Origin of the sequence: Burkholderia sp. Leaf177, assembly GCF_001424345.1 — a bacterium.
GTDB lineage: Bacteria > Pseudomonadota > Gammaproteobacteria > Burkholderiales > Burkholderiaceae > Caballeronia.
This window is the reverse complement of the sequence record NZ_LMPF01000006.1, coordinates 1-86906: the sequence shown is the minus strand read 5'-3', so window position 1 is coordinate 86906 and position 86906 is coordinate 1. Positions and strand designations below refer to the sequence as shown.

General features: G+C 59.6%; 82 protein-coding genes, 1 other RNA gene and 1 pseudogene. 52 read left to right on the top strand and 32 right to left on the bottom strand.

Translation table 11 applies throughout. The annotated features are described in order from the left end of the window. Positions 1-248: 248 nt before the first annotated feature. Positions 249-704 (top strand): CHRD domain-containing protein, encoded by a 456-nt coding sequence (locus ASG35_RS09180; RefSeq protein WP_056355779.1) that lies wholly within the window; start codon positions 249-251, stop codon positions 702-704. A 26-nt stretch (positions 705-730) separates the two neighbouring features. Beyond that, entirely contained in the window at positions 731-1663 is a 933-nt protein-coding gene (locus ASG35_RS09175; protein WP_056355777.1) for an alpha/beta hydrolase, read from the top strand. Here the strand turns inward: ASG35_RS09175 and ASG35_RS09170 are convergent. Next, positions 1633-2475: an EcsC family protein gene (locus ASG35_RS09170; protein WP_056355775.1), complete on the bottom strand. Its 843-nt coding sequence runs from the start codon at positions 2473-2475 to the stop codon at positions 1633-1635. The genes ASG35_RS09175 and ASG35_RS09170 overlap by 31 nt on opposite strands. A gap of 106 nt (positions 2476-2581) precedes the next feature. On the opposite strand from ASG35_RS09170, the gene ASG35_RS09165 reads away from it, so the two are divergent. Both ASG35_RS09165 and ASG35_RS09160 read left to right on the top strand, forming a co-directional pair. Further along, positions 2582-4180 carry an MDR family MFS transporter gene (locus ASG35_RS09165; RefSeq protein WP_056355773.1) on the top strand — a complete coding sequence of 533 codons (1599 nt, stop codon included), beginning with the start codon at positions 2582-2584 and terminating at the stop codon, positions 4178-4180. A 48-nt stretch (positions 4181-4228) separates the two neighbouring features. Beyond that, the gene (locus ASG35_RS09160) at positions 4229-4699 is read left to right on the top strand and encodes a MarR family winged helix-turn-helix transcriptional regulator (protein ID WP_056355771.1); all 471 of its coding nucleotides are present in this window, start codon (positions 4229-4231) and stop codon (positions 4697-4699) included. On the opposite strand, the gene ASG35_RS09155 is transcribed toward ASG35_RS09160, so the two are convergent. Further along, a complete protein-coding gene (locus ASG35_RS09155; RefSeq protein WP_056355769.1) occupies positions 4696-5970 on the bottom strand; it encodes an amino acid deaminase in 1275 nt (424 codons plus the stop codon). The two genes, ASG35_RS09160 and ASG35_RS09155, sit on opposite strands and share 4 nt — an antisense overlap. Before the next feature lie 156 nt (positions 5971-6126). Here ASG35_RS09155 and ASG35_RS09150 point away from each other — a divergent pair, with 156 nt between their 5' ends. The 3 genes from ASG35_RS09150 to ASG35_RS09140 are packed head-to-tail and all read left to right on the top strand — an operon-like array spanning position 6127 to position 8940. Continuing rightward, positions 6127-7056, top strand: a complete 930-nt coding sequence (locus ASG35_RS09150; RefSeq protein ID WP_056355767.1) for a MurR/RpiR family transcriptional regulator — start codon at positions 6127-6129, stop codon at positions 7054-7056. A gap of 1 nt (position 7057) precedes the next feature. Next, complete coding sequence (locus tag ASG35_RS09145) at positions 7058-8542, top strand: N-acyl-D-amino-acid deacylase family protein (RefSeq protein ID WP_056355765.1); 1485 nt, start codon at positions 7058-7060, stop codon at positions 8540-8542. Between the two features lie 17 nt (positions 8543-8559). Continuing rightward, positions 8560-8940, top strand: a complete 381-nt coding sequence (locus tag ASG35_RS09140) for a RidA family protein (RefSeq protein WP_031357567.1) — start codon at positions 8560-8562, stop codon at positions 8938-8940. Between the two features lie 37 nt (positions 8941-8977). Here the strand turns inward: ASG35_RS09140 and queF are convergent, their stop codons facing one another. From queF to ilvA, 3 genes are read right to left on the bottom strand one after another with little or no spacing between them, the layout of a single operon-like run. After that, positions 8978-9805, bottom strand: coding sequence for an NADPH-dependent 7-cyano-7-deazaguanine reductase QueF (queF, locus tag ASG35_RS09135; protein WP_056355763.1), 828 nt, complete (start codon positions 9803-9805; stop codon positions 8978-8980). Beyond that, positions 9802-10707 carry a 5'-nucleotidase gene (locus ASG35_RS09130; RefSeq protein WP_056355762.1) on the bottom strand — a complete coding sequence of 302 codons (906 nt, stop codon included), beginning with the start codon at positions 10705-10707 and terminating at the stop codon, positions 9802-9804. The genes queF and ASG35_RS09130 overlap by 4 nt, the downstream gene beginning before the upstream one ends. Before the next feature lie 7 nt (positions 10708-10714). Beyond that, positions 10715-12238, bottom strand: a complete 1524-nt coding sequence (gene ilvA, locus ASG35_RS09125) for a threonine ammonia-lyase, biosynthetic (protein WP_056355803.1) — start codon at positions 12236-12238, stop codon at positions 10715-10717. 518 nt (positions 12239-12756) lie between these two features. Here ilvA and ASG35_RS09120 point away from each other — a divergent pair. The 11 genes from ASG35_RS09120 (at position 12757) to aspS (ending at position 26071) form a co-directional block, all read left to right on the top strand. Next, a complete protein-coding gene (locus tag ASG35_RS09120; RefSeq protein WP_056355760.1) occupies positions 12757-16848 on the top strand; it encodes a DUF3683 domain-containing protein in 4092 nt (1363 codons plus the stop codon). 36 nt (positions 16849-16884) lie between these two features. Further along, positions 16885-17316, top strand: coding sequence for an HIT family protein (locus tag ASG35_RS09115; protein WP_056355758.1), 432 nt, complete (start codon positions 16885-16887; stop codon positions 17314-17316). A gap of 26 nt (positions 17317-17342) precedes the next feature. Then, positions 17343-17753, top strand: coding sequence for a gamma-butyrobetaine hydroxylase-like domain-containing protein (locus ASG35_RS09110; RefSeq protein WP_056355756.1), 411 nt, complete (start codon positions 17343-17345; stop codon positions 17751-17753). 94 nt (positions 17754-17847) lie between these two features. Further along, positions 17848-18579 carry a bifunctional demethylmenaquinone methyltransferase/2-methoxy-6-polyprenyl-1,4-benzoquinol methylase UbiE gene (gene ubiE / locus ASG35_RS09105; RefSeq protein WP_056355755.1) on the top strand — a complete coding sequence of 244 codons (732 nt, stop codon included), beginning with the start codon at positions 17848-17850 and terminating at the stop codon, positions 18577-18579. Positions 18580-18605: 26 nt separating this feature from the next. After that, complete coding sequence (locus ASG35_RS09100) at positions 18606-19625, top strand: Tim44 domain-containing protein (RefSeq protein WP_056355753.1); 1020 nt, start codon at positions 18606-18608, stop codon at positions 19623-19625. A 152-nt stretch (positions 19626-19777) separates the two neighbouring features. Next, the gene (locus ASG35_RS09095; RefSeq protein WP_082508300.1) at positions 19778-20476 is read left to right on the top strand and encodes a ubiquinone biosynthesis accessory factor UbiJ; all 699 of its coding nucleotides are present in this window, start codon (positions 19778-19780) and stop codon (positions 20474-20476) included. An 11-nt stretch (positions 20477-20487) separates the two neighbouring features. Then, positions 20488-22065, top strand: a complete 1578-nt coding sequence (gene ubiB, locus ASG35_RS09090) for a ubiquinone biosynthesis regulatory protein kinase UbiB (protein WP_056355751.1) — start codon at positions 20488-20490, stop codon at positions 22063-22065. 3 nt (positions 22066-22068) lie between these two features. Then, positions 22069-22701, top strand: a complete 633-nt coding sequence (locus ASG35_RS09085) for a methyltransferase (RefSeq protein WP_056355749.1) — start codon at positions 22069-22071, stop codon at positions 22699-22701. Between the two features lie 237 nt (positions 22702-22938). Further along, on the top strand, positions 22939-23337 hold the full coding sequence (locus ASG35_RS09080; protein ID WP_056355747.1) for an FmdB family zinc ribbon protein: 399 nt from the start codon (positions 22939-22941) through the stop codon (positions 23335-23337). 199 nt (positions 23338-23536) lie between these two features. Further along, a complete protein-coding gene (locus tag ASG35_RS09070) occupies positions 23537-24193 on the top strand; it encodes a DUF502 domain-containing protein (RefSeq protein ID WP_056355743.1) in 657 nt (218 codons plus the stop codon). A 75-nt stretch (positions 24194-24268) separates the two neighbouring features. Further along, complete coding sequence (aspS, locus tag ASG35_RS09065; RefSeq protein ID WP_056355798.1) at positions 24269-26071, top strand: aspartate--tRNA ligase; 1803 nt, start codon at positions 24269-24271, stop codon at positions 26069-26071. Between the two features lie 76 nt (positions 26072-26147). Here the strand turns inward: aspS and ASG35_RS09060 are convergent, their stop codons facing one another. Both ASG35_RS09060 and ASG35_RS09055 read right to left on the bottom strand, forming a co-directional pair. Further along, entirely contained in the window at positions 26148-26459 is a 312-nt protein-coding gene (locus tag ASG35_RS09060) for a helix-turn-helix domain-containing protein (RefSeq protein ID WP_056355741.1), read from the bottom strand. After that, complete coding sequence (locus ASG35_RS09055; protein WP_056355739.1) at positions 26456-26800, bottom strand: hypothetical protein; 345 nt, start codon at positions 26798-26800, stop codon at positions 26456-26458. Before ASG35_RS09055 ends, ASG35_RS09060 begins: the two co-directional genes overlap by 4 nt. Positions 26801-27065: 265 nt before the next feature. Between ASG35_RS09055 and nudB the strand changes: the two genes are divergently transcribed. The 7 genes from nudB to ASG35_RS09020 all read left to right on the top strand — a co-directional run bounded on the left by nudB (position 27066) and on the right by ASG35_RS09020 (position 36194). Further along, on the top strand, positions 27066-27542 hold the full coding sequence (gene nudB / locus ASG35_RS09050) for a dihydroneopterin triphosphate diphosphatase (RefSeq protein ID WP_056355738.1): 477 nt from the start codon (positions 27066-27068) through the stop codon (positions 27540-27542). Further along, entirely contained in the window at positions 27542-28819 is a 1278-nt protein-coding gene (gene clsB, locus ASG35_RS09045) for a cardiolipin synthase ClsB (protein ID WP_056355736.1), read from the top strand. The genes nudB and clsB overlap by 1 nt, the downstream gene beginning before the upstream one ends. Before the next feature lie 183 nt (positions 28820-29002). Then, the gene (locus ASG35_RS09040; RefSeq protein ID WP_056355797.1) at positions 29003-29602 is read left to right on the top strand and encodes a TetR/AcrR family transcriptional regulator; all 600 of its coding nucleotides are present in this window, start codon (positions 29003-29005) and stop codon (positions 29600-29602) included. Positions 29603-29684: 82 nt separating this feature from the next. Next, the gene (locus tag ASG35_RS09035) at positions 29685-31472 is read left to right on the top strand and encodes an acyl-CoA dehydrogenase C-terminal domain-containing protein (RefSeq protein ID WP_056355733.1); all 1788 of its coding nucleotides are present in this window, start codon (positions 29685-29687) and stop codon (positions 31470-31472) included. A gap of 74 nt (positions 31473-31546) precedes the next feature. Next, positions 31547-33982, top strand: coding sequence for a 3-hydroxyacyl-CoA dehydrogenase/enoyl-CoA hydratase family protein (locus tag ASG35_RS09030; protein WP_056355732.1), 2436 nt, complete (start codon positions 31547-31549; stop codon positions 33980-33982). Positions 33983-34142: 160 nt separating this feature from the next. Then, complete coding sequence (locus ASG35_RS09025; protein ID WP_056355795.1) at positions 34143-35342, top strand: acetyl-CoA C-acyltransferase; 1200 nt, start codon at positions 34143-34145, stop codon at positions 35340-35342. An 87-nt stretch (positions 35343-35429) separates the two neighbouring features. After that, a complete protein-coding gene (locus ASG35_RS09020) occupies positions 35430-36194 on the top strand; it encodes an enoyl-CoA hydratase (RefSeq protein ID WP_056355730.1) in 765 nt (254 codons plus the stop codon). A gap of 65 nt (positions 36195-36259) precedes the next feature. Here ASG35_RS09020 and fdhD read toward each other — a convergent pair whose 3' ends face one another. Next, positions 36260-37105 (bottom strand): formate dehydrogenase accessory sulfurtransferase FdhD, encoded by an 846-nt coding sequence (gene fdhD, locus ASG35_RS09015; protein WP_056355728.1) that lies wholly within the window; start codon positions 37103-37105, stop codon positions 36260-36262. 193 nt (positions 37106-37298) lie between these two features. On the opposite strand from fdhD, the gene ASG35_RS09010 reads away from it, so the two are divergent. Continuing rightward, a complete protein-coding gene (locus tag ASG35_RS09010; protein WP_056355727.1) occupies positions 37299-37775 on the top strand; it encodes a nitrate reductase associated protein in 477 nt (158 codons plus the stop codon). 100 nt (positions 37776-37875) lie between these two features. Continuing rightward, on the top strand, positions 37876-41058 hold the full coding sequence (locus tag ASG35_RS09005) for an EAL domain-containing protein (RefSeq protein ID WP_082508299.1): 3183 nt from the start codon (positions 37876-37878) through the stop codon (positions 41056-41058). Here the strand turns inward: ASG35_RS09005 and ASG35_RS09000 are convergent. Further along, a complete protein-coding gene (locus tag ASG35_RS09000) occupies positions 41004-41414 on the bottom strand; it encodes an acyl-CoA thioesterase (RefSeq protein WP_200945701.1) in 411 nt (136 codons plus the stop codon). The two genes, ASG35_RS09005 and ASG35_RS09000, sit on opposite strands and share 55 nt — an antisense overlap. Before the next feature lie 265 nt (positions 41415-41679). On the opposite strand from ASG35_RS09000, the gene ASG35_RS08995 reads away from it, so the two are divergent. Next, a complete protein-coding gene (locus tag ASG35_RS08995) occupies positions 41680-43554 on the top strand; it encodes an ABCB family ABC transporter ATP-binding protein/permease (RefSeq protein ID WP_056355724.1) in 1875 nt (624 codons plus the stop codon). A gap of 54 nt (positions 43555-43608) precedes the next feature. On the opposite strand, the gene ASG35_RS08990 is transcribed toward ASG35_RS08995, so the two are convergent. Continuing rightward, a complete protein-coding gene (locus ASG35_RS08990; RefSeq protein ID WP_056355791.1) occupies positions 43609-45000 on the bottom strand; it encodes an MFS transporter in 1392 nt (463 codons plus the stop codon). Positions 45001-45286: 286 nt separating this feature from the next. Here ASG35_RS08990 and ASG35_RS08985 point away from each other — a divergent pair, with 286 nt between their 5' ends. The 6 genes from ASG35_RS08985 (at position 45287) to ASG35_RS08960 (ending at position 51061) form a co-directional block, all read left to right on the top strand. Continuing rightward, a complete protein-coding gene (locus ASG35_RS08985; protein WP_056355722.1) occupies positions 45287-46255 on the top strand; it encodes a LysR family transcriptional regulator in 969 nt (322 codons plus the stop codon). A gap of 109 nt (positions 46256-46364) precedes the next feature. Further along, the gene (locus ASG35_RS08980; protein ID WP_056355720.1) at positions 46365-47678 is read left to right on the top strand and encodes a Glu/Leu/Phe/Val family dehydrogenase; all 1314 of its coding nucleotides are present in this window, start codon (positions 46365-46367) and stop codon (positions 47676-47678) included. Positions 47679-47957: 279 nt separating this feature from the next. Next, a complete protein-coding gene (locus ASG35_RS08975; RefSeq protein ID WP_056355718.1) occupies positions 47958-48851 on the top strand; it encodes a glutamate/aspartate ABC transporter substrate-binding protein in 894 nt (297 codons plus the stop codon). 70 nt (positions 48852-48921) lie between these two features. Further along, the gene (locus ASG35_RS08970; protein ID WP_056355716.1) at positions 48922-49662 is read left to right on the top strand and encodes an amino acid ABC transporter permease; all 741 of its coding nucleotides are present in this window, start codon (positions 48922-48924) and stop codon (positions 49660-49662) included. Beyond that, positions 49662-50339, top strand: a complete 678-nt coding sequence (gltK, locus tag ASG35_RS08965) for a glutamate/aspartate ABC transporter permease GltK (protein ID WP_056355714.1) — start codon at positions 49662-49664, stop codon at positions 50337-50339. The genes ASG35_RS08970 and gltK overlap by 1 nt, the downstream gene beginning before the upstream one ends. Beyond that, positions 50336-51061 carry an amino acid ABC transporter ATP-binding protein gene (locus ASG35_RS08960; protein WP_056355711.1) on the top strand — a complete coding sequence of 242 codons (726 nt, stop codon included), beginning with the start codon at positions 50336-50338 and terminating at the stop codon, positions 51059-51061. The genes gltK and ASG35_RS08960 overlap by 4 nt, the downstream gene beginning before the upstream one ends. Before the next feature lie 83 nt (positions 51062-51144). On the opposite strand, the gene ASG35_RS08955 is transcribed toward ASG35_RS08960, so the two are convergent. Both ASG35_RS08955 and ASG35_RS08950 read right to left on the bottom strand, forming a co-directional pair. After that, complete coding sequence (locus tag ASG35_RS08955) at positions 51145-51489, bottom strand: YegP family protein (protein WP_056355710.1); 345 nt, start codon at positions 51487-51489, stop codon at positions 51145-51147. Positions 51490-51549: 60 nt separating this feature from the next. After that, positions 51550-52452 (bottom strand): class II glutamine amidotransferase, encoded by a 903-nt coding sequence (locus tag ASG35_RS08950; RefSeq protein WP_082508298.1) that lies wholly within the window; start codon positions 52450-52452, stop codon positions 51550-51552. A 233-nt stretch (positions 52453-52685) separates the two neighbouring features. Here ASG35_RS08950 and pyrC point away from each other — a divergent pair, with 233 nt between their 5' ends. The 3 genes from pyrC to rnpB all read left to right on the top strand — a co-directional run bounded on the left by pyrC (position 52686) and on the right by rnpB (position 55096). Continuing rightward, positions 52686-53753, top strand: a complete 1068-nt coding sequence (pyrC, locus tag ASG35_RS08945; protein ID WP_056355708.1) for a dihydroorotase — start codon at positions 52686-52688, stop codon at positions 53751-53753. A 15-nt stretch (positions 53754-53768) separates the two neighbouring features. Next, on the top strand, positions 53769-54635 hold the full coding sequence (locus tag ASG35_RS08940; protein WP_056355706.1) for a DUF3025 domain-containing protein: 867 nt from the start codon (positions 53769-53771) through the stop codon (positions 54633-54635). A 44-nt stretch (positions 54636-54679) separates the two neighbouring features. Beyond that, an RNA gene (gene rnpB / locus ASG35_RS09185) (RNase P RNA component class A) lies at positions 54680-55096 on the top strand. A gap of 66 nt (positions 55097-55162) precedes the next feature. Here rnpB and ASG35_RS08935 read toward each other — a convergent pair. Beyond that, positions 55163-55585, bottom strand: coding sequence for an OsmC family protein (locus tag ASG35_RS08935; RefSeq protein ID WP_056355704.1), 423 nt, complete (start codon positions 55583-55585; stop codon positions 55163-55165). Positions 55586-56222: 637 nt separating this feature from the next. Here ASG35_RS08935 and rplM point away from each other — a divergent pair. The 3 genes from rplM (at position 56223) to erpA (ending at position 57661) form a co-directional block, all read left to right on the top strand. Then, positions 56223-56651, top strand: a complete 429-nt coding sequence (gene rplM / locus ASG35_RS08930; RefSeq protein ID WP_031357525.1) for a 50S ribosomal protein L13 — start codon at positions 56223-56225, stop codon at positions 56649-56651. 11 nt (positions 56652-56662) lie between these two features. Next, positions 56663-57055, top strand: a complete 393-nt coding sequence (gene rpsI, locus ASG35_RS08925) for a 30S ribosomal protein S9 (protein ID WP_056355701.1) — start codon at positions 56663-56665, stop codon at positions 57053-57055. Between the two features lie 240 nt (positions 57056-57295). Continuing rightward, positions 57296-57661 (top strand): iron-sulfur cluster insertion protein ErpA, encoded by a 366-nt coding sequence (gene erpA / locus ASG35_RS08920; RefSeq protein WP_031357523.1) that lies wholly within the window; start codon positions 57296-57298, stop codon positions 57659-57661. Positions 57662-57746: 85 nt separating this feature from the next. Here erpA and ASG35_RS08915 read toward each other — a convergent pair whose 3' ends face one another. After that, positions 57747-58901 carry an anhydro-N-acetylmuramic acid kinase gene (locus ASG35_RS08915; RefSeq protein WP_200945700.1) on the bottom strand — a complete coding sequence of 385 codons (1155 nt, stop codon included), beginning with the start codon at positions 58899-58901 and terminating at the stop codon, positions 57747-57749. A gap of 351 nt (positions 58902-59252) precedes the next feature. Here ASG35_RS08915 and tyrS point away from each other — a divergent pair, with 351 nt between their 5' ends. Genes tyrS through ASG35_RS08900 form a run of 3 tightly spaced genes read left to right on the top strand, consistent with a single transcriptional unit; the run spans position 59253 to position 61684 of the window. Continuing rightward, complete coding sequence (gene tyrS, locus ASG35_RS08910) at positions 59253-60509, top strand: tyrosine--tRNA ligase (RefSeq protein ID WP_056355699.1); 1257 nt, start codon at positions 59253-59255, stop codon at positions 60507-60509. Positions 60510-60513: 4 nt separating this feature from the next. Next, on the top strand, positions 60514-60972 hold the full coding sequence (dtd, locus tag ASG35_RS08905; RefSeq protein WP_056355697.1) for a D-aminoacyl-tRNA deacylase: 459 nt from the start codon (positions 60514-60516) through the stop codon (positions 60970-60972). A gap of 49 nt (positions 60973-61021) precedes the next feature. Next, the gene (locus ASG35_RS08900; protein ID WP_056355695.1) at positions 61022-61684 is read left to right on the top strand and encodes a histidine phosphatase family protein; all 663 of its coding nucleotides are present in this window, start codon (positions 61022-61024) and stop codon (positions 61682-61684) included. A gap of 4 nt (positions 61685-61688) precedes the next feature. On the opposite strand, the gene ruvB is transcribed toward ASG35_RS08900, so the two are convergent. From ruvB to ASG35_RS08855, 9 genes are all read right to left on the bottom strand, one after another. Continuing rightward, positions 61689-62753, bottom strand: a complete 1065-nt coding sequence (ruvB, locus tag ASG35_RS08895; protein ID WP_056355694.1) for a Holliday junction branch migration DNA helicase RuvB — start codon at positions 62751-62753, stop codon at positions 61689-61691. 123 nt (positions 62754-62876) lie between these two features. Beyond that, positions 62877-63467 carry a Holliday junction branch migration protein RuvA gene (gene ruvA / locus ASG35_RS08890; protein WP_056355692.1) on the bottom strand — a complete coding sequence of 197 codons (591 nt, stop codon included), beginning with the start codon at positions 63465-63467 and terminating at the stop codon, positions 62877-62879. A 21-nt stretch (positions 63468-63488) separates the two neighbouring features. Next, entirely contained in the window at positions 63489-64031 is a 543-nt protein-coding gene (ruvC, locus tag ASG35_RS08885; protein ID WP_056355690.1) for a crossover junction endodeoxyribonuclease RuvC, read from the bottom strand. 105 nt (positions 64032-64136) lie between these two features. Further along, on the bottom strand, positions 64137-65702 hold the full coding sequence (gene purH, locus ASG35_RS08880; protein WP_056355688.1) for a bifunctional phosphoribosylaminoimidazolecarboxamide formyltransferase/IMP cyclohydrolase: 1566 nt from the start codon (positions 65700-65702) through the stop codon (positions 64137-64139). A 105-nt stretch (positions 65703-65807) separates the two neighbouring features. Next, the gene (locus tag ASG35_RS08875) at positions 65808-66041 is read right to left on the bottom strand and encodes a Fis family transcriptional regulator (protein WP_056355686.1); all 234 of its coding nucleotides are present in this window, start codon (positions 66039-66041) and stop codon (positions 65808-65810) included. Then, entirely contained in the window at positions 66038-67150 is a 1113-nt protein-coding gene (dusB, locus tag ASG35_RS08870) for a tRNA dihydrouridine synthase DusB (protein WP_056355684.1), read from the bottom strand. Before dusB ends, ASG35_RS08875 begins: the two co-directional genes overlap by 4 nt. 235 nt (positions 67151-67385) lie before the next feature. Continuing rightward, positions 67386-68603, bottom strand: coding sequence for a UbiH/UbiF/VisC/COQ6 family ubiquinone biosynthesis hydroxylase (locus ASG35_RS08865; RefSeq protein WP_056355682.1), 1218 nt, complete (start codon positions 68601-68603; stop codon positions 67386-67388). Then, positions 68593-69996, bottom strand: a complete 1404-nt coding sequence (locus ASG35_RS08860) for an aminopeptidase P N-terminal domain-containing protein (RefSeq protein ID WP_056355680.1) — start codon at positions 69994-69996, stop codon at positions 68593-68595. Before ASG35_RS08860 ends, ASG35_RS08865 begins: the two co-directional genes overlap by 11 nt. Before the next feature lie 30 nt (positions 69997-70026). Then, positions 70027-71364, bottom strand: a complete 1338-nt coding sequence (locus ASG35_RS08855) for a THUMP domain-containing class I SAM-dependent RNA methyltransferase (protein WP_056355678.1) — start codon at positions 71362-71364, stop codon at positions 70027-70029. A 282-nt stretch (positions 71365-71646) separates the two neighbouring features. Here ASG35_RS08855 and ASG35_RS08850 point away from each other — a divergent pair, with 282 nt between their 5' ends. Beyond that, positions 71647-72021, top strand: a complete 375-nt coding sequence (locus ASG35_RS08850) for a type II toxin-antitoxin system RelE/ParE family toxin (protein WP_056355676.1) — start codon at positions 71647-71649, stop codon at positions 72019-72021. Beyond that, on the top strand, positions 72014-72319 hold the full coding sequence (locus tag ASG35_RS08845) for a helix-turn-helix domain-containing protein (RefSeq protein ID WP_056355674.1): 306 nt from the start codon (positions 72014-72016) through the stop codon (positions 72317-72319). Before ASG35_RS08850 ends, ASG35_RS08845 begins: the two co-directional genes overlap by 8 nt. Positions 72320-72392: 73 nt before the next feature. Here ASG35_RS08845 and ASG35_RS08840 read toward each other — a convergent pair whose 3' ends face one another. From ASG35_RS08840 to ASG35_RS08825, 4 genes are all read right to left on the bottom strand, one after another. Continuing rightward, positions 72393-72683: a low molecular weight protein tyrosine phosphatase family protein gene (locus ASG35_RS08840; RefSeq protein WP_235527494.1), complete on the bottom strand. Its 291-nt coding sequence runs from the start codon at positions 72681-72683 to the stop codon at positions 72393-72395. Between the two features lie 161 nt (positions 72684-72844). Then, positions 72845-74287, bottom strand: coding sequence for an NAD(P)(+) transhydrogenase (Re/Si-specific) subunit beta (locus ASG35_RS08835; protein WP_056355672.1), 1443 nt, complete (start codon positions 74285-74287; stop codon positions 72845-72847). Continuing rightward, positions 74284-74610: an NAD(P) transhydrogenase subunit alpha gene (locus tag ASG35_RS08830; RefSeq protein WP_056355669.1), complete on the bottom strand. Its 327-nt coding sequence runs from the start codon at positions 74608-74610 to the stop codon at positions 74284-74286. The genes ASG35_RS08835 and ASG35_RS08830 overlap by 4 nt, the downstream gene beginning before the upstream one ends. A 1-nt stretch (position 74611) precedes the next feature. After that, entirely contained in the window at positions 74612-75763 is a 1152-nt protein-coding gene (locus ASG35_RS08825) for a Re/Si-specific NAD(P)(+) transhydrogenase subunit alpha (RefSeq protein ID WP_056355785.1), read from the bottom strand. Between the two features lie 235 nt (positions 75764-75998). Between ASG35_RS08825 and ASG35_RS08815 the strand changes: the two genes are divergently transcribed. The 4 genes and pseudogenes from ASG35_RS08815 (at position 75999) to ASG35_RS08800 (ending at position 79912) form a co-directional block, all read left to right on the top strand. Further along, positions 75999-76484, top strand: coding sequence for an NUDIX hydrolase (locus tag ASG35_RS08815; RefSeq protein ID WP_056355665.1), 486 nt, complete (start codon positions 75999-76001; stop codon positions 76482-76484). A gap of 35 nt (positions 76485-76519) precedes the next feature. Then, a pseudogene (gene mnmA / locus ASG35_RS08810) lies at positions 76520-77668 on the top strand (tRNA 2-thiouridine(34) synthase MnmA); the annotation flags it as partial. Between the two features lie 185 nt (positions 77669-77853). Further along, positions 77854-78429: a TetR/AcrR family transcriptional regulator gene (locus ASG35_RS08805; RefSeq protein WP_056355783.1), complete on the top strand. Its 576-nt coding sequence runs from the start codon at positions 77854-77856 to the stop codon at positions 78427-78429. A 457-nt stretch (positions 78430-78886) separates the two neighbouring features. Continuing rightward, a complete protein-coding gene (locus ASG35_RS08800) occupies positions 78887-79912 on the top strand; it encodes an alpha/beta hydrolase (RefSeq protein ID WP_056355661.1) in 1026 nt (341 codons plus the stop codon). A gap of 66 nt (positions 79913-79978) precedes the next feature. On the opposite strand, the gene ASG35_RS08795 is transcribed toward ASG35_RS08800, so the two are convergent. The 5 genes from ASG35_RS08795 to ASG35_RS08775 all read right to left on the bottom strand — a co-directional run bounded on the left by ASG35_RS08795 (position 79979) and on the right by ASG35_RS08775 (position 84645). Next, positions 79979-80590, bottom strand: coding sequence for a glutathione S-transferase C-terminal domain-containing protein (locus tag ASG35_RS08795; protein WP_056355660.1), 612 nt, complete (start codon positions 80588-80590; stop codon positions 79979-79981). A 183-nt stretch (positions 80591-80773) separates the two neighbouring features. Next, positions 80774-81484 carry a PqiC family protein gene (locus tag ASG35_RS08790; RefSeq protein ID WP_056355658.1) on the bottom strand — a complete coding sequence of 237 codons (711 nt, stop codon included), beginning with the start codon at positions 81482-81484 and terminating at the stop codon, positions 80774-80776. Continuing rightward, positions 81481-83166, bottom strand: a complete 1686-nt coding sequence (locus ASG35_RS08785; RefSeq protein ID WP_056355656.1) for a PqiB family protein — start codon at positions 83164-83166, stop codon at positions 81481-81483. Before ASG35_RS08785 ends, ASG35_RS08790 begins: the two co-directional genes overlap by 4 nt. Beyond that, positions 83159-83854, bottom strand: coding sequence for a paraquat-inducible protein A (locus ASG35_RS08780; RefSeq protein ID WP_082508296.1), 696 nt, complete (start codon positions 83852-83854; stop codon positions 83159-83161). The genes ASG35_RS08785 and ASG35_RS08780 overlap by 8 nt, the downstream gene beginning before the upstream one ends. Beyond that, positions 83851-84645, bottom strand: coding sequence for a paraquat-inducible protein A (locus ASG35_RS08775; RefSeq protein WP_056355654.1), 795 nt, complete (start codon positions 84643-84645; stop codon positions 83851-83853). Before ASG35_RS08775 ends, ASG35_RS08780 begins: the two co-directional genes overlap by 4 nt. A 481-nt stretch (positions 84646-85126) precedes the next feature. Between ASG35_RS08775 and ASG35_RS08765 the strand changes: the two genes are divergently transcribed. The 3 genes from ASG35_RS08765 to ASG35_RS08755 form a co-directional block, all read left to right on the top strand. After that, positions 85127-85687 carry a cytochrome b gene (locus ASG35_RS08765; protein ID WP_056355650.1) on the top strand — a complete coding sequence of 187 codons (561 nt, stop codon included), beginning with the start codon at positions 85127-85129 and terminating at the stop codon, positions 85685-85687. 154 nt (positions 85688-85841) lie between these two features. Beyond that, positions 85842-86414 carry a YceI family protein gene (locus ASG35_RS08760; protein WP_056355647.1) on the top strand — a complete coding sequence of 191 codons (573 nt, stop codon included), beginning with the start codon at positions 85842-85844 and terminating at the stop codon, positions 86412-86414. A gap of 30 nt (positions 86415-86444) precedes the next feature. Then, a partial coding sequence (locus tag ASG35_RS08755; protein ID WP_056355646.1) for a YceI family protein occupies positions 86445-86906 on the top strand: 462 nt, incomplete at its 3' end.

The window sequence follows — 86906 nt, the reverse complement described above, 5'->3', positions numbered from 1 at the left end:
CAGCGAAATACTGCCTGACAAGTTTGAGCTTTAATTGCTCGCTATGCTTCGCCATAAAAAACACCCCAAATTGTTGGACGGGTGTCCAACTTTTGGGGTGCAGTTCATTCGGGCGCCTTTTCGTGTTTCCGCTCGGCTTCTACTCAATAGCTCCACGTAGAAGCTCACATCGAAAAAAATGTTCTACTATGACCGGACGATGAGACAGACCACTCATCGGCTCGTTGGTTATTTATTAGAGAGCAAAAATGTTCACGAGATCCGGTTCGTTGCATCGTAGGCCGCTTGCAAGTCTGGCTTTGGTGTTGCTGTCAGTAGCGTCCGTTTCCGCATTTGCCGATAGCGTCGCGTTGCAAGCCAATTTGCAACCATCGAGCGAAGTCCCGCCGCGTGTCAGCAAAGGTCACGGCGTGCTGAGAGCTACCTTCGACACAACCACCAAAATGCTGCAATGGAACGTGATCTACGGCGACTTATCCGGCCCCGCGACCATGGCGCATTTCCACGGGCCGGCGCCCGTAGGGCAGAACGCGAAGGTGCAGGTTCCTATCGATAAAACCGCGTTGCCAAGTCCAATTAACGGCGAGGCCATGCTTTCCGAAGAACAAGCCACCGATCTGATGGCCGGCAAGTACTACTTCAATATCCACACCGAGAAGAACCCCACGGGCGAGATCCGCGGACAAGTGATGCCCGCAAACTAGTACCGCATTTATAAAGAGGACGGGCAATGAGTTGGCAAAGCGCGTTGATGTGTTGGGTTTTGCGAAACAAGATGCGCCCTGCAACTGCAGCTCCGGGTATCGACGTGGCCCGGGCGCGCGCAATGACATCGAAACGCGTATGGTCGCCAAAAGTCCCGCGCCGCTGGCATCTCCATAAACATTACGCCGATAACGATTCACCCCTTCGCGGCGAATGGCTTTCGCCGGAAACGCCTTCGCACATCACGATTCTTTATTTGCACGGCGGCGGTTATTACTTTTGCTCGCCCGCGACGCATCGAAATCTTGTGTTCGCGTTCGCGCGGCGTTCCGGCGCGCGGATTTTTTCGCTGGATTACCGGCTCGCGCCCGAACATCCGTTTCCGGCGGCATTCAATGACGCTTTGGCGGCGTATCGAAAGCTCATTGCGGATGGTGTTGCGCCGCAGTCCCTCGTGATTGCCGGCGATTCAGCCGGCGGCGGTCTCGCGCTCGCCACGCTGCTCGCATTGCGCGACGCCGGCGATCCGCTGCCGGCCGGCGCCGTGCTGTTTTCGCCGTGGACGGACCTGGCGGCGACGGGCGCGTCGGTTACGACCAACAATGGTCGCGACCCGATGTTCTTCGGCCGGGCGATAGCGCCCGCGGGCAAGCTTTACACAGGAAACGCAGATGTCCGTAATCCGTATGTATCGCCGTTATATGGACGATTCGACGGTTTGCCGCCGCTCTTTATTCAGGCTGGCGACACAGAAGTTCTCTTCGATGATTCCACGCGCGTCACCGAGAAAGCGCGTGCGGCGGGCGTGAGCGTGGAGTTCGAGATCTTGCCGAACATGCCGCATGCGGTGCAAATGCTCGCGCCCTTCGTGCCCGAAGCCAACAAGGCGTTGGAGCACGCGGCGCAATTCGTACGCGGCGTGGCGCTTCACCGGCCACTCGAGATGTCGATGGTCTGAAACGCGCGTTCCACCGCGAGCTGTCCATACTGTCGCTCGAGCCGACGCACGGTGAAGTGCCCGTGCGCCATCTGCTGGAAGTGATCGATAAACACCGTATTCACCAATGCGCCGAGCACGGCGCCGATCGCGGGAATCGATTTCGCGGCGACCTGCTCGCTAACCTGCACGGAAAAGCGCGACGCCACCGTCTGCAAGAACTTGAGCAACGCGGTCGAGCCGTGTCCGCTCAATCCCTTCGCGGCAATCTCGCTCGTCGCCTTCGATACCGACTGCGCCAAGGTCCCACGAACAATGAAATAGCCGATATCGGCGTTATCGTCGCTGGAACTCGGACCGCCCATGCCGAGGACCATCAAACATTGCAGTTGGGTATCGACGAGATGAATGTCTTCGCCTTCACTGCGCGCAATGTCGCAGATCGAGCGGAACATCAGCGTTGTCGTGACCGGCAATTCCACTGGCAACGCGAAGAGGCCGAACGCGCCGCCCGCCGCGCCGGTCGTCGCAACCGCGAGTTTGTGCATCAGGTTGTGCGGCTTTTCGGGCGGCAGCAAAACGCCTTCCACTGAACTCTTGGTCAGCGTGCGCAACGCCAGTTGCAGGCATTTCTTGAGCGCGGCCTGCGTGGCGTCATCGATTTTTTCCTGCGCGAAGTTCGGCATGCGGGCCATCAGCTTTTCGATGGGCGAGCCCACCACGCTCGCAAGTTTCATCGTCAAGGACGGACTTTCCAGCGCTTCCTTGGCGCGGCGCAAGGTCGCCAGGTCTTCCGGCGAAAGGGGCGAGGCGGAGATGGGCGTCGGTTCCATGATGTTTTCGAAAGGGTCTAATAAAGATTCAGGCTTTGATCTAGAACAATATCGCGTGCTATGATTTCGGGTCTGTTGACAAGTCAATCATTGCGGTATCAAAAAAATGGCCGTTCATACTGCCGCGCATCACTCCGCGGGACAAGTGCTCCCTTTCCGCGAATCGCTGATGGCGATGTTGGGAATCTGCTTCGTGACCATGCTGGTCGCGCTCGATCAAACCGTGGTCGGCACGGCGCTGCCGACTATCGTTGCCGAACTCAAGGGATTTGACCTCTACGCGTGGGTCGCGACCTCCTATTTGCTGACATCGGTCATTACCGTGCCTATCTTCGGACGGCTCGGCGATTACTATGGTCGCAAGCCGTTCGTGATTGCATCCATCGTCGTATTCACGGCCGCTTCCGCACTGTGCGGCATGGCCAACAATATGCTGTTCCTCGTGCTCGCGCGCGGCCTTCAGGGAATCGGCGGCGGCATGCTGGTCGGGACCGCCTTTGCGTGCATTGCCGATCTGTTTCCCGATTCGGTAGTGCGCCTCCGATGGCAAGTCATGATGAGCTCGGCGTTCGGTATCGCCAACGCAGTCGGGCCGTCGCTGGGCGGAATCCTGACCCAATACTACGGCTGGCGCTCGGTTTTCTACGTCAATTTGCCCGTCGGACTCATTTCGGTGTTTTTCGTCTGGCGCTTCCTCCCGCATCTTCGGCACATCAAGCACGAAGGCAAGATGCGACTGGACTGGCAAGGCGCGGGCCTGATCGCGATTGCGCTCGGTTCGCTGCAATTGTTCGTTGAAATGTTGCCAAAGCACGGCGTGTCAGCAGGAACGCTGGTGCTGCTCGTGGTGAGCGTTGCTTGCGGATATGCGCTCTGGAAATGGGAACGGCGCTGCGATTACGCGATTCTTCCCGTCGATATGTTCCGCAACAAAAGTCTTTCCGCGCTGTTCACGCTGGCGATACTCGGCGGCTTCACCATGTTTTCGCTGCTGTTTTACGCACCGTTGCTGTTCCAGGGCGGGTTCGGCATGTCGCCGAAAGACGCCGGCCTGATCATCACGCCGCTGGTGGTGTTTATTACTATCGGCAGCATTTTGAACGGGCGCATCGTCACGCGCGTGAAGAATCCGAACGCCATGCTGTATGTCGGATTCGCGTTGCTCGCAATTTCGTGCCTTGGCGTGGTGATCGCAACGCGTTCCATGCCGCGGCCGCTCTTGATGGCGATCATGGTGCTCGGCGGCATGGGCCTCGGCTTCGTGATGCCGAATCTGACCGTGTTCGCCCAGTTGACGGCGGGACGCGAGCATCTTGGAATTGCGACGGCGCTGCTGCAATCCTTGCGCATGATTGGCGGGATGGTCGGCACGGCGCTGACCGGCACCCTGATCACGCATCTCTACGCGAGCGGCGTGCAGCTTTCGCTCGATAAAGACAACGCCGGTCATTGGTTCGGCGATCTAAGCGATCCGCAAATTCTGATCAATCACGACGCGCAGACCACGCTTTTGTCGCAACTCGTCGCGGCAGGTCATAACGGCGTTGCGTTGCTTGAATCGGCGCGCGAGTCGCTGGTCGCGGCAATACACATCGGCATTGCGGTGGCGGCGGTTGTCGCCGTGATCGCCGTGTGGCAATCGCGGCGCGTGCCGCCGGTCCGCCTGAAGGGCACGAAGGTGGAACCGGCTGTCATGGCCGAATGAACGCATTGCCGGACGCGCAGCATTAACGCGAAGCAGGAATCAAACAGCATGGACGAAACGGAACGCATCGCGGTCATTCAGCAATTTGGACGCACTTATCGTGTGTTCATGCAGTCGTTCGAGTCGCAAGTCGGCCAGCCGATGCCGCGCTGGCGCATCCTGATCGCGTTGCACGATCATTCGGGCGAGTTGTCGCAGAAAAAGCTGGTCGAGCGGTTGCGTGTCGATCCGGGCGCGCTCACGCGGCAACTAAAAACGCTCGAAGCGCTGGGATGGATTGCGCGTAGCGTCGATCAACGCGACAACCGCATCTCCAACGTGATTCTCACCGACGAAGGCCGAGCGGTCGTCAACGCCGGTTTGCCGCGCCGCAATGAGTTCTTGCGCGAGACGCTTTCCACGCTTCCCGATGAAGCCATCGCCGCTTTGTCCGGCGCGTTGCGCGTGCTGGAGCAGCGCATCATTGAAGTTGCATCGACATCATCGGACAGCGACGCAACGCTCAGCGGCGGCGCTTAAAACGCCGTTTCGACCACTTCTTTCACGCGATATTTCGCATCGACGATCAGGATCTGGCGCCACTTGTCGAACGTGAGACAAGGGTGCGAGATGTCGAACGCGATCATGTCGCCGACCTTGATGTCATCGCCCGGCTTGATCCGCAAATATGCGTGCTGGTCCATCATGCTGAAGATTTCCCAGCCTTCGCCCGGCGCCACGTCGCGCGGCAATTGCGTGCCGGGACGGAAATGGCGCGCGGGTTCGGGCATGCCGGCGTCGAAGGCTGCATCGCGTTTCCCCAAACCGATGATCACGCGATCCGGCTCCGGAATCGATTGCACGTAAGCCCACAACTGCAGCGCAGGCTTCAGGCCTTCGCCCATCTTTTTCGCGATCGGATTGCGCGCGAAAATCTCGTTCTGCGCTTTCTTGTACACACCTACGTCGTGCGTCAGGTAACAGCCCGGACGCAAGATCACTTCGATGGCATCGCTGTTCGCCTTCGCGAATTCATCGGCGACGACGTCGTACCACGCCGATCCCGCGCCCGACAAAATCGCCGGCTTCCGTTCAATCTTTCCCTGCGCGACGAGCGCACGCGTCACCTCGACGGCGTGCTGTAAAAACGCGCGCACCTTCGATTCATCCTGCAGCACGCCTTCATACAACTCGACGCCAGTCAGCTTCACCGTATCCGGCCAGCGCGCGATGGCGGCAAGCACGGCGTCGCGCTGTGCATCGTCGCGAATTCCCGTGCGGCCACCTTCCACGCCGAGTTCCAGCAACACGTTGATCTGCTTGTTCACATCGCTGAAAAACGCGCCGAGCTGATCGACGTTATCCGCTGAATCCACGAGGCAATGGAACTCGAAATTCGGGTCGGTTAGCAACTCCGCGATCATGCCCATGTTGCGTTTGCCGACAAGCTGGTTCGCCATCATCACGCGATGCACGCCGCCACGATAAGCCGCGCGAACCTGATGCGCGGTCGCGAGCGTGATGCCCCACGCGCCGGCGTCGAGCTGGCGGCGGAACAATTGCGGCGCCATGGTCGTCTTGCCGTGCGGCGCGAGCTTCACGCCGTATTCGGCCACGAACGCCTGCATCCACTTCAAGTTGTGCTCCATCCGGTCCGCGTAAAGCACGGCGGCGGGGAGGCTCACGTCTTCATCGAGCAGATTCCAGTCGAGACGCGCCGCATCCGCCAGATGAACGCTCACGCCCGGAACCATGCCGAGGCCCTTGCCGAACGGGTCGATTGTCGGGGTCTGATAGTTTGTAACTTTCATGTGCTGCTACTCCATCGTTCGTTTTGATATGCTCAGAACTAGCTTTTAAGCCAAAACCTGCATATTCGAGATTGACTCGGTTATGGTACAGAAAGTACGATGCCTGATAAATTGTTATTTAGTACCACGCACGCAATACGCGCCAAAAGGCTTGCAATGAACGTGTCGTCCGAACCGCCCGTTTTCGATATCGTCGCCCGGATCGCCGAGCGTGCGCCGGAATTGCGCGCGGCCGAGCGCAAGGTCGCAGCGCTCATTCTGGACGATCTGACCGGCGCGTCGCGCGCGAGCATTGGCGCGCTCGCGAAAAAAGCAGCGGTCAGCATTGCGACCGTAACGCGTTTCGCGAAGGCGGTCGGCTGCGAGGACGTACGCGAACTGAAGCTGCGCCTCGCGCAAGCGGCGGCGGTCGGTCAGCGGTTTTTACGCAACGCGCATGACAATCCGAACGCCGACGCGCTTCCCGATTCCCTCGCTTCCCGCATTTTCGACGATATCCAGACTACGCTCGCCCACAATCGCGGGGCGTTGCAGGCGGCGCCCATTGCCGCCGCCGCCGATGCGCTCGCCAATGCGCAGATGATCTACGTGTTCGGCATGGGCGGCGGCTCGACCGCGCTCGCCGATGAAATGCGTTTCCGGCTTGTTCGGCTCGGACGTCCGGTGGCGTCGTATCAGGATGGTTTGCTGCAGCGGATGGTCGCCGCGACGCTGTCGAAAGATCACGTGGTCGTGGCGTTATCGGTGACGGGACGAACGCCGGAAATGGTCGAAAGTTGCCGCATCGCGCGGGAATACGGCGCGCGCGTGATCGCGCTGGCCGCGCCGGTTTCGCCGCTCGCGCAACTGGCCGACTGGCTGATCCCGGTCATCGCGAACGAAACAGACTTTATCTACAAGCCATCCACGTCCCGATACGCAATGTTGATGGCGCTCGACCTGCTCGTCACCGAACTTGCCGTGAAGCAGGGCGATACCAGCCGCGAGCTTTTGCGGCGCATGAAACACGCGCTCGACGCGTATCGCGGCGGCAGCAATGAACGCCAGCCGTACGGCGAGCCATATGGCGAACCTTTGGGAGATTGACATGGCATTGGATTCGCAAACACACGCCGATACGCTGATCAAAGGCGCACGCGTCATCGACGGAACGGGCGCGCCTGCCGTTCAGTGCGACGTGGCGGTGAAAGACGGGCAGATCGTGGCGATCGGCGCGCTCGGCCAATGGACGGCCGAGAACGTTGTCGAGGCGGAAGGGCGCGTGCTGGCGCCGGGTTTTATCGATGTCCATACGCACGACGATACCCACGTCATCCGCTCGCCGGAAATGCTGCCGAAAATCTCGCAAGGCGTGACGACGGTGATCGTCGGCAATTGCGGCATCAGCGCGTCGCCGGTGACATTGAAGGGCGCGCCGCCCGATCCGATGAATCTATTGGGCGCCCAGGGCGACTTCAAATATCCGACGTTCGCCGCGTATATCGATGCCGTGAACCACGCGCGGCCGGCCGTGAACGTGGGCGCGTTGATCGGGCATACGGCGCTGCGTAACAACCATATGGACCGGCTGGATCGGGGTGCATCGGCGGATGAAATCGAGGGCATGCGCGCCCAGCTCGAACAAGCGCTGGCGCACGGTGCGCTCGGCCTGAGCAGCGGTCTTGCATACGGCTCGGCGTTCAGCGCGCCGCCGGAGGAAGTGATGGCGCTGGCCGAACCTTTGGCCAACGCCGGCGCGCTGTACACCACGCATATGCGCACTGAATTCGACGCGATTCTCGACGCCATGGACGAGGCGTATCGCGTTGGAAAACATGCGCGCGTTCCCGTCGTGATCTCGCATCTGAAATGCGCGGGGCCATCGAATTGGGGACGCAGCACGGAAGTCCTGAAGTCGCTCGACCGAGTGCGCGATGGCCAGCCCGTGGGATGCGACTGTTATCCGTACAACAGGAGTTCATCGACGCTGGATGTGAAGCAGGTGACCGGCGATATCGACATCACGATCACGTGGTCCACGCCGCATCCGGAGATGGCGGGCAAGCTGATTTCCGAGGTCGCGGCCGAGTGGCAAGTCACGCAGCAGGAGGCGGGCAAGCGCTTGCAGCCTGCCGGCGCGGTGTATCACAACATGTCGGAAGACGACGTGCGGCGGATCTTGTCGCATCCGGCGACCATGGTCGGCTCGGACGGTTTGCCGAACGATCCGTTGCCGCATCCGCGTTTGTGGGGCGCGTTCCCGCGCGTGCTCGGGCACTACGCGCGCGACACGACGCTCGTGCCGCTGGAGGAGGCGGTGCGCAAGATGACGGGATTATCGGCGCGGCGGTTTGGTCTGCCGGGGCGCGGTCTCGTGAAGGTCGCATATCACGCGGACCTCGTTCTTTTCGATGCCGATAAAGTCCGCGATACCGCGACTTTCGCCGAGCCGCGTCAAACGGCGGATGGTATCGATGCAGTCTGGGTGAATGGCGCGTTGTCGTATCTGGATGGCGCCGTGACGGGATTACGGGCGGGACGTTTTGTGGCGCGTGGCGAGGCTTCGAAACTCGACACGGCTGGACATTTTTAACTTAGAGGATATTCAAAATGAAACGATATGGCGTGGAAGGCGGTAAAGGACAAGGCGGCGCGGTAATGCCGTTTTCGCGTGCTGTTGAAGCGGATGGCTGGCTGTTTGTTTCAGGCCAGACGCCGATGGAAAACGGCGAAGTCATTGAAGGCGGAATCGTTGCGCAATCGCATAAAGCAATTCAGAACGTATTCGCCATTTTGAAGGAAGCGGGATACGGCGCGGAACATGTCGTGCGATGCGGCGTATGGCTCGATGATCCGCGCGACTTTGCATCGTTCAACAAAGTGTTCAAGGAATACTTCGGCGAACACCCGCCGGCGCGCGCTTGCGTGGTTTCATCGATGGTGATCGATTGCAAGGTTGAAGTGGATTGCGTGGCTTATAAAAAAGCGTGATGGTCTGACGCGCGGGTTCTATACCCGCGCGTTTATTTTATTGTCTCGCCAGCCGCGCGTTATCCGGCATCGGCAAATTGAAGTTAGTCCGGAACGGATTGATATCGAGTCCGCCGCGCCGTGTGTATCGCGCATAAATCGCCAATCTTTCCGGTTTGCATTCGCGCATCACGTCCACGAAAATATTCTCGACGCATAACTCGTGGAACCCCGTGTGTTCGCGGTACGAAATGATGTACCGAAGCAAACCGGCGTGATCGATCGGCGCGCCCACATAACGAATCTGCACACTGCCCCAATCCGGCTGGCCGGTCACCGGACAATTCGATTTAAGCAGATTCGAGAACACGGTTTCATCAATGGGCGATTCACCAAACGACGCGCTCAACAACGAAGGATCGGGCGTATAAATGTCCGCATCCAGATCCAGCCGGTCCAGCGACAAACCCTCGAACTCTTCCATCTTCAGCTTCACGCCAAATTCATAAGGCGAAACAAGCTGAACCGAAACGTTCGCGCCGCAAATGGCCGAAACGTCCTTGCGAATCGCGGCGCGAACTTCGTCGATGGAATCAAAAGCCGTCTGCGAAAACGATCCCAGATACAGCTTGAACGACTTAGACTCCACGATATTCGGCGAATCCGCCGGCACGATGAACGTCGCCACCGCAATCTGCGGTTTGCCCTTGCGATTGAGCCACGAAAGCTCGTAGCCATTCCAGATATCGGTGCCGAAGAACGGCAGTTGCGCGGTTAGTCCGATCGTCGCGCGCCCCGAAGCGCGGTCGATGGGAAAAAGCAGCGCCGGATCGTATTGTTCGCGGTACTGGACCGGCTTGCCAAGGGGAGATTGTTCAGGCGTCATGATGCATTCGCTATGCCATTCGGAACATGCCCGGTCGCTGTGACGACACGGGCCGATTCAATATGGCCGATTTGATCGTCGAAGAAAAAGTCGGGTTCGAACTCGGCCAGAAACGGGCCCTTGTCCAATCCACCGAGGAACATCGCTTCGTCGATTTCGATGTTCCATGCCATCAGTGTACGGATTGCGCGCTCGTGCGCGGGCGCCGATCGCGCGGTGACAAGCGCCGTGCGGATGCGCATTCGCGTGGCTTCGTGACTGAGCTTTTGCAGTTTGTGAAGCGCTTCAAGCAACGGCTTCAACGGACCGTTTGCCAAAGCCAGGTCTTTCTTGCCGACTTCGTGTTCAACAAACGCGGGCAAACCTTGCGCCTGAAACACTTGCTCGGCTTCGTCGGAGAAAAGCACCGCATCGCCGTCGAAGGCAATCCGGATTTCGTCAGGATACCGGCTCACGGCCAGCGGCGCTCGCGGCACGACGGTCGCGGCGGGAAAACCGGCTGCGATGGCATCGCGGACATCGACCGGATTCGCCGATAAAAACAACGACGCGCGAAACGGTTCGAGGTATCTGAATGGCGACTCGCCGCGCGTGAAAACGCCGCGCTCGATCGCGAGGCCATGTTCCTTGCACGAACTGAACGCGCGCAAGCCGCTGATGGGATCGCTGCGCGACAAAATCACAACTTCCACCCGCCGTTCGCCGTCCACATTCAGCGCGAGCAGTTTCTCGATCAACGAAAACGCGATGCCCGGTTTCGCCGGAACGTTGAGCCGCGAACGTTGCAACGCCTCGTAATCGCGCAGATCGCCGGATTCGTAGACCTCGTTTTCCTCTTCGAAATCGAACAACGCACGCGAAGAGATCGCGACCACCAGCTTCTCGGCGAGCGTGAAGGCCATGCGCGCGTCAGGCCAGGAAAAGCTTGTAGACCGGGTTCGCGCCTTCGTCCCACCACTGATAACCCAGCGTCGCGAGGAATTGTCCGAACGAAGCGTTATCCGATTGCGGAACCTGGATGCCGACGAGGATCGAGCTCGTGTCCGCGCCCTGGTTCCGGTAATGGAACAGGCTGATATTCCAGTTTGGCGCCATCGACGAAAGGAATTTCATCAGCGCGCCCGGACGTTCCGGAAATTCGAAACGCAGCAGGCGTTCGTCTTGCGCGAGCGGCGAATGACCGCCGACCATGTAGCGAATATGTTGTTTCGAGAGTTCGTCGTGACTGAGATCGACCGTAGCAAATCCGTGTTCTATAAACGCATTCGCCATCTGCACGGCTTCATTGCGCGTCTTGATCTGCACGCCGACGAAAATATGCGCCGCGTTCGAATCTGCGATCCGGTAGTTGAACTCCGTCACGCTGCGCGTTCCGACCAGTTCGCAGAAGCGCCGGAAACTGCCGCGTTCTTCGGGGATGGTCACGGCGAACACGGCTTCGCGCGCTTCACCGACCTCTGCCCGTTCCGCGACAAACCGCATGCGGTCGAAATTCATGTTCGCGCCGGACGTGATGGCAACGAGCGTCTTCGCCTCCAGCGCTTCGCGCTCGGCGTAGAGCTTCGCGCCCGCAACCGCCAGCGCGCCCGACGGTTCCAGCACGCTGCGCGTGTCCTGGAATACGTCCTTGATGGCGGCGCAAAGTGCGTCGGTATCGACCGTGACGACTTCGTCGAGCAACTCGCGACAGATCCGGAATGTCTCTTCGCCGACGAGTTTCACCGCCGTGCCGTCCGCGAACAAGCCGACTTCGGTCAACGTGAGGCGCTCTCCGGCGGCGATGGATTGTTTCATCGCGCACGAGTCGATGGATTGCACGCCGATCACGCGGATCTCCGGGCGCACCGCTTTCACGTATGCCGCCACGCCCGCCGCAAGTCCGCCGCCGCCGATGGGGACGAAGATGGCGTGGATCGGGCCTTGATGCTGGCGCAGGATTTCCATGGCGACGGTGCCCTGGCCGGCAATGACGTCGGGGTCATCGAACGGATGCACGAAGGTCAGGCCGCGTTCTTCTTGCAGCTTGACGGCGTGGCCGTAGGCGTCGCTATACGACTCGCCGTGCTGGACGACTTCCACAGTCGGGCCGCCGAACGCGCGCATGGCATCGATTTTCACTTGCGGCGTAGTTACCGGCACGACGATCACAGCCTTGCAGCCGAGGCGCGTGGCCGAATACGCAACGCCCTGAGCGTGGTTTCCAGCCGATGCCGTGATTACGCCGCGGGCGAGGACGTCGGCGGGAAGGTGGACCATTTTGTTGTACGCGCCGCGAATCTTGAACGAGAACACCGGCTGGTTGTCTTCGCGCTTGAGGTACACCGAGTTGTGCAGTCGCGCGGACAAATTGCGGGCAGGTTCGAGTTCGCTTTCGCGGGCGACGTCGTAGACGCGCGCGGTCAGAACTTTCTTGAGGTAATCAGGGTGGGTCATTCCGGAGCCGTTCGCGCGGCGTTGCGCGCCATTTTTGAGCGAAAGTATCAATAATAGCCGATGGGGTTCGCGCTGGCGCTTGAGTGGGTTCTTCGCGGCCGCCCGACTCTTGCTGCCAAAACGCTCAAATCTCCGTCGAAAATGAACAAGCTTTAAGCCGTTTAACCCGCTAGCGAGTGCGAACGGCGAATATCGCGATAGGTTAGAATCCGCTTTTCGATACAGGATCGGAAGATGCAACGGCGCAGCCGGATCGGCCTCTTGACGCATGTTCCCCGCGACGCTCGACCCGAGTGCAGCGCGCTGTGCCGCACGACCCGGGCGGCTCTGCAATCACATGCGCGATCGTGGTCGTGATTTCCGGTACTTTCGAAGGATTTGCTTCGCTCGTAATCTCCGCCGGCGAGCACCTTCACTAAAAAAGTTTCACTCGAAAACTGCGCTTCCCCGCGCAATGCCGGTTATATCGCTGCTTTTGCATCAAACAGCGCGAGCGCCGGCCCACCGAACTGTCGAATATGAACGCACCACAAGCCTTCGATCCGAACGGCGCCGCGCATGCCGTGGCTCTCGATACCGAGCCGCGCCTGCGCGAAATTCCCTATAACTACACGTCGTTTTCCGATCGCGAAATCGTGATCCGTCTGCTCGGCGAAGAAGCGTGGGCCGCGCTCGCGCATTTGCGCAGCGAACGCCGCACGGGCCGCTCGGCGCGCATGCTCTACGAAGTGCTGGGCGACATCTGGGTGGTGCGCCGCAATCCTTATCTGCAGGACGATCTGCTCGATAACCCCAAACGCCGCGCATTGCTGGTCGAGGCGCTGAATCATCGTTTGGGCGATATCGAAAAGCGTCGCAAAGCCGATCTTTCGCAACATCAGGACGATGCCGGGCGCGACCGCGCCACGCGCGTGGAGTTGCTGATCAGCGCTGCATGTCGCGCGGTCGAGGACTTCAAGAAGGAGTTCGAGCAGACTTACGACTTGCGCAAGAAGGCATCGAAGGTATTCAGCAAGGTCACCGAAAAAGACAACATCAAGTTCGACGGCCTGTCGCGCGTGTCCCATGTGACCGACGCCACCGACTGGCGCGTCGAATATCCGTTCGTCGTGCTCACGCCGGACACGGAAGCCGAAATCGCGGGGCTGATCAAGGCGTGCTTCGAACTCGGACTGACCGTGATTCCGCGCGGAGGCGGCACCGGTTACACCGGCGGCGCAATTCCGCTGACGCCTTTCGCGGCCGTCATCAATACCGAAAAACTGGAGCAACTCGGCCCAGTCGAGATGACGGATTTGCCGGGCGTGGATGGCCGTGTCGCGACCATTTTCTCGGGCGCGGGCGTGGTGACGCGTCGCGTGACCGAAGCCGCCGAACAGGCCGGTTTCGTGTTCGCCGTTGACCCGACATCGCTCGATGCATCCTGCGTAGGCGGCAATGTCGCGATGAACGCCGGCGGCAAGAAGGCCGTCCTGTGGGGCACGGCGCTGGATAACCTCGCGTGGTGGCGCATGGTCGATCCGGAAGGCAACTGGCTCGAAATCACGCGTCTCGATCACAACCTCGGCAAGATCCACGACATTCCCGTAGCGCGTTTCCGCCTCGACTGGTTCGACGGTTCGCGCGCGCCCGGCGAGAAATTGCTGCGCACGGAATCACTCGATATTTCCGGCGCGAAGTTCCGCAAGGAAGGGCTCGGCAAGGACGTGACGGACAAGTTCTTGTCCGGGCTGCCTGGCGTGCAGAAGGAAGGTTGCGACGGGCTGATCACATCCGCACGATGGATCCTGCACAAGATGCCCGCGCACACGCGCACCGTTTGCCTCGAATTTTTCGGCCAGGCGCGCGATGCAATTCCAAGCATCGTGGAGATCAAGGATTATTTGTTCGAGACGTCGAAGCAGGGCGGCGCGATTCTCGCGGGCCTCGAACATCTCGATGAACGTTATCTGCGCGCCGTCGGTTACGCGACCAAAAGCAAGCGCAATGCGTTTCCGAAGATGGTACTGATTGGCGATATCGTCGGGAACGATCCGGATGCCGTGGCCCAGGCCACCTCCGAAGTCGTGCGCATGGCGAACGGCAAGAGCGGCGAAGGGTTTGTGGCGGTGAACGCCGAAGCGCGCAAGCGGTTCTGGCTGGATCGTTCGCGAACGGCGGCCATCGCCAAGCATACGAACGCGTTCAAGATCAACGAAGACGTCGTGATTCCGCTCAATCGCATGGGCGAGTACACGGACGGGATCGAGCGGATCAATATCGAGTTGTCGATCAAGAACAAGCTGCAACTGGTCGACGCGCTCGAAACTTTCTTCAAGGCCGGCAAACTGCCGCTCGGTAAGAGCGACGACGCCAATGAAATTCCGAGCGCCGAATTGCTGGAAGATCGCGTGCAGCATGCGCTCGATCTGCTCAAGCGCGTGCGTGAGCGTTGGACGTTCGTTGGTGAAAAGCTGGATATGCCGTTGCGTGAAGCACAGCATTATCTGGTTCAGGTCGGCTATGAAAGTCTCGCCGAAAAACTCGCGGATCGGGTGGATTCGCAAGAAGGCATTCGCGTATTCGATGTCGCCCAGGACCGCACCATCCGCGTTTCCTGGAAGCAGGAAATCCGCGCGGAATTGCGCCATATCTTCAATGGCGGCGAGTTCAAGCCCATCCTCGAAGAAGCGCAGAACATCCACAAGACGGTGCTGCGCGGCCGCGTGTTCGTCGCGCTCCACATGCACGCTGGCGACGGCAACGTCCACACGAACATCCCCGTCAACTCCGACAACTACGAGATGCTGCAGGACGCGCACGTCGCGGTCGCGCGCATCATGAAGCTCGCGCGCGATCTGGACGGCGTGATTTCGGGCGAGCACGGCATCGGCATCACGAAGCTGGAATTCCTGACGGAAGACGAGATCGGCGAATTCCGCGCATATAAACAGCGCGTCGATCCGAATGGCCGTTTCAACGCCGGCAAGTTGCTCGCCGGCGCCGATCTGCGCAACGCCTATACGCCAAGCTTCGGCTTGATGGGATATGAATCGCTGATCATGCAGCAATCGGATATTGGCGCAATCGCCGATTCCATCAAGGATTGCCTGCGTTGCGGCAAGTGCAAGCCGGTTTGCGCCACGCACGTACCGCGCGCCAATCTGCTTTACAGCCCGCGCAACAAGATTCTGGCTACGTCCTTGCTGGTCGAGGCGTTCCTGTATGAAGAGCAGACGCGCCGCGGGGTATCGATCAAGCATTGGGACGAATTCAACGACGTCGCCGATCACTGCACCGTCTGCCACAAGTGCGTCACGCCGTGCCCGGTGAAGATCGATTTCGGCGATGTCACCATGAACATGCGCAACCTGTTGCGCAAGATGGGCAAAAAGAAGTTCAACGCCGGCAACGCGGCCGGCATGTTCTTCCTGAACGCCACAAACCCGCAAACCATCAACCTCGCCCGCACGGCCATGATGGGCGTCGGTTACAAGGCGCAGCGTCTCGGCAATGACGTGCTGAAAAAGTTCGCGAAGAAGCAGACGGCGAAACCACCGGCAACGGTCGGCAAGCCGGCGGTGACGCAGCAGGTCATCCACTTCATGAACAAGAAGATGCCCGGCAATCTGCCGAAGAAAACGGCGCGGGCGCTGCTGGATATCGAGGACAACAAGATTGTCCCGATCATCCGCAATCCGAAAACGACCACGTCGGATACGGAAGCCGTGTTCTATTTCCCAGGCTGCGGTTCCGAGCGCTTGTTCTCGCAAGTCGGTCTCGCGACGCAAGCCATGCTGTGGGAAGCGGGCGTGCAAACCGTTTTGCCGCCGGGTTACCTCTGCTGCGGTTATCCGCAACGCGGTTCCGGACAATTCGATAAAGCCGAAAAAATCGTCACGGATAACCGCGTGCTGTTCCATCGCGTGGCCAATACGCTGAATTACCTCGATATCAAGACCGTCGTGGTGTCGTGCGGAACGTGCTATGACCAGCTCGCCGGATACGAATTCGAGAAGATCTTCCCGGGCTGCCGGATCATCGATATCCACGAATTCCTGCTCGAAAAGAACATCAAGCTGGAAGGCGTGAGCGGCACGCGCTACATGTATCACGACCCGTGTCACTCGCCGATCAAGACTATGGACCCGGTCAAGCTGGTCAACGACATCATGGGATCGGCGAACGACGGCTACAAGATCGAGAAGAACGATCGATGCTGCGGCGAATCCGGCACGCTCGCCGTGACGCGTCCGGACATTTCCACGCAAGTCCGATTCCGCAAGGAAGAGGAAATCCGCAAGGGCGCGGCGAAGTTGCGCGACATTCCGCTCGTGGCCGAAGCCGGCGCGAACGGCATCAATCTGGCGAACGCGTCTGCAGGAACGGCGGGTGCTGCGCCGGGTTCAGTGCTAAAAGCAGGGGACGGCGCGTTATCCACCGGAACCGACGTCAAGATTCTCACCAGTTGCCCGTCGTGCCTGCAAGGTTTGTCGCGGTACAACGAGGACGCGAATATCGAGGCGGATTACATCGTCGTGGAAATCGCCCGCAAGGTGCTCGGCGCGAGCTGGATGGAAGATTACGTCGCACGTGCCAATGATGGCGGGATCGAGCGCGTGCTGGTGTAATAGCGGACCGGGGTCAAGTTTCGCTAGAGGAAAACGATGGACTGTGTCTTTTGCCGTGAAGACGGCGGCGAAGTCTTGTGGTCGGACGACGCGCTGCGCGTTGTCCTCGCCGACGAGCCCGACTGGCCGGGCTTTTGCCGCGTGATCTGGACCGCGCACGTAGCCGAGATGTCCGACCTGAACGATGCCGACCGCGCGAAGCTGATGCTGGCGGTGAATGGCGTCGAGCGTGCGATCCGGCGTGTCATCGCGCCCGCAAAGGTGAATCTGGCGAGCCTCGGCAACCAGGTCCCGCACGTCCATTGGCACGTCATTCCGCGCCATTCCAACGATTCCCGGTTCCCCTTGCCCATCTGGGCGCCACGCCAGCGCACGGTCTCGCAGGTGCTGTTGTCGAACCGGCGCGCCCAGGCCACGTTGCTGCGGGAAGCGGTTCGCAGCGAAATGGCGGCGGCTTTCGGGTCATAAGCCCAGACTCTTCATAAAGGCTCGACATGAGCGGACTCACCAAACAAACGCCGATTCCGACTGGCATCGTCGTGCATTCCAAGACGCGCGCGCTCGAGCTGCAATACGGCAACGATCAGACGTATCGCGTACCGTTCGAGCTATTGCGCGTATATTCGCCCTCGGCGGAAGTTCAGGGACACGGGCCGGGGCAGGAAACGCTGCAAACGGGCAAGCGCGATGTTTCGATAATTTCGGTCGATCCCGTTGGCCATTACGCTTTGCAACTCAATTTCTCCGATGGCCACAACACCGGCATCTACTCGTGGGACATCCTGCACGACCTCGCGGTGCGTCAGGAGGAGTTGTGGGCGCAGTACCTGGCCAAGCTGGAAATGGCGGGCGTTGATCGCGACACGCCGATGACGCCGAAAGCGTCCGGCGGACATCGTCACTGACAATTTATAGATAGCAGCGGCGATTTGCCGCAGCGCGTGGCCGGGAGCTCGGGGAGCGCGGCCAATTACACGAATAAAAGCGAGGACAAACGCGATGAGCAAGACCCACTTCGGTTTTGAAACGGTCGACGAACAAGACAAAGCGAAGAAAGTGGCAGGCGTTTTCCACTCCGTCGCGGGCAATTACGACCTGATGAACGACCTGATGTCGGGCGGTTTGCATCGTGCGTGGAAGCTGTTCACGATCGGCCAGGCGAAGGTGCGGCCGGGCTACAAAGTCCTCGATCTGGCAGGCGGGACGGGCGATCTGGCGAAGGCGTTTGCTAAACAGGCGGGCGAAAAAGGCGAAGTCTGGCACACGGACATCAACGAATCGATGCTGCGCGTCGGGCGCGACCGGCTTCTGGACAAAGGCGTGATCACACCGACCTTGATCTGCGATGCGGAGAGGATTCCATTCCCCGATAATTATTTCGATATCATTACAGTTGCCTTTGGACTTCGTAATATGACGCACAAAGATGGTGCGTTGGCGGAAATGTATCGCGTCGTGAAGCCGGGCGGAAAGGTGATGGTGCTGGAATTCTCGAAGGTATGGGATCCGCTCAAGAAAGCTTACGATCTCTACAGTTTCAAGATTTTGCCGTGGCTTGGCGACAAAATAGCGAAAGATGCAGATAGCTACCGATACCTCGCGGAGTCCATCCGGATGCATCCGGACCAGGAAACTTTAAAAACAATGATGGAACGCGCGGGCTTGGAACGAGTCGAATATTACAATTTGTCAGGTGGCGTGGTAGCGTTACACGTCGGGACCAAATTTTAGTGTTCCACTTTTTAAAAGGATTCGAAATGTCCGATTCGCGCTTACCCCAAACTCGGGGTTTCCTGAAGTCGTTATTCAGGAAAGCCGGGGTCGTTGCGCTGGCTGGCGTAATCATGGCCGGTGCATTAGTTACAGACGACGCTGAGGCGCGCCGCATGGGCGGCGGCCGCAGCATGGGCCGTCAATCGACCACGGCGACCCAACAACATCAAGCCACGCCGCCGTCGCAGTCCATGCAGCAAGGCCAGGCGGCGAATGCGCAACGCGCGGCGCCCGCCGCAGCGCCGGCAGCAGCCGCGGCACAACCCGCACGTAACCGCTGGCTCGGACCGATCGCAGGTCTCGCGGCTGGCCTGGGTATCGCGGCATTGCTGTCGCATTTCGGTCTGGGCGGCGCGTTTGCCGGCGCAATGGCCAACATGATCATGATTGCGTTGATCGTTTTGGCTGCCGTGATGATCTTCCGCTTCTTCATGAACCGCAGGAAGGGCGCAACGCCGGCTCTGGCCAGCGCGGGTGCGGGTTCGCCGTTCGGAGGCTCCGCTCGTACGAACCTGAATCAGCCGCAGGAACCGAGCTACGTGCCGCCGTCGGCGCCAGGTGGTTACGGTCCGTCGGGCGTTCAGAGTTATACGAGCCCGGTTGACGCGGCAACGGCGCCGCAAGTCGCCGTGCCGTCCGGTTTCGATACCGATGCGTTCCTGCGCAACGCGAAGGTCTACTTCGTACGCTTGCAGGACGCCTGGGATCGTGGCAATTCGAACGACATTCGCGAATTCACCACGCCGGAAATGTTCGCTGAAGTGAAGCTGGATATCGACGCGCGTGGGACGCAGCCGAACCGTACGGACGTCGTGCAGCTCAACGCCGACATTCTGGGTGTGGAAGATCGCGGCACGGAAAGCCTGGCAAGCGTGCGTTTCCACGGTTTGATCCGCGAAACGGAAGGCGCTGCTGCCGAACCGTTCGTCGAAATCTGGAACCTGTCGAAGCAGAAGTACGGCAACGAAGGCTGGCTGCTGGCTGGTATTCAGCAAGTTAGTTGAGCACGAAGGCCGACGTTCAGGCTTTGTCGGCTAGACCGGATGGCTAACGTTACGTTTCCGGTGACCTTGGCCAAACGATAACGCCAGTTGCAAAGGTAGAATAGAAACCCGCACGAGTGACCGCTTGTGCGGGTTTTTTCATCTCAGAGCCGATGACGCACGCAGACGATTTCGCCCAACCCGCAGTCCCCTCTGCCACCCAGGCCGCAGCCAGAACCGCATCGAAGGCGTTCGCGGCTGCTGTGAACCATGTGCTCGCGCGCGAATCGTGGGCCCGCGAGCGTCTTTCCCCATACGCAGGCAAGACCGCATGCTTCGTTCTTGCGCCGTTTTCGCTGTATCTGATGGTGCAGCCGGACGGGCTGATTGGCGCTATCGACGAAAGCCAGGCTTCGTTCGACGTCACGCTTTCGGTTCCCCCGGACGCCGTCCCAGCGTTCATGCAGGGTGGTCAGGCGGCAGTGATGAAGCACGTGCGCATAGAAGGCGACGCGGAGTTTGCGACGACCATCGCGAAACTGGCCGAGCATCTTCGTTGGGAGCCCGAGGAAGATCTGGCGCGCGTGATTGGCGACGGACCGGCCCACAGGATTGGCTCGACCGTGCGGCTTGCTGGTGAACAAGCGCGCCGCTCGGGGCGCAATCTGCTTGAATCGGTCGCGGAATATCTGCTCGACGAACAACCTCAACTCGTGCGCCGTAGCGCCCTCGACACGTTCAATGCCGAATTGTCGATAGCCCGGGACGCGCTTGCGCGCGTCGAAAAACGCATCGAGCGACTCGAACAAAAAGCCGAAGCCCGTGGCGCATCAGCGCCCGGCGCCGCGCCAGCGCGCGGCACGAGCAAGTAATGGGCTGAACCATGCGTTTTCTGCGTTTCCTCAAGATTTTTTTCACCGTAGTGCGATTCGGCCTGGATGAACTGGTGCTGAGCGGCATTCAGGATCGGCGCGTTCGCATGCTGATGCGCATGACCACGTTCGGACGCAAGTTCGAGGTCGCACGTGGCGTGCGGCTTCGTCTGGCGCTTGAAAGTCTCGGACCGATTTTTGTGAAGTTCGGGCAAGTGCTGTCCACGCGTCGCGATCTGCTGCCCGTCGATATCGCGAATGAGCTGGCGAAGCTGCAGGACCAGGTGCCGCCGTTCGATTCCGACGTGGCTATCGCAATTGTCGAGAAGTCGCTGGGTTCGTCTATCGACGTGTTATTCGATGATTTCGAGCGCGTGCCGGTGGCTAGCGCATCCATTGCACAGGTGCACTTCGCGAAGATCAAGACGGGCGCGCACGCGGGCAAACCGGTCGCGGTGAAGGTATTGCGGCCGAACATGCTGCCGGTGATCGACTCGGATCTGGCGCTGCTGCGCGATATTGCGTACTGGACCGAGCGGTTATGGGCCGATGGCAAACGCCTGAAACCGCGAGAAGTCGTGGCCGAGTTCGACAAATATCTGCACGATGAACTCGACCTGATGCGCGAAGCCGCTAACGGCAGTCAGTTGCGGCGCAATTTTGCCGGCCTCGATTTGCTGATGGTGCCGGAGATGTACTGGGACTATTCGGCGCCCACGGTGCTTGTGATGGAACGCATGGTTGGCGTGCCGATCAGCCAGGTGGAAGTGCTGCGGGCGGCCGGCGTGGATATCCCGAAACTGGCGCAGGAAGGTGTCGAGATTTTCTTCACGCAAGTTTTCCGCGACGGGTTTTTTCACGCCGACATGCATCCCGGGAACATTCAGGTGAGTCTGGCGGAGGACACGTTCGGGCGGTATATCGCGCTGGATTTCGGTATCGTGGGCGCGCTTTCCGACTTCGATAAAAACTATCTGGCGCAGAACTTTCTCGCGTTCTTCAAGCGTGATTACCACCGGGTCGCCACACTGCATCTGGAGTCGGGCTGGGTGCCGCCGACTACGCGTGTCGAAGAACTGGAAAGCGCGATTCGGGCCGTGTGCGAACCGTATTTCGATCGCGCGTTGAAAGATATCTCGCTGGGTCAGGTGCTGATGCGGCTCTTTTCGACCTCGCGCCGCTTCAACGTCGAAATTCAGCCCCAGCTTGTTTTGTTGCAAAAAACCATGCTGAACGTGGAAGGTCTGGGGCGTTCGCTCGATCCGGATCTCGACTTGTGGAAGACCGCCAAGCCGTATCTCGAACGGTGGATGAACGAGCAAGTCGGCTGGCGCGGCTGGTATGAGAGGCTCAAGCTCGAAGCCCCGCAATGGAGCAAGACCATGCCCCAGTTGCCGCGCCTGATCCATCAGGTGCTGGCAAACCAACACGACTCGTCGCGTGGCGGCAACGACGAAATGATGCGCATGATCCTGCTCGAGCAGAAACGGACCAACCGATTGTTGCAGGCGTTGCTGATCTTTGGGCTAGCCGTGGGCGCGGGCGCTGTGCTGGCCGAGTTCTGGCAAGTGCTCGCATACGGAGGCTAGACCATGGCCGATGAGCCGAAACCCGCTGCCCCGGCGTTCGCCACGCGCGACGCCAACTCGCCCGAGTTCTGGGACGAACGTTTCGATCGGCGATTCATGCCTTGGGATCAGGCGGGCGCGCCCGAGGCGTTCAAGGCGTTTGCCCAAGAACATCGCGACGCGTTGAAAAACGTGCTGATTCCTGGTTGCGGCAGCGCGTATGAAGCGCTTTGGCTTGCTCAGGAAAAATGGCGGCTGAAAGCCATCGACTTTTCGCCAAGCGCCGTAAGCGCGGCTCGCCTGCAACTGGGCGAGTACGCAGATGTGGTCGAACAGGCTAATTTCTTCGCGTACGAGCCGCCTTTTGAACCCGATTGGATCTACGAGCGCGCGTTTCTTTGCGCGTTACCGCGCGACCGGTGGACCGATTACGCCACTCGCATGGCGGCGTTGCTGCGGCCGGGCGCGCTGCTCGCCGGCTTCTACTTCCTCGGCGCGACGCCTAGCGGTCCACCATTTGGTATCGAACGAGATGCGCTCGACGCGTTGCTCTTGCCGCACTTCGAACTGGTTGAAGAGCAGGAAGTTACCGGCTCCATCAGCGTTTTCGCCGGCCGCGAACGCTGGCTGACATGGCGCCGTCGGCCGGAAGTTTGAGGCGCTCGTCTTTAAAACGCCCGGTATCGCCACAAAATGAGGTCGCAATATCCTCTGCGCGGGTGAAGCGGTCCGCAAGCGTCCACGTCGTGTTTCATCGATAGAAAACGCGCGCCAACCTGTTGCATCGCGTCTTAAAGCTGCCCGCGCGGGGCCGAATTTAAGGGGCCGCCGATGGTTTGCGGCTATAATTCAAGGCTTTGCAAGCGCCGAAACGTCAATCGTAGGAAGAGTGCCATGCCGATCTACGCGTACCGCTGCGAGTCATGCGGCTTTCAAAAAGACGCGCTCCAGAAAATGAGCGATGCGCCGCTCACCACCTGCCCGCAGTGCGGGAAGGACACGTTCGTCAAGCAGGTCACCGCTGCAGGCTTTCAGTTGAAGGGCTCTGGCTGGTACGTGACGGACTTCCGTGGCGGTAATAATGGTGCGCCCGCGGCCGCCAAGAAGGAAGACGGCGCGAAGGCCGAAACCAAGAGCGAAAGCGCATCGGATTCAGGGAATTCGGGCAGTTCGGGCAAGGACGCCTCGAAAAGCGATTCGGCGGCGGCAAGCGCGCCGGCATCGGATAGTTCGAAGAGCAGTGCATCGTCCACGCCGGCGGCATCGAAACCGGCTGCTCCGGCATCTAATTGACGCCCGCCGAAATCCTGAAACGAAGCGCGAAGCCTGAAACGCAAACGAAGCCTGACCCGCGCGATCCATTTCACCGCGCTCAACCGCTCGATCTGTCCGATCGTACGCACGCAGATGTCCGCCCGGAACCCAAGCTGCACTTCGGGCGGCGAACCAGCCAAACCGTGAAATCCGGCGGTGCGGCCTTCCGGCTGTGTAAATGACGACCAAAAAGACTACGTTGAAATCCGTGTTTGCCACCGGCTTGCTGGTGCTGGTGCCGCTTGCCATCACCTTGTGGGTGATCGGTCTCGTGATCGGAACCATGGACCAGACGCTGCTGCTGCTGCCGGAATCGTGGCAGCCCGAGCGCGTGTTCGGTTTCCATCTGCCGGGCTTGGGCGCCGTGCTTACGCTCGCGTTCATTTTTGTCGTGGGCTTGCTCACGCAGAACTTCATCGGCCAGAAACTGGTCGAGTGGTGGAATGTGATCGTGCGTCACATTCCCGTGGTCGGGCCGTTGTATACCAGCGTGAAACAAGTGTCGGACACGTTGCTTTCGAGCAGCGGCAACGCGTTCCGCAAGGCACTGCTGATCCGTTATCCTCATTCGGGTTCGTACACCATTGGATTCCTGACGGGCGTTCCTGGCGGCGACGTAGTGAATCACCTGACCGAAGATCATGTGAGCGTCTACGTGCCGACCACGCCGAATCCCACCTCGGGCTTTTTCCTGATGGTGCCGAGAAGCGAAGTCATCGAGCTCGATATGTCCGTCGATGCTGCGTTGAAGTACATCGTGTCAATGGGAGTAGTCGCGCCGTCCATGCCGCAAGCGCAGGCCGCGCCGCGCCGTCCCGTCGACCCGCCGCTGTAATGCCGGCGTGCCGCGAACATCGTTTAATGTGTTCGCGCGTGCCGTTGATCAATGAATAACGAAAGACACAACATCATGTCGATGAGATCTGAATACTGCGGTCTGGTGACCGAAGCCCTCCTGGGCCAAAGCGTTTCGCTGTGCGGCTGGGTACATCGCCGGCGCGACCACGGCGGCGTCATTTTTATCGATCTGCGCGATCGCGAGGGCCTCGTTCAAGTCGTGTGCGATCCGGATCGCGCGGACATGTTCAAGGTTGCCGAGGGCGTGCGCGGCGAGTTCTGTGTGCAGGTGAAAGGCATCGTGCGTGCGCGTCCCGAAGGCACGGCGAACGCCGGGCTGACGAGCGGCAAGATTGAAGTGCTGTGCCATGAGCTGAACGTGCTGAACCCGTCGGTTACGCCGCCGTTCCAGCTTGACGACGACAACCTGTCCGAAACCACGCGCCTCACGCATCGTGTGCTCGACCTGCGCCGTCCGCAGATGCAGCAAAACCTGCGCTTGCGGTATCGCGTGGCAATTGAAGTGCGGAAGTACCTGGATGAGCAGGGTTTTATCGACATTGAAACGCCGATGCTGACCAAGAGCACGCCGGAAGGCGCGCGCGATTATCTGGTGCCTTCTCGTACGAATCCGGGTCAGTTCTTCGCGTTGCCGCAGTCGCCGCAATTGTTCAAGCAGTTGTTGATGGTTGCGAACTTCGATCGTTATTATCAGATCGTGAAGTGTTTCCGCGACGAAGATTTGCGTGCCGATCGTCAGCCGGAATTCACGCAGATCGATTGCGAAACGTCGTTCTTGAGCGAGCAGGAAATTCGCGATCTGTTCGAAGCGATGATCCGTCATGTGTTCAAGAAGACCATCGACGTTTCGCTTGATGAGAAATTCCCGGTCATGCTGTATTCGGAAGCCATGCGCCGCTTTGGTTCGGACAAGCCGGATCTGCGCGTGAAGCTGGAATTCACGGACCTGACGGACGCCGTTCGCGACGTCGATTTCAAGGTATTCAGTACGCCGGCCAATTCCAAGGATGGCCGTGTGGCGGCGATCCGCGTGCCGCGTGGCGGCGAGATGACGCGTAGCGAGATCGACGGCTACACGGAATTCGTGCGTATCTACGGGGCGAAGGGTTTGGCCTGGATCAAGGTGAATGACATCGCGAAGGGCCGTGACGGCTTGCAGAGCCCGATTGTCAAAAATCTGCACGATGCATCGATCACCGCGATCATCGAGCGGACCGGCGCGCAGAACGGCGACATCATTTTCTTCGCGGCGGATCGCTCGAAAGTCGTGAACGACAGCTTGGGCGCGCTGCGTCTGAAGATCGGCCATTCGGAATTCGGCCGTGCGAACGGGCTTTTCGAATCGGGCTGGAAGCCGTTGTGGGTTATCGACTTCCCAATGTTCGAATTCGATGAAGAAGACAACCGTTACGTGGCTGCGCATCACCCGTTCACGAGCCCGAAGGAAGAGCATCTGGAATATCTGGAAACAGATCCGGGCCGTTGCCTCGCGAAAGCGTACGACATGGTGCTGAACGGCTGGGAAATCGGCGGCGGATCGGTGCGGATCTATCAGGAAGAAGTGCAGAGCAAGGTGTTCCGCGCGCTGAAGATCAACGCTGAAGAAGCGCGGATCAAGTTCGGCTTCCTGCTCGACGCGCTGCAGTACGGCGCGCCGCCGCACGGTGGTATTGCGTTTGGTCTGGATCGGATTGTCACCATGATGGCCGGCGCGGATTCGATCCGTGACGTGATCGCGTTCCCGAAGACGCAGCGCGCGACCGATTTGCTCACGCAAGCGCCGAGCGAAGTAGACGAACGGCAGTTGAAGGAACTGCACATTCGTTTGCGTCAGCCGGAGCCGAAGGTGCAGTAAGTTCGGCTGCGACGTTTGAAACGAAAAGGCGCTTGATGCGCCTTTTTCGTTATTCGAGCCAAAATGCGAAAACTGGCTAAAGTGCGGCCAGATAATCGAGAGTCTCCGGATGTTGCTCGACCAGTTTGATAAGGACAGCGGCCTGGGCATTTGGCTTCGCCGTTCCTTGTTCCCAGTTCTCCAGAGTTCGCGGATTGACGCGTAACCTGTGAGCAAGCACTGCGCGAGACACATTCATCTTCGCGCGCAATTCCCTGATCTCAGCCGCCGATATCTCGACCGGCGACGGTATATCCATTTCGACCGTCCGAAGCGTCACTTTTTCTTCGCGCTGATCGGCCAAAGCGTGGACACCTTCCTTCAATTCCGCAAACAGATTTCGCTTCATCTCGTATTTCTCCGCGCCACTTCTGCGCTCAGCATAATCGCCAATTCTCGCCGTTCGTCGTTGGACAGGTCATCCATTTCATCTTTGCCGTACAAGGTGAACAACCAGATTTGCCAGCCGGAAACCCAGTAGTAATAGATGACGCGTATTCCGCCACGTTTGCCTTTACCTCGTTTGCTGCTGCCAAAACGCAGCTTGCGCAGACCGCCCGTTCCCTTGATAACATCGCCTGCGGTAGGACGAGCGAGTAACTCCTGCGGCAACTTCCGATATTCGTCGTCATCAAGATAATCATCGCGGTAACGTCGAAACGCGGGCAGCTCAACAAAAGTCAGTTTCATTTAATATACGCAAGTTACGTATGATCGGCAAGCGGGCGATTTCTGACTTTGGCAATCTCGATCGTCCGCGTTGGGCAACTACATACGGTAAAGCGACGTGTTATCGAACGGGTTCTCCGCGATGATTTTTGATAACGAGTTGTGATGCCTCATACCCATAGCCCACAGGCAACATCCGAAACGAAAAAGGCGCTTGATGCGCCTTTTTCGTTTTTTAGGTTACATTCTTCGGCCAGCTTCCATGAATAGCCGCACCGTTCCAAATATGCCCAAGCCGCCGAAAATCCCCGAATCCGTCCTCGTTGTCATCCACACGCCTGAAATGGACGTGCTCGTCATCGAGCGCGCCGATCGGCCGGGGTTCTGGCAGTCCGTGACGGGCTCCAGGGATCACATCAATGAACCCTTTTCCCTGACCGCCGCGCGCGAAGTGGCGGAGGAAACGGGCATCGTGGTCGGCAGCCCGGGCGTGCCGGAACGCTCGCTGATCGATTGGCATCATCAGATTGAGTACGATATTTATCCTGAATGGCGGCATCGGTACGCGGAGGGCGTCGTGCGCAACGTCGAGCATCAATTCAGCCTGCTCGTGCCGCACGGGATTCCAGTCACGCTCGCGCCGCGCGAACACACGGCTTTTCTCTGGTTGCCGTTTCGCGAAGCCGCGGCGAGGTGTTTTTCATCGTCGAACCGTGAGGCGATCCTCCAATTGCCCGAGCGCCTCGCGGAGCACAGCCGGTGATGGGTTTCGGCGGGCCTTCCCGTCGCTTTGCGCGACTCAAGCAGGCGTTGTTTCGCGGGCGCCGCCCGGGCAGGTTGTGCTTCACGATCAACAACACGGTCAAATTGCTCAAATCGGGCGATGCATTTTTCCCGGATTTGATCGGACGCATCGACGCCGCGAAGCACGAGGTTTCGCTCGAAACCTACATTTTCTGCGACGACGCCGCCGGCCGCGCCGTTTCCGCTGCGTTGATGAACGCGGCGCGGCGCGGCGTGCACGTGCGCGTGATCACGGATGGCATCGGCACGGCGAAGCTCCCGCTTTTCGATGAATGGGCGGCAGCGAATGTCGAACATCGCATCTATAACCCGCATCTATTCGGCCAACTCGGATTTTCGCGCACGCATCGGAAGCTGGTGATTATCGATCGTCAGATTGCGTTTTGCGGCGGCATCAACATAGTCGATGACTACGAGCAGAACGGCGTGCGGATCGAATTTGCGCGATGGGATTTCGCGTTGGAGACACAAGGGCCGGTAGTTTCCGACGTACGCGAAGCCTTCGATCTCCAATGGCAGCGGATTCGCCTCGGCGTGAAGCCGCGCGGTTCGAGCGTGCAGGACCAGAACGCGAAGCCTGGCGATTCATCGCGAAGCAGCCGCCGCGCGCTTCGTGCTCGTCTACGGGCGCGCCGCGGCATGATTCACGCAGTCGACCGGCCATGCGTGGCGTTCGTTGCCCGCGATAATCTCCTGAACCGGCGCGCGATCGAAAAAGCGTATCTGGCGGCCATTTCCCACGCGGAAAAGGAGGTGATGCTTGCCAATCCGTATTTCATGCCGGGCCGCAAGTTGCGGCGCGCGCTGGTCCGCGCTGCGCAGCGCGGCGTGCGCGTGACGCTGGTGATCGGCCGGAAGGAGTTTGTCGCGCTGGATTACGCGACGCCGTTTTTATATCGGAACTTGCTGAAATCGGGCGTGCGGATCGCGGAGTACGAGAAAACCATGCTACACGGGAAGGTCGCCGTGGTGGATTCGAACTGGGCGACGGTCGGGTCGTCGAATCTCGACGCGTTGAGCCTCGTGCTGAACAACGAGGCGAACATGGTGCTGGTGAATCACGAAAACGAGATCGTGAAATTGCGGGATTCGATCCTCGCGGCCTACGAAGACGCCCGCCCAATCACGCTCGAGCAATACGCGGCGCGTCCGGCCGGTGAGCGTCTGCTTAATTGGCTCGCGTACAACGCGTATCGAACGATGATGAAAATGCTCACCATCGGCCGCTACGATTGACGTGCTCGGGCCACTCCCACTGGCCCCGGAACCACGATCCGGCACAAACTTGAGCCGTGTCCTATCGACGCGATGAAAAGTTAGACCCCGGTTTCTAATAAAAAGCTTGTTTCAGGAACGGTCGGCTACAATAATCGTACGGCCGTTCGATTTTATTTCGGTTAAATGAAAACGGTAAAAATCATGCGAAAAGGCGAACAGACACGAGTCGCAATCCTCGACGCCGCGTTGGACCTGGCTAGCCGGGACGGACTCGAAGGTTTGACGATCGGCTTGCTGGCCGAGCGGATGCAGATGAGCAAGAGTGGCGTGTTCGCGCATTTCGGCTCACGCGAGGATCTGCAAGTGGAAGTGGTGAAGGAATATCACCGCCGCTTTGAAGACGAAGTGTTTTATCCGAGCCTGCGCGAAGCGCGCGGTTTGCCGCGTTTGCGTTCCATGCTGGCGCGCTGGATGGAAAAGCGCATCGAGGAAGTGACAACGGGCTGTATCTACATCAGCGGCGCGGTGGAGTACGACGATCGCGCCGACAGTGCAGTCCGCGAGCAACTGGTGCATAGCGTGACGACCTGGCGAGCAGCGCTGACGCGCGCGATCAATCAGGCGAAGGACGAAGGCCATTTGCGTGCGGATACCGATCCTGCGCTGATGCTTTTTGAACTCTACAGTTTCACGCTCGGTCTGCATCATGACGCGCGTTTCCTGCATTTGCCGGAGGCCGTGCAACTGACGCGGGACGCGCTGGAAAAAACGATGGTTTCGTATCAAAGCAAGGGTCTGTAGGCATCGGCGAATCGGCGGAATATGCAGTAGCAGATTCGACGGCGCTCGTGGCCTAAGCTTCCTGGACACTTGGAGATGAAGAATGGGACAGTACACAGCGCCGCTGCGTGACATGCAATTCGTGTTGCATGAATTGCTGAACGTGGAGAACGAGGTCAAGAACATGCCGAAGCATGCGGACCTCGACGCCGACACGATCAATCAGGTTCTGGAAGAAGCCGGCAAGTTCTGCGCCGAAGTGCTTTTTCCGCTGAATCAGGTCGGCGATCGCGAAGGCTGCACGTACGAAGGCGATGGCGTCGTGCGCACGCCCGCAGGCTTCAAGGAAGCCTACAAGCAATACGTGGAAGCCGGCTGGCCCGCGCTCGGTTGCGATCCGGAATACGGCGGCCAGGGCTTGCCGGCGTTCGTGAACAACGCGCTGTTTGAAATGCTCAATTCGGCGAACCAGGCCTGGACGATGTACCCCGGCCTTTCGCACGGCGCTTACGAATGCCTGCACGCGCACGGCGCGCCCGAGTTGCAGAAGGCGTACTTGCCGAAACTCGTCGATGGCACCTGGACCGGCACCATGTGCCTGACCGAGCCCCATTGCGGCACGGACCTGGGAATGCTGCGCACGAAGGCCGAGCCGAACGGCGACGGTTCGTACGCCATCAGCGGCACAAAGATTTTCATCTCCAGCGGCGAGCATGATCTGGCCGAGAACATCGTGCATCTGGTGCTGGCGCGTCTGCCGGGCGCACCGAATGGCACGAAGGGGATCTCGCTTTTCATCGTGCCGAAGTTCATTCCGACAGATGCCGGCGCGCCCGGCGAACGCAACGGCGTGAAGTGCGGTTCCATCGAACACAAGATGGGCATTCACGGCAATTCGACCTGCGTGATCAATCTGGATTCAGCGAAAGGCTGGCTCGTCGGCGAGCCGAACAAGGGCTTGAACGCCATGTTCGTAATGATGAACGCGGCGCGTCTCGGCGTTGGCATGCAAGGCCTCGGGCTGACGGAAATCGCGTATCAGAACTCGCTCACGTACGCGAAGGAACGCCTGCAGATGCGTTCGCTGACGGGGCCGAAAGCGCCGGAGAAGGGCGCTGATCCGATCATCGTGCATCCGGATGTTCGTCGCATGTTGCTCACGCAAAAGGCTTATGCCGAAGCGGGCCGCGCGTTCACGTACTGGGCTGCGCTCAACATCGACAAAGAACTGTCCCACGCCGACGAAGCTGCACGTAAAGATGCCGCCGATCTGGTTGCGCTGCTCACGCCGGTCATCAAGGCCTTCCTGACGGACAACGCGTTCGAAGGCACCAACATGGGTATGCAGATCTACGGCGGCCACGGTTTCATCTCCGAATGGGGCATGGAGCAATACGTGCGCGATGCCCGCATCAACATGATCTACGAAGGCACGAATTCCATTCAGGCGCTGGACCTGCTCGGCCGCAAGATTCTCGGCGACATGGGCGCAAAGCTGAAGAAGTTCGGCAAGCTCGTGACGGACTTCGTGGAAGAAGAAGGCGTGAAGCCGGAGATGCAGGAGTTCATCAACCCGCTCGCGGACATTGGCGACAAGGTCCAGAAACTGACGATGGAAATCGGCATGAAGGCCATGCAGAATCCGGACGAAGTCGGCGCCGCTGCCGTGCCGTATCTGCGTACCGTCGGGCATCTGGTGTTCTCGTATTTCTGGGCGCGCATGGCGCGTATCGCGCTAGATAAAGAAGCCGAAGGCGATCCGTTCTACAAGGCGAAACTCGCGACCGCGCGTTTTTACTTCGCCAAGTTGCTGCCGGAAACGGCATCGACGATTCGCGCCGCGCGCGCCGGATCGAAGACGCTGATGGAATACGACGAAGCCTTGTTCTAGGCCTCTTTTGCAATGCGCCGCGTCTTTGGAAGACGTGGCGCATCGTCATACCGAATACTCTCCCGGAGACAAACGTGAGCAATCTGAACATACGCAAGGTGGCGGTTCTCGGCGCCGGCGTGATGGGCGCGCAGATCGCTGCGCATCTGATCAACGCCCAGGTGCCGGTCCTTCTGTTCGACCTGCCGGCAAAAGAAGGCCCGAAGAACGGCATCGCGCTGAAGGCGATCGAAAACCTGAAGAAGCTTTCGCCCGCGCCGTTCGGCGTGAAGGACGACGCCCAATATATCCAGCCCGCGAATTACGACGACGACATCGAGAAGCTGAAAGAGTGCGATCTCGTGATCGAAGCGATCGCCGAGCGCATGGACTGGAAACACGATCTGTACAAGAAGGTTTCCCCGTACATTGGCGAGAAGGCGATCTTCGCGACGAATACGTCGGGGCTTTCGATCACGGAATTGTCGAAGGGTTTCTCCGATGAACTCAAAGCGCGTTTTTGCGGCGTGCATTTTTTCAATCCGCCGCGCTACATGCATCTGGTCGAACTGATTCCGACCAACACCACGCAGCCGGAAATCCTCGATCAGCTCGAAACCTTCCTGACGAGCGTGGTCGGCAAGGGCGTCGTGCGCGCAAAGGACACGCCGAATTTCATCGCGAATCGCGTGGGCGTGTTTTCGATTCTCGCGGTGATCGCGGAAGCCGAGAAGTTCGGACTGCGTTTCGATGAAGTCGATGACCTCACCGGCGCACGTCTTGGCCGCGCGAAATCGGCGACGTTCCGCACGGCGGATGTGGTCGGGCTCGACACCATGGCGCACGTCATCAAGACGATGCAGGACAACCTGCCGGACGATCCTTTCTTGCCGATGTACGAAACGCCGGCGGTGCTTGCCGGACTGGTGAAGAACGGCGCGCTGGGACAGAAGTCGGGCGCGGGTTTCTACAAGAAGGAAGGCAAGCTCATCAAGGTGCTGGACCCGAAGACGGGAACGTACATCGATGGCGGCGGCAAGGCGGATGAACTCGTCGGCCGTATTTTGAAGCGTCCGTCGGCGGAACGCCTGAAACTCCTGCGTGAATCGCAGCATCCGCAAGCGCAATTCCTGTGGTCCATTTTCCGCGATGTGTTCCATTACATCGGCGTGCATCTGGAATCCGTTGCGGACAACGCGCGCGATATCGATCTCGCGATCCGCTGGGGTTTCGGCTGGAACGAAGGCCCGTTCGAAGGCTGGCAATCGGCCGGCTGGACGCAAGTCGCGCAGTGGGTGAAGGAAGATATCGATGCAGGCAAGGCGTTGTCGAAAGCGCCGCTGCCATCGTGGGTTTTCGACGGTCCCGTGGCCGAGAAGGGCGGCGTGCACACCGCTGAAGGCTCGTGGTCGCCGAGCGCTTCGAAATTCATCCCGCGTTCATCGCTCGATGTCTACGCGAAGCAGGTTTTCCGCGCGCCACTGATTGGCGAGACAGGCGTCGATCCCAAATCCTACGGCAAGACGCTGTTCGAAACCGACGCCGTGCGCGCCTGGGTCGATGATCGCGCGGGCGAAGACGATGTCGTGATCGTGTCGTTCAAGAGCAAGATGAACACGATCGGGCCAGCGGTTATTGAAGGTTTGACGAAGGCGATCGAACTTGCCGAAGCCGATTACAAGGGCGTCGTGATCTGGCAAACATCGGCATTGAAACTCGGCAACCCGGGCGGCGCGTTTTCGGCCGGCGCGAACCTCGAAGAAGCCATGCCCGCGTTCATGATGGGCGGCGCGAAGGGCATCGAACCGTTTGTAAAGAACTTCCAGCAAGGCATGTTGCGCGTGAAGTACGCGAGCGTGCCGGTTGTTGCCGCCGTGTCAGGCATCGCGCTCGGCGGCGGTTGCGAACTCGCGCTGCATTCGGCGAAGCGCGTTGCGCACTTCGAAACGTATATGGGGCTGGTCGAAGTCGGCGTCGGCCTGGTGCCTGCGGGCGGCGGCTTGAAGGAAGCGGCGTTGCGTGCGGCGTCCGCGGCAAGCGCCGTGAATGCCACGAGCGATCTGCTGAAGTTCCTGCAGAAATCGTTCGAAAACGCCGCGATGGCAAAGGTCTCGGCATCGGCTTTGGAAGCGCGCTCGATGGGTTATCTCAAACCGTCCGACACGATCGTTTTTAACGTGCACGAATTGCTCGATATCGCGAAGAAGGAAGCGCGTGCTTTGAGCGCCGCCGGTTATCGTGCGCCGTTGCGTGTTACGCAGATTCCGGTGGCGGGACGTTCGGCGATATCGACCATCAAGGCGTCGCTCGTGAACATGCGCGACGGCCGCTTCATCAGCGATCACGATTTCCTGATTGCGAGCCGTATCGCGGAAGCTGTGTGCGGCGGAGACGTGGAAGCGGGAAGTCTTGTCGATGAAGAATGGTTGCTGGCGCTCGAACGTCGCGCGTTTGTCGATTTGCTTGGCACCGCGAAGACGCAGGAACGGATCATGGGCATGTTGCAGACCGGCAAGCCGGTTCGTAACTAAGGCGCGGACAATCGCATTTGCGGAAGGACTGGAGTAAGACATGGGGCCGGAGTAAGCGCTAAAGCGCCAACTCCGGCCGACACGCCAACTCCAGCCGACCGCAATGCATGGGGCTGGAGTAAGGCGCTAAAGCGCCAACTCCAGCCGACAGGAGATGCAAATGAGCAAACAAGTGCAGGACGCATACATTGTCGCCGCGAGCCGGACGCCTATCGGCAAGGCGCCGCGCGGCATTTTCAAGAACACGCGCCCAGACGAACTGCTGGTCCACGCGATCCGTTCAGCAGTCGCGCAAGTGCCCGGGCTGGATTCGAAGCTGATCGAAGACGCGATCATCGGTTGCGCAATCCCGGAAGGCGAGCAAGGGCTGAATGTGGCGCGTATCGGCGCGTTGCTGGCCGGTTTGCCGAACACCGTTGGCGGCGTGACCGTGAACCGCTTCTGCGCATCGGGCGTGACCGCGCTGGCGATGGCCGCCGACCGGATTCGCGTTGGCGAATCGGACGTGATGATCGCGGGCGGATGCGAATCCATGAGCATGGTGCCCATGATGGGCAACAAGCCGTCGTTGTCGCCGCATATCTTCGATCGCGATGAAAACGTCGGCATTGCCTACGGCATGGGTTTGACGGCGGAACGCGTGGCCGAACGCTGGAAGATCAGCCGCGAAGCGCAGGACGCGTTCTCGGTGGAATCGCATCGGCGTGCATTGGAAGCGCAGCGTACCGGCGAATTCAACGATGAAATCTCGCCCTTCGCGCTGAACGAACGTTTCCCGGATCTGGCGACGGGCGAGATTCGCGTCAACGCGCGCGAGATCAAGAACGACGAAGGTCCGCGTCAGGACACGACCATGGAAGGGCTCGCCAAGCTGCGCCCCGTCTTTGCCGCGAAGGGTTCGGTCACGGCGGGCAACAGCTCGCAAACGTCCGACGGCGCCGGCGCGTTGATCGTGGTCAGCGAGAAGATCCTGAAGCAATTCAACCTGACGCCGCTCGCGCGTTTCGTGAGTTTCGCGGTGCGCGGCGTGCCGCCGGAAATCATGGGTATCGGGCCGAAGGAAGCGATTCCTGCCGCGTTGAAAGCGGCGGGTTTGACGCAGGACGATATCGACTGGATTGAACTCAACGAGGCGTTCGCGGCGCAATCGCTGGCCGTGATTCAGGACCTGGGGCTGGATCCGTCGAAGATCAATCCGCTTGGCGGCGCGATCGCGCTGGGTCATCCGCTCGGCGCAACGGGCGCCATTCGCGCCGCCACGGTCGTGCATGGCTTGCGCCGGCGCAACCTGAAGTACGGCATGGTGACCATGTGCGTGGGAACGGGCATGGGCGCGGCGGGCATTATCGAACGGATGTAAACGGTAAAACGCGGCTCGTCCGTTAAGGCATAACAACGGTTCGCGCGCCTGGCGGTTCGCGAGCCGTTATTCATTCAGGAGACAAGAATGGACATCATCACGGAACACATCTACGGCGTTTTGAGCATCACGATCAATCGCCCGGCGCGCAAGAATGCGCTGACGGCGGAGATGTATCAAACCATGGCAGATGCTTTTTTCGATGCCGAAAACGATCCGTCAGTGCGCGTGGTCCTGATTCGCGCCGCGGGCGATACATTCAGCGCCGGCAACGATCTCGAAGATTTCATGAAGGCGCCGCCCTCGAAACCGGATGCGCCCGTGTTCCAGTTCCTGCGCCGGATCAGCACGGCGCAAAAGCCGGTCGTGGCGGCGGTGAACGGCGGGGCTGTGGGTATCGGTACAACGATGCTGCTGCATTGCGACCTCGTCTATGCCGCATCGACAGCTAAGTTCGTGTTGCCGTTCGTGAACCTCGGGTTGTGTCCGGAAGCGGCGTCGAGTCTGCTTTTGCCGCGCATCGCGGGTTATCAGCGCGCGGCTGAAAAGCTGCTGCTCGGCGAACCATTCGATGCAAACGAAGCCGCGAACATGGGCATCGTGAACCGGGTTTTATCGGCGGAAGAAGTTGGTGATTTTGCGTTCGCGCAGGCCAGGAAGCTCGCGGCGTTGCCACCGGCGTCGCTGAAGGCGACTAAAGCGCTGATGAAGAACGGTCACGCCGATGAAATCAGCGCGCAGATGGCCAAAGAAGCGGTGTATTTCGCAAACATGCTGACCGCGCCCGAAGCGAAGGAGGCGTTCACGGCGTTCTTCGAAAAGCGCAAGCCGGATTTCAGCCGGTTCAACTGAGCGTCAGGGCGCGTATCAAGCGTTAAGCACGCGCCCGTCAAGCACGCGCCGTTAAGCACGCGCCGTTAAGCACGCGCCGTTAAGCACGCGCCATATTCCACGAACCCGTTCTCGCGCGCGAAACTCACCAGCCGCAAGCCTGCTTTTTCCGCGATGGAAATGGCCAGCGATGTGGGCGCGGATATCGTCACGAGCATGGGCACGCCGACTCTTGCCGACTTGCGCACGAGCTCATAACTTGCCCGGCTCGATAAAAACACGAACCCTTGCGTGGTATCCACGCGCTGCAACACGAGATGGCCGATCAGCTTGTCGAGCGCGTTGTGACGGCCGACGTCCTCGAACGCGTATTTGACCGCGCCGGTTTCGTCGCACCAGGCGGCGGCGTGCAATCCGCCCGTCAGCTTCGACAATTGCTGATGCGCAGGCAATTCCCGCGCGGCGTGGGCGATGGCGTCATCGGCAAGACGATTCAGGAAGCCTGTGTCGGGCACGCGTTCAGGTTGCAGATCCAGCAAATCGATACTTTCGATGCCGCACACGCCGCAACCCGTCCGGCCGGCCAGCGCCCGGCGCTTCTGCTTCAACGCAACAAACGCCTGCTGCACGACCTGCAGATGCACTTCGGCATGCGGCAGCGTATCGCCCTCGGCGTTGTGGAAAAATACCTCGATGTCATGAATGTCGCTGCCGCGCTCCACAATCCCTTCGGTCAGCGAAAACCCCACCGCGAAGGCTTCCAGATCGCGCGGCGTGCACATCATCACCGCATGCGAAATGCCGTTGTAGACGAGCGCGACGGGCCATTCCTGGCCCACGTCGTCGGCGGTCTCGCGGATCTCGCCCATCTTGTGGCGCGTGACTTGACGTTCCACGTATCCGGGTTGATCGTCTATATCTGTCTCATTCATGTTCTGGCTCTCTTGCTATTGCTTACGATGTCGCGTTTTAGCCGCTACCTATAAGAATTTATAAGAGAAATCTGGGCATAACGCTTGCTGCTTTATGGTGCAACAGACACACTACAAGCCGTTCAAGGCCCTACGATAACCTACAGCGGCCTCACTCGCTTCCCTTGACCTCTTTGCCCACGAGGCACTCGCCATGGCACTTTACGACGCTCCGCGCCTGTTCGGATTCGAACTGGAGTCGACTGAGAATCTGAGCTTCATCCCGCTCGTCGTGCGTTTTAATCTGGATCGATTCGGACAGCGGATTTCCCTCGATGAATGGCGCCGCCTGCCGCACAGCGACCGCGAATTGCTCGCGCGCTTTCCGGTGGAAGACGACGCAGCCATAGAACCCGCGTTCGATCAGGCTATCGCCGAAATGCTGCGCACCCACGCCGATGCAAAACCGGAAACGTTCGCCCCTGACAGCGATCCGATCTGGGCGCATACGGACGTTGTGCCGGAAAGCGTGATCCGCCAGAGCAGCTTGTGCGGCATTGGCTCGCCGAGCCTTGGCCGCTGGTCCGAGCTTTCCGCCTTCCAGCGTTATGCGCTCGCCAAGTTGTCGCGCAAAAGCGAGGTCAACCACGATTTCGTCCCCGCCATGAAAGAGTTCGGTCTCGCTGATTAAGCGCTTACTCTAAATTCCCGAAGTTTCCTGCCGATAACTCTATCGAACCGACGGCTCGCGCTCACTCCTCAAGCGCGAGCCGTGGGCGGTTATCGGACCCATGAAATCACTTTTCTCGCGCCGTTTGCTGGTCAACATCGCGGTCGTCCTCGTGGCGATGGGCGCGAACGCGTTCGTCGCTTACGAGCAAATCGGGCTGCAAGGCGACGCCGACGTCCGCACCCGCCGCTCACTCAGCCTGATGCGCGATCTCGACGCTTACCGGAGCGCGCTCGGCGGCAGTCTTCCGGAAATCGGCCGGTATGAAGCGACCGGCGTGCTCAAATCCGCCGATGTCCGCGCGGATATCGAATCGCACATCGACGCGCTGGAAAGCGGCCTGCGCGCGCAGTTCGCGTTCGAGCCGGACATGCATGGCGCATTCGATGCCCTCGCGGAAAGCGCGCGCATTGCCAAGCGCGACGCGCATTCGGCGTTCGAACGCGCCGCTGCCGACGCACCCGGCGCCACCCGCGACTGGGCGCGCGCCGCGTTCGTGCGCTTGAGCGAAGACCAGGAAGCGCTCGATGACGAACTGGCCCAGTTGCGCGCCCGGGAATCCGATTCGCTCGCCGCCACCCTGAACGAATCCGCCCGTGCATCGAGCCGCGCGGTGTTCCTGCTTATCCTCTCCATGCTGGCTGGCGGCGCCGCGCTCATGTACACGTTCGCGAGCCATGAGCGTTCGTCGCGCGACAAGCTGCGCGTGGCGCGGGCCATGCAGCGCAGCAACGAGCGTTTCCGCGATCTGTTCGACGCGCATCCGGTGCCCATGTGGATTGTCGATGGCGACACATACCGGTTCGTCGCCGTGAATCCGGCGGCGCTTTCGCATTACGGCTACAACGAACTCGAATTCCTTTCGATGACCGTGCGCGATCTTCACGCCGGCAACGACTTCGACCAGTTCGCCGCGTTGCTCGCGCGCAGCGCCGGCGACCATCCCGGCACCCAGCATTCGGCGGGCGTGTGGCGCCACAAACGGCATGACGGTGTGGAAGTAAGCGCCGATATCTCGTCGCATTCGCTGACATATTCGGGCCAGCCGGGCATCTTCATGCTGGCCAACGATGTCACCGACCGGATCAATGCGGAGACCGAGGCGCGGCGTTCCAAGCAGATGCTGGAGTCGCTCATCGACAATATTCCGCAGCGGATTTTCTGGAAGGATCTCGAGTCGCGTTATCTGGGCTGCAACTCCGCGTTCGCGCGCGATGCCGGGCTCGCCAGCAAGGAAGAGGTGATCGGCATGACCGATTGCACGCTGCCCTGGGCCGCAGCCGGAAACCTTCTGCGCGCCGAGGACAATCTGGTTGTCGCGACCGGGCAGCCGGTCATGAATCAGGAGCGCGACTTTTTTGTGCGCGGCGAAATGCGCACGTCGCTCACGAGCAAGTTGCCGCTGCTCGACGGCGCGGGGCGGATTATCGGCGTGCTGGGGACTTACGACGACACGACCGGCCGCAAGCGCTCTGAACTCGCGCTGCGCCTGCAAAGCCGCGCGCTCGATGCCTGCGTGAACGCCGTGCTGATTACATCGACCACGAGCAAGGGCAACGTGATCGAGTACGCGAATCCGGCGTTCAAGCGCATCACGGGTTACGACCCGGCGGAGATCGTCGGCCGGGATTGCCGTTTCCTGCAACGCGACGACCTCGATCAGGAAGGGCTCAACATAATCCGCGCCGGTCTCGCCGCGAATCGCGAAGTGAGCGCGGTGCTGCGCAATTACCGCAAGGACGGCGTGCTGTTCTGGAATCAGTTGCTGGTCGCGCCCGTGCCCGATGCAAACGGCCAGACGACACATCATGTGGGCGTGATCAACGACGTCACCGAAGTCATCCGATACCAGGAACAGCTCGAATATCAAGCCAATTACGACGCCCTGACGCGCCTGCCCAACCGCAATCTGCTGCGTGGCCGGCTGCAGGACGCCATCGAGCGCGCGCGGGCTGGCGAGTCCACGCTCGCCGTTGTTTTCGTCGATCTGGATGGCTTCAAGAACGTCAATGACAGTCTCGGACACAGCGTCGGCGACCGTTTGCTGTCTGTCATCGCCGAGCGGCTTGCGCGTTGCGGCCGTCCGGGCGACACCATCGCGCGTCATGGCGGCGATGAGTTCGTCGCCGTGCTGCCCGATATTGCCTGCGAGAGCGCGCTGATCGGCTGGATGGAGCGCGTTCGCAGCGCGATATCGGATCCCGTGTGGCTCGACGGAACCGAGCTGTACGTTGGCTGCAGCATGGGCGCGAGCCTGTTCCCGCAAGACGGCGCCGACGCCGAAACCGTGCTCAAGAAAGCCGATCTCGCGATGTATCGCGCGAAGGACATGGGGCGCAACACCTATCAGTTTTATCAGCCGGAGATGAACGCGAGCGTCGGCGCGCGGATGAACGTCGAGCAGCGTTTGCGGCGTGCGTTGCGCGATGGCGAATTCCTGCTGCACTATCAGCCGCAGGTCGACCTGAAGACGGGCGATGTAGTTGGCATGGAAGCGCTCGTGCGATGGATGGATCCGGAATTCGGGCTGGTATCGCCGAACTTGTTCATTCCGGTCGCCGAGGAATGCGGGCTGATCGGGCCATTGGCCGAATGGGTGTTGCGCGAAGCGTGCCGGCAGAACAAGGCGTGGCAAAACCAAGGTTTGCCGCTCGCGCGGATGTCGGTGAATTTGTCGGCGCGGCAATTTCAGCAGCGCGATATACGGGAACTCGTGACGTCGGTGCTGACAGAGACCGGACTGGAGCCGCAGTTCCTGGAACTCGAACTCACCGAAAGCGCAATCATGCACAACGCGGATGCCGCCGTGACGACCTTGTCCGATCTGGCGGCGCTCGGCGTGGGAATTGCCATCGACGATTTCGGCACCGGATATTCCAGCCTCGCTTATCTCAAGCGTTTTCCTGTGCACCGGCTGAAGATCGACCGCTCGTTTGTTGCGGATATCGGCACGCCGAGCGGCAATGAAACGATTACGTCGGCGATCATCGCCCTTGCGCATTCGCTCGAACTTCAGGTGATCGCGGAGGGCGTGGAAACGGCGGCGCAACTCGATTTCCTGGTTGCCCGCGATTGCGACGAAATGCAGGGCTTTTTCTTCTCGCAGCCGCTACCGGCCGAAGATATCCCCGCGCTTTTGCTCAGCACCCAGATACGGATCGCCGAGCGTTCCACCCTCGATAACCCGGCTCAGTCGAGCGCGGGCAGCGCACGCGGACGGCGGTCGCTGTCGGTCGCCACGTAGGTCAGCGTTGCCTCGGTCACCTTCACCACGTCTTGCGTGAGGCTCATGCGCTGCGCGTAGACCTCCACGGAAACCGTCACGGAGGTATTCCCGGTTTTCACGATATCCGTATAAAAGCTCAGCAGGTCGCCCACGAACACAGGTTGCTTGAACACGAACGAGTTGACGGAGATGGTCGCCACGCGCCCGTTCGCGCGCCGGCTGGCCGGAATCGATCCGGCGATGTCGACCTGCGCCATGATCCAGCCGCCGAAGACGTCGCCGTGGACGTTGGCATCGGACGGTTGCGGTACTACGCGCAGCGCGACCGGCTTGTTCGGGAGTTGCAGGGAATCGGTCACGAGCTTCAGTTCCATTAGAGTGGCGCCGGCCGGTGAGCGCGCCACGACGCCTTCTGCGACAATGCAGGATTAAACGATGTTGCCCCGCGCTTGAACGAAATTGACTCGTTTAGCAGGCTTTTAGGGCGTCGCAGCGCTGAGGTTTTGTCCGCCTTGCGCGCCGCGTAAGCATCGAATTGTACGGGAAAGCCCGCATTTTGAGACTGGCGCCCGCCCGCAATACATCCTGTGTCCAGCGTCGTTTCGTTATCCGGCGCGGACCTCTGCAGACCTCGAATCCATGCGCCGTAATTCGCCTTCCGAACCCGTTCCTATCGCCCATGGCCCGCGCAACGACTGGCAGACCATCCGCTCGCTGCTGCCTTACCTCACCACGTACAAATGGCGCGTCGCGTTCGCGTTAACGTGCTTGATCGGCGCGAAGGTGGCGAACCTGGGCGTGCCGATCGTGATGAAAAAGGTCATCGACAGCCTCAGTTCCATCCAGCATCTGACCGCGCTCGGACGCGCGCAGGATTCGGCGGCGATCATTCTGATCAGCGGCGTGGGCTTGCTCGTGGTGGCGTACGCAATCGTGCGCTTGTCCACTTCGCTTTTCACCGAACTGCGCGAAATCCTCTTCGCGAAGGTCACCGAAAGCGCCGTGCGCCAGCTCGCGCTGAAAGTGTTCCGGCATTTGCATTCGCTCTCGTTGCGATTTCATCTCGAGCGGCAAACCGGCGGCATGTCGCGCGATATTGAACGCGGCACGCGCGGCATCCAGCAACTGGTTTCGTATTCGCTTTACAGCATCTTGCCGACGCTCGTTGAAGTCGGTCTCGTGCTCGGCTTTTTCGTGACGAAATACGAAGCGTATTACGCGGTCGTCACGCTGATTGCGCTCACCACTTACGTGATCTTCACGATCAAGCTCACCGAATGGCGCACGCATTTTCGCCGCACCATGAACGATCTCGATTCGAAGGCGAATTCGCGCGCGATCGATTCATTGTTGAATTATGAAACGGTCAAGTATTTCGGCAACGAGGAATGGGAAGCGCAGCGTTACGACGAGAATTTGCTCCGATACCGCGCGGCAGCAATTCGCTCGCAGCGCTCTTTGTCGGTGCTCAACTTCGGGCAGCAATTCATTATCGGCACGGGCCTGGTTTTCATCTTGTGGCGTGCAACGCAAGGCGTGATTGCCGGACGTCTGACGCTCGGCGATCTCGTGCTGATCAACACGTTCATGCTGCAGCTTTATATTCCGCTGAATTTCCTGGGCGTGGTGTATCGCGAACTCAAGCAAAGTCTTACGGACATGGATCGCATGTTCACGTTGCTCGGCGCAGGACGCGAAGTGCCCGACGCACCCAACGCGCTGCCGCTCGCCGTCAACGGCGCGCAAGTGCGTTTCGAGAACGTGAGTTTTTCCTACGAAAGTTCGCGGGCCATCTTGCACAACATCGACTTCACGATTCCCGCCGGAACCACGACGGCGGTCGTCGGCCACAGTGGTTCCGGCAAGTCGACGCTCGGGCGGCTGCTGTTTCGTTTCTACGATCTCGACCGTGAACAAGGCGGACGGATCCTGCTCGATGGCCAGGATATTCGCGACGTCACGCAGGATTCGTTGCGTGCGGCGATTGGCATCGTGCCGCAGGATACGGTGCTCTTCAATGATTCGATCTACTACAACATTGCGTATGGCCGGCCATCGGCTTCACGCGATGAAGTGATCGCGGCGGCGCGCGCGGCGCATATTCATGATTTCATCGAAAGTCTTCCTGCTGGGTATGAAACGCCGGTCGGCGAGCGCGGATTGAAGCTGTCGGGCGGCGAAAAGCAGCGCGTGGCGATTGCGCGGACCTTGCTCAAGAACCCGCCGCTGTTGATCTTCGATGAAGCCACGTCCGCGCTGGATTCCAAATCCGAACGCGCGATCCAGCATGAGCTCGATCTGATCGCGCGGGAACGCACGACGCTGATCATTGCGCACCGGTTATCGACGGTCGTGCATGCGCAGCAGATTATCGTGATGGATCACGGGCGGATCGTGGAGCGCGGAACGCACGGGGAACTGGTGCGCGCCGGCGGATTGTTCTCGCAGATGTGGGCGTTGCAGCAGCAGAAAGCGGCGGAGCCGGAAGCCACGATAGAAGCGGTCCGCGCATAAAAAAACGTCGATGCCGGCTGAAAGGCATCGACTTTTCTTAGCATTCACCCGACGTCATTCAGTTGCATGCACCAAGGTCCCGGAACCGCCGTGCGCACCGCCCGCCATTTCCGGCGATGCCCACCGCAACCATTGCGTACGCAGCGCCAGCAGGAACCCGAACGCGAACACCGCGAGCACACCGAACGTTGCAAATCCCATCTGGTAGCTGCCGGTACTTTCGCGAGCCATTCCCATGATCACCGGCAAATAAAATCCGCCAATCCCGCCAGCCGCGCCGACAATCCCCGAAAGCAATCCCGTCTTGCCTTTCCAGCGCTGCGGCACGAGCTGGAACGTCGAGCCATTGCCAAGCCCGAAGCAAAGATAAAGACACACCAGCAACGCGATACCGCCAGCCACCGGCGGCATCCATATCGCAAACGCGAAATCAGCCGCGGCAATCACCGCGAGCAAAACCAGCAACGCCCTTACGCCGGTCACACGATCCGCGAGATACCCGCCGAACGGCCGCACGATAGCGCCTAGCGCCGCGAGCATTGCCATGAAGAGACCAGCTTCGATCTTCGGCATCTGATAGAGATTGGTCAGCAGCAGCGTCACATACGAGGACATGCCGACAAACCCGCCGAACGTGATGCTGTAGATCAGCATGACGACCCACGTATCGCGTTCGCCGAGCACGGCGCGGTAATGTTTTGGCAACACGGCGATTGCGAGCAGCGCGCCCAGCACTGGCAGCAATAAAACGCCAGTACGTCCGCCGCCAAACACCCCGCCATGCACGGCAAGAACCAGCACGATCAACCCGGCCAGCGTGATCACGAAACTGCCCATCGCGCGCGATGTACTGCCGCTTTTCACGCCCGCGTCCGACGCCCACGCGAACAATGCAATCGCCGTGATCGCGAGCAAGGGCAATGCGGCGGCGGTTGCCATCTTCCAGCCGAAGGCATCGGCGAGATGAGGAAAGAGGAAACCATCGAGCACCGCGCCGATATTGCCCGCCGCCGCCAGCCCCAGAACCAGGCCCTGCACTTTGGGCGGATAGTTGCTGCCGGCCATCGGCAACGCAACGGCGAAGCTCGCGCCGCCCATGCCCAAAAAAACGCCGAGCACGAGCAACAGGGAATACGACGGCGTGCCTGATAAAAGCGGCAGCACGATCGTCGGAACCGATGAAAGCAGCACGCCCATCAGCGCGACGCGCCGGCCATTAGTAGATTGATACAGGTTGCCGAGCGTCACGCGCAGGATCGCGGCGGCCAGGACCGGCACGGCAACGAGGAAGCCTTGTTGCGCGGCGGTCATCGTGATGTCTTTGCTGATGAACGGCGCGAGCGGACCGTAGAGCACCCAGACGGTGAAGCCGGTATCGAAGTAGAGGAAGCACGCGACCAGCGAACGCCAGTTGCCGCTTTTCAGAGACGTGATCAGGTTTTTCATCGGATCCTCAGGATGGACTGCAGCGCGGGGCCGACGAGAAATTGCAAGCATCATGCCAATGAAATCCATGTTTTCCGCCGATGTCCGGTGAGCGAATGGCGGCGTGCTTCTGCATCGATTCATATACGTTCAAGCCGATAGCCACACGTAAGCGCTCACGCACCGGCAACGCGGCGCCGCAGCACCGGGCAAGTGCGCGCGGCGTAACGATGGTGCGAGCGCCTCGTGCGCAACGGTAAAATGCGAATGCGTCCACGACGCACCCCAACCAGCCCGAAGGCGCCGCATGGAACTGAAATGGCTCGAAGATTTCGTCTCGCTTGCGGAGACGCGCAGTTTCAGCCGCTCGGCTGAATTGCGGCACATCACGCAACCGGCGTTCTCGCGGCGCATCCAGGCGCTCGAAGCGTGGCTCGGCACGGACCTGATCGACCGCTCGGTTTATCCGACGCGTCTCACTCAGGCTGGTCAAGTCTTCTACGAACAAGCGCTCGCGATGCTTTCGCAATTCCACGAAGCACGCACGCTCTTGCGCGGCCAGACAGGCGTGCCCGATGCAACCATCGACTTCGCCGTGCCTCACACACTTTCGCTGACCTATTTCCCGCGATGGCTGCAGCACATCGAAGCGCGGCTGGGCCGCATCAACACGCGTTTGCGTGCGCTCAATGTGCATGACGCGGTTTTGTCGCTGGTGGAAGGCGGCTGCGATCTGGTGATGGGTTATCACCATCCAAGCCATCCGGTCGCACTCGATCCCGCGCGCTACGACATGCTCACGCTCGGCGCCGAATTGATCAGTCCGTTTTCATCGGTGAATAAAGGCGGACGGGCGCGCTACGTGTTGCCTGGCGCCGCCGATGCCCCCGTTCCGTATCTTTCGTACACGCCCAACGCCTACCTCGGGCGCATGACGGAGGTGATCATCGCGACATCGCCGACACGGCTTTATCTGGAAAAGGTCTACGAAACCGACATGGCCGAAGGTCTCAAGGCCATGACCCTCGCCGGCCACGGCGTGGCGTTCCTGCCGCACAGCGCGGTCGCCAATGAAGTCGATGAAGGCCTCCTGATCCGTCTCGACCGGGGAACGCGCGGCACGCCCGCAGGTCAGTTCACGCTGACCATGGAGATTCGTTTGTATCGTGACAAGATGGCGTCGAAGGGCGACGACCCGCGTCAGGCGTTGATGCGAAATCTCTGGGAAGCGGTAGGCGAGGAGATATCGCGTTCAGTTGAAACCCAGGCTCCATAAGCCTTCCAAGCGTTATGCAAGAAAAGCATAACGCAATGATGAAACGGCATTGGATTTCAATAAGCGAATTTTCGACAATGAAGCTATTCCACACAACGTTGGAGCTTCAATGTCACCGCAGCAACAAGAACAAACTGCACCTGCTGTTCAGCACGCCATTCCCTCCTATCTCGATTCCACCCATCTCGGCCCCTGGGGCAACTATCTTCAGCAGGTCGATCGCGTCGCGCCGTATCTCGGCTCGCTTTCCCGCTGGATAGAAACGCTCAAGCGTCCGAAGCGCATCCTGATTGTCGATTGCCCCATCGAACTTGATAACGGCACGGTCACGCACTTCGAAGGCTACCGGGTGCAGCACAACATGTCGCGCGGTCCGGGCAAAGGCGGCGTTCGATACCACCAGGACGTGACGTTGTCCGAAGTGATGGCGCTTTCGGCGTGGATGTCGGTGAAGAATGCGGCGGTCAACGTGCCGTACGGCGGCGCGAAAGGCGGTATTCGTGTCGATCCGCGTACCTTGTCGCGTGGTGAACTGGAGCGTCTGACACGCCGATACACCAGTGAAATCGGCATCATCATCGGGCCGAACACCGACATTCCCGCGCCGGACGTCAACACGAACGAACAGATCATGGCGTGGATGATGGACACGTATTCCATGAACCAGGGCCAGACGGCAACGGGCGTGGTGACCGGCAAGCCGATCTCGCTCGGCGGTTCGCTCGGCCGCAAGGAAGCGACGGGACGCGGCGTGTTCGTGGTCGGCTCGGAAGCGGCGCGGCGCATTGGTTTCGACATTGAAGGCGCGCGGATCGCCGTGCAGGGTTTTGGTAACGTCGGCGGAATCGCGGCGCGTTTGTTCCAGGAAGCCGGCGCGAAAGTCGTGGCGGTGCAGGACCACACGGGCTCGCTCTACAAATCATCGGGTATCGATGCAGTCGCGCTGTTTGACTACGTCGGCAAGCACGGCGGCGTGAGCGGCTTCGAAGGCGCCGATGTGATCGGCAAGGACGAGTTCTGGACCGTCGAAAGCGACATCCTGATTCCGGCCGCGCTCGAAGGCCAGATCACGGAAGAAAACGCGCCGAAGATCCGCACGAAGATCGTGGTTGAAGGCGCGAACGGCCCGACCACCACCGCCGCCGACGACATCCTGCACGACAAAGGCATTCTGGTGATCCCCGACGTGGTTGCGAACGCGGGTGGCGTGACGGTTTCCTACTTCGAGTGGGTGCAGGATTTCTCGAGCTTCTTCTGGACGGAAGATGAAATCAACCAGCGGCTCGAGCGCGTGATGCGCGAAGCATTCGCCGCGGTGTGGACTGTTGCAAGCGAGCACAAGGTTTCGGTGCGGACGGCGGCGTTTATCGTGGCGTGTACGCGGATTCTCCAAGCGCGTGAAATGCGCGGACTTTATCCATGATTTCGGCGGCTGCGAACGTTTGCGAGCACAGACTTTCATGAGACCGCGATAAGCGAAAAAGCATCGACAGCCCGGCGACGTCCTGAAGGACTCGCCGGGCTTTTCGCGTAAGAAGTAAAAGAACAAAAGGAGACAAAGCGCAATGACCGAAAAGTCGTTAAAGTGCGCGCTGCGCAAGGCGTACAGCGGGTGTCTCAAAATTAGCAAGTGTGGACAACATTCATTCTTTCAACTTTATTACCCTGCTAAAATTGCCCCGTTTTCAAGGAGATCACAACCATGAAGTTTAAAAAAGCCGCACTGCTGCTCGCTGCCTTGGGTGTTTTTGCCTCAGGCGCGCAAGCCCAAAATAACGATACGCTTAAGAAGATCAAGGATTCCGGAAATATCTACCTGGGTTTCCGCGAGTCGTCGATTCCGTTTTCGTATTACGACGACAAGCAACAAGTCATCGGTTATTCGTATGAGTTCGCCTTGAAGGTGGTCGACGCCGTCAAGGAAAAGCTCAACATGCCGAACCTGAAGATCCAGCAGAAATCGGTTACTTCGCAGAACCGCCTGCTGCTCGTGACGGGTAATCAGATCGACCTCGAGTGCGGCTCGACCACGAACAACCTGGAACGCCAGCAACAAGTCGCGTTCTCGAACACCATCTTCGTGATCAGCACGCGCCTGATGACCAAGAAGGATTCGGGGATCAAGGACTTTGCCGACCTGAAGGGCAAGACGGTTGTAACGACCGCAGGCACCACGTCCGAGCGCCTGCTTCGCAAGATGAATCAGGACAAGAGCATGGGCATGAACATCATCAGCGCAAAGGATCACGGCGATTCGTTTTTGACGCTGTCGACGGGACGCGCCGTTGCCTTCATGATGGATGACGCGTTGCTGGCCGGCGAACGCGCGAAGTCGAGCAACCCGCAGGACTTCGTGATCGTCGGCGCGCCGCAGTCGCGTGAAGCGTATGGCTGCATGCTGCGCAAGAACGATCCGGAATTCAAGAAGGTAGTCGATGACGCTATCGCCAAGGTCGAAACCTCGGGTGAAGGCGACAAGATCTACAAGAAGTGGTTCGAAAGCCCGATTCCGCCGAAGGGCCTGAACCTGAACTTCCCGGAAAGCGACGACATGAAGGCTCTTTTCAAGAGCCCGAACGACAAGGCTATCGACTAATCTCGATCTCGTCTGGATTGATGGAAACGGAAGGAGCGCTGCTTCTTCCGTTTTCTTTTGGAGGGAGTTCATGTCCTACCACTGGAACTGGGGCGTTTTCTTAAGCCCTGTCTCGACTGGCGAGCCGACCACGTATCTCGGCTGGCTTATTTCCGGTTTCTGGGTGACCGTCACCGTCTCGCTTGCTTCATGGGTCGTGGCGCTCGTCGTGGGTTCGCTGTTCGGCATTCTGCGCACGGTGCCCAATCGCAAGCTTGCGACTATCGGCACCGTTTACGTCGCGATCTTTCGCAATATTCCTCTGCTCGTGCAGTTCTTCATCTGGTATCTCGTGATACCCGAATTGCTGCCGCCATCCATTGGCAACTGGTTCAAGCAACTGCCGCCGAACGTGCAGTTCTATACATCATCCATTGTCTGTCTCGGGCTGTTCACCGGTGCTCGCGTGTGCGAGCAAGTGCGCTCGGGCATCGCCACCTTGCCGCGCGGACAGCGCGCCGCGGGCCTTGCAATGGGCTTCACCGAATGGCAGACGTACAGGTACATCCTGATGCCGGTTGCGTACCGGATGATCGTGCCGCCGCTCACGTCCGAGTTCCTGAACGTGTTCAAGAACTCGGCGGTGGCATCGACCATCGGTCTGCTCGAGTTGTCGGCGCAAGCGCGGCAACTGGTGGACTACACCGCGCAGTCGTATGAGTCGTTCATTGCCGTGACGCTTGCCTACATGCTGATCAATCTGATCGTCATGCAACTGATGCGCTGGGTGGAAGCGAAAACCCGGTTGCCTGGCTACATTGGAGGCAAATAATGCATCACTTCAACTGGAGCGGCGTCATTAGTTCGCTGCCTACGCTTTGGACCGGCGCCATCATCACGTTCAAGATCACGGTGCTCGCGCTCGTGTTCGGGATCTTGTGGGGAACGGTGCTCGCGTTGCTGCGTCTTTCGGGCGTGAAACCGCTTGTATGGTTTGCGAAGGGCTACGTCACGCTGTTTCGATCGATACCGCTCGTCATGGTCTTGCTGTGGTTCTTTTTGATCGTCCCGCAATTCCTGCAAAATGTGCTGGGTTTGTCGGCGGAAGTCGATATTCGCCTGGCTTCCGCAATGGTCGCGTTCTCGCTCTTCGAGGCTGCGTACTATTCGGAGATCATTCGCGCGGGCATTCAGGCGGTGTCGCGCGGGCAGGTGAACGCGGCGTTCGCGCTCGGCATGACCTACATGCAGTCGATGAAACTCATCATCCTGCCGCAGGCGTTTCGCGCAATGGTGCCGTTGCTGCTCACGCAGGCCATTGTGTTGTTCCAGGATACGTCGCTTGTGTACGTGATCAGCCTCGCGGATTTTTTCCGCACGGCAACGAACGTGGGTGACCGCGACGGAACGACCGTCGAGATGGTGTTGTTCGCCGGCGCCTGTTATTTCGTGGTGTGCCTGGCCGCATCCGGTCTGGTCAAAAGTCTTCAGAAAAAGGTCGCTCGATGATCTCACTCAAGAATGTTTCGAAGTGGTATGGCCCGTTTCAAGTGCTCACCGATTGCACGACGGAAGTCAAAAAGGGCGAAGTGGTCGTGGTCTGCGGACCTTCGGGTTCGGGTAAATCCACGCTGATCAAAACCGTGAACGGACTCGAGCCGTTTCAGAAAGGCGAGATCACCATCAACGGTCAGTCGATCGGCGACAAGAAAACGAATCTGTCGAAGCTGCGCGCGAAGGTTGGCATGGTGTTCCAGCACTTCGAACTGTTTCCGCATTTGTCGATTGTGCAGAACCTGACGCTGGCGCAGATCAAGGTACTGGGGCGTTCGAAGGACGAAGCAACGGCCAAGGGTTTGAAGTTGCTGGATCGCGTGGGTCTTTCCGCTCAAGCCGATAAATTTCCCGGCCAGTTGTCGGGCGGTCAGCAACAGCGTGTGGCGATTGCGCGGGCGTTATCGATGGATCCGATCGCCATGCTTTTCGACGAACCCACGTCCGCGCTCGACCCGGAAATGATCAACGAAGTGCTCGACGTCATGGTCGAACTCGCGCAAGAAGGCATGACCATGATGTGCGTGACGCACGAAATGGGCTTCGCGAAGAAAGTCGCGCATCGAGTGATTTTCATGGACCGCGGCTTGATTGTCGAAGACGACAAGAAGGATGCGTTCTTCGACAATCCGAAATCGGATCGGGCCAAGGACTTTTTGGCGAAGATCTTGCACTGACGTTTTTCGCCCGGACGTATTCACGTTCCGGGCGCTTCATTCAAAAAGGCCGTTTCAACTCGCGTTGGAACGGCCTTTTCAATTTAGTCGTGCGCCTTCGTGTTGTCCTGCGTTATCGCGTCCGGCGCATTTTTCTTCACGGATTCAATGCCGGCGTCGCGTGCCGACGTGCTGCTATACGCTTCGCTCACGCCGATAATCTCGTGATTCCCCGCCTTCAAATTGAAGTATGGCGCGCCGCTTTTATCGGTTTTGCGCTCGTAGCGTTCGTCGAGCAGCGCATTGGTTTTCACCGATGCAATGCCGTGTTCCGCGGAAGCCCGCGTCACGTACATTTCACTTTTGAGGATGGGTTCGCCGTTGCCGGCGCGAAGGTTGAAGTAGAACTGGCCGTTGCGGGCTTTATCGATGACGAACTTTCCTGACATGGCATGTGCTCCCGGGTGAGTGGAACGAGCGTGAGTTCAGGTGATCTTCAAAGTGTAATGCTATTCAATGCCGAGTTCGGTCTCCACGTCGGCAGTCGTTTCGATAGTATCCGCGCGCAATACCGACTCGACGCAAACCTTGCACAACGGTTCGCGCGCTTTTTCCGCGACCTCTGCCGGGACTGGCACGTTAACCGTTTTCAGCAGCGCACCGTGCTGGAACCACGCCAGGTCGCCCGGTTCGAAGCGGGTCCAGATTTCATCGTCGGTGAGTGGCGACGTTGCGATCACCGCCACGCGATCTTCGGGCGTGGTGTATTTCGCGAAATCGATCGACATGTCGGCATCGATCAAATGAGCCGTCGAGAACGGCCAGCTGCGTACCAGATAGTACAAATGCGTCGAGCAATGCGAGAACAGTGCCTGGCCGTTCGACATCAGGAAGTTGAACACGCCGAACTGCGTGATTTCGCGCGTCAGCCTTTCGAGCGCGGCAAAGAGTTCATCGAGCGGCGGCTGGCTGCCTGGAAACTCGCGCCGGAGCCCTTGCAGCAACGCGCAGAATGCAAGTTCGCTGTCCGTTGTGCCGACCGGCTGATACTGGCCGTTCAGACAAGGCTTGTAGTCCTTTAAGTCGCCGTTGTGCGCGAAAATCCAGTGCCGGCCCCACAGCTCGCGCATGAACGGATGGCAGTTTTCCAGCAGAATGTGTCCCTGCGTGGCCTTGCGGATATGCGCGATCGTGTTCTTGGACTTGATCGGGTAACGCTTCACCATCTCGGCGAGCGGAGAGCTTGCCGACGACTGATGATCGATGAAAAGCCGGCACGCCTTGTCTTCGAAGAACGCAATCCCCCAACCATCCGCGTGATGGTCGGTCACGCCGCCACGCGCCGCGAAACCGGTGAACGAGAACGTCACGTCCGTGGGTTCCGCGCAGTTCATTCCGAGAAGTTGGCACATTGCTGGGGCTGCAGACTGGGTGAATGGAGCTACCCGTTACAATACGAGTACCCAAAGCATAGCACCGACAAAACCGCCAAAAAATCGCGTCTTCGAGCCGTTCGTGGCATCGTTGTTGAATTTCCACGGTGCTAAAGCGCGCGGCGAGGCAAAGTTACCGGTTTGGTCGGCTGCAAAATGACGGCCTGTCGTGCCGCCGGCCTATTCCGAATATTCTCATCGTCACCACGCCCATGTCCGCATCTTCGTCCGCAGTTTCCGCTGATTCCGTAACCCTCACCCGTCCCGATGACTGGCATCTGCACGTGCGCGACGGTGCGGTGCTCGCCGTCGTTTTGCCGCACACCGCGCGTCAGTTTGGCCGGGCGATCATCATGCCGAACCTGCGGCCGCCGGTGACGACGACCGAAATGGCGGCGGCGTATCGTGGGCGAATCCTGGCAGCGTTGCCGAAGGACGGTCCGGGCGCGAAGTTCGAACCGCTAATGACCCTTTATCTCACCGATAACACCCCGCCCGACGAGATCCGTCGCGCGCGCGAAAGCGGCTTTGTGCATGGCGTGAAGCTTTATCCGGCGGGCGCGACGACCAATTCCGACGCGGGCGTGACGAGCATCGCGAAGTGCGCGAAAACGCTGGAAGCGATGCAGGAGCATGACTTGCCGCTCCTCGTGCATGGCGAGGTGACGGACCCGGCTATCGATATGTTCGATCGCGAGAAGGTGTTTATCGATCGCGTGATGACGCCTTTGCGGCGCGATTTTCCGGCGCTGAATGTCGTGTTCGAGCACATCACGACCAAAGATGCCGCCGATTATGTCCGCGATGCCGACGGTCCGACTGGCGCGACGCTGACCGCGCATCATCTGCTGTACAACCGAAATGCGTTGTTCGTGGGCGGGATTCGGCCGCATTACTACTGCTTGCCGGTGTTGAAGCGCGAGACGCATCGGGTGGCGTTGCTGGCGGCGGCGACATCGGGGAATCCGCGATTTTTCCTCGGCACGGACAGCGCACCGCATGCGAAAGGTTTGAAGGAGCACGCTTGCGGTTGCGCGGGTTGCTACACGGCGCTGCACGCGCTGGAGCTTTATACCCAAGCCTTCGATCAAGCCGGCGCGCTCGACAAGCTCGAAGGTTTTGCAAGTTTCCATGGCGCCGATTTCTACGGCTTGCCGCGCGCCACCGAGCAGGTCACGCTTCGTCGCGAGGAATGGACGTTGCCGGCTGAATTCATGGCCGGCGATAACGAAATCGTGCCGCTCGGTGGCGGCGAATCAATCGGCTGGCGGCTGGTTTAAAGCCACGCCGGGCGCATGTCTGATTCAGCTCGAAACGCCGGGCGGCCGCCGACATTGTTTGATGCGCGCACACTGCCGGGTTTCGCTGATATCGACTGGTCGCGCGCCTGGCTTGCCCCGTTGGCCGAGCGCGGCGCACACTGGCAGCAGTCGGCGCTCGAAAGTTATCCCGCATATCTCTCCACATTGAACGCCGATGCACGCGCCGAACCAAGGGCGACCGGGCGCGGCGAGCTTTTGTCGTTCATCGCGCAGGACGATTTGCCCGCGGGCGCATCGTACGAAGGGCACATTGCCGCGACCGGATGTGTGCCGACGCGCCACAATCTCCACGATTTCTTCAACGGCGCGATGTGGTTTCAGTATCCGCGCATCAAGGCCGCCCTCAACGCGCGCCAGGCGGCGGAAATCGATGCGCTCGGCATCGGCTCAAGCCGTGGCGCCACGCGCGATGCCCTAACACTCTTCGATGAAAACGCCGTCTTGTTTGCTTGCGCCGACCTGTCGATCGCGGCTGCGCTTCGGGCTTTTGATTGGCGCGCGGTGTTTATTGAACATCGGGCGGCTTGGGGAACGGCTTGCGAAGCGCGGATTTTTGGCCATGCGCTGCTCGAAAAGCTGATCGCGCCGTACAAGGCATGCACGGGGCATGCGTGGATCGTAGAAGTCGAGCCGGCCTATTTCCTTGCCGCAGAGGCCGAACGCCGTGCGATTCTCGATCACAAAGTATCCAGCCGCCTCGCGTCCGAAGCCATTTCCAGCCGATGCTTCACACCGCTGCCCGTGCTGGGCGTCCCGGGATGGTGGCCGGAAAACGAAGCGCATTCTTTCTACGATGACGCGCAGGTTTTCCGCTCTGGACGTCGTCGTAACGGGCTTTGATCTACAGCCTGAGCGAATCCGGCGCATGTTAAAATTTGCATCGCAAAGTAGGTCAGGCAGTCGCGGCTGATCCGGTTTCGGCCGGAAAGGGCGAGGAAAGTCCGGACTCCAACAGGCAGGGTGATGGCTAACGGCCATCCGTGGCGACACGCGGAACAGGGCAACAGAAAGCAAACCGCCGATGGCCCCGGGCGCAAGCCTGGGGATCAGGTAAGGGTGAAACGGTGCGGTAAGAGCGCACCGCGGCTGCTGCAAGGCAGACCGGCAAGGTAACCTCCACCCGGAGCAATTCCAAGTAGGCAGGCGCGCATCTTCGCGATGCAGGACGGTGCCTCCGTCTCGTCTGCGGGTAGGGAGCTTGAGCGCGCCAGTAATGGCGCGACTAGAGGAATGGCTGCCACGCGTTCACGCTTTCGGGCGCTGGATGCGCACAGAATCCGGCTTATCGGCCTGCTTTGTGACTAATCAAAAAGAAAGCCGGCGTCAGTGACGCCGGCTTTTTTCATCTTTTTTCTTCGATACCGCTTCTAGCTCGGAACGATATCGAACGAATGCGTCAGTTCGGCCGTCTTCGCCAGCATGATCGAGGCGGAACAGTATTTGTCGTGCGAAAGCGTGATTGCGCGTTCCACGGTCGCCGGATTCAGGTTCTTGCCCGTCACCGTGAAGTGAAAGTGAATCTTTGTAAAAACCTTCGGATCTTCGCTCGCGCGTTCGGCTTTAAGCGTCACCGAGCATCCGACGACTTCCTGACGGCTTTTCTTCAGGATCATCACGACGTCGTACGCGGTGCAGCCGCCCGTGCCTAGAAGGACCATTTCCATTGGACGCGGGGATAAGTTGCGTCCGCCGCCCTCCGGCGCGCCATCCATAGTGACCAGATGGCCGCTGCCCGTTTCTGCAGCGAATGCCATTCCGTCTTGTCCCATCCAGCTAACTTTGCATTCCATGAGAAAACTCCGGTGCCGTTCGGCACTTGTCTATTCCCGGTGATTGTAGCGTTTTAGCTTATTGCCGGAATCATAGCTGGCGTTTCTGCCCCGGTTTTTCAATAGCGGTGCTGCGGCGCGATCAGGCTGGTAAATCGGGAATTTCCCTATCGAGAGAAGGGTGTATAACAACGCTGATGGCGCGTCTTTCGGCCGACTGGCTTGTTCAAATGTTTGATTCAAAACGATATTTTCACCATGCTCGGCTCGTTTCGATATTTTGCATTATGAAATTCAATCTCACGATGTAAATTTACTTGCTTTGCACAAAACCAGTTCATATACTTGCTCCTGTCTCCTCCACCTCCTCCTAGGTGGATTCAGCCCGAGCCCAAGGCTCGGGCTTTTTTTCGCTCGTCTTTTCCGATGTTCTACGGCTGACGAGGCTGGCGCCACGGCGCCGAAATTCAAAGCAACCAAGGCCGGCCGAGCGCCGTTTCAGCTTGTTTTGACTTCGCACCAAAATTTCCCTTATAATTCAAAGTTCTCTATCCGCACCATGCCCGCGGACGAGAACCAGGGAGAGCCCGCACGCGCCTCGATGCGCACGAACATACAAGCGGGACAAAGTAGGGCAGAATTATTTTTTGGATCGATCATGAAGACGTTTTCCGCAAAAGCCCATGAGGTGACGCGTGAATGGTACGTGATTGACGCGACGGATAAGGTTCTCGGACGTGTCGCCAGTGAAGTGGCCGCCCGACTTCGCGGCAAGCACAAACCCGAGTTCACCCCGCACGTCGACACTGGCGATTTCATCGTCATCATCAACGCCAGCAAGTTGCGCGTCACGGGCAACAAGGGTACTGACAAGAAGTACTACCGTCACTCGGGCTATCCGGGCGGCATCTACGAAACGACGTTCAACAAGATGCAAGAACGCTTCCCGGGCCGCGCGTTCGAGAAAGCCGTTAAGGGCATGTTGCCGAAAGGTCCGCTCGGCTACGCTATGATCAAGAAGCTCAAGGTCTACGCTGGCGCAACGCATCCGCATACGGCTCAACAGCCTAAAGCGCTCGAGATCTAAAGGGAGCCCATATGATCGGTAATTGGAATTACGGTACGGGCCGCCGCAAGAGCGCCGTTGCCCGCGTGTTCATCAAGTCCGGCACGGGCGAGATCATTGTCAATGGCAAGCCCATTGCTGATTACTTCTCGCGCGAAACGTCACTGATGATCGTGCGCCAGCCGCTCGAACTGACGAGCCACGCCACCACGTTCGACATCAAGGTCAACGTGAACGGCGGCGGTGAGACGGGTCAGGCCGGTGCAGTTCGCCACGGCATCACCCGCGCGCTGATGGACTACGACGCTACGCTGAAGCCCACGCTGTCGCAAGCTGGCTTCGTTACCCGCGATGCTCGTGAAGTCGAACGTAAGAAGGTTGGTTTCCACAAGGCACGTCGCCGGAAGCAATTCTCGAAGCGTTAATCTGTTTGGCGGTTTCGTCGCTTTGGCGGCGAAATGGCTCAGAAAGCCGCCCGCGTGTATGCGCTGGCGGCTTTTTTCGTTGATTTCATTAATCGAGTACGTTGCTTGGCCGACACCATTCAAGCGGCCGTGGCAAATTCGGGATACTGTGGCGCGATAGCCTATTGATTACATGGGCTTCCAGCACGATATTGAGATCAGCCCTACAATAGGCACTAGAAGCTTTTTTGGAGAGTTCGAATGAACGCTGTCACCGATACCCCCACGACCGAAATGCCGCTGCCGTTCGTTTTCACGGATGCAGCCGCGGACAAGGTCAAGCAACTGATCGACGAAGAAGGCAACCCGGAATTGAAGCTGCGCGTGTTCGTGCAGGGCGGCGGCTGTTCGGGCTTCCAGTACGGCTTTACCTTCGACGAAGCTATCAACGAAGACGACACCGTGATGGACAAAGCCGGCGTCCAGCTTCTGATCGATTCAATGAGCTATCAATACCTCGTTGGCGCTGAGATCGACTATAAAGACGATCTAAATGGCGCGCAGTTCGTGATCAAGAATCCGAATGCAACCAGCACGTGCGGCTGCGGATCTTCGTTCTCGGCTTGATTCTGGTCAGAGCACTTCATTCGATGTTGCAATGAAACGGAGCCTGCGGGCTCCGTTTTTGTTTCTATTGCGGAACCGAGCGTAGTCAGCGCGGATAAATAGCGCCGAGAACCCGCTCACCCGCAGCGCCCGTTACTGCCGGCACATTTCCGGCTTCGCGGGCCACGCAGCGCATTGCCAGCCACGCGAATGCCAACGCCTCGACCTGTTGTGGCGGCACGCCGAGCGCGTCCGTTGTCATGACAGGAACGCCCGACACGCCCGTGTCGGCGAGCGCCTGCTGGATTGCGCTCATAAGTACCGGATTGCGTGCACCACCTCCGCAGACATAGACCGCTCGGCAATCGGACGCATGCCGCTCGATTTCCCGTGCAATGGTGATTGCCGTGAGCGCAACGAGCGTCGCCTGGACGTCGGCGGGTGAAACCGTGTTGAATCCGGCGAGCTTTGCATCGAGCCATGCGGGGTTGAACAGATCGCGTCCGGTACTTTTAGGCGGCTGCTGTTCGAAAAACGGTTCATCGAGCAGCGCGTTCAACAATGGCCGATTCACCTGTCCTTGCGAAGCGAAATGACCGCTTTCGTCGAACGGACGATTCAAGTGGCGGTGCGCCCATTCGTCGAGCAGTGCGTTTGCTGGGCCGCAATCGAAGCCGTGAACACCGCCGCCCGCCAATAAAACCGTAATGTTGCTGATACCACCCAGGTTGCAGACCACGCGGGTTTCGTTCGTCGAACCAAAAATGGTCGCGTGAAACGCAGGGACAAGCGGCGCGCCTTGACCGCCCGCAGCGACGTCGCGGCTGCGAAAGTCCGCAACAATGTCGATGTTCGTCATCTCGGCAAGTAACGCAGGATTGTTGATCTGTCGCGTATAGGCTTTCTCCGGCCGATGCCGCACCGTTTGCCCGTGTACGCCGATCGCGCGAACCTTGGCAGCGGAGTAACCGCTCATGCTCGCCAGTTCGTGACAGCACACCGCGTAACGCGTGGCTAGCGCGTTTGCGGCCAGCGCTTCGCGCTCGAGCTCGTTTTCGCCGGGCGCCTGAAGGGCGAAGAGAGCTTCACGCAGGCCTTCCGAGAATCCTACGTGCGCCTCGCCAAGCACCACCGGCGGCTTGCCCGTGGTGAATTGCACAGCAACGCCGTCGACCCCGTCCATACTCGTGCCGGACATGAGCCCGAAATACACGCCGTCCGCTGCGTTGCCTGCTTCTCCTGCTTCGGTACGTCGCGCCACGTTGCCTCTCCCTTTCGATTCGATGCAAACCTACGGTCCGGACGACCGCCACGAGTGAATTATCCACGCATCAAAGCGCGTCGTTAAGCCGTCGAACGCAGCGTTAGCCATTCGGCCGTGTTTTACGTTCAAATTCGTCGTTGTTGGCACTGAAAAGCTGGCCGAATGGCTAACGCGCCGGGAAAACGGGGCGAATGCGCACGACATCACGTAAAATCCGATCCCTGAACCGAGTGAAAGTCGCGCTGATTTTGAACTCGCGAAGCATTGCAGACGAGCCGCAGCGCCGCGACCATTACCCGATGCGCGCTTTATCCGCATCCCGAATAAATCATCCGAAAAGTTGCAAGCATGAGCACAGAACCGAACGACTCTCCGGCTTCGGCTGCGAAAACCTTGCCCCTCACCGACGAAGTGCAAGCCGCGCTTGCCATCGCGAAACGGGGTTGCGACGAACTGCTGATCGAAGCAGAGTTCGCGCAGAAACTTGCGCGCAGCGCGTTGAGCGGCAAGCCGCTGCGTATCAAGCTTGGCCTTGATCCGACCGCGCCCGATATTCACATCGGCCATACGGTTGTGCTGAACAAAATGCGTCAGCTGCAGGACTTGGGCCATACGGTCATTTTCCTGATCGGCGATTTCACGTCGCTGATTGGCGATCCATCGGGGCGTAACGCCACGCGCCCGCCGCTGACGCGCGAACAGATCGAGTCGAACGCGAAGACGTATTTCGAACAGGCCACGCTGGTGCTGGATCGCGAGAAAACCGAGATTCGCTACAACAGCGAATGGTCGATGCCGCTTGGCGCCGACGGCATGATCAAGCTTGCGTCGCGTTACACGGTTGCGCGTATTCTCGAGCGCGAAGATTTCACCAAGCGTTATCAGGGCGGCATGCCGATCTCCATTCACGAGTTGCTGTACCCGCTCATGCAGGGATACGACTCGGTGGCGCTGAACGCCGACCTGGAACTCGGCGGCACGGACCAGAAGTTCAATCTGCTGGTTGGGCGCGAGTTGCAAAAACAGTATGGGCAAGAACAGCAGTGCATCTTGACCATGCCGCTGCTGGAAGGGCTGGATGGCGTCGAGAAGATGTCGAAGTCGAAGCACAACTACATCGGAATCAGCGAGAAGCCCGCGGACATGTTCGGCAAGCTGATGAGCATTTCCGACACGCTCATGTGGCGCTATTTCGAACTGCTGTCGTTCAGAAGCATGGAAGAGATCGCGCGGTTCAAGAGCGAAGCCGAAGGCGGCCGTAATCCGCGCGATTTCAAGGTGTTGCTCGGGCAGGAAATCGTCGCGCGATTCCACTCGCCGGCTGATGCCGAACGGGCGCTTGAAGACTTCAATCATCGGGCGAAGGGCGGGGTGCCGGACGAGATTGCATCGGTCACGCTGAGCGGTGCGCCGCTTGCCATCGGGCAGTTGCTGAAGCAGGCAGGACTGGTTCCATCGACGAGCGAAGCGCTGCGCAATATCGAGCAGAACGGCGTGAAAATCGATGGCGCGATCGTGTCGGACAAGGGCCTGAAAGTCGAAGCCGGCGAGTTTGTCGTGCAAGTCGGCAAACGTCGCTTTGCGCGCGTCACGCTGACGGCTTGAGTCCGTGATTGCGCTCATTCAACGCGTTTTGCGCGCCGATGTTCGTGTGGAAGGGCGCGTGACGGGCGCTATCGATACAGGCCTGCTGGCGCTCGTGTGCGCCGAACGCGGCGACACGCCCGCAGCGGCGGACAAGCTGCTGGCGAAAATGCTCGCGTACCGAGTGTTCAGCGACGCAGCCGGCAAGATGAATCTTCCGGTACGGGATATCGATGGTGCCGGGCGTGTTGGCGGCGTGCTGCTGGTATCGCAATTCACGCTCGCCGCCGATACATCCAGCGGCTTGCGGCCGAGCTTCACGCCGGCAGCGCCGCCGGACGAAGGCCTCAAGCTCTTCAATTATTTCGTTGCACAGGCGCGTAATGCCCATCCGATTGTCGAGACGGGTGAGTTCGGCGCAGACATGCAGGTGTCGCTGGTGAACGACGGGCCGGTCACGTTCTGGCTGCAAGTAAGTCCCTGATGTCCGCACATAGCGCCGGCCCATCCCAAGCGCATCCTTTGGAATCCCGATGATTACGCAAGTCCTCTTTATCAGACACGGCGAGACCGACTGGAATCGCATCAAGCGGATTCAGGGGCATATCGATATTCCGCTCAGCGCAAGCGGAGTCGCGCAGGCCGAACAACTCGCCCAGCGGCTATTGTTCGAGTCGAAATCTGGCGCACGGATCGATGCGGTCTATTCCAGCGACCTGCAACGTGCGCAGCAAACGGCCAGGCCTTTTGCCGATGCGCTCGGGTTATCGCTGAAACTGAACGAAGGGCTGCGCGAGCGTTTGTATGGCGGTTTTCAAGGCCACGACAGCGCGGAGATCCTGGCCAAGTATCCTGCCGAACATGCCGTCTGGCAGAGCCACGATCCCGATTTCGCCCCGCCCGACGGTGAATCTCAACGGGAATTTTCGCGGCGGGTGTTGAACGCCGTTGAACCCATCGTGGCAGCGCATCCGGGTGGGCGAATTGCATGCGTGGCGCATGGCGGCGTGCTGGACTGCATCTACCGGTATGCGTGCGGAATCCCGCTCGAAGTGCCTCGCGATTGGTTGTTGCTGAACACGAGCATCAACACGGTGGACTTCGAAAATGGTCACGCGAAGGTCGTCGCGTGGGGCAACGTTGCGCATCTGGCCGCGCCCAGCAGCGACGACGACCTGAAGGAAGTGCCCCGCTAAGCAGCTATTCGGGCGAGTTCGCGTCCCAGAGATCCCGAACAGGGCCGGCATCGGGTGCCGCAAGCCCAAAATGACGATAAGTAAGCAGCGTGGCAACGCGTCCGCGCGGCGTGCGCTGCAAATAACCTTGCTGGATTAGATAAGGCTCCAGCACGTCTTCAATCGTGTCGCGCTCTTCGCCAATTGCCGCAGCCAGATTGTCCACACCGACCGGGCCGCCATCGAATTTGTACAAAATGGCTTCCAGAAGCTTGCGGTCCATCAGGTCGAAGCCGACGGGATCGACGTCGAGCATTTTCAAAGCGGCATCGGCGACATCAGCCGTGATATTGCCGTTCGCCCGCACCTCGGCGTAATCGCGCACGCGCCGGAGCAGACGGTTTGCAATACGCGGCGTACCGCGCGCGCGTTTGGCAATCTCGAACGCTCCTTCCGGGACAATATTCGCTTTCAATAACGATGCCGATCGTGTGACGATCCGAGCCAATTCGCTCGCGGTATAAAACTCGAGCCGCGACACAATCCCGAAGCGGTCCCGCAGCGGATTGGTCAGCATCCCGGCGCGGGTCGTTGCGCCGACCAGCGTGAACGGCTGCAAATCCAGCTTCACGCTGCGCGCCGCCGGGCCTTCGCCGATCATGATGTCGATCTGATAATCCTCGAGCGCCGGGTACAGGATTTCCTCGACAACCGGCGACAGCCGATGAATTTCATCGATGAAAAGTACGTCGTTCTTTTCAAGGTTTGTCAGCAACGCGGCAAGATCGCCGGCGCGTTCCAGCACCGGTCCCGACGTCTGCCGCAAATTCACGCCCATTTCTCGCGCAATGATGTGCGCGAGCGTGGTTTTGCCGAGACCGGGCGGCCCGAACAGCAGTACGTGATCGAGCGCCTCGGAGCGCCTGCGGGCGGCTTCAATAAAGATTTGCAACTGATCCCGGATCTTTTCCTGCCCGACGTATTCCTCGAGCTGGCGCGGCCGCAACGCCCGCTCGAACACTTCCTCATTCGGCGAGACCGGAGTGGCCGAGATGATGCGTTCGGCGGCGAGTTTGTCGGTTTCTATCATGCGTCGATTGTACCGCGTGACTAAAGCGCCGAAAGCTGGCCAATCGGCCGACTGTTGGCCGGATCAACGACGTGGGACACTAAATCCGTTCTTGCTTGATCCGGTTCGAGTCGCGCTTGCGCATCAGCGTGTGGGTTGAAACGATAGTGCCTTCAGGGCGAGCTTGATGCCCTCTGAAACACCTGTTCCCGCGGGAACATTTTTCACCGCCATGAGTGCCTCTTTTTCGGAGTAACCCAATGCCAGCAAAGCGTTCAGGATATCGCTCGCGTGATCCGGGCCGGCCACAGTGCCTGATGCCGTCCCCAGATCCGCGCCGAGTTTGCCCTTCAATTCAAGCAACAGCCGCTCCGCCGTCTTCTTGCCAATACCCGGCGTACGCGTCAGGCGCGCGGCATCTTGCATTGTCACCGCTTGCGCGAGTTCCTGGACGCTCATGCCCGACAGCACCGCCAAGGCCATACGCGCACCGATTCCGCTGATCTTGAGCAACTCGCGAAAGGTCGTGCGCTCCTGTTGCGTACCGAAGCCGTAGAGCAAATGCGCGTCCTCGCGCACGATCAACTGCGTCAGCAGCACGATCTTTTCGCCGCTGTTCGGCAGGTTGTAGAAGGTGCTCATCGGCACGGCGATTTCATAGCCCACACCGCCGCAATCGACGAGCAAATACGGTGGGTTTTTTTCAAGCAAGACGCCTGCAATGCGACCAATCATGTTGAGGATCTTGTAATGGAGTTAGCCGACAAGGCGGCCGCGCCGAACGCGCAAGCCCTTCTTTGCCAGCGATGGCGCAATGCCGCCGAGGATTGCCGTCGCGCCTCCCGCGTGCGCGTGGCAGATGGCCATGCCGAGGGCATCGGCGGCGTCCGTGCTGGGCACGCCCGAAAGCGCAAGCAAGCGCACCACCATCTGCTGCATCTGCTCTTTCGTTGCGCGGCCGTAGCCCACCACGGCTTGCTTCAATTGCAAAGCCGTGTATTCGGCGACGGGCACGCCGTTCGCGACCAGTCCGCAAATGGCTGCGCCACGAGCCTGGCCGAGCAGCAGCGTGGATTGAGGATTGACGTTGACGAACACTTTTTCTATAGCCGATTGATCCGGCGAGTGTTGCCGCACGAGCGTCGAAATGCCCTCGAATATCGTGTTCAGACGCGACGGCAAATCAGCGTCCGCCGTCTTGATGACGCCGCTGGTCACGTAAGTCAGCGTGTGGCCGGTTTTATCGATGACGCCGAATCCCGTCACGCGCAGACCCGGGTCAATGCCGAGAATTCTCATGGAATGCCGTTGGAACGTAGTGCTTGCGATACTAACAGCGCGGCGCAAAAAGTAAAAAGCCCGGTGAACCTGACGGCCACCGGGCTGTGCGAATTTCAGACGTTCTTAATGGCGGAAGTGGCGCGTGCCGGTGAGCACCATCGCAATATTGTGTTCGTCCGCCGCAGCGACGACTTCGTCATCGCGCATGGAGCCGCCCGGCTGGATCACGCAGGTCGCGCCCGCGTTTACCACCACGTCGAGGCCGTCGCGGAACGGGAAGAACGCGTCCGATGCCACCGCGGAACCCGCCAGCGACAAACCCGCGTTCTGCGCCTTGATGCTCGCAATACGCGCCGAATCCACGCGGCTCATTTGCCCCGCGCCCACGCCGAGCGTCATGCCGCCGCCGCAGAACACAATGGCGTTCGACTTTACGTACTTCGCGACGCGCCACGCGAACATCAGGTCGTCCATTTCCTTAGGCGTCGGGTGACGCTTCGTGACCACGCGCAGTTCGTGCGGCTGAACGTTCTTCGAATCCAGCGATTGAACCAGCAGACCGCCGCCCACGCGCTTCAGGTCGAACGCGTTATGGCCATCGCCGAGATCGATTTTCAGCAAACGCACGTTCTGCTTGGCCGCAAAAATCTGCCTGGCTGCGTCGCTGAAAGAAGGCGCCATCAGCACTTCCACGAACTGCTTCGCGACGGCTTGCGCGGCGGCTTCATCGACTTCGCGATTGAACGCGATGATCCCGCCGAACGCCGAAGTAGGATCCGTCTGGAACGCCTTCGAATACGCTTCGTGTGCGTCCGCGCCGACCGCCACGCCGCACGGATTCGCGTGCTTGACGATCACGCAGGCCGGCACGTCGAAGGTCTTGACGCATTCCCACGCAGCGTCGGAATCCGCGATGTTGTTGTACGACAGTTCCTTGCCCTGCAACTGCTCGTAGTTCGCGAGCGCGCCGGCGGACGTCGCGATATCGCGATAAAACGCCGCGCTTTGATGCGGGTTCTCGCCATAACGCAGGTCCTGCACTTTGGTGAACGCGAGGTTAAATGTCGATGGAAACGTGTTGCGGCTCTTGTGTTCCAGCGCTTCGGTCAGGCTCGTCAGATAGTTCGTGATCGCGCCATCGTATTGCGCGGTGTGCGCGAATACCTTGGTCGCGAGCCGGAAGTTCGTCGGGTAGCTGACCGTGTTGTTGGCCGAGCGCATTTCCTCGAGCACCGTCGCGTAATCCGAAGGATCGACGATCACGGTCACATCGCGATGATTCTTTGCGGCCGAACGCAACATGGTCGGGCCACCAATATCAATGTTCTCGATCGCGTCTTCCAGCGAGCATTCTTCCTTCGATACCGTCTGCACGAACGGATAAAGATTCACCACCAGCAAGTCGATGGTCGGAATCTCGTGTTGGCCGAGCGCAGCCATATGTTCGGGCAAGTCGCGGCGCGCCAGAATGCCGCCGTGAACCTTCGGATGCAGCGTTTTCACGCGGCCGTCGAGCATTTCCGGGAACCCGGTGTAGTCGGCGACTTCGGTGACGGGCAGGCCGGCATCGGCGAGAAGTTTTGCAGTGCCGCCGGTAGAAAGCAGGCTTACGCCAAGCTCGGACAGCGATTTCGCGAATTCAACAATGCCGGACTTGTCTGAAACAGAGAGGAGCGCTTGCTTGATCATGATGGGAACGGCGGAAGCCGGTAGGGGAGTCGAGGGAATCAATAAATTCGGATCGACCGCCGTACGCCGCGACGGTCCGGGAGGTGCATTAATTCGACAAATGAATCAGATCAGGCCGTGCTGCTGAAGCTTCTTTCTCAGCGTGTTGCGATTGATGCCGAGATACTCAGCTGCGAGCGACTGGTTGCCGTCGGCTTGTTTCAGCACGACTTCGAGCATCGGCTTTTCGACGCACGAAATCACCATTTCGTAGACGTCGTGCGGTTTCGAGCCGTCCAGGTCCTGGAAATAATTGTCCAGGCTCTGGCGGACGCATTGTTCTATGTTGTGTCTGCTCATGCGGCTAATCGGTCTGTGTGGTTCTGCGTGCTGCACGATTCTGAAGCTTCGTCGTTGTCGCCGCTATTACCGTCTGAGCCGAGTTCTTCGACATAGACGAGACGGTCGGACAACGCCTTTTGGGCGTCGAAGAATTCGTTCACGGCGAGCAATTGTTCTCGTGTGGAATCCAGCGTGTTCATCCGATGTCTGAACGTATTGGCGCCGGAAAGGCCGCGAGTGTACCAGCCGATGTGTTTGCGCGCTGTACGAACGCCCGTGAATTCGCCATAGAAATCATAGTGATCTTCGAGATGCGCGTTCATCAGCTGCTGGATTTCGTCGATACGCGGCGCAGGCAGATATTCGCCCGTCAGCAGGAAATGTTCGATCTCGCGAAAGAGCCACGGGCGTCCTTGCGCGGCTCGTCCAATCATGATGGCGTCCGCGCCGGTTACGGCCAGCACGTGGCGCGCTTTCTCCGGCGTGCCTATGTCGCCGTTCGCCACGACTGGAATCCGCACCGAGGCTTTGACGGCCGCGATGGTTTCGTATTCCGCGTCGCCCTTGTACAAATCGGCGCGCGTGCGGCCATGCACGGTCAGCATGGAAATGCCCGCGTCCTGCGCAATGCGCGCAATGTTGAGCGCATTCTTGTTTTCGCGATTCCAGCCAGTGCGTATTTTCAACGTGACGGGCACGGCGTCCGGGCCCACGCCGACCGCATTCACCACGGCTTGCACGATCTCGGCGACCAGCGCTTCGTTCTGCAACAGGGCCGAACCGGCCGCGACGTTGCAAACTTTCTTGGCTGGGCAGCCCATGTTGATATCGATGATCTGCGCGCCGTTCGCGACGTTGTGCCGCGCCGCTTCGGCGAGCATCTTCGGGTCCGCGCCGGCGATCTGCACCGAGATAGGCTCGACCTCGCCGGTGTGATTCGCGCGGCGCATGGTCTTTTCGCTTTTCCACAACTGCGCGTTCGATGCGACCATTTCGGACACCGCGTACCCCGCGCCCATGCGTTTGCACAACTGCCGGAACGGGCGGTCGGTCACGCCGGCCATCGGGGCGACGAACAGATTGTTGCGCAAGATATGGGGGCCGATGGCCGGTTTGGAAATAGGCATGAAACTGGCAGCGTCCGTATCTGAATAGACGCAAAAGCGTTGGCGGAAACGCGTATTTTAACGCGAACGCGCTGCGTCAATTAGCTCGGATCGCGTTGCAAGTCGTTAAATCTTCTATGAAAGTTACGAACGCCATAGAGTGAACGCTCGATTTTTGGCGCGGCTAACTCAGCAGATTTGGCCGCGCTGGCGCGAAGTGTGGAGCGCGTTGGAAGTGCAAACGAGTGGCAAACGTTTAGCGCCGTTGTCCGAACATCATTTGCCGGGCCAGCACGGTTTTGACTGGCGGCACGAGTTCCAATGCGCTCAACGCAAGGCCGCGCATGGCGGCGAGCGGGGCAAAGTCGATGGTGAAAACGCGCGCGAGCGTATCCGTGGCGCCAATCGTCATCCGCCGATCCAAAGCGCGGCGTTGCGCGAAAAGACTGAGCGCAACGTTCGAGGGACCGTTCGTCGATAACGCATCGCACAAAGCGTGCGCATCGCGCAGACCGAGATTGAGCCCTTGTCCTGCAACCGGATGCAGCGTTTGCGCCGCATTGCCAATCGCGACCGTGCGCCGGTCGACCAGCGCGTTCAGCGCGTTGAGTCCGAGCGGGAACATCGCGCGGCCGGTGATTTTTGTGAAACGGCCCATGCGTTCGCCGAATGCCGTGCCGAGTTCGGCGAGAAATGCATCGTCGGGAAGTTGCGAACGACGCGCCGCTTCCTCCGGCGCGCAACACCAGACGAGCGCGTAATCCGCCTGACGCGCGCCGCCGGAAGGCAACAGCGCGATCGGACCGTCGGGCGTGAAGCGTTCCCACGCAACGCCCGGGTGCGGCGAGCTCACGCTGACCGTCCCGACAATCGCCGTTTGTCCGTAATCGCGGGTGTTCTTGACCGAAGTCGATGCGTCCGTTTCCTTGTACAACCCACCTTCGGCGTTCACCAGAATGCGCGCGCGGATCGTACGATTGCCTTCAGCCGATGAATGGATCGGCAGCGTCACGCCATCGTGATCGTGCAAGGGTGTGGACGCCGTTGTTTGCGTGAACCAGCGCACGCCGGTCTTGCTCACCGCGTCCGAAAGAGTCGAAACCAGCGAGCCGTAACGCACCACGTAACCGAGCGCGGGCAGGCCGTGTTCATCGTGATCGATCAACGTGCGACCGAACCGGCCGCGCTGCGACACATGAATGCGCTTGATCGGCGTGGCATCGGCGGGAAAACCCAGCGACGACTCCAGCATCGCGCGGCTTCCGTGCGATACCGCGATCGCGCGCGGATCGTTCGACGCGGAACCGGGTTCGCGTGCATCGATCAGCGCGACCGACAAACGCGACGTCGCGCTGCGCTTCGCCAGCCAACCGGCGAGCGCGAGCCCGACCGGCCCCGCGCCGACAATAGCAATATCGAAGTGATAATCGGCCGGCAATTCGTGGCCGATGGTTTCCGTGGTTTCAATTTGCATCGGAGGTTTGCGCGTCGCGCATCAAGGCTTCGATTTCGTCGGCATCGACGGGAACTTCGCGCGTTGTCAGCTCGCAGCCGCCGGCGGTGACGATGGCGTCGTCTTCAATGCGAATGCCGATGTCCGCGTAGCGTTCCGGCACGTCGGCGGCGGCGCGAATGTACAGACCCGGCTCGATGGTGAGCGTCATGCCCGGCATCAACGTGCGCCACGCGCGCGCACCGTGGTCGTCGAGCGGCGCGTTTGCATCGCGATAATCGCCTGCGTCGTGCACGTCCATGCCGAGCCAATGGCCCGTGCGGTGCATGTAGAAACGCTGATAGGCGCGCTCGGCGATGACGTCGTCGACCGTCGCAAATTTGTTGCGGTCGAGGACCCCCGTGTCCAGCAATCCCTGCGACAAGACCCGCACCGCCGCTTCGTGCGGCGCGTCGAAACTCACGCCGGCGCGGGTGGCATCGACGGCGGCATATTGCGCGGCCAGCACGATGTCGTAAATCTCACGTTGCGCCGATGTGAACTGGCCGCTCGCCGGAAACGTGCGCGTGATGTCGGACGCGTAGCCGTCGAGTTCGCACGCGGCATCGATCAGGATCAGATCGCCTTCGCGCGCAATCGCGTTGCCCGCCGGGTAATGCAGCACGCACGCGTTCGCGCCGGCCGCGACAATCGAACCATACGCCGGGCCTTGCGCGCCGCGTTTGCGGAACGTGTAGAGCAGCTCGGCTTCGATCTCGTATTCATGCATGCCGGGACGGCAGGTTTGCATCGCGCGACGATGCGCTTCGGCGGAAATAATGCCGGCGCGCCGCATGATCGAGAGTTCGTGCTCGTCCTTGATCAGGCGCATTTCGTCGAGCACGGGCAGCAAATCCACTGCTTTCGATGGCGTCTTGACGCCAATCCGGCTTTGCGCCCGCACCGCCGCGAGCCAGCCGCGAACCTGTGTATCGAGTTCGGCCGAACTGCCGAGCGCGTAGTGGACGGCGGGTTTATCGGCGAGAAGGCGGGGCATTTCGGCATCGAGCTGATCGATGGGGAATGTCGCGTCCAGACCCAGCGCGAGGCGCGCGCCTTCGGGACCGTAGCGGAAGCCTTCCCACGTTTCGCGTTCGACGTTTTTCTCGCGGCAGAAGAGGATGGCCGCGGGTTCATCGGCATGGGCGGAGGCGTCCAGAACGAGCGTGGCTTCCGGTTCCGTGAAACCCGTCAGGTAGTAGAAATAGCTGTCGTGGCGGTACGGGTAATCGGCGTCGCGGTTGCGCATGACTTCGCGCGCGGTCGGGATGATCGCCACGCCGCCGCCCGATTCGCGCAACGCCGCGAGGACGCGGTCGCGGCGGTTGCGATAGACGTCGAGGCTTAAGGCTTGGGCTTCAGTCGATGAGTTCATTCAGCGATTGTAGCGCCGCTTTGCCCGGCGTCATTCCTTCGCTTCGGGCGCTTGGGGCGTTTGATCGGCTGCGGGTTCCGCCGCTGCCGGCCGGTTGCGCACGCTTCCGGCAATCAGGTCGAAGCGGAACAGGCGGCATTCGAGCGCGCCGTTGAAAAGCGGCGTTTTTGTCGATTCCCGCAAGCGCAACATGCCGGGCAATTTTCTATCCGATGTCAGCACGTACGCGCGCCAGCCCGGAAAGCGCTGTTTGAGCGCGTTGCCGAACGAGATGAAGAACTCCTGATCGGCGGGATCGGGTTGCGCGCGATGGAACGCTTCTTCGTCTTCATCGCGGCCGCGATTTTTCGGTTCGCGAAGTTCGCCGCGCGGACCACGCCCTCGCACTTCGATCCGTTCGCCGTACGGCGGATTCGCGACCAGGATGCCGGGCTCGCCCGAGGGCGGCGTCATGTGGCGTGCATCGACCTGTTTCAGCGATAGTTCCGGCAAACCCGCGCGTTCGAGGTTCGCGTAGGCCTTGTCGAGCATGTCGCCGGAAATGTCGCTGCCGTAGATCTGGATATCCTCACGCGATGATTGCGCGGCGTGTTTTGCATCGAGCGCCGCGCCTTTCAGTTTTTGCCACGCGGTTACATCGTATTGCTTGAGCTTTTCAAATCCGAAACGACGTTCGACGCCCGGCGCGATGTTCAAAGCAACTTGCGCGGCTTCCGCGAGGAAGGTGCCGCTGCCGCACATTGGGTCGAACAGCGGCGTGCCGGGAGTCCAGCCGGTCAGGCGCAAGATGCCGGCCGCGAGATTTTCGCGTAATGGAGCCGCGCCTTTGTCCAGGCGCCAGCCGCGTTTGAAAAGCGGATCGCCGGAGGTATCGATGTAAAGCGTGCATTCGTTCAGCGTGAGGAATGCGAAGACGCGGACGTCGGGCTGGGCGGTATCGACGCTCGGACGGTTGCCCGTGAGTTCGCGGAGACGATCGCAAACGGCGTCCTTCACGCGCAGCGTGGCGAATTCGAGGCTGCGCAATGGCGACTTGATGGCGGTGATATCGACGCGAATGGTTTCATTCGGCGAGAACCACTTTTCCCATTGCTGCTGATACGCGAGTTCGTAGATGTCGTGTTCGCTCCGGTACGGGCCGTGTGCGAGCTTGAGCAATACGCGGCTTGCGATGCGCGAGTGCAGGTTCGCCGCCATGCCGGCCGCCCACGAGCCGCGAAAATGCACGCCGCCCGGGACTTCCTTGCCGGTTCTAAATTGCGAGCCCTCTACGAGCTTCGCTCCGATCTCGGCGAGTTCGGCCGCGAGCGGCGCCTCGAGACCGCGCGGGCAAGGGACAAACCAGTCGAAAAGGAAAGTAGTGGCCATGGGGCGGTGCTTTTTTAGGGGAATCGAAGGGGGATATTGTACGCGGGGGCGGGAAGGGGCCGGGGGCGGCCGATGAGTTGGCCGCGCAGTAACGGCAGGGAAGGTTCTGGAAGGGCGGTAGATAAGAAGCGGATTCGATCGTTTTCGGATTGGACAACGCTGCTGACGTTAGCCGATTGGCTAGTTACGTTGCGACCGGCGAATCAGTATCGTTAGTGCAATACGCCAGTGGATACGAATCAGGCGCTATCGCACCGAGTGCTATACTTTCCAGGAAAACAATTGCGCACTTTCAAGACCAAATGGTTCGAACGCTGGGCCGATTCGGAAGGCATAGCCAACGCCGCGCTGCTTGATGCCGTCGGGGAAATGAGCCAAGGTCTGATCGATGCGAATATGGGTGGACACGTTTTCAAGAAGCGAGTTGGCATCAACGGACGCGGCAAGCGCGGCGGATTACGGACGCTGCTGGCGTTTCGAATGGGCGAGCGAGCGTTCTTCGTGTTCGGGTTTGCCAAGAACGAGCGGGCCAATGTGAGCGAAAAGGGGCTCGTTGCCTTGAAACTGCTGGCATCGGAGTTGTTGGGGTATGACTCGCCCACGTTGACTCAGGCGCTGCGTGCGGGCGAATTAATCGAGGTGAAAGGCGATGAGTGACAAATTGTTGAAGGCATTACACGAAACCGCGCAAGGGCTACACCATGCTGGAACGATGGACGCCGTAACACTCCGGGAATTCGATGCGCTATGCCTGCCGCCGATCAAGGATTACAGCGCGGCGCAGATCAAGCGGATACGGCAGCGCACCCGGGCCAGTCAGGCGGTGTTTGCGGCGTGTCTGAACACGAGCGCATCGACCGTGCAGAAATGGGAGCAGGGTCAGAAGCGGCCGAACGGGCCGTCATTGAAGCTGCTTGATCTCGTAGATCGTAAAGGCCTGGAAGCGATGTTTTAAGGTTTTGCGGACCGAGTTACCCGTTGAGATCGCGGCGGGAAAATACCGCCAAGCTTGAGCTCTGGCTTAACATTCACCGATCCATAAATCTCCCCGCCTTCCGCTCCAGCAACGCGATCAACTCCGGGTCCATATAGCTGAATTTATCGGGGATATCGAGACAAACGATTTGTTTCCCCTTCAGATATCGCCCGAACGTTTTGTTCAGTTTGTCCTTATGCCTTCGCTCCATAACAAAAATCACTTCGGCCCACGCAATTTGATCAGGCTCGAGAGGCATTGCCGCATCGAGCGCCAAGCCTGCGGAATCTGTCTCAACGCCGGGCCAAGACGAGAAAACTTCTTCAGCAGTCGGACTTCTCAGACGGTTTCTACTTCAGATGAACAGCGCACGCATTTGCTTCGGGTCGCCTCGTAGCAGTGGTCAAGCGAAGGAAACTAAGCGTCCCGACCTGATCGCGTCAATAAAAAATGCCGACGACCCTCGCGAGCTCACCGGCGCTTATCGAAGTTGGGCAATCCACCTCACTCCACCGCCTTCACCATATCCTCGATCACCTTTTTCGCGTCGCCGAAAACCATCATCGTCTTGTCCATGTAGAACAACTCGTTATCAAGCCCCGCATAACCCGCCGCCATCGACCGTTTGTTCACGATAATCGTCTTCGCCCGATAAGCCTCCAGAATCGGCATCCCTGCAATCACCGATTTCGGATCGGTTTTAGCCGCCGGATTCACCACGTCATTCGCGCCGAGCACCAGCACCACGTCCGTCTGCTGAAACTCGCCGTTGATATCTTCCATTTCGTGGACCAGCTCGTAGTCGACCTCGGCCTCAGCCAGCAACACGTTCATATGCCCCGGCATGCGCCCCGCGACCGGGTGAATGGCGTACTTCACATCGATGCCTTTCTCGATCAGCTTGTCCGTCAGTTCCTTCAGCGCATGCTGCGCGCGCGCCACGGCCAATCCATAACCCGGCACGATTACCACGGTTTCCGCGTTGCCGAGCATGAACGCGGCGTCATCGGCGGAACCGGATTTCACCGGGCGCTGTTCCTTCGCGCCATCGCCCGCCGCCGCGCCGCCTTCGTTGCCGAACCCGCCCAACAGCACGTTGAAGAACGAGCGGTTCATCGCGCGGCACATGATGTACGAGAGAATCGCGCCCGACGATCCCACCAGCGATCCGGCGATGATCAACATCGGATTGTTCAGCGAGAAGCCGATGCCCGCGGCCGCCCAGCCCGAGTACGAATTGAGCATCGATACAACCACGGGCATATCCGCGCCGCCGATCGGGATGATGATCAGCACGCCGAGCGCAAACGCGATCAGCGTCATGATCACGAACGGCAGCCACGATTGCGTGAACATGAAGATGATGCCGAAGCCGAGCATCGCGATGGCGAGCAGCAAGTTGATCATGTGCTGGCCGGCATACACGACGGGCGCGCCCTTGAACAACCTGAACTGATATTTGCCCGAAAGTTTCCCGAACGCGATCACCGAACCGGAGAACGTGATCGCACCCACGAACGTGCCAATGAACAATTCCACGCGATTGCCCACCGGAATCGGCTCGCCCAACGCGGCAAGTCCAAATGCCGAGGGTTCGGAAACAACGGCATACGCAATGGCAACCGCCGCCAGACCGATCAGCGAGTGCATGGCGGCGACGAGTTCGGGCATCTTCGTCATCTCGACTTTCGCCGCAACGTACGCGCCAATCGCGCCGCCGACCACGAGCGCCGCGAACAACAATCCCAATCCCAGCGACAGATCCGATCCCAACGCCGAAGCCTGTTTTACGATCAACGCGATAGTCGTGAGAATCGCGATCGCCATGCCGGCCATGCCGAACGTGTTGCCAATGCGCGCGGTTTTCGGGTTCGACAATCCCTTGAGCGCCTGGATGAAACACACCGAAGCGACGAGGTACAGGAGAGTGACTACGCTCATGCTCATTGCGTAATCTCCTTCGACGAGGTGATTTGCTTCGGCGCTTTCTTCTTGAACATCTCGAGCATTCGCCGCGTGACGAGAAAGCCGCCGAACACGTTGACCGCCGCCAATAACACCGCGAGCGTGCCGAAGAATTTTCCAGCGCCGCCGATCGTCAATCCCGCGGCGAGCATCGCGCCCACAATCACGATCGCCGAAATTGCGTTCGTCACCGCCATCAAAGGCGTGTGCAGGGCAGGCGTGACGTTCCAGACCACGTGATACCCGACATAGATTGCCAGCACGAAGATGATCAGGTTGATGACCGTGTGATTAACCAGTTCCATGTCAGTCTCCTTTGATCCCGCGCGTGACCTGGCCGTCGCGGCACAGGAGCGTGGCCGCGACGATGTCGTCGGCCATATCGATGTTCAACGTGCCTTCCTTCGTCACGATCAGCTTGATGAAATCGAGCAGGTTTCGCGCGTAAAGGGCGGACGCGTCGGTTGCGACCATCGATGCAAGATTCGTGTAGCCGACCAGATGCACGCCGTGTTTCATCACGACCTGATCGGGTTCGGTCAGCGGGCAATTGCCGCCGCGCCGCCCCTCGAATTCGGGCCCACGGCCAGCGGCAAGATCGACGATCACCGAGCCCGGTTTCATCTGCGCGACGGTTTCAGCCGCGATCAAGGTCGGCGCGGGACGCCCGGGGATCAGCGCCGTCGCGATCACAATATCCGCCTGCTTCGCGCGTTCGGCGACGAGCACGGATTGCCGGGCAAGCCAGCTTGCGGGCATTGGCCGCGCGTATCCGCCGACGCCGACCGCGGCTTCGCGTTCTTCATCGGTCTCGTACGGAACGTCGAGGAATTTCGCGCCCAGCGACTCGATCTGCTCCTTCACGGCGGGACGCACATCCGACGCTTCGATGACCGCGCCCAGCCGCTTGGCCGTGGCGATCGCCTGCAAACCTGCGACGCCCGCGCCCAGCACGAGCACGCGTGCGGCTTTCACGGTGCCGGCGGCGGTCATCAGCATGGGCATGAAGCGCTGATAGATATTGCTCGCGACCAGCACGGCCTTGTACCCGGCAATATTCGCCTGCGATGACAACACGTCAAGGCTCTGCGCGCGCGTCGTGCGTGGCGCGGCTTCGAGCGCGAACGCGGTGATGCCGGACGCGGCGAGGCGCGAGTTGTTATCGGCGTTGAAAGGGTCGAGCATGCCGGCCAGGACCGCGCCGTGTTTCAGCAGCGGCAACTCGGCTTCGTTGGGCGAATGGACCTTGAGGACGAGATCGGCGGCGAATGCGGTGTTGGCATCGACAAGCTCGGCGCCGGCGGCGGTGAAAGCTTCATCGATATAACTCGCCGGCAGACCGGCGCCGCGCTGCACCGTGACCCGGTGACCTTGCGACACCAGCTTCTTGACCGTTTCCGGCGTGGCGGCGACGCGCGCCTCGTTCGCCCGCGTCTCGGCAGGCACTCCGATATGCATCTTCATCCTCCTCACGTTCTAGTTCTGTTATGTCCGTGTGCGGTCGCTCGCGCTGTTGCTGGTGAAGACGCCTGCGCACGTGAACGAGCAGTCCAGCGGGCGGTTCTTTAAGCTGATTTTTGCGACTGATTGCCACTGTAACCGAAAGATTCGCGAAAAATGACGCCATCGGGCAACAACGTCCATCAACTCCGCGAACGGCGGGAAAACGCGCAAAACGGTAAAATACGGTCCCATGAATACTGAACGATGGACACCGCGCGTTACCGTCGCGGCAATTGTGGAGCGGGACGGGCGCTTTCTCGTGATCGAGGAGCAAACGTCCGACGGACTCAAGATTAATCAGCCGGCCGGGCATCTGGAAGCGGGGGAAACGCTTGTCGATGCCGTGAAGCGCGAAACGCTCGAGGAAACGGCGCATGGTTTCGAGCCGGAAGCGCTTGTCGGCGCATATCTCACGCATTTCGAGCGGCCGGGGAAATCGGCGACGTATCTGCGTTTTACGTTTTGTGGCACGACTTCCGGACCGGTGCCGGGAGCGCAACTGGACGACGGCATCGTGCGCGCCATATGGATGACCGCCGACGAACTGCGCGCGTGCGTTGGCCGGCACAGGTCGCCGGCCGTGCTGGAATGTCTCGATCATTACCTCGCCGGGCGGCGCGTGCCGCTCGACTTCATCCATACGCATTCGGTCGCGCCGGTGCGGGACGCGTGCTGAATTTTTGAAGCATCAAGCATCAGGCAGAAAGCAAAATGAGCAAGGCCGGAAAACAGAAAGTCGTGGTGGGCATGTCGGGCGGCGTGGACTCGTCGGTGACCGCGTGGCTGCTGAAAGAGCAGGGCTACGACGTGATCGGCCTGTTCATGAAGAACTGGGAAGATGACGACGACAGCGAATATTGCTCGACCCGGCAGGACTGGATCGATGTGGTGTCGGTGGCGGATCTGATCGGCATCGACGTGGAAGCGGTCAACTTCGCGGCCGAATACAAGGATCGCGTGTTCGCCGAATTCCTGCGGGAGTATTCGGCGGGCCGTACGCCCAATCCGGACGTGCTGTGCAACGCCGAAATCAAGTTCAAGGCTTTCCTCGACCACGCGATGTCGCTTGGCGGCGAAACCATCGCCACGGGTCATTACGCGCGCGTGCGGGAACGCGATGGTTTGTTCGAGCTGCTCAAGGCCACGGATCACACGAAGGATCAGTCGTACTTCCTGCATCGGTTGAATCAGGCGCAGTTGTCGAAAACGCTGTTTCCGCTCGGCGAAATGCCGAAGACGAAAGTCCGCGAGATCGCAGCGCAGATTGGCTTGCCGAATGCGGCGAAGAAGGATTCGACGGGGATTTGTTTTATCGGCGAACGGCCGTTTCGCGAATTCCTGAACCGCTATTTGCCGACGCAACCCGGCCCGATGAAAACGCCCGATGGCAAGGTGATCGGCGAGCATGTCGGGCTGGCGTTTTATACGTTCGGACAACGCAAGGGCATCGGGCTTGGCGGCAGCAAGGATGGCAGCGGTGATCCGTGGTTCGTCGCGGGCAAGGATATGGCGTCGAACACGTTGTATGTGGTGCAGGGCCACGATCATCCGTGGCTGTTGTCGCATTCGCTCGTGGCCGGAAACACGAGCTGGGTGGCGGGCGCGGCGCCTGTGGACGGGCTGGAGTGCGCGGCAAAGACGCGTTACAGACAAGCGGATTCGGCGTGCGTGGTGGGTGCATCGGAGGCGGATGGCCGCTTCGAGCTGCGTTTCAACGATGCCCAGTGGGCCGTCACGCCGGGACAATCGGCGGTGCTTTATCAAGGCGATGTTTGTCTGGGCGGCGGGATCATCGAACATGCGGCAACGGCGCAGCCGGCGCGGCGCGAAGCTCAGGCGGCGTTGTTGACGCCGAGATAACGCTGGTCGTGCGGAAGGTTGAAGAGCGGGCTGCGGCCCGCTTTTTTGTTGAGCGTCTGAGATTTGTGAAAGCCTTTTATAAAATTTCTTGACTATCTACCTTCTAGTAGATAAATTACGCCTGGTCTTATATCTTATTGAAACGTATGCGCAAGTATTTGAACAGCGCTTGGAAACAACCCGATATGAACGCCGAGAAAACCCCAGACAAGAACACCGTGCGCGAGCAGTTGCTCGACCACGCGCAAATCCTGTTGATGACACGCGGCTATAACGGTTTTAGTTATCGGGACCTGTCGGAGCTGGTCGGAGTGAAGACATCGAGCATTCACTATTACTTCCCATCGAAGGAAGATCTGGTGCTCGAAGCGGTGAATACCTATAGCGCAGATGTCATGTCGTCTATTTATGCGATCGACAGCTCCGCTTCCGCCGAGAAGAAGCTCGATCGATACGTAAAGCTGTTCGGCAAGATCGTGGGCGAAGGCGATCAGGTTTGTTTGTGCGGAATGCTGGCAGCGGATATTCAATCATTACCCGATGAAGTACGTCACGCGGTTCAGGCCTTCTACAAGGCGAATGAATCATGGCTGGCTAAAGTGCTGGCCGAAGGCGAGAAGCAGGAAACCTTGCGAGTGAACGGTAAGCCCGAGGTCACTGCCCGGGCGTTGTTCGCGGCGTATCAAGGGAGTTTGCTGGCGTGCCGATTGTTTCACTCCAAGGTTCGTCTCGATGAAGTTACGCAGACCGTGAAACGGTGATCGCGGAATGGCGGTTCTTTGCGCGCGGGACGTTGTAATGAATAGTAATTGTTCGGATTTTTGTTAAGAATGAATAAGTATTTACCAGAAAAACCGGGCAATCAACGTACTAATTAGCTTATCAATCAACTTGAATCTATCTTTAGGTAGATAGATTTTGATTTCCGATTTTTATAGTCACATTACTTTTTTACCGTATCGAGGAAGGTTGTGGATGCTTTGGTTGTGAACCAACACTGAGGGCTCTTTGCTGGGTCACAACTATTAGCGGTCTACCGTAGTTTCCCGAACTGCAATAACGATTCGAAGCTTCATTAAACCCCGTTGTCTATCTACAAGTAGATGCATTTGAATTTACGGGCTTTTTACCAAGAAATTCAGTTCTCAACCAACCAAGTTTCCAAGCAACCAAGTTTCCAAGCTGTTTAACCGCATCAAAACCATCCAAGGAGTCAACATGTTCAAGCTCAAGTCTCTCGCCATCGCCTCCGCTGTCGCTGCAACGATGACCGCAAGCGCCATCGCGCACGCAGCACCCGTGCTCGAACCGGCGACGCAGCAGTTCATCGATGCGCTCACCGCACAAAAAGGCCCGCCCATCTACACCTTGTCTCCCGCCGATGCCCGCAACGTCCTCGCCGGCGCGCAGTCGCAGCCGGTGGAAAAGGAAGCCGCGCAGATCGAAGACCGCGTGATCGATGCCGGCCCGACCGGCAAGATTGCGCTTCGTATCGTGCGTCCGGCGCATGCCAAGGGCGAGCTGCCCGTGATCATGTATTTCCACGGCGGCGGCTGGGTTCTCGGCGATAAAAACACCCACGACCGTCTGGTGCGCGAAATCGCGAATGGTGCGCAGGCGACCGTGGTTTTCGTCGACTATGATCGCTCGCCTGAGACCCAATTTCCGGTGCCAACCGAACAAGCCTACGCCGCGACGCGCTACGTGGCCGAGCACGCAAAGCAGTTCAACGTCGATGCAACCCGCATGGCGGTGGCGGGCGACAGCGTCGGCGGCAACATGGCGGCGGCCGTTACGCTGATGGCGAAGGAACAGGGCGGTCCGGCGCTGCGTTATCAGGTGCTGTTCTATCCTGTCACCGATGCAAACTTCGACGACGGCTCATACAACGAATTCGCCGACGGCCCGTGGCTCACGAAGAATGCGATGAAATGGTTCTGGGACGCGTACGCGCCGAACGCGGCCGATCGGGAAAAGATCACGGCCTCGCCGCTGCGGGCATCGCTCGATCAGTTGAAGGGTTTGCCGCCTGCGCTCGTCATCACCGACGAAAACGACGTCCTGCGCGACGAAGGCGAAGCCTACGCTCGCAAGCTTTCGCAGGCGGGCGTTCGCGTGACGGCGGTGCGATACGAAGGCACGATCCACGACTTCGTGATGCTCAATGCGCTGGCGAAGACGCCGGCCACGCGCGCCGCGATCGAGCAGGCGAACACGGTGCTGAAAAAAGCGTTGGCGAAATAATTAATCGCGCTGCCATGAAAAAAGCCCCGCAAGGGGCTTTTTGTGTAGAGCAGAGCCGGTTACAAATCAAGCCGGCAGCGTATCGATGAAAGACTGACGCAACGACAAGCGCTGCATGTGCTTGTCGAGATTGGGGTAATCCTCGCGCCAGTTCAATTCGGGCATACGGTAATCGAGATAACCGAGCGCGCAGCCGCAGGCAATATCGGCGAGCGTGAAATGATTCGCCGAGCACCAGTTCTTCGCGGCAAGTCCTTTGGACATGGCTTTCAGGCCGTCGTCGATCTTCCGTTGCTGCCGCGCGATCCACGCGTCGTTGCGATGCGCTTCCTCGCGCTGCGTGCCTTCCAGGCGGATCAGCACGGCGGCGTCGAGCATGCCGTCGGCAAGCGCTTCCCAGCACCTCACTTCCGTGCGTTCGCGGCGTTCCTGCGGCAAAAGCTTGCCCACCGGCGTGAGCGTATCGACGTATTCGCAGATCACGCGGGAATCGAAAACCGCTTCGCCGTCGTCCAGAATCAGGCACGGCACCTTGCCGAGCGGATTGTAGGCATGGATATTCGAATCAGATGCCCAGACGTTTTCGAGCACCAGTTCGCAGTCGATCTTCTTTTCTGCCATCACAATCCGCGTCTTGCGAACATACGGGCTGGCGAGCGAACCGATCAGTTTCATCATCTTTGTTTTGGATTCTGCAATGAGTAGTCACGGAGAGCGATCTTAACCGCCCCGGCGCGCCTCGACTTAATTTCGAGATTGCGGCGTTGTGGTCGGGCGACAAAAAACCCGGCGAACCTTTCGGCGCAACCGGGTTGCGTTAGTGACTGATGGCGCAAGTTCGATGCCGCACGCCAACCAGATTCACTGCGCTGCCGACAAGGCCGCGACCGGACACGGCAACACGCGCGGTGGCGTCGGCATCGCGGCCTTGGCACCTTTGGCGGACGCAGCGGCCGTGGACGGCGCGGGCGCCGAGCTTACCGTTTTCACGCCCGCGGAAATGGCCGCTGCCAGCGCATCCACCGCTTGCCGATGCCCCGCAACCAGCGCGTCATATCCATCCGCGACCGGCTGTTCGGCCAGCGTCCGGCACGTCAGGACCGCCTGATTGCTGACGCCGCGCACGCTCCACACGGCATCGATCAGCGCGCGTTTTCCCGGCGACGACTCGAAGCGCTGCACGTTCACTTTCACGCGATACACCGCCACGCCTTCGGGATACGGCGTGCCATAGACATCGATAGCGCCAAGCTGCTGCGACAGATCCGCCGACAACGCGCGCCGCACTTCATCGGCGGGAAGCGATGCCCAGCGCTGGTCCTCGAGCACGCGCACTTGCGCGGCGCCGTCCTGCACGACCATCTGGTTCTTGGCGACTTGCGGCGGCATATCCACGGGCGCGAGTTCCAGATAGAACGACGCAGGCGCGGCGGTCCTCACGGCGTTGTCGCTGGAGGCGCCGCCCAGCGTATAAAAACGCGCGGGCGGCGAACTGCTGCATGCAGCGAGCGCCGCCACGAAGGCGAGCGTCGACGCGCCGCCAGCGGCCTTGAAAATTCCGGCCAGACTCATGGCTTATCTCCTGGTTTTCCACGCAACAGCGATTCCGGATGACGTTCCAGATAATCGGAGAGCGCATTGAGCGATTGCAGCGTCCGCGTGAGTTCCTGCAGCGCCTGGTGAACGTCCGACTGCAGCGGCGAATCCTGCTGCAGCGTGCTTTGCGCTTCCGTGAAGGTCTTCTTCGCGGCGGTCAGCGTGTCACGCGCTTCGGGCGCCACTTGTGTATCGAGTTGCTTGAAGAGACTGTTCGCGTTTTTCAGCGCGCTGTTCAGGTTGTTGCCAATATCGTCGAAGGGAATCTTGTCGAGCTTCTTCGCGATGTCGGCCACTTGCAGCTGCAGTTCGTCGAGCGTGTTCGGCACGGTCGGCAATTCGAGCGGATCGGACGCAACATTCACCGTGGCTTTGGCTGCCTTCGGGAAGATATCGAGCGCAACGTAAAGCTGCCCGGTCAGCAAATTGCCCGTGCGCAATTGTCCGCGCAAGCCGTTTGCAACCAGCTTCTGCAGCAATTCCTGCCCGGCGACGGTGTTCTGGCGTGGAACCGAATCGCGGAAACGCTTGCCCAGCCGGTCCGGATAGATGTTCATGGTCACCGGCATCTGGAAGGCGCGCGATTTCGGATCGTATTCGATCGCGATGCCCGTCACGCTGCCGAGCAGAATGCCGCGGAAATCGATCGGCGCACCCACCGACAAGCCACGCAGCGACTGATTGAAGTTCATGACGACGCGGATCGGCTGGCCGTCCGGATCGCGCATGGCGTCGGATTCGTCCGATCCGAGGCGGAACGTCATGTTGTCGGGCGCTTGCTGGCCGGGTTCCTGATTCGGCGGCGTCTGGAATGCAATGCCGCCGAGCACCACGGTCGCGAGCGATTGCGTGTTGAGCTTGAAGCCGCTGGAATCGAGCCGGAGATCCACGCCGCTTGCATGCCACCATCGTGCGTTCGTGCCCACGTATTGATCGTAAGGCGCGTTCACGAAGACCTGCATGGTGACGCCGGTGCCGTCTTTATCGAGTGAAAAGCCTGCCACCTGACCTACCTGAACACGACGGTAATAAATAGGCGATCCAATATCGATGGAACCTAGCGAATCGCCGCGCAACGTGAACTGGCGGCCCTTCTGGTCCCCGGTCACCGCCGGCGGCGATTCGAGCCCAACGAAATGGGTTTCGTCTTCCTTCGACTTGCCGGCATCCACGCCAATGTAGGCGCCCGACAACAACGTGCCGAGCCCGGTCACGCCGCTTGCCGCCACGCGCGGACGCACGACCCAGAAGCGCGTGTCCTTCACCGCGAAATCCTCGGCGACCTTGGTCAACTGGACATCGACGAGAACACGCGAATGATCCTTCGACAACGTGATGTTCTTGACCGTACCAACGTCCACGTCCTTGTATTTCAGCTTGGTCTTGCCGTTCTCCAGCCCTTCGGCGCTCACGAAACTGATGGTGATGGTCGGTCCGCGCCCGGCGACCGACTTCACGACCAGCGCAATGCCGATCAGCGCCGCGACCAGCGGGATCACCCAGACGAGCGACGGGATCCATCGGCTGCGCGGCTCGATCACGGGATCGGGCAGGTTCGGCGGCAATCCGTTGGGCGGCAATCCGCCGCCGCCGGCATTTCGGGAAGGCTCGTTGGGGCCCTTGGCCGTATCGTTGGAGGGGCCTTGCGGGCTAGTCATATTTCTTTCCTGAAGGTTCGATGTGATCCCACATCAGCCGCGGGTCGAATTGCATGGAGGCGAGCATGGTCAGCACCACGACGCAGCCGAACGCCAGCGCGCCCGGTCCCGGCGTGATAACGGCCAGCGACCCGAAGCGCACGAGCGCGACGGTGAGGGTGACGACGAAAACATCGAGCATTGACCATCGGCCGATTTTTTCGACGATCCGATAAAGCGTCGTGCGTTGCCGCGGACGCCATTTCGATGCCGTCTGCGTGGCCCAGGTGAGATAAGCGAGGGTGCCGAGTTTCAGCATCGGCACGAGGATACTGGCGATAAAAATAATCGCCGAGAGCGGATAGTCGCCGTCGTTCCAGAACATGGCGACGCCGCTCATGATGGTGTCGTCCTCGGAACCGACTATCGACGACGTGTGCAGCACGGGATACAAATTTGCCGGAATGTAGAGGATCGCGGCGGACAACAACAACGCCCAGGTGCGCGCGACCGAATCCGGATTGCGCCTGTGGAGCTTGGCGCCGCACCGCGTGCAGCGCTGCGTTTCGACCGTGAGCGCGCGTTTTTGCACGAGGTTGCACGCGTGGCAACCGATCAGTCCAGCGCGCGATGCCGTGGTGTAAAACGGCGTGCTTTCCGCGGGTTCCGTGGTTTCTTCTGCGTTGGGCGAGGCGGGTATGTCGGTCATGGCTTCGGTGGGGACGCGGCATTCGCCGACGCGGCGTTAGCCCGAGATGTGTCGGCCGGCGTGCTTACCGATGGTGAAAGCGGCCGCAGCAAATCGAGCGGCGAATCGGCCTGGAGATCGGTTTGCCGGTCTGCACCCATGCCGGATTGCAGGCCGCCGAACGGGGTGTATCGAAGCGGGCCGCGCTTGGTCAAACGCTCGGCGATTTCCCAGAGCGCACGTGGATCGAACGTCAGGATGAGCGCGAAAAGCAGCGTCAATGCGCCGAACGCGAAGAGCGCGGCCTCGGGAATCACGCGCGCGATGCTCACCATTTTCACGAGCGTAACCAGCACGCCGAGCATGAATACTTCGATCATTCCCCAAGGGCGCACGAACTGGATTGCGCGCAACACCTGGCTGAATCCGGCCGGCACGAATCCGGCGCGCAGCGCGACCATCAGGTACAGCATGGCGACGAGTTCCGTGAGCGGAAACAGGATCGTCGCGCAAAAAACCATCACCGCGATCACTTCCATATTCTCGCCCCACAACGCCACGATCGCGCCGATCAGCGTGGTCTGCGAAGTGATCCCGTTCGTTTCCAGCTCCACGATGGGAAACGCCTGCGCGATCAAGAACGTGATCAGCGCGGCGAGCGTGATGGCGCAAAGCTTGTCCAGATTCGATGTCACGCTGGGATATAGCGTGGCGCCGCATCGCGTGCATTTTGCCGCACTGCGCGCGGGTAGCGCTCGCTTGTGAAACAGCGTGTCGCATTCGTGGCAGGCAATCAGATCGTCTTCTTCCATGAGTGGAATGCTGGCTCGTACGGGCGTGTTGTTCAATATTGTGTTGCGTCCTGGTTCGGGGCAGCCGCTTAAAAGAGCAAGGGCCGGGCCAGCGCGCATGGTAACAAACGGCGGCGCGTCGACGCATCGAGGCACGACGGCGCCCGCAAAAACCCTGCTATATGATGCGCTCAGGCGTTTTGTTCCGATCAATTGATTCCAAAAATGTTGAGAGAGCGCGTCTGTTGTGCTTTCTGACTAATTTTCGATCTCCATCTGGCCTATTTTTGAGCAAGTTGGCTCCGTGTCATGTTTGCGACTATCCGGCGCCAGCTTCATGTCATATGCGGATCGGCAAATCTTGCTCTCCTGAAAGCCGTTTTTTACGTGTTCGGGTAGGATGGCGGCCTTGAGACCTGCATCCCGGTTTGCCGCCCTTTCCCCAGCGATAAACCCACAGGCCGGAAACGTCAATTCCGCATTTCTTTCTGGTGGACACCGTATGGAACGCAGCCCGAATTTCGCCAGCTCCGAGAACTACAGCCGCACCGCTATCAGCCTTCATTGGCTGATCGCGCTGCTGATCGTCTGCGGCTTTTATCTCGGCTGGATCATGACCGATATCCCCGGTTTCACGCCGACCAAACTCAAGTACTTCTCGTGGCATAAATGGATTGGCGTCACCGTGTTCGCGCTGGCCGTGATCCGCGTGCTCTGGCGCAGCACGCACAAGGCGCCGTCCATGCCGCGACGCATGCCCGGTTGGCAAAAGGGCGCCGCGCACCTCACGCACTTCCTGCTTTATGTGCTGATGCTGATCATTCCAATATCGGGTTATTTGTATAGCTCGGCTGCCGGGATTCAGGTGGTTTATCTCGGCGTGCTGCCGTTGCCGACGATCATCGGGCCGGACAACGCGCTGAAAGTCATGCTGAAAATGGTTCATATCTACCTGAATTACACGCTGCTAGTGCTCGTTGCCATGCACGTGCTCGCGGCGCTGAAACACCATTTCGTGGATCGCGATGGTTTGCTCGCACGCATGATTCCGTTCCTTCGGTGACATTTGCGCACGAATTCGCGATGTAGTCACCGAATTTTCGACTTTATTGATTCCTCGTTGTTGATAACCAGTTTCTCGCGGGCGGCTTGCGCAGATTTGCGTTTGATTCTCAAATAGCGGCTCGTCCCAATATCCGGATCGCATCAGGACATACATGAAAGACGTGAAATTATCCCGTTGGTTGATTGCCGGTATTTCCGCTGCGTCGCTGGTCGCGACGGTTTCCGCGTTCGCTCAAGCCCAGGTCGATACCGCCAAAAGCACGGTCACGGCGACGTCCAAGCAGATGAACGTACCCGTCGATGGCAAGTTCAAGAAGTTCACCGCAACGCTCGACTTCGATCCCGCCAAGCCGACTGCCGGCAACGCGAGCATCAATATCGATACATCGAGCTACGATCTCGGCGACGACAGCTACAACAAGCAGGCGCAGGACAAGGACTGGTTCGATGTCGCGCATTTCCCGAACGCCACGTTCGCATCGACATCGATTGCACCGGCCGGCGGCAACAAATACAACGTCGCCGGCAAGCTCACCATCAAGGGTAAATCGCAGAACGTCACGGTGCCGGTGACCGTCACGCAGCAAGGCGCGACGCAAACTTTCGATGGCGCGTTGCCCATCAAACGCACGCAGTTCGATGTCGGTTCGGGCGAGTGGAAAGACACATCGGTCGTCGCCGATGAAGTCGTGATCAAGTTCCATCTCGTCGCGGTCAAGAAATAAACTCGTCTCCAAACTCATCCAGGAAATCACATGAAAAAGAACCTTTTGATCGCGGCAGCCGGCGCGTTGTTCGTGGCGGCATCGGTTAATGCAATGGCAGCCGAAGTCACGTATCAGCTCGATCCGAACCACACGTATCCGAGCTTCGAAACCGACCACTTCGGCGGCATTTCGGTGTGGCGCGGCAAGTTCAACAAGAGCAGCGGGTCGGTGACGATCGATCGTGAAGCGAAAAAGGGCACGCTCGAGGCAAGCATCGACATGACGTCGATCAACATCGGCAACGAGAAGCTCGACGGCGAACTGAAGAGCGCGCAATTCTTCGATGCCGAAAAGTTCCCGACGGCGACCTACAAAGGCACGTCGATGAAGTTCAAGGGCGATGTACCGGTGGAAGTGATCGGCGAGCTGACGTTTCACGGCGTGACGAAGCCGGTGAACCTGAAGATCGAATCGTTCAAGTGTGAACCTGAAGATCGAATCGTTCAAGTG

What these genes read in the sequence shown, in the direction of transcription:
- ASG35_RS09140 (WP_031357567.1), top strand. Translation starts at nt 8,560, where the DNA reads ATGAAACGATATGGCGTGGAAGGCGGTAAAGGACAAGGCGGCGCGGTA.
- ASG35_RS08975 (WP_056355718.1), top strand. Translation starts at nt 47,958, where the DNA reads ATGAAGTTTAAAAAAGCCGCACTGCTGCTCGCTGCCTTGGGTGTTTTT.
- ASG35_RS08985 (WP_056355722.1), top strand. Translation starts at nt 45,287, where the DNA reads ATGGAACTGAAATGGCTCGAAGATTTCGTCTCGCTTGCGGAGACGCGC.
- ASG35_RS08995 (WP_056355724.1), top strand. Translation starts at nt 41,680, where the DNA reads ATGCGCCGTAATTCGCCTTCCGAACCCGTTCCTATCGCCCATGGCCCG.
- ASG35_RS08785 (WP_056355656.1), bottom strand. Translation starts at nt 83,166, where the DNA reads ATGACTAGCCCGCAAGGCCCCTCCAACGATACGGCCAAGGGCCCCAAC.
- ASG35_RS08795 (WP_056355660.1), bottom strand. Translation starts at nt 80,590, where the DNA reads ATGATGAAACTGATCGGTTCGCTCGCCAGCCCGTATGTTCGCAAGACG.
- gltK (WP_056355714.1), top strand. Translation starts at nt 49,662, where the DNA reads ATGCATCACTTCAACTGGAGCGGCGTCATTAGTTCGCTGCCTACGCTT.
- ASG35_RS09000 (WP_200945701.1), bottom strand. Translation starts at nt 41,414, where the DNA reads ATGGAACTGAAGCTCGTGACCGATTCCCTGCAACTCCCGAACAAGCCG.
- ASG35_RS09175 (WP_056355777.1), top strand. Translation starts at nt 731, where the DNA reads ATGAGTTGGCAAAGCGCGTTGATGTGTTGGGTTTTGCGAAACAAGATG.
- ASG35_RS08825 (WP_056355785.1), bottom strand. Translation starts at nt 75,763, where the DNA reads ATGCATATCGGAGTGCCTGCCGAGACGCGGGCGAACGAGGCGCGCGTC.
- ASG35_RS08835 (WP_056355672.1), bottom strand. Translation starts at nt 74,287, where the DNA reads ATGAGCATGAGCGTAGTCACTCTCCTGTACCTCGTCGCTTCGGTGTGT.
- erpA (WP_031357523.1), top strand. Translation starts at nt 57,296, where the DNA reads ATGAACGCTGTCACCGATACCCCCACGACCGAAATGCCGCTGCCGTTC.
- ASG35_RS08815 (WP_056355665.1), top strand. Translation starts at nt 75,999, where the DNA reads ATGAATACTGAACGATGGACACCGCGCGTTACCGTCGCGGCAATTGTG.
- rpsI (WP_056355701.1), top strand. Translation starts at nt 56,663, where the DNA reads ATGATCGGTAATTGGAATTACGGTACGGGCCGCCGCAAGAGCGCCGTT.
- ASG35_RS08805 (WP_056355783.1), top strand. Translation starts at nt 77,854, where the DNA reads ATGAACGCCGAGAAAACCCCAGACAAGAACACCGTGCGCGAGCAGTTG.
- ASG35_RS08990 (WP_056355791.1), bottom strand. Translation starts at nt 45,000, where the DNA reads ATGAAAAACCTGATCACGTCTCTGAAAAGCGGCAACTGGCGTTCGCTG.
- ASG35_RS09130 (WP_056355762.1), bottom strand. Translation starts at nt 10,707, where the DNA reads ATGGCCTTCACGCTCGCCGAGAAGCTGGTGGTCGCGATCTCTTCGCGT.
- ASG35_RS08980 (WP_056355720.1), top strand. Translation starts at nt 46,365, where the DNA reads ATGTCACCGCAGCAACAAGAACAAACTGCACCTGCTGTTCAGCACGCC.
- ASG35_RS08775 (WP_056355654.1), bottom strand. Translation starts at nt 84,645, where the DNA reads ATGGAAGAAGACGATCTGATTGCCTGCCACGAATGCGACACGCTGTTT.
- ASG35_RS08940 (WP_056355706.1), top strand. Translation starts at nt 53,769, where the DNA reads ATGTCTGATTCAGCTCGAAACGCCGGGCGGCCGCCGACATTGTTTGAT.
- ASG35_RS09085 (WP_056355749.1), top strand. Translation starts at nt 22,069, where the DNA reads ATGGCCGATGAGCCGAAACCCGCTGCCCCGGCGTTCGCCACGCGCGAC.
- ASG35_RS09155 (WP_056355769.1), bottom strand. Translation starts at nt 5,970, where the DNA reads ATGAAAGTTACAAACTATCAGACCCCGACAATCGACCCGTTCGGCAAG.
- ASG35_RS09120 (WP_056355760.1), top strand. Translation starts at nt 12,757, where the DNA reads ATGAACGCACCACAAGCCTTCGATCCGAACGGCGCCGCGCATGCCGTG.
- ASG35_RS08760 (WP_056355647.1), top strand. Translation starts at nt 85,842, where the DNA reads ATGAAAGACGTGAAATTATCCCGTTGGTTGATTGCCGGTATTTCCGCT.
- ASG35_RS09060 (WP_056355741.1), bottom strand. Translation starts at nt 26,459, where the DNA reads ATGAAGCGAAATCTGTTTGCGGAATTGAAGGAAGGTGTCCACGCTTTG.
- ASG35_RS09100 (WP_056355753.1), top strand. Translation starts at nt 18,606, where the DNA reads ATGTCCGATTCGCGCTTACCCCAAACTCGGGGTTTCCTGAAGTCGTTA.
- ASG35_RS08765 (WP_056355650.1), top strand. Translation starts at nt 85,127, where the DNA reads ATGGAACGCAGCCCGAATTTCGCCAGCTCCGAGAACTACAGCCGCACC.
- ubiE (WP_056355755.1), top strand. Translation starts at nt 17,848, where the DNA reads ATGAGCAAGACCCACTTCGGTTTTGAAACGGTCGACGAACAAGACAAA.
- ASG35_RS09020 (WP_056355730.1), top strand. Translation starts at nt 35,430, where the DNA reads ATGGACATCATCACGGAACACATCTACGGCGTTTTGAGCATCACGATC.
- ASG35_RS09080 (WP_056355747.1), top strand. Translation starts at nt 22,939, where the DNA reads ATGCCGATCTACGCGTACCGCTGCGAGTCATGCGGCTTTCAAAAAGAC.
- tyrS (WP_056355699.1), top strand. Translation starts at nt 59,253, where the DNA reads ATGAGCACAGAACCGAACGACTCTCCGGCTTCGGCTGCGAAAACCTTG.
- ubiB (WP_056355751.1), top strand. Translation starts at nt 20,488, where the DNA reads ATGCGTTTTCTGCGTTTCCTCAAGATTTTTTTCACCGTAGTGCGATTC.
- pyrC (WP_056355708.1), top strand. Translation starts at nt 52,686, where the DNA reads ATGTCCGCATCTTCGTCCGCAGTTTCCGCTGATTCCGTAACCCTCACC.
- ASG35_RS09145 (WP_056355765.1), top strand. Translation starts at nt 7,058, where the DNA reads ATGGCATTGGATTCGCAAACACACGCCGATACGCTGATCAAAGGCGCA.
- ASG35_RS09160 (WP_056355771.1), top strand. Translation starts at nt 4,229, where the DNA reads ATGGACGAAACGGAACGCATCGCGGTCATTCAGCAATTTGGACGCACT.
- ASG35_RS08900 (WP_056355695.1), top strand. Translation starts at nt 61,022, where the DNA reads ATGATTACGCAAGTCCTCTTTATCAGACACGGCGAGACCGACTGGAAT.
- ASG35_RS08935 (WP_056355704.1), bottom strand. Translation starts at nt 55,585, where the DNA reads ATGGAATGCAAAGTTAGCTGGATGGGACAAGACGGAATGGCATTCGCT.
- clsB (WP_056355736.1), top strand. Translation starts at nt 27,542, where the DNA reads ATGGGTTTCGGCGGGCCTTCCCGTCGCTTTGCGCGACTCAAGCAGGCG.
- ASG35_RS08845 (WP_056355674.1), top strand. Translation starts at nt 72,014, where the DNA reads ATGAGTGACAAATTGTTGAAGGCATTACACGAAACCGCGCAAGGGCTA.
- ruvC (WP_056355690.1), bottom strand. Translation starts at nt 64,031, where the DNA reads ATGAGAATTCTCGGCATTGACCCGGGTCTGCGCGTGACGGGATTCGGC.
- ASG35_RS08780 (WP_082508296.1), bottom strand. Translation starts at nt 83,854, where the DNA reads ATGACCGACATACCCGCCTCGCCCAACGCAGAAGAAACCACGGAACCC.
- ASG35_RS09010 (WP_056355727.1), top strand. Translation starts at nt 37,299, where the DNA reads ATGGCACTTTACGACGCTCCGCGCCTGTTCGGATTCGAACTGGAGTCG.
- queF (WP_056355763.1), bottom strand. Translation starts at nt 9,805, where the DNA reads ATGACGCCTGAACAATCTCCCCTTGGCAAGCCGGTCCAGTACCGCGAA.
- ASG35_RS09180 (WP_056355779.1), top strand. Translation starts at nt 249, where the DNA reads ATGTTCACGAGATCCGGTTCGTTGCATCGTAGGCCGCTTGCAAGTCTG.
- rplM (WP_031357525.1), top strand. Translation starts at nt 56,223, where the DNA reads ATGAAGACGTTTTCCGCAAAAGCCCATGAGGTGACGCGTGAATGGTAC.
- ASG35_RS09115 (WP_056355758.1), top strand. Translation starts at nt 16,885, where the DNA reads ATGGACTGTGTCTTTTGCCGTGAAGACGGCGGCGAAGTCTTGTGGTCG.
- ilvA (WP_056355803.1), bottom strand. Translation starts at nt 12,238, where the DNA reads ATGACCCACCCTGATTACCTCAAGAAAGTTCTGACCGCGCGCGTCTAC.
- ASG35_RS08860 (WP_056355680.1), bottom strand. Translation starts at nt 69,996, where the DNA reads ATGAACTCATCGACTGAAGCCCAAGCCTTAAGCCTCGACGTCTATCGC.
- ASG35_RS09110 (WP_056355756.1), top strand. Translation starts at nt 17,343, where the DNA reads ATGAGCGGACTCACCAAACAAACGCCGATTCCGACTGGCATCGTCGTG.
- ASG35_RS09025 (WP_056355795.1), top strand. Translation starts at nt 34,143, where the DNA reads ATGAGCAAACAAGTGCAGGACGCATACATTGTCGCCGCGAGCCGGACG.
- nudB (WP_056355738.1), top strand. Translation starts at nt 27,066, where the DNA reads ATGCCCAAGCCGCCGAAAATCCCCGAATCCGTCCTCGTTGTCATCCAC.
- ASG35_RS08865 (WP_056355682.1), bottom strand. Translation starts at nt 68,603, where the DNA reads ATGCAAATTGAAACCACGGAAACCATCGGCCACGAATTGCCGGCCGAT.
- ASG35_RS08855 (WP_056355678.1), bottom strand. Translation starts at nt 71,364, where the DNA reads ATGGCCACTACTTTCCTTTTCGACTGGTTTGTCCCTTGCCCGCGCGGT.
- ASG35_RS09150 (WP_056355767.1), top strand. Translation starts at nt 6,127, where the DNA reads ATGAACGTGTCGTCCGAACCGCCCGTTTTCGATATCGTCGCCCGGATC.
- ASG35_RS09035 (WP_056355733.1), top strand. Translation starts at nt 29,685, where the DNA reads ATGGGACAGTACACAGCGCCGCTGCGTGACATGCAATTCGTGTTGCAT.
- ASG35_RS08970 (WP_056355716.1), top strand. Translation starts at nt 48,922, where the DNA reads ATGTCCTACCACTGGAACTGGGGCGTTTTCTTAAGCCCTGTCTCGACT.
- ASG35_RS09070 (WP_056355743.1), top strand. Translation starts at nt 23,537, where the DNA reads ATGACGACCAAAAAGACTACGTTGAAATCCGTGTTTGCCACCGGCTTG.
- ruvA (WP_056355692.1), bottom strand. Translation starts at nt 63,467, where the DNA reads ATGATTGGTCGCATTGCAGGCGTCTTGCTTGAAAAAAACCCACCGTAT.
- ASG35_RS08950 (WP_082508298.1), bottom strand. Translation starts at nt 52,452, where the DNA reads ATGTGCCAACTTCTCGGAATGAACTGCGCGGAACCCACGGACGTGACG.
- ASG35_RS08830 (WP_056355669.1), bottom strand. Translation starts at nt 74,610, where the DNA reads ATGGAACTGGTTAATCACACGGTCATCAACCTGATCATCTTCGTGCTG.
- ASG35_RS09040 (WP_056355797.1), top strand. Translation starts at nt 29,003, where the DNA reads ATGCGAAAAGGCGAACAGACACGAGTCGCAATCCTCGACGCCGCGTTG.
- dusB (WP_056355684.1), bottom strand. Translation starts at nt 67,150, where the DNA reads ATGCCTATTTCCAAACCGGCCATCGGCCCCCATATCTTGCGCAACAAT.
- ruvB (WP_056355694.1), bottom strand. Translation starts at nt 62,753, where the DNA reads ATGATAGAAACCGACAAACTCGCCGCCGAACGCATCATCTCGGCCACT.
- ASG35_RS08790 (WP_056355658.1), bottom strand. Translation starts at nt 81,484, where the DNA reads ATGAGTCTGGCCGGAATTTTCAAGGCCGCTGGCGGCGCGTCGACGCTC.
- ASG35_RS08800 (WP_056355661.1), top strand. Translation starts at nt 78,887, where the DNA reads ATGTTCAAGCTCAAGTCTCTCGCCATCGCCTCCGCTGTCGCTGCAACG.
- fdhD (WP_056355728.1), bottom strand. Translation starts at nt 37,105, where the DNA reads ATGAATGAGACAGATATAGACGATCAACCCGGATACGTGGAACGTCAA.
- purH (WP_056355688.1), bottom strand. Translation starts at nt 65,702, where the DNA reads ATGATCAAGCAAGCGCTCCTCTCTGTTTCAGACAAGTCCGGCATTGTT.
- ASG35_RS09005 (WP_082508299.1), top strand. Translation starts at nt 37,876, where the DNA reads ATGAAATCACTTTTCTCGCGCCGTTTGCTGGTCAACATCGCGGTCGTC.
- ASG35_RS09165 (WP_056355773.1), top strand. Translation starts at nt 2,582, where the DNA reads ATGGCCGTTCATACTGCCGCGCATCACTCCGCGGGACAAGTGCTCCCT.
- aspS (WP_056355798.1), top strand. Translation starts at nt 24,269, where the DNA reads ATGTCGATGAGATCTGAATACTGCGGTCTGGTGACCGAAGCCCTCCTG.
- ASG35_RS09170 (WP_056355775.1), bottom strand. Translation starts at nt 2,475, where the DNA reads ATGGAACCGACGCCCATCTCCGCCTCGCCCCTTTCGCCGGAAGACCTG.
- ASG35_RS08960 (WP_056355711.1), top strand. Translation starts at nt 50,336, where the DNA reads ATGATCTCACTCAAGAATGTTTCGAAGTGGTATGGCCCGTTTCAAGTG.
- ASG35_RS09095 (WP_082508300.1), top strand. Translation starts at nt 19,778, where the DNA reads ATGACGCACGCAGACGATTTCGCCCAACCCGCAGTCCCCTCTGCCACC.
- ASG35_RS08875 (WP_056355686.1), bottom strand. Translation starts at nt 66,041, where the DNA reads ATGAGCAGACACAACATAGAACAATGCGTCCGCCAGAGCCTGGACAAT.
- ASG35_RS09055 (WP_056355739.1), bottom strand. Translation starts at nt 26,800, where the DNA reads ATGAAACTGACTTTTGTTGAGCTGCCCGCGTTTCGACGTTACCGCGAT.
- ASG35_RS08955 (WP_056355710.1), bottom strand. Translation starts at nt 51,489, where the DNA reads ATGTCAGGAAAGTTCGTCATCGATAAAGCCCGCAACGGCCAGTTCTAC.